The 112,852-nt window shown below is 71.7% G+C and carries 109 protein-coding genes and 1 riboswitch (2 of these 110 only partly in view); of the genes, 79 read left to right on the forward strand and 30 right to left on the reverse strand.

The window, feature by feature from the left end:
- The 14 genes from pyrR to OG386_RS34150 all read left to right on the forward strand — a co-directional run.
- On the forward strand, positions 1 to 265 hold the final stretch of the coding sequence (gene pyrR, locus OG386_RS34085) for a bifunctional pyr operon transcriptional regulator/uracil phosphoribosyltransferase PyrR (protein WP_030732111.1). 311 nt of this gene lie to the left of the window's left edge; the window shows 265 of its 576 coding nt (coding positions 312-576); its start codon lies off the left edge, out of view; its stop codon occupies positions 263 to 265.
- Between the two features lie 117 nt (positions 266 to 382).
- On the forward strand, positions 383 to 1,375 hold the full coding sequence (locus OG386_RS34090; RefSeq protein WP_328791239.1) for an aspartate carbamoyltransferase catalytic subunit: 993 nt from the start codon (positions 383 to 385) through the stop codon (positions 1,373 to 1,375).
- A 2-nt stretch (positions 1,376 to 1,377) separates the two neighbouring features.
- Positions 1,378 to 2,664: a dihydroorotase gene (locus OG386_RS34095; RefSeq protein ID WP_328791240.1), complete on the forward strand. Its 1,287-nt coding sequence runs from the start codon at positions 1,378 to 1,380 to the stop codon at positions 2,662 to 2,664.
- On the forward strand, positions 2,661 to 3,242 hold the full coding sequence (locus OG386_RS34100; RefSeq protein WP_266598672.1) for a PH-like domain-containing protein: 582 nt from the start codon (positions 2,661 to 2,663) through the stop codon (positions 3,240 to 3,242). The genes OG386_RS34095 and OG386_RS34100 overlap by 4 nt, the downstream gene beginning before the upstream one ends.
- Entirely contained in the window at positions 3,239 to 4,387 is a 1,149-nt protein-coding gene (gene carA, locus OG386_RS34105) for a glutamine-hydrolyzing carbamoyl-phosphate synthase small subunit (RefSeq protein WP_328791241.1), read from the forward strand. The genes OG386_RS34100 and carA overlap by 4 nt, the downstream gene beginning before the upstream one ends.
- Positions 4,380 to 7,688 (forward strand): carbamoyl-phosphate synthase large subunit, encoded by a 3,309-nt coding sequence (gene carB, locus OG386_RS34110; RefSeq protein WP_328791242.1) that lies wholly within the window; start codon positions 4,380 to 4,382, stop codon positions 7,686 to 7,688. Before carA ends, carB begins: the two co-directional genes overlap by 8 nt.
- A 91-nt stretch (positions 7,689 to 7,779) precedes the next feature.
- On the forward strand, positions 7,780 to 8,889 hold the full coding sequence (locus OG386_RS34115) for a quinone-dependent dihydroorotate dehydrogenase (protein WP_328791243.1): 1,110 nt from the start codon (positions 7,780 to 7,782) through the stop codon (positions 8,887 to 8,889).
- Positions 8,886 to 9,725 carry an orotidine-5'-phosphate decarboxylase gene (gene pyrF / locus OG386_RS34120; protein ID WP_328791244.1) on the forward strand — a complete coding sequence of 280 codons (840 nt, stop codon included), beginning with the start codon at positions 8,886 to 8,888 and terminating at the stop codon, positions 9,723 to 9,725. The genes OG386_RS34115 and pyrF overlap by 4 nt, the downstream gene beginning before the upstream one ends.
- 302 nt (positions 9,726 to 10,027) lie before the next feature.
- On the forward strand, positions 10,028 to 10,351 hold the full coding sequence (locus OG386_RS34125; protein ID WP_030008746.1) for an integration host factor: 324 nt from the start codon (positions 10,028 to 10,030) through the stop codon (positions 10,349 to 10,351).
- 61 nt (positions 10,352 to 10,412) lie between these two features.
- A complete protein-coding gene (gmk, locus tag OG386_RS34130; RefSeq protein ID WP_030008745.1) occupies positions 10,413 to 10,976 on the forward strand; it encodes a guanylate kinase in 564 nt (187 codons plus the stop codon).
- A gap of 73 nt (positions 10,977 to 11,049) precedes the next feature.
- Entirely contained in the window at positions 11,050 to 11,322 is a 273-nt protein-coding gene (gene rpoZ / locus OG386_RS34135; protein WP_004948662.1) for a DNA-directed RNA polymerase subunit omega, read from the forward strand.
- A 121-nt stretch (positions 11,323 to 11,443) separates the two neighbouring features.
- Positions 11,444 to 12,658, forward strand: coding sequence for a bifunctional phosphopantothenoylcysteine decarboxylase/phosphopantothenate--cysteine ligase CoaBC (coaBC, locus tag OG386_RS34140; protein WP_328793468.1), 1,215 nt, complete (start codon positions 11,444 to 11,446; stop codon positions 12,656 to 12,658).
- Positions 12,659 to 12,870: 212 nt separating this feature from the next.
- On the forward strand, positions 12,871 to 14,079 hold the full coding sequence (gene metK / locus OG386_RS34145; protein ID WP_189740308.1) for a methionine adenosyltransferase: 1,209 nt from the start codon (positions 12,871 to 12,873) through the stop codon (positions 14,077 to 14,079).
- 61 nt (positions 14,080 to 14,140) lie between these two features.
- Complete coding sequence (locus tag OG386_RS34150) at positions 14,141 to 16,279, forward strand: primosomal protein N' (RefSeq protein ID WP_327386419.1); 2,139 nt, start codon at positions 14,141 to 14,143, stop codon at positions 16,277 to 16,279.
- A gap of 195 nt (positions 16,280 to 16,474) precedes the next feature.
- Here the strand turns inward: OG386_RS34150 and OG386_RS34155 are convergent, their stop codons facing one another.
- On the reverse strand, positions 16,475 to 17,026 hold the full coding sequence (locus tag OG386_RS34155) for a hypothetical protein (protein WP_328791245.1): 552 nt from the start codon (positions 17,024 to 17,026) through the stop codon (positions 16,475 to 16,477).
- A 249-nt stretch (positions 17,027 to 17,275) separates the two neighbouring features.
- Here OG386_RS34155 and fmt point away from each other — a divergent pair, with 249 nt between their 5' ends.
- The 7 genes from fmt (at position 17,276) to OG386_RS34190 (ending at position 23,169) form a co-directional block, all read left to right on the forward strand.
- A complete protein-coding gene (gene fmt / locus OG386_RS34160; protein WP_328791246.1) occupies positions 17,276 to 18,220 on the forward strand; it encodes a methionyl-tRNA formyltransferase in 945 nt (314 codons plus the stop codon).
- Between the two features lie 109 nt (positions 18,221 to 18,329).
- On the forward strand, positions 18,330 to 19,805 hold the full coding sequence (locus OG386_RS34165) for an RsmB/NOP family class I SAM-dependent RNA methyltransferase (RefSeq protein ID WP_328791247.1): 1,476 nt from the start codon (positions 18,330 to 18,332) through the stop codon (positions 19,803 to 19,805).
- A 270-nt stretch (positions 19,806 to 20,075) separates the two neighbouring features.
- Positions 20,076 to 20,762: a ribulose-phosphate 3-epimerase gene (rpe, locus tag OG386_RS34170; protein WP_327386423.1), complete on the forward strand. Its 687-nt coding sequence runs from the start codon at positions 20,076 to 20,078 to the stop codon at positions 20,760 to 20,762.
- Positions 20,763 to 20,886: 124 nt separating this feature from the next.
- Positions 20,887 to 21,900 carry a sugar-binding transcriptional regulator gene (locus tag OG386_RS34175; RefSeq protein ID WP_189740535.1) on the forward strand — a complete coding sequence of 338 codons (1,014 nt, stop codon included), beginning with the start codon at positions 20,887 to 20,889 and terminating at the stop codon, positions 21,898 to 21,900.
- A gap of 123 nt (positions 21,901 to 22,023) precedes the next feature.
- Positions 22,024 to 22,245, forward strand: a complete 222-nt coding sequence (locus OG386_RS34180; protein ID WP_314253348.1) for a CarD family transcriptional regulator — start codon at positions 22,024 to 22,026, stop codon at positions 22,243 to 22,245.
- Between the two features lie 49 nt (positions 22,246 to 22,294).
- The gene (locus OG386_RS34185; protein ID WP_328791248.1) at positions 22,295 to 22,729 is read left to right on the forward strand and encodes a ribonuclease domain-containing protein; all 435 of its coding nucleotides are present in this window, start codon (positions 22,295 to 22,297) and stop codon (positions 22,727 to 22,729) included.
- Positions 22,726 to 23,169, forward strand: coding sequence for a barstar family protein (locus OG386_RS34190; protein WP_328791249.1), 444 nt, complete (start codon positions 22,726 to 22,728; stop codon positions 23,167 to 23,169). Before OG386_RS34185 ends, OG386_RS34190 begins: the two co-directional genes overlap by 4 nt.
- A 153-nt stretch (positions 23,170 to 23,322) precedes the next feature.
- Here the strand turns inward: OG386_RS34190 and OG386_RS34195 are convergent, their stop codons facing one another.
- The 5 genes from OG386_RS34195 to OG386_RS34215 form a co-directional block, all read right to left on the reverse strand.
- Positions 23,323 to 23,799, reverse strand: coding sequence for a group II truncated hemoglobin (locus tag OG386_RS34195; RefSeq protein WP_328791250.1), 477 nt, complete (start codon positions 23,797 to 23,799; stop codon positions 23,323 to 23,325).
- Positions 23,800 to 23,801: 2 nt separating this feature from the next.
- Entirely contained in the window at positions 23,802 to 24,125 is a 324-nt protein-coding gene (locus OG386_RS34200) for a putative quinol monooxygenase (RefSeq protein ID WP_328791251.1), read from the reverse strand.
- A 73-nt stretch (positions 24,126 to 24,198) separates the two neighbouring features.
- Positions 24,199 to 24,708: a hypothetical protein gene (locus OG386_RS34205; protein WP_328791252.1), complete on the reverse strand. Its 510-nt coding sequence runs from the start codon at positions 24,706 to 24,708 to the stop codon at positions 24,199 to 24,201.
- Positions 24,709 to 24,763: 55 nt separating this feature from the next.
- Positions 24,764 to 26,491: an FAD-dependent oxidoreductase gene (locus tag OG386_RS34210; RefSeq protein WP_328791253.1), complete on the reverse strand. Its 1,728-nt coding sequence runs from the start codon at positions 26,489 to 26,491 to the stop codon at positions 24,764 to 24,766.
- Positions 26,488 to 26,754 (reverse strand): UBP-type zinc finger domain-containing protein, encoded by a 267-nt coding sequence (locus tag OG386_RS34215; protein ID WP_033226151.1) that lies wholly within the window; start codon positions 26,752 to 26,754, stop codon positions 26,488 to 26,490. The genes OG386_RS34210 and OG386_RS34215 overlap by 4 nt, the downstream gene beginning before the upstream one ends.
- Positions 26,755 to 27,060: 306 nt before the next feature.
- On the opposite strand from OG386_RS34215, the gene OG386_RS34220 reads away from it, so the two are divergent.
- The 28 genes from OG386_RS34220 (at position 27,061) to OG386_RS34355 (ending at position 55,604) form a co-directional block, all read left to right on the forward strand.
- The gene (locus tag OG386_RS34220; protein WP_327386429.1) at positions 27,061 to 27,885 is read left to right on the forward strand and encodes a type 1 glutamine amidotransferase domain-containing protein; all 825 of its coding nucleotides are present in this window, start codon (positions 27,061 to 27,063) and stop codon (positions 27,883 to 27,885) included.
- A gap of 42 nt (positions 27,886 to 27,927) precedes the next feature.
- Positions 27,928 to 29,574, forward strand: coding sequence for a thiamine pyrophosphate-binding protein (locus OG386_RS34225; RefSeq protein WP_328791254.1), 1,647 nt, complete (start codon positions 27,928 to 27,930; stop codon positions 29,572 to 29,574).
- 37 nt (positions 29,575 to 29,611) lie between these two features.
- Entirely contained in the window at positions 29,612 to 30,046 is a 435-nt protein-coding gene (locus OG386_RS34230; protein ID WP_328791255.1) for a nuclear transport factor 2 family protein, read from the forward strand.
- A 23-nt stretch (positions 30,047 to 30,069) separates the two neighbouring features.
- The gene (locus OG386_RS34235) at positions 30,070 to 30,525 is read left to right on the forward strand and encodes a nuclear transport factor 2 family protein (protein ID WP_328791256.1); all 456 of its coding nucleotides are present in this window, start codon (positions 30,070 to 30,072) and stop codon (positions 30,523 to 30,525) included.
- A gap of 13 nt (positions 30,526 to 30,538) precedes the next feature.
- Complete coding sequence (locus tag OG386_RS34240; protein WP_328791258.1) at positions 30,539 to 30,922, forward strand: nuclear transport factor 2 family protein; 384 nt, start codon at positions 30,539 to 30,541, stop codon at positions 30,920 to 30,922.
- A gap of 9 nt (positions 30,923 to 30,931) precedes the next feature.
- Positions 30,932 to 32,536 (forward strand): GMC family oxidoreductase, encoded by a 1,605-nt coding sequence (locus OG386_RS34245; RefSeq protein WP_328791259.1) that lies wholly within the window; start codon positions 30,932 to 30,934, stop codon positions 32,534 to 32,536.
- The gene (locus OG386_RS34250) at positions 32,529 to 33,140 is read left to right on the forward strand and encodes a DJ-1/PfpI family protein (protein WP_030008820.1); all 612 of its coding nucleotides are present in this window, start codon (positions 32,529 to 32,531) and stop codon (positions 33,138 to 33,140) included. The genes OG386_RS34245 and OG386_RS34250 overlap by 8 nt, the downstream gene beginning before the upstream one ends.
- Positions 33,140 to 33,577, forward strand: coding sequence for a VOC family protein (locus tag OG386_RS34255; RefSeq protein WP_328791260.1), 438 nt, complete (start codon positions 33,140 to 33,142; stop codon positions 33,575 to 33,577). Before OG386_RS34250 ends, OG386_RS34255 begins: the two co-directional genes overlap by 1 nt.
- A 3-nt stretch (positions 33,578 to 33,580) precedes the next feature.
- Positions 33,581 to 35,404, forward strand: coding sequence for an AGE family epimerase/isomerase (locus OG386_RS34260; RefSeq protein ID WP_328791261.1), 1,824 nt, complete (start codon positions 33,581 to 33,583; stop codon positions 35,402 to 35,404).
- 37 nt (positions 35,405 to 35,441) lie between these two features.
- Positions 35,442 to 35,792, forward strand: a complete 351-nt coding sequence (locus OG386_RS34265; RefSeq protein ID WP_030008823.1) for an STAS domain-containing protein — start codon at positions 35,442 to 35,444, stop codon at positions 35,790 to 35,792.
- Positions 35,789 to 37,936, forward strand: coding sequence for a glycogen debranching protein GlgX (gene glgX, locus OG386_RS34270; RefSeq protein WP_328791262.1), 2,148 nt, complete (start codon positions 35,789 to 35,791; stop codon positions 37,934 to 37,936). The genes OG386_RS34265 and glgX overlap by 4 nt, the downstream gene beginning before the upstream one ends.
- 16 nt (positions 37,937 to 37,952) lie before the next feature.
- Positions 37,953 to 38,264: an STAS domain-containing protein gene (locus OG386_RS34275; protein ID WP_327386436.1), complete on the forward strand. Its 312-nt coding sequence runs from the start codon at positions 37,953 to 37,955 to the stop codon at positions 38,262 to 38,264.
- Between the two features lie 14 nt (positions 38,265 to 38,278).
- The gene (locus OG386_RS34280) at positions 38,279 to 38,734 is read left to right on the forward strand and encodes an ATP-binding protein (protein WP_328793469.1); all 456 of its coding nucleotides are present in this window, start codon (positions 38,279 to 38,281) and stop codon (positions 38,732 to 38,734) included.
- Positions 38,716 to 39,972 (forward strand): PP2C family protein-serine/threonine phosphatase, encoded by a 1,257-nt coding sequence (locus OG386_RS34285; RefSeq protein ID WP_189740364.1) that lies wholly within the window; start codon positions 38,716 to 38,718, stop codon positions 39,970 to 39,972. Before OG386_RS34280 ends, OG386_RS34285 begins: the two co-directional genes overlap by 19 nt.
- A complete protein-coding gene (locus OG386_RS34290) occupies positions 39,973 to 40,716 on the forward strand; it encodes a MinD/ParA family protein (protein WP_327386437.1) in 744 nt (247 codons plus the stop codon). It begins immediately after the preceding gene.
- Between the two features lie 70 nt (positions 40,717 to 40,786).
- The gene (locus OG386_RS34295) at positions 40,787 to 41,527 is read left to right on the forward strand and encodes a type 1 glutamine amidotransferase domain-containing protein (protein WP_328791263.1); all 741 of its coding nucleotides are present in this window, start codon (positions 40,787 to 40,789) and stop codon (positions 41,525 to 41,527) included.
- A 29-nt stretch (positions 41,528 to 41,556) separates the two neighbouring features.
- Positions 41,557 to 43,050 (forward strand): aldehyde dehydrogenase family protein, encoded by a 1,494-nt coding sequence (locus OG386_RS34300; RefSeq protein WP_328791264.1) that lies wholly within the window; start codon positions 41,557 to 41,559, stop codon positions 43,048 to 43,050.
- A gap of 87 nt (positions 43,051 to 43,137) precedes the next feature.
- Complete coding sequence (locus OG386_RS34305) at positions 43,138 to 43,752, forward strand: NADPH-dependent F420 reductase (protein WP_328791265.1); 615 nt, start codon at positions 43,138 to 43,140, stop codon at positions 43,750 to 43,752.
- 2 nt (positions 43,753 to 43,754) lie between these two features.
- Positions 43,755 to 44,279, forward strand: a complete 525-nt coding sequence (locus tag OG386_RS34310; protein WP_328791266.1) for a (2Fe-2S)-binding protein — start codon at positions 43,755 to 43,757, stop codon at positions 44,277 to 44,279.
- A gap of 5 nt (positions 44,280 to 44,284) precedes the next feature.
- Complete coding sequence (locus OG386_RS34315) at positions 44,285 to 46,690, forward strand: xanthine dehydrogenase family protein molybdopterin-binding subunit (protein WP_328791267.1); 2,406 nt, start codon at positions 44,285 to 44,287, stop codon at positions 46,688 to 46,690.
- Entirely contained in the window at positions 46,687 to 47,520 is an 834-nt protein-coding gene (locus tag OG386_RS34320) for an FAD binding domain-containing protein (RefSeq protein WP_328791268.1), read from the forward strand. Before OG386_RS34315 ends, OG386_RS34320 begins: the two co-directional genes overlap by 4 nt.
- Before the next feature lie 60 nt (positions 47,521 to 47,580).
- The gene (locus OG386_RS34325; protein WP_327386444.1) at positions 47,581 to 48,837 is read left to right on the forward strand and encodes an MFS transporter; all 1,257 of its coding nucleotides are present in this window, start codon (positions 47,581 to 47,583) and stop codon (positions 48,835 to 48,837) included.
- Positions 48,834 to 50,360 carry an ATP-binding protein gene (locus tag OG386_RS34330; RefSeq protein ID WP_328791269.1) on the forward strand — a complete coding sequence of 509 codons (1,527 nt, stop codon included), beginning with the start codon at positions 48,834 to 48,836 and terminating at the stop codon, positions 50,358 to 50,360. Before OG386_RS34325 ends, OG386_RS34330 begins: the two co-directional genes overlap by 4 nt.
- A gap of 12 nt (positions 50,361 to 50,372) precedes the next feature.
- Positions 50,373 to 50,714, forward strand: coding sequence for a nuclear transport factor 2 family protein (locus OG386_RS34335; RefSeq protein WP_030830361.1), 342 nt, complete (start codon positions 50,373 to 50,375; stop codon positions 50,712 to 50,714).
- A 114-nt stretch (positions 50,715 to 50,828) separates the two neighbouring features.
- The gene (locus OG386_RS34340) at positions 50,829 to 51,476 is read left to right on the forward strand and encodes a TMEM175 family protein (RefSeq protein WP_030010896.1); all 648 of its coding nucleotides are present in this window, start codon (positions 50,829 to 50,831) and stop codon (positions 51,474 to 51,476) included.
- Positions 51,477 to 51,548: 72 nt separating this feature from the next.
- On the forward strand, positions 51,549 to 52,865 hold the full coding sequence (locus OG386_RS34345) for an IS701 family transposase (protein ID WP_328791270.1): 1,317 nt from the start codon (positions 51,549 to 51,551) through the stop codon (positions 52,863 to 52,865).
- The gene (locus OG386_RS34350; protein WP_328791271.1) at positions 52,865 to 54,016 is read left to right on the forward strand and encodes an XdhC family protein; all 1,152 of its coding nucleotides are present in this window, start codon (positions 52,865 to 52,867) and stop codon (positions 54,014 to 54,016) included. Before OG386_RS34345 ends, OG386_RS34350 begins: the two co-directional genes overlap by 1 nt.
- A 145-nt stretch (positions 54,017 to 54,161) precedes the next feature.
- Positions 54,162 to 55,604: a GuaB1 family IMP dehydrogenase-related protein gene (locus OG386_RS34355; protein WP_328791272.1), complete on the forward strand. Its 1,443-nt coding sequence runs from the start codon at positions 54,162 to 54,164 to the stop codon at positions 55,602 to 55,604.
- A gap of 127 nt (positions 55,605 to 55,731) precedes the next feature.
- Here OG386_RS34355 and OG386_RS34360 read toward each other — a convergent pair whose 3' ends face one another.
- From OG386_RS34360 to OG386_RS34390, 7 genes are all read right to left on the reverse strand, one after another.
- Complete coding sequence (locus OG386_RS34360; protein WP_328791273.1) at positions 55,732 to 56,112, reverse strand: hypothetical protein; 381 nt, start codon at positions 56,110 to 56,112, stop codon at positions 55,732 to 55,734.
- Between the two features lie 58 nt (positions 56,113 to 56,170).
- Positions 56,171 to 57,403, reverse strand: coding sequence for a sensor histidine kinase (locus OG386_RS34365; protein ID WP_328793471.1), 1,233 nt, complete (start codon positions 57,401 to 57,403; stop codon positions 56,171 to 56,173).
- A gap of 14 nt (positions 57,404 to 57,417) precedes the next feature.
- The gene (locus tag OG386_RS34370; protein WP_328791274.1) at positions 57,418 to 59,148 is read right to left on the reverse strand and encodes a sodium/solute symporter; all 1,731 of its coding nucleotides are present in this window, start codon (positions 59,146 to 59,148) and stop codon (positions 57,418 to 57,420) included.
- Positions 59,149 to 59,264: 116 nt separating this feature from the next.
- Positions 59,265 to 59,540 (reverse strand): hypothetical protein, encoded by a 276-nt coding sequence (locus OG386_RS34375; RefSeq protein WP_327386451.1) that lies wholly within the window; start codon positions 59,538 to 59,540, stop codon positions 59,265 to 59,267.
- A gap of 222 nt (positions 59,541 to 59,762) precedes the next feature.
- A complete protein-coding gene (locus OG386_RS34380; protein WP_328791275.1) occupies positions 59,763 to 60,602 on the reverse strand; it encodes a LytR/AlgR family response regulator transcription factor in 840 nt (279 codons plus the stop codon).
- Between the two features lie 141 nt (positions 60,603 to 60,743).
- On the reverse strand, positions 60,744 to 61,787 hold the full coding sequence (locus tag OG386_RS34385; RefSeq protein WP_405790661.1) for an SCO0930 family lipoprotein: 1,044 nt from the start codon (positions 61,785 to 61,787) through the stop codon (positions 60,744 to 60,746).
- A gap of 118 nt (positions 61,788 to 61,905) precedes the next feature.
- Positions 61,906 to 62,880: a GDSL-type esterase/lipase family protein gene (locus OG386_RS34390; RefSeq protein WP_328793472.1), complete on the reverse strand. Its 975-nt coding sequence runs from the start codon at positions 62,878 to 62,880 to the stop codon at positions 61,906 to 61,908.
- Positions 62,881 to 63,690: 810 nt separating this feature from the next.
- Between OG386_RS34390 and OG386_RS34395 the strand changes: the two genes are divergently transcribed.
- Both OG386_RS34395 and OG386_RS34400 read left to right on the forward strand, forming a co-directional pair.
- Positions 63,691 to 65,181, forward strand: a complete 1,491-nt coding sequence (locus OG386_RS34395; protein WP_328791277.1) for an amino acid permease — start codon at positions 63,691 to 63,693, stop codon at positions 65,179 to 65,181.
- A 10-nt stretch (positions 65,182 to 65,191) separates the two neighbouring features.
- Positions 65,192 to 65,647 (forward strand): Lrp/AsnC family transcriptional regulator, encoded by a 456-nt coding sequence (locus tag OG386_RS34400; protein ID WP_007262967.1) that lies wholly within the window; start codon positions 65,192 to 65,194, stop codon positions 65,645 to 65,647.
- Positions 65,648 to 65,684: 37 nt separating this feature from the next.
- Here the strand turns inward: OG386_RS34400 and OG386_RS34405 are convergent, their stop codons facing one another.
- Positions 65,685 to 66,407: a GNAT family N-acetyltransferase gene (locus OG386_RS34405; RefSeq protein WP_328791278.1), complete on the reverse strand. Its 723-nt coding sequence runs from the start codon at positions 66,405 to 66,407 to the stop codon at positions 65,685 to 65,687.
- A 173-nt stretch (positions 66,408 to 66,580) separates the two neighbouring features.
- Between OG386_RS34405 and OG386_RS34410 the strand changes: the two genes are divergently transcribed.
- The 4 genes from OG386_RS34410 to OG386_RS34425 all read left to right on the forward strand — a co-directional run bounded on the left by OG386_RS34410 (position 66,581) and on the right by OG386_RS34425 (position 69,943).
- Positions 66,581 to 66,703, forward strand: coding sequence for a cell envelope biogenesis protein OmpA (locus OG386_RS34410; RefSeq protein ID WP_328791279.1), 123 nt, complete (start codon positions 66,581 to 66,583; stop codon positions 66,701 to 66,703).
- Between the two features lie 85 nt (positions 66,704 to 66,788).
- Positions 66,789 to 67,187: a hypothetical protein gene (locus tag OG386_RS34415; protein ID WP_328791280.1), complete on the forward strand. Its 399-nt coding sequence runs from the start codon at positions 66,789 to 66,791 to the stop codon at positions 67,185 to 67,187.
- A 214-nt stretch (positions 67,188 to 67,401) separates the two neighbouring features.
- A complete protein-coding gene (locus tag OG386_RS34420; RefSeq protein WP_328791281.1) occupies positions 67,402 to 68,202 on the forward strand; it encodes a carbon-nitrogen hydrolase family protein in 801 nt (266 codons plus the stop codon).
- Positions 68,203 to 68,245: 43 nt separating this feature from the next.
- Positions 68,246 to 69,943, forward strand: coding sequence for a flavin monoamine oxidase family protein (locus tag OG386_RS34425; protein ID WP_328791282.1), 1,698 nt, complete (start codon positions 68,246 to 68,248; stop codon positions 69,941 to 69,943).
- Positions 69,944 to 70,004: 61 nt separating this feature from the next.
- Here OG386_RS34425 and OG386_RS34430 read toward each other — a convergent pair whose 3' ends face one another.
- The 4 genes from OG386_RS34430 to OG386_RS34445 all read right to left on the reverse strand — a co-directional run bounded on the left by OG386_RS34430 (position 70,005) and on the right by OG386_RS34445 (position 74,118).
- On the reverse strand, positions 70,005 to 70,613 hold the full coding sequence (locus tag OG386_RS34430) for a hypothetical protein (protein WP_328791283.1): 609 nt from the start codon (positions 70,611 to 70,613) through the stop codon (positions 70,005 to 70,007).
- 43 nt (positions 70,614 to 70,656) lie between these two features.
- Positions 70,657 to 71,298 (reverse strand): DUF5995 family protein, encoded by a 642-nt coding sequence (locus tag OG386_RS34435; RefSeq protein WP_328791284.1) that lies wholly within the window; start codon positions 71,296 to 71,298, stop codon positions 70,657 to 70,659.
- A 75-nt stretch (positions 71,299 to 71,373) separates the two neighbouring features.
- A complete protein-coding gene (locus OG386_RS34440) occupies positions 71,374 to 72,771 on the reverse strand; it encodes a uracil-xanthine permease family protein (protein WP_328793473.1) in 1,398 nt (465 codons plus the stop codon).
- A 99-nt stretch (positions 72,772 to 72,870) separates the two neighbouring features.
- Positions 72,871 to 74,118 (reverse strand): MFS transporter, encoded by a 1,248-nt coding sequence (locus OG386_RS34445; protein WP_328791285.1) that lies wholly within the window; start codon positions 74,116 to 74,118, stop codon positions 72,871 to 72,873.
- Positions 74,119 to 74,172: 54 nt separating this feature from the next.
- Here OG386_RS34445 and OG386_RS34450 point away from each other — a divergent pair, with 54 nt between their 5' ends.
- The gene (locus OG386_RS34450) at positions 74,173 to 75,330 is read left to right on the forward strand and encodes an ROK family transcriptional regulator (protein ID WP_328791286.1); all 1,158 of its coding nucleotides are present in this window, start codon (positions 74,173 to 74,175) and stop codon (positions 75,328 to 75,330) included.
- Between the two features lie 116 nt (positions 75,331 to 75,446).
- Here the strand turns inward: OG386_RS34450 and OG386_RS34455 are convergent, their stop codons facing one another.
- The 3 genes from OG386_RS34455 to OG386_RS34465 all read right to left on the reverse strand — a co-directional run bounded on the left by OG386_RS34455 (position 75,447) and on the right by OG386_RS34465 (position 79,641).
- Positions 75,447 to 76,211, reverse strand: a complete 765-nt coding sequence (locus OG386_RS34455; RefSeq protein ID WP_328791287.1) for an SDR family oxidoreductase — start codon at positions 76,209 to 76,211, stop codon at positions 75,447 to 75,449.
- A 53-nt stretch (positions 76,212 to 76,264) separates the two neighbouring features.
- A complete protein-coding gene (locus tag OG386_RS34460; RefSeq protein WP_328791288.1) occupies positions 76,265 to 77,164 on the reverse strand; it encodes an RNA polymerase sigma-70 factor in 900 nt (299 codons plus the stop codon).
- Between the two features lie 101 nt (positions 77,165 to 77,265).
- Positions 77,266 to 79,641, reverse strand: a complete 2,376-nt coding sequence (locus OG386_RS34465) for a chitinase C-terminal domain-containing protein (protein ID WP_328791289.1) — start codon at positions 79,639 to 79,641, stop codon at positions 77,266 to 77,268.
- 286 nt (positions 79,642 to 79,927) lie between these two features.
- Positions 79,928 to 80,058: riboswitch (FMN riboswitch) on the forward strand.
- Positions 80,059 to 80,206: 148 nt separating this feature from the next.
- On the opposite strand from OG386_RS34465, the gene ribD reads away from it, so the two are divergent.
- The 11 genes from ribD (at position 80,207) to OG386_RS34520 (ending at position 91,196) form a co-directional block, all read left to right on the forward strand.
- Complete coding sequence (gene ribD, locus OG386_RS34470) at positions 80,207 to 81,352, forward strand: bifunctional diaminohydroxyphosphoribosylaminopyrimidine deaminase/5-amino-6-(5-phosphoribosylamino)uracil reductase RibD (RefSeq protein ID WP_405786585.1); 1,146 nt, start codon at positions 80,207 to 80,209, stop codon at positions 81,350 to 81,352.
- Entirely contained in the window at positions 81,353 to 81,976 is a 624-nt protein-coding gene (locus OG386_RS34475) for a riboflavin synthase (RefSeq protein ID WP_328791290.1), read from the forward strand.
- Positions 81,973 to 82,626: a nicotinamide mononucleotide transporter family protein gene (locus OG386_RS34480; RefSeq protein WP_266598793.1), complete on the forward strand. Its 654-nt coding sequence runs from the start codon at positions 81,973 to 81,975 to the stop codon at positions 82,624 to 82,626. Before OG386_RS34475 ends, OG386_RS34480 begins: the two co-directional genes overlap by 4 nt.
- Positions 82,623 to 83,912: a bifunctional 3,4-dihydroxy-2-butanone-4-phosphate synthase/GTP cyclohydrolase II gene (locus OG386_RS34485; RefSeq protein ID WP_328791291.1), complete on the forward strand. Its 1,290-nt coding sequence runs from the start codon at positions 82,623 to 82,625 to the stop codon at positions 83,910 to 83,912. Before OG386_RS34480 ends, OG386_RS34485 begins: the two co-directional genes overlap by 4 nt.
- A gap of 72 nt (positions 83,913 to 83,984) precedes the next feature.
- Positions 83,985 to 84,470, forward strand: a complete 486-nt coding sequence (ribH, locus tag OG386_RS34490) for a 6,7-dimethyl-8-ribityllumazine synthase (protein ID WP_007262951.1) — start codon at positions 83,985 to 83,987, stop codon at positions 84,468 to 84,470.
- Positions 84,471 to 84,505: 35 nt separating this feature from the next.
- Complete coding sequence (locus OG386_RS34495; RefSeq protein WP_030774590.1) at positions 84,506 to 84,787, forward strand: phosphoribosyl-ATP diphosphatase; 282 nt, start codon at positions 84,506 to 84,508, stop codon at positions 84,785 to 84,787.
- A 56-nt stretch (positions 84,788 to 84,843) separates the two neighbouring features.
- Positions 84,844 to 85,692: an ATP phosphoribosyltransferase gene (gene hisG, locus OG386_RS34500; RefSeq protein WP_328791292.1), complete on the forward strand. Its 849-nt coding sequence runs from the start codon at positions 84,844 to 84,846 to the stop codon at positions 85,690 to 85,692.
- A 74-nt stretch (positions 85,693 to 85,766) separates the two neighbouring features.
- Positions 85,767 to 86,231, forward strand: a complete 465-nt coding sequence (locus OG386_RS34505) for a PH domain-containing protein (RefSeq protein ID WP_328791293.1) — start codon at positions 85,767 to 85,769, stop codon at positions 86,229 to 86,231.
- A 200-nt stretch (positions 86,232 to 86,431) separates the two neighbouring features.
- Positions 86,432 to 87,832 (forward strand): hemolysin family protein, encoded by a 1,401-nt coding sequence (locus OG386_RS34510; RefSeq protein WP_328791294.1) that lies wholly within the window; start codon positions 86,432 to 86,434, stop codon positions 87,830 to 87,832.
- Positions 87,829 to 88,872, forward strand: coding sequence for a hemolysin family protein (locus tag OG386_RS34515; RefSeq protein WP_328791295.1), 1,044 nt, complete (start codon positions 87,829 to 87,831; stop codon positions 88,870 to 88,872). Before OG386_RS34510 ends, OG386_RS34515 begins: the two co-directional genes overlap by 4 nt.
- 509 nt (positions 88,873 to 89,381) lie before the next feature.
- A complete protein-coding gene (locus tag OG386_RS34520) occupies positions 89,382 to 91,196 on the forward strand; it encodes a hypothetical protein (protein WP_328791296.1) in 1,815 nt (604 codons plus the stop codon).
- A gap of 66 nt (positions 91,197 to 91,262) precedes the next feature.
- On the opposite strand, the gene OG386_RS34525 is transcribed toward OG386_RS34520, so the two are convergent.
- Together OG386_RS34525 and OG386_RS34530 are read right to left on the reverse strand one after the other, a co-directional pair.
- On the reverse strand, positions 91,263 to 93,182 hold the full coding sequence (locus OG386_RS34525; protein ID WP_328791297.1) for an AAA family ATPase: 1,920 nt from the start codon (positions 93,180 to 93,182) through the stop codon (positions 91,263 to 91,265).
- Positions 93,183 to 93,561: 379 nt separating this feature from the next.
- Positions 93,562 to 94,194, reverse strand: coding sequence for a uridine kinase family protein (locus OG386_RS34530; protein ID WP_328791298.1), 633 nt, complete (start codon positions 94,192 to 94,194; stop codon positions 93,562 to 93,564).
- 126 nt (positions 94,195 to 94,320) lie between these two features.
- Between OG386_RS34530 and OG386_RS34535 the strand changes: the two genes are divergently transcribed.
- The 5 genes from OG386_RS34535 to OG386_RS34555 all read left to right on the forward strand — a co-directional run bounded on the left by OG386_RS34535 (position 94,321) and on the right by OG386_RS34555 (position 99,272).
- Positions 94,321 to 95,694 (forward strand): peptidase C39 family protein, encoded by a 1,374-nt coding sequence (locus OG386_RS34535; protein WP_328791299.1) that lies wholly within the window; start codon positions 94,321 to 94,323, stop codon positions 95,692 to 95,694.
- Positions 95,695 to 95,792: 98 nt separating this feature from the next.
- Positions 95,793 to 96,224, forward strand: coding sequence for an SPW repeat protein (locus OG386_RS34540; protein WP_328791300.1), 432 nt, complete (start codon positions 95,793 to 95,795; stop codon positions 96,222 to 96,224).
- Between the two features lie 218 nt (positions 96,225 to 96,442).
- Positions 96,443 to 96,595: an SCO1431 family membrane protein gene (locus OG386_RS34545; protein ID WP_328791301.1), complete on the forward strand. Its 153-nt coding sequence runs from the start codon at positions 96,443 to 96,445 to the stop codon at positions 96,593 to 96,595.
- A gap of 667 nt (positions 96,596 to 97,262) precedes the next feature.
- Positions 97,263 to 97,952 carry a TetR/AcrR family transcriptional regulator gene (locus OG386_RS34550; protein ID WP_328791302.1) on the forward strand — a complete coding sequence of 230 codons (690 nt, stop codon included), beginning with the start codon at positions 97,263 to 97,265 and terminating at the stop codon, positions 97,950 to 97,952.
- A gap of 147 nt (positions 97,953 to 98,099) precedes the next feature.
- Positions 98,100 to 99,272 (forward strand): acyl-CoA dehydrogenase, encoded by a 1,173-nt coding sequence (locus OG386_RS34555; RefSeq protein ID WP_328791303.1) that lies wholly within the window; start codon positions 98,100 to 98,102, stop codon positions 99,270 to 99,272.
- A 6-nt stretch (positions 99,273 to 99,278) separates the two neighbouring features.
- Here the strand turns inward: OG386_RS34555 and OG386_RS34560 are convergent, their stop codons facing one another.
- Complete coding sequence (locus tag OG386_RS34560; RefSeq protein WP_328791304.1) at positions 99,279 to 99,473, reverse strand: hypothetical protein; 195 nt, start codon at positions 99,471 to 99,473, stop codon at positions 99,279 to 99,281.
- A 212-nt stretch (positions 99,474 to 99,685) separates the two neighbouring features.
- Positions 99,686 to 100,165, reverse strand: a complete 480-nt coding sequence (locus tag OG386_RS34565; RefSeq protein WP_328791305.1) for an HIT family protein — start codon at positions 100,163 to 100,165, stop codon at positions 99,686 to 99,688.
- 449 nt (positions 100,166 to 100,614) lie between these two features.
- Here OG386_RS34565 and OG386_RS34570 point away from each other — a divergent pair, with 449 nt between their 5' ends.
- Positions 100,615 to 101,748 (forward strand): hypothetical protein, encoded by a 1,134-nt coding sequence (locus OG386_RS34570; RefSeq protein ID WP_328791306.1) that lies wholly within the window; start codon positions 100,615 to 100,617, stop codon positions 101,746 to 101,748.
- A gap of 15 nt (positions 101,749 to 101,763) precedes the next feature.
- A complete protein-coding gene (locus tag OG386_RS34575; protein ID WP_328791307.1) occupies positions 101,764 to 102,855 on the forward strand; it encodes a phosphotransferase family protein in 1,092 nt (363 codons plus the stop codon).
- Between the two features lie 16 nt (positions 102,856 to 102,871).
- Here the strand turns inward: OG386_RS34575 and OG386_RS34580 are convergent, their stop codons facing one another.
- Positions 102,872 to 103,351 carry a hypothetical protein gene (locus OG386_RS34580; RefSeq protein ID WP_327386485.1) on the reverse strand — a complete coding sequence of 160 codons (480 nt, stop codon included), beginning with the start codon at positions 103,349 to 103,351 and terminating at the stop codon, positions 102,872 to 102,874.
- Between the two features lie 217 nt (positions 103,352 to 103,568).
- Between OG386_RS34580 and OG386_RS34585 the strand changes: the two genes are divergently transcribed.
- The 4 genes from OG386_RS34585 (at position 103,569) to fxsA (ending at position 107,487) form a co-directional block, all read left to right on the forward strand.
- The gene (locus tag OG386_RS34585; RefSeq protein WP_030011705.1) at positions 103,569 to 104,009 is read left to right on the forward strand and encodes an Lrp/AsnC family transcriptional regulator; all 441 of its coding nucleotides are present in this window, start codon (positions 103,569 to 103,571) and stop codon (positions 104,007 to 104,009) included.
- Between the two features lie 62 nt (positions 104,010 to 104,071).
- Complete coding sequence (locus OG386_RS34590; RefSeq protein WP_328791308.1) at positions 104,072 to 105,700, forward strand: amidohydrolase; 1,629 nt, start codon at positions 104,072 to 104,074, stop codon at positions 105,698 to 105,700.
- 304 nt (positions 105,701 to 106,004) lie between these two features.
- Positions 106,005 to 106,826: a polyprenol monophosphomannose synthase gene (locus tag OG386_RS34595; protein ID WP_328791309.1), complete on the forward strand. Its 822-nt coding sequence runs from the start codon at positions 106,005 to 106,007 to the stop codon at positions 106,824 to 106,826.
- A gap of 88 nt (positions 106,827 to 106,914) precedes the next feature.
- Positions 106,915 to 107,487 carry an FxsA family membrane protein gene (fxsA, locus tag OG386_RS34600; protein WP_328791310.1) on the forward strand — a complete coding sequence of 191 codons (573 nt, stop codon included), beginning with the start codon at positions 106,915 to 106,917 and terminating at the stop codon, positions 107,485 to 107,487.
- Between the two features lie 96 nt (positions 107,488 to 107,583).
- On the opposite strand, the gene OG386_RS34605 is transcribed toward fxsA, so the two are convergent.
- The 3 genes from OG386_RS34605 to OG386_RS34615 all read right to left on the reverse strand — a co-directional run bounded on the left by OG386_RS34605 (position 107,584) and on the right by OG386_RS34615 (position 110,536).
- Positions 107,584 to 107,958: an RNA polymerase-binding protein RbpA gene (locus OG386_RS34605; RefSeq protein WP_007262928.1), complete on the reverse strand. Its 375-nt coding sequence runs from the start codon at positions 107,956 to 107,958 to the stop codon at positions 107,584 to 107,586.
- A 313-nt stretch (positions 107,959 to 108,271) separates the two neighbouring features.
- Entirely contained in the window at positions 108,272 to 109,699 is a 1,428-nt protein-coding gene (locus tag OG386_RS34610) for an MFS transporter (protein ID WP_328791311.1), read from the reverse strand.
- A 66-nt stretch (positions 109,700 to 109,765) separates the two neighbouring features.
- Positions 109,766 to 110,536 (reverse strand): glycerophosphodiester phosphodiesterase, encoded by a 771-nt coding sequence (locus OG386_RS34615; protein ID WP_328791312.1) that lies wholly within the window; start codon positions 110,534 to 110,536, stop codon positions 109,766 to 109,768.
- A gap of 227 nt (positions 110,537 to 110,763) precedes the next feature.
- Here OG386_RS34615 and OG386_RS34620 point away from each other — a divergent pair, with 227 nt between their 5' ends.
- Complete coding sequence (locus OG386_RS34620) at positions 110,764 to 112,266, forward strand: SCO1417 family MocR-like transcription factor (RefSeq protein ID WP_328791313.1); 1,503 nt, start codon at positions 110,764 to 110,766, stop codon at positions 112,264 to 112,266.
- 15 nt (positions 112,267 to 112,281) lie between these two features.
- Here the strand turns inward: OG386_RS34620 and OG386_RS34625 are convergent, their stop codons facing one another.
- On the reverse strand, positions 112,282 to 112,852 hold the end of the coding sequence (locus OG386_RS34625; protein ID WP_328791314.1) for a hypothetical protein. The gene runs 1,058 nt beyond the window's last position; the window shows 571 of its 1,629 coding nt (coding positions 1,059-1,629); its start codon lies beyond the right edge, outside the window; the stop codon is at positions 112,282 to 112,284.

A 112,852-nucleotide genomic window follows, 5' to 3' on the forward strand; every position in this document is an offset into this window, starting at 1 on the left:
CGTCGTCCTCGTCGACGACGTGCTCTTCTCCGGACGCACCATCCGCGCGGCCCTCGACGCCCTCGGCGACCTCGGCCGCCCCCGCGCCGTGCAGCTCGCGGTCCTCGTCGACAGAGGCCACCGCGAACTGCCGATCCGCGCCGACTACGTCGGCAAGAACCTCCCCACGTCGCTGCGGGAGACCGTCAAGGTCCAGCTCCAGGAGGAGGACGGCCGTGACGCCGTGCTGCTCGGCCAGCGGACCGCCCAGGCAGCAGGCCAGTAGACCGTCCGAGTGACGGGCCCCGACCGGGCCCGCGCCGAGGCCTGCCCTGCCCCGCCCTGACCGCTCGCACCTCCGCCCGTCAGTCCGCCTGCCCTCCCGACCTACGGAGCCATCCAGATGAAGCGCCACCTCATCTCGGCCGCCGACCTCACGCGCGACGACGCCGTCCTGATCCTCGACACCGCCGAGGAGATGGCCCGTGTCGCGGACCGGCCGATCAAGAAGCTGCCCACCCTGCGCGGCCTCACCGTCGTCAACCTCTTCTTCGAGGACTCGACCCGCACCCGGATCTCCTTCGAGGCGGCCGCCAAGCGGCTCTCGGCCGACGTCATCAACTTCTCCGCGAAGGGTTCGTCCGTTTCCAAGGGCGAATCCCTGAAGGACACCGCGCTGACCCTGGAGGCCATGGGCGCCGACGCGGTCGTCATCCGCCACCACGCCTCCGGCGCCCCCTACCGGCTCGCGACCTCCGGCTGGATCGACTCCGCCGTCGTCAACGCCGGCGACGGCACCCACGAGCACCCCACCCAGGCCCTGCTGGACGCCTTCACCATGCGCCGCCGCCTGGTCGGCCGCGACGCCGGCCTCGGCAAGGACCTGAACGGCCGCCGGATCACCATCGTCGGCGACGTCCTGCACAGCCGCGTGGCCCGCTCCAACGTCCACCTGCTGCACACCCTCGGCGCCGAGGTCACCCTGGTGGCCCCGCCCACCCTCGTCCCGATCGGCGTCGAGACCTGGCCCTGCGAGGTCTCGTACAACCTCGACGACGTGCTGCCGAAGTCCGATGCGGTGATGATGCTGCGTGTGCAGCGCGAACGCATGAACGCCGCCTTCTTCCCGACCGAGCGCGAGTACTCCCGCCGGTACGGGCTCGACGGCGACCGCATGGCGAAGATGCCCGAGCACGCCATCGTGATGCACCCCGGCCCGATGAACCGCGGCATGGAGATCACCGCCCAGGTCGCGGACTCCGACCGCTGCACGGCCGTCGAGCAGGTCGCCAACGGCGTCTCCACCCGGATGGCCGTCCTGTACCTGCTGCTCGGAGGCTCCGAGCCCGCCGTCACCACCACTTCCGCCGCCACGCGTACCGAGGAGAGCAAGTAACCATGAGCAAGATCCTGATTCGTGGCGCGAAGGTACTCGGCGGCGAGGCGCAGGACGTCCTGATCGACGGCGAGACCATCGCCGAGGTCGGCCAGCACCTGTCCGCCGAGGGCGCGACCGTCATCGACGCCGAGGGCCAGGTCCTCCTCCCCGGCCTCGTCGACCTGCACACCCACCTGCGCGAGCCCGGCCGCGAGGACTCCGAGACCGTCCTCACCGGCACCCGCGCCGCCGCCTCCGGCGGCTACACCGCGGTGTTCGCCATGGCGAACACCTTCCCGGTCGCCGACACCGCCGGCGTCGTCGAGCAGGTCTGGCGCCTGGGCAAGGAGTCCGGCTACTGCGACGTGCAGCCCATCGGCGCCGTCACCGTCGGCCTGGAGGGCAAGCAGCTCTCCGAGCTGGGCGCCATGCACGAGTCCGCCGCCCGCGTCACCGTCTTCTCCGACGACGGCAAGTGCGTGGACGACGCCGTGATCATGCGCCGGGCCCTGGAGTACGTGAAGGCCTTCGGCGGCGTCGTCGCCCAGCACGCCCAGGAGCCCCGCCTCACCGAGGGCGCCCAGATGAACGAGGGCATCGTCTCCGCGGAACTCGGTCTCGGCGGCTGGCCGGCCGTCGCCGAGGAGTCGATCATCGCCCGCGACGTCCTGCTCGCCGAGCACGTCGGCTCCCGCGTCCACATCTGCCACCTCTCCACCGCCGGCTCCGTCGAGATCGTCCGCTGGGCCAAGTCCCGCGGCATCGACGTCACCGCCGAGGTCACCCCGCACCACCTCCTCCTCACCGAGGAGCTCGTGCGCTCGTACAACGCGGTCTACAAGGTCAACCCGCCGCTGCGCACCGAGCGCGACGTGCTGGCCCTGCGCGAGGCGCTCGCCGACGGCACGATCGACATCGTCGCCACCGACCACGCCCCGCACCCGCACGAGGACAAGGACTGCGAGTGGGCCGCCGCCGCCATGGGCATGGTCGGCCTGGAGACCGCGCTCTCCGTCGTCCAGCAGACGATGGTCGAGACCGGACTGCTCGACTGGGCGGGCGTCGCCGAGCGCATGAGCTTCGCCCCGGCCCGCATCGGCAGTCTCGAGAACCACGGCCGTCCCGTCTCGGCAGGTGAACCCGCGAACCTGACCTTGGTCGATACCTCGTACCGTGGTGTCGTGGACCCCGCACACTTCGCCTCCCGCAGCCGCAACACGCCTTACGAGGGCCGTGAGCTGCCGGGGCGCGTCACTCATACCTTCCTGCGGGGCCGGGCAACGGTCGTGGACGGGAAACTGGCGTGACACCTGCAGTAATCCAACTGGCCGCCGAGGCCGCCGAACGACAGTCGGCGGAGGTGACCCAGTTCGGCGCCCGCATCGCGTGGGTGATCGGCCTGGCCGTCTTCGTCGCGTTCGTCTACTGGCTGATGCGGCAGGGCTGGAAATGGCGCGGCGCCCTGCAGAACGATCTGCCGGAGCTGCCCGCCGCACCCGACGGTCTTCCCGAGCACCGGCTGGCCCTGACCGGCCGGTACCACGGGTCCACCACCGCCGGGCAGTGGCTCGACCGGATCGTCGCCCATGGTCTGGGCCTGCGCAGCCGGGTCGAGCTCACGCTCACCGACGCGGGCCTCGACGTGGTCCGACCGGGCGCAGGCGACTTCTTCGTACCGGCCGCGCAGCTGCGCGGCGCCCGCCTCGACAAGGGGATCGCGGGCAAGGTACTCACCGAGGGCGGTCTGCTCGTCGTCACCTGGGCGCACGGCGACAAGCTGATCGACTCCGGATTCCGCTCCGACCGCGCGGCCGAACACGCCGCCTGGGTCGAAGCCATCAACCTCATGAACTCATCCATCACGACGGAAGGCGCCGAACGATGACGACCTCCACCAGGGGAGCAGCCAAAGCTCCCGCCGTACTCGTCCTGGAGGACGGTCGGATCTTCCGCGGCCGCGCCTACGGCGCCGTGGGGGAGACCTTCGGCGAGGCCGTGTTCTCCACCGGCATGACCGGCTACCAGGAGACCCTCACCGACCCGTCGTACCACCGGCAGGTCGTCGTGATGACCGCCCCCCACGTGGGCAACACCGGTGTCAACGACGAGGACCCCGAGTCCTCCCGCATCTGGGTGGCCGGCTACGTCGTGCGCGACCCCGCCCGCGTCCCCTCCAACTGGCGCTCCCGGCGCTCGCTGGACGAGGAGCTCGAGAAGCAGGGCGTCGTCGGGATCTCCGGCATCGACACCCGCGCCCTGACCCGCCACCTGCGCGAGCGCGGCGCCATGCGCGTCGGCATCTTCTCGGGCGAGGCCTGGGTCGGCATCCGCGACGAGGCCCTGCTGGCCAAGGTCCAGGCGCAGCCGCAGATGAAGGGCGCGAACCTCTCCGCCGAGGTTGCCACCAAGGAGGCGTACGTCGTCCCCGCGATCGGCGAGAAGCGCTTCACCGTCGCCGCCGTCGACCTCGGCATCAAGGGCATGACCCCGCACCGGATGGCCGAGCGCGGCATCGAGGTGCACGTGCTGCCCGCCACCGCCACCGTCGAGGACGTGTACGCGGTCGACCCCGACGGCGTGTTCTTCTCCAACGGTCCGGGCGACCCGGCCACCGCCGACGGCCCCGTCGCCGTCATGCAGGGCGTGCTGGAGCGCAAGACCCCGCTCTTCGGCATCTGCTTCGGCAACCAGATCCTGGGCCGCGCGCTCGGCTTCGGCACCTACAAGCTGAAGTACGGTCACCGCGGCATCAACCAGCCGGTGCAGGACCGCACCACCGGCAAGGTCGAGATCACCGCGCACAACCACGGCTTCGCCGTCGACGCGCCCCTCGACGAGGTCACCGAGACCGCCTACGGCCGCGCCGAGGTCTCCCACGTCTGCCTGAACGACAACGTCGTCGAAGGCCTCCAGCTGCTCGACCAGCCGGCCTTCAGCGTCCAGTACCACCCCGAGGCGGCCGCCGGCCCGCACGACGCCGCGTACCTCTTCGACCGCTTCGTATCCCTGATGGAGGCCGAGCGTGCCTAAGCGCACCGATATCCAGTCCGTCCTGGTCATCGGCTCCGGCCCGATCGTCATCGGACAGGCCGCCGAGTTCGACTACTCCGGCACCCAGGCCTGCCGCATCCTCAAGGCCGAGGGCCTGCGGGTCATCCTGGTGAACTCCAACCCCGCGACGATCATGACCGACCCGGAGATCGCCGACGCCACGTACGTCGAGCCGATCACCCCCGAGTTCGTCGAGAAGATCATCGCCAAGGAGCGCCCCGACGCGCTCCTGCCGACCCTCGGCGGCCAGACCGCGCTCAACACCGCGATCTCCATGCACGAGCAGGGCGTGCTGGAGAAGTACGGCGTCGAGCTCATCGGCGCCAACGTCGAGGCCATCAACAAGGGCGAGGACCGCGACCTCTTCAAGGGCGTCGTCGAGGCCGTCAAGGCCAAGATCGGCTACGGCGAGTCCGCCCGCTCGGTCATCTGCCACACCATGGACGACGTCATCAAGGGCGTCGACACGCTCGGCGGCTACCCCGTCGTCGTCCGCCCCTCCTTCACCATGGGCGGCGCCGGCTCCGGCTTCGCCCACGACGAGGACGAGCTGCGCCGCATCGCCGGCCAGGGCCTCACGCTCTCCCCGACCACCGAGGTGCTCCTGGAGGAGTCCATCCTCGGCTGGAAGGAGTACGAGCTGGAGCTGATGCGCGACACCAAGGACAACGTGGTCGTCGTCTGCTCCATCGAGAACTTCGACCCGATGGGCGTCCACACCGGTGACTCGATCACCGTCGCCCCGGCGATGACCCTGACCGACCGCGAGTACCAGCGCCTGCGCGACATCGGCATCGCGATCATCCGCGAGGTCGGCGTCGACACCGGCGGCTGCAACATCCAGTTCGCGATCGACCCGACCGACGGCCGCGTCATCGTCATCGAGATGAACCCGCGCGTCTCGCGCTCCTCGGCGCTCGCGTCGAAGGCCACCGGCTTCCCGATCGCCAAGATCGCCGCCAAGCTGGCCATCGGCTACACGCTCGACGAGGTCCCCAACGACATCACCGAGCAGACCCCGGCCTCCTTCGAGCCGTCCCTCGACTACGTCGTCGTCAAGGCCCCGCGCTTCGCCTTCGAGAAGTTCCCGCTGGCCGACGCCACCCTCACCACCACCATGAAGTCGGTCGGCGAGGCCATGGCCATCGGCCGCAACTTCACCGAGGCCCTCCAGAAGGCCCTGCGCTCCCTGGAGAAGAAGGGCTCGCAGTTCACCTTCGTCGGCCCCACCGGCGACAAGGACGAGCTGCTCGCCACCGCGGTCCGCCCGACCGACGGCCGCATCAACACCGTCATGCAGGCCATCCGCGCCGGCGCCACCCAGGAAGAGGTCTTCGAGTTCACGAAGATCGACCCCTGGTTCGTCGACCAGCTCTTCCTCATCAAGGAGATCGCGGACGAGCTGACCGCCGCCGAGAAGCTCGGCCCCGAGCTGCTCGCCGAGGCCAAGCGCCACGGCTTCTCCGACGCCCAGATCGCCGAGATCCGCGGCCTGCGCGAGGACGTCGTCCGCGAGGTCCGGCACGCCCTCGGCGTCCGCCCGGTCTACAAGACGGTCGACACCTGCGCCGCCGAGTTCGCCGCGAAGACCCCGTACTTCTACTCCTCGTACGACGAGGAGTCCGAGGTCGCGCCCCGCACCAAGCCCGCGGTGATCATCCTTGGCTCCGGCCCGAACCGCATCGGCCAGGGCATCGAGTTCGACTACTCGTGCGTCCACGCCTCCTTCGCCCTCAGCGACGCCGGCTACGAGACCGTGATGGTCAACTGCAACCCGGAGACCGTCTCCACCGACTACGACACCTCCGACCGCCTGTACTTCGAGCCGCTGACGCTCGAGGACGTGCTGGAGATCGTCCACGCCGAGTCGCTGGCCGGCCCCATCGCCGGTGTCGTCGTCCAGCTCGGCGGCCAGACCCCCCTCGGTCTCGCCCAGGCCCTCAAGGACAACGGCGTCCCCGTCGTCGGCACCTCCCCGGAGGCCATCCACGCCGCCGAGGACCGCGGCGCCTTCGGCCAGGTCCTCGCCGACGCCGGCCTGCCGGCCCCCAAGCACGGCACCGCCACCACCTTCGCGGGTGCGAAGGCGATCGCCGACGAGATCGGCTACCCGGTCCTGGTCCGCCCGTCCTACGTGCTCGGCGGCCGCGGCATGGAGATCGTCTACGACGAGACCCGCCTGGAGTCGTACATCGCCGAGTCCACCGAGATCTCCCCGACCCGCCCCGTGCTGGTCGACCGGTTCCTCGACGACGCGATCGAGATCGACGTCGACGCCCTCTACGACGGCCACGAGCTCTACCTCGGCGGCGTCATGGAGCACATCGAGGAAGCCGGCATCCACTCCGGCGACTCGGCCTGCGCCCTGCCCCCGATCACCCTCGGCGGCTACGACATCAAGCGCCTGCGCGCCTCCACCGAGGCGATCGCCAAGGGCGTCGGCGTCCGCGGCCTGATCAACATCCAGTTCGCGATGGCCGGGGACATCCTCTACGTCCTGGAGGCCAACCCGCGCGCCTCCCGGACCGTCCCCTTCACCTCGAAGGCCACCGCGGTCCCGCTCGCGAAGGCCGCCGCCCGCATCTCGCTCGGCACCACCATCGCGGAGCTGCGCGCCGAGGGCCTGCTGCCGAAGACCGGCGACGGCGGCACCCTGCCGATCGACGCGCCGATCTCCGTCAAGGAGGCAGTCATGCCGTGGTCGCGCTTCCGCGACATCCACGGCCGCGGCGTGGACACCGTGCTCGGCCCCGAGATGCGCTCGACCGGCGAGGTCATGGGCATCGACGCCGTCTTCGGCACCGCCTACGCCAAGTCGCAGGCCGGCGCCTACGGCCCGCTGCCCACCAAGGGCCGCGCCTTCATCTCCGTGGCCAACCGCGACAAGCGCTCGATGATCTTCCCGGCGCGCGAGCTCGTCGCCCACGGCTTCGAGCTGATGGCCACCTCCGGCACCGCCGAGGTGCTGCGCCGCAACGGCATCAACGCCACCGTGGTGCGCAAGCTCAGCGAGGGCGAGGGCCCGAACGGCGAGAAGACCATCGTCCAGCTGATCCACGACGGCCAGGTCGACCTGATCGTCAACACCCCGTACGGCACCGGCGGCCGCCTCGACGGCTACGAGATCCGTACGGCGGCCGTGGCCCGCAGCGTCCCCTGCCTGACCACGGTCCAGGCGCTCGCCGCCGCCGTCCAGGGCATCGACGCGCTCAACCGCGGCGACGTGGGCGTGCGCTCCCTCCAGGAGCACGCGGAGCACCTGACCGCGGCCCGCGACTGACGCAGGCCCGTACAGCCCGGACACGGGGAGGGGGACACCGGTTTCACGACGGGTGTCCCCCTCTTCACGAGCGCAGAGGGATTTTCCGACGATGTACAAAACGTTCTTCAACCTGGTCTTCAAGCGGATGGACCCGGAGCAGGCCCACTACCTGGCCTTCCGCTGGATCCGCCTGGCGGCCCGCACGCCCGTGCTGCGCACCTTCGTCGCGGCCGCCCTGGCCCCGCGCTACGAGGAGCTGCGCACCGAAGCCCTCGGCCTGCGCATGCACGGCCCCTTCGGCCTCGCCGCCGGCTTCGACAAGAACGCCGTAGCCATCGACGGCATGTCGATGCTCGGCTTCGACCACATCGAGATCGGCACGGTCACGGCCGAGCCGCAGCCCGGCAACCCGAAGAAGCGGCTCTTCCGCCTCGTGGCGGACCGCGCGCTGATCAACCGCATGGGCTTCAACAACGAGGGCTCGGCGGCCGTGGCGGCCCGCCTGGCGGCCCGTGAGGCGGTCTTCAAGACCGTGGTCGGCGTCAACATCGGCAAGACGAAGGTCGTGCCCGAGGAGGAGGCCGTGGGGGACTACGTCGCCTCCACCGAGCGCCTCGCCCGGCACGCCGACTACCTCGTGGTGAACGTCTCCTCCCCGAACACCCCGGGCCTGCGCAACCTCCAGGCCACCGAGTCGCTGCGCCCGCTGCTGACGGCCGTGCGCGAGGCCGCGGACCGCACGGTGACCGACCGCCGGGTGCCGCTGCTGGTCAAGATCGCCCCCGACCTGGCGGACGAGGACGTCGACGCGGTCGCCGACCTGGCCCTGGAGCTGGGTCTCGACGGCATCATCGCGACGAACACCACCATCGCCCGGGAGGGGCTGGGCCTGAAGTCCTCCCCGTCCCTGGTGAAGGAGACCGGCGGGCTCTCCGGCGCCCCGGTCAAGGAGCGCTCGCTGGAGGTCCTGCGCCGCCTGTACGCCCGCGTGGGGGACCGCCTGGTCCTGGTCGGGGTCGGCGGCATCGAGAACGCCGAGGACGCCTGGCAGCGGATCCTGGCCGGCGCCACGCTGATCCAGGGCTACAGCGCCTTCATCTACGAGGGCCCGTTCTACGCCCGCGCCGTCCACAAGGGCCTTGCCGCCCGCCTGGCCAACAGCCCGTACGCGACGCTCGCCGAAGCGGTGGGCGCCGAGACCCGAAAGGCCACCAAGTGACTGTGACCCCGTTCGGCACCCGCCTGCGCGCGGCGATGGACTCCCGGGGCCCGCTGTGCGTCGGCATCGACCCGCACGCCGCCCTGCTGGCGCAGTGGGGCCTGGACGACGACATCGCGGGCCTGGAGCGGTTCTCCCGCACGGTCGTCGAGGCGCTCGCGGAGTCGGTGGCGGTCTTCAAGCCCCAGGCGGCCTTCTTCGAGCGGTTCGGCTCGAAGGGCGTGGCCGTCCTGGAGCGGGCCGTGGCGGACGCCCGGGCGGCCGGGACCCTGGTCGTCATGGACGCCAAGCGCGGCGACATCGGCTCGACCATGGCCGCGTACGCCTCGGCCTTCCTGGACCCGGCCTCGCCGCTGTTCTCGGACGCGCTGACGGTCTCCCCGTACCTGGGCTACGGCTCGCTGAAGCCGGCCGTCGACCTGGCCCGAGAGTCGGGCGCGGGCCTGTTCGTCCTGGCGCTGACCTCGAACCCGGAGGGCGCCGAGGTCCAGCGCGCGGTCCGCGAGGACGGCCGGACGATCGGCGCGACGATGCTGGCGCACCTGGCGGCGGAGAACGCGGACGCCGCTCCCATGGGTTCCTTCGGCGCGGTGGTCGGCGCCACGTTGGGCGACCTGTCCTCCTTCGACCTGGACATCAACGGGCCGCTGCTGGCCCCCGGCATCGGCGCGCAGGGCGCGACGGCGGCGGACCTGCCGGGCGTCTTCGGCAAGGCCGTGCGCAACGTCGTCCCGAACGTCTCGCGGGGCGTCCTGAAGCACGGTCCGGACGTGAACGCCCTGCGCGACTCGGCGCGGCGCTTCGCCGACGAGATCCACGAGGCCGTCACCGCGTAATCGCTCACCCGGGGAGGCCGGCCGCACCTCCGCGGCACGGCCTCTCGCACTTCTTGGCGAAACTCGAACGCTCTTCATCGGACAAAACCGGGGTATTTTGTCCGTGATGTACGGTTCGGTGGAGGCTGACCAGGACTTTTCGTCCGTTCTCGCTGACTGGAGCGGTGTTGGCCGCTAGTCTCCGACCAGAGTGAACGTGCAGCGAACGAGTTCCATCGCTGTTCGGGAGCTCGCCAGGTGTGGTGCCTTCGGGCTGCCCGCCGGTCCGTATCCGACAGTTCGACATCCGAGGTGACGTAGGCGTGGCTCTTCCGCCCCTTACCCCTGAACAGCGCGCAGCCGCGCTCGAAAAGGCCGCCGCGGCTCGCCGGGAGCGGGCCGAGGTCAAGAATCGACTCAAGCACTCCGGCGCCTCGCTCCAAGAGGTCATCAAGACGGGCCAGGAGAACGACGTCATCGGCAAGATGAAGGTCTCCGCCCTGCTGGAGTCTCTGCCTGGCGTGGGCAAGGTGCGCGCCAAGCAGATCATGGAGCGTCTCGGCATCTCCGAGTCCCGGCGTGTCCGAGGTCTCGGTTCCAACCAGATCGCCTCTCTGGAGCGCGAGTTCGGCAGCACCGGCGCCTGAGGCGTCGACTGAAGTTCTCCCGGCGTTCTCAGGCAGTCCCGAGAACCTGGATAATCGCTCTATGGCAGCAGAGGTTCGTCCGCGGCTGACCGTGCTCTCCGGCCCTTCAGGGGTCGGCAAGAGCACGGTCGTCGCGCATATGCGCAAGGTTCACCCCGAGGTATGGCTCTCGGTGTCGGCCACCACCCGCAAGCCGCGGCCCGGTGAGCGACACGGAGTCCACTACTTCTTCGTCAATGACGACGAGTTCGACAAGCTGATCGCCAACGGCGAGCTGCTGGAGTGGGCCGAGTTCGCGGGCAACCGCTACGGCACTCCCCGCGGCGCGGTGCTGGAACGCCTGGACAACGGCGAGCCGGTACTGCTGGAGATCGACCTCCAGGGCGCACGACTCGTCCGCGAGTCCAAGCCCGACGCCCAGCTGGTCTTCCTGGCACCGCCGAGCTGGGACGAGCTGGTCCGCCGACTGACCGGTCGGGGCACCGAATCGGCGGAGGTCATCGAGCGTCGGCTCGCCGCCGCCAAGATCGAGCTCGCTGCCGAGTCCGAGTTCGACACCACCCTGGTCAACACCTCCGTCGAGGACGTAGCCCGTGAGCTGCTAGCCTTGATGGCAGTTGTCTGATCGTTGATCGATGTTTTTGATTCGGTCGATTCCAGGACGGCCCAATCTTTCACCCATCTTCGGAAGGTAGAGCGTGTCCTCTTCCATCACTGCGCCCGAGGGCATCATCAACCCGCCGATCGACGAGCTGCTCGAGGCTACGGACTCGAAGTACAGCCTCGTGATCTACGCGGCCAAGCGCGCGCGTCAGATCAACGCGTACTACTCGCAGCTCGGTGAGGGCCTGCTCGAGTACGTCGGCCCGCTGGTGGACACCCACGTCCACGAGAAGCCGCTTTCGATCGCGCTGCGCGAGATCAACGCTGGTCTGCTGACCTCCGAGGCCATCGAGGCCCCGGCCCAGTAGGGCATCAGAAGTCCTTTCACCACAGGCCCGGCAGAACATCTGCCGGGCCTGTGGTGTGTCATGGGTGGGTACGACGACGATCAGAGCCGAACGCGTCGCAGCCGTCGAAGGGAAGTACGTGGTGGACAAGCCGAAGGTCGTACTGGGGGTCAGTGGCGGGATCGCCGCCTACAAGGCGTGCGAGCTGCTGCGCCGGCTCACCGAGTCCGGCCACGACGTGCGGGTGGTGCCCACCGCGGCCTCCCTGAACTTCGTGGGGGAGGCCACCTGGTCCGCCCTCTCCGGGAACCCTGCCTCCACCGAGGTCTGGGAATCCGTCCACGAGGTGCCGCACGTGCGCATCGGGCAGTCCGCCGACCTCGTCGTCGTCGCCCCCGCCACGGCCGACATGCTGGCCAAGGCCGCCCACGGGCTCGCCGACGACCTGCTCACGAACACCCTGCTCACCGCGCGCTGTCCGGTGGTCTTCGCCCCCGCCATGCACACCGAGATGTGGGAGCACCCCGCCACCCAGGAGAACGTGGCCACGCTGCGCCGGCGGGGCGCCCTCGTCATCGAGCCCGCCGTCGGCCGGCTCACCGGCAAGGACACCGGAAAGGGGCGGCTGCCCGACCCCGAGGAGATCTTCGAGGTCTGCCGCCACGTCTTGAGGAGGCAGGGCCCGGCTCGCGGGGCGGCCGGGCCGGACCTCGCCGGGCGGCACGTGGTGATCAGCGCGGGCGGCACGCGGGAGCCGCTGGACCCGGTCCGCTTCCTCGGCAACCGCTCCTCCGGCAAGCAGGGCTACGCCCTCGCCCGCACCGCCGTCGCCCGCGGGGCCCGGGTCACCCTGGTGTCGGCCAACACCGCGCTGGCCGACCCGGCCGGGGTGGACGTCGTACGCGTGGGGACGGCCGTGCAGCTCCGGGAGGCCGTGCTCAAGGCCGCCGCGGACGCCGACGCCGTGGTGATGGCCGCGGCCGTGGCCGATTTCCGGCCCGCCGTGTACGCGGGCGGAAAGATCAAGAAGAAGGACGGGCAGGACCCGGCGCCGGTGGCGCTGGTGCGCAATCCGGACGTTCTCGCGGAGATCTCGGCCGATCGGGCCAGGGCCGGACAGGTGGTCGTGGGATTCGCCGCCGAGACCGACGACGTCCTCGCGAACGGCCGCGCCAAGCTCGCCCGAAAGGGCTGTGACCTACTCGTCGTGAACGAGGTCGGAGAGGCGCGGACCTTTGGTTCTGAGGAGAACGAAGCGGTCATCCTGGCCTCCGATGGCTCCGAGACTCAAGTGCCCTATGGTCCGAAGGAGGCGCTGGCCGAGGTGATTTGGGACCAGGTGGCCGCCCGGCTGTAGCCGCGACGCGCCTGGGTCGATTCCCCTTCTCCAGGTCACCTCTGTGCGTAAGAATGGGAGTGCCGCAGGTCACACGGCTCCCATAAGGCGAGACGGGTGGTCCACGAAACAGTGGCGACCGATAAACTGCATCCGGAACGTGATCGGGCGCAGCCCCCGATGTGGTTCCGCCAAATGATCAGCCAGCAGCCGCTGCAACCCCAGGGAGCGTTGTGTCCCGTCGTCTGTTCACCTCGGAGTCCGTCACCGAGGGCCACCCCGACAAGATCGCTGACCAGATCAGCGACACGATCCTCGACGCGCTCCTCACCGAGGACCCGACCTCGCGCGTCGCCGTGGAAACCCTCATCACCACGGGTCTCGTGCACATCGCGGGAGAGGTGACGACGAAGGCCTACGCGCCCATCGCGCAGCTCGTCCGGGACAAGATCCTCGAGATCGGCTACGACTCCTCGAAGAAGGGCTTCGACGGCGCCTCCTGCGGCGTGTCGGTGTCCATCGGCGCCCAGTCCCCGGACATCGCGCAGGGCGTCGACACCGCCTACGAGAAGCGCGTCGAGGGCGACGAGGACGAGCTGGACAAGCAGGGCGCCGGCGACCAGGGCCTGATGTTCGGCTACGCGTGCGATGAGACCCCCGAGCTCATGCCGCTGCCGATCCACATCGCGCACCGGCTGTCCCGCCGCCTCTCCGAGGTCCGCAAGAACGGGACCATCCCGTACCTGCGCCCCGACGGCAAGACCCAGGTCACCATCGAGTACGACGGTGACAAGGCCGTGCGCCTGGACACCGTCGTGGTCTCCTCGCAGCACGCCTCGGACATCGACCTCGACTCGCTGCTCGCTCCCGACATCCGCGAGTTCGTCGTCGAGCACGTCCTGGCCCAGCTCGTCGAGGACGGCATCAAGCTCGACACCGAGGGCTACCGCCTCCTGGTGAACCCGACCGGCCGCTTCGAGATCGGCGGCCCGATGGGCGACGCCGGCCTCACCGGCCGCAAGATCATCATCGACACCTACGGCGGCATGGCCCGCCACGGTGGCGGCGCCTTCTCCGGCAAGGACCCGTCGAAGGTCGACCGCTCCGCCGCCTACGCCATGCGCTGGGTCGCCAAGAACGTGGTCGCCGCCGGTCTCGCCGCGCGCTGCGAGGTGCAGGTCGCGTACGCCATCGGCAAGGCCGAGCCCGTCGGTCTCTTCGTCGAGACCTTCGGCACCGCCAAGGTCGAGGTCCAGAAGATCGAGGACGCGATCGGCGAGGTCTTCGACCTGCGCCCGGCCGCGATCATCCGCGACCTGGACCTGCTGCGCCCGATCTACGCCCAGACCGCCGCCTACGGTCACTTCGGCCGTGAGCTGCCGGACTTCACCTGGGAGCGCACCGACCGCGTGGACGCCCTGCGCACCGCGGCCGGCCTGTAACACCCCTCGTCCTCGGACGATCGTCGAACGGCCCCGGACCAGCTGGTCCGGGGCCGTTCGCATGCCGTGCCTGTCAGTGGACTTTGGTAAGAATGCTGATGTGAGCAGCGCGAATGAGTCCCCGCCGGAGCAGCTCGCACTGATCCGGGAAATGGTCGCCGAGGCGAAGGCCAAGGCGCCCAAGGCAAAGCCGCGCACCTGGCGCGGGGCCGCCCTGGCCGCCGAGCTGCCCGTCGCCCGGATCCTCGTGAACAAGGGCGTGCTCCACCTCGACCAGCTCTGGGACTACGCGGTCCCCGAAGAGCTCTCCGAAGCCGCCCAGCCCGGTGTCCGCGTCCGCGTCCGGTTCGGCGCCGGCTCCCACCACGTGCACGGGGGCCGCCGCGAGGGCGGCGGCCTCATCGACGGCTTCATCGTGGAACGTCGCGCCGAGTCCGACTACGACGGCGCACTGGCCGCCCTCGCCCACGTCGTCTCGCCCGAGGTGGTCCTCAGCCCCCGCATGCTCGCCCTCGCCCGGGCCGTCGCCGACCGGTACGCGGGCAGCCTCGCCGACGTGCTCCAGCTCGCCCTGCCCGCGCGGAGCGCCCGCGCCGAGGCCAAGCCCTCGCCGGAACCCCTGCCGCCGCCCCCCGCCCCCGAGCCCGCCGGCTGGGAGCGGTACGGCGCCGGGCCCGGCTTCCTGCGCGCCCTCGCCACCGGCGGCAGCCCGCGCGCCGTCTGGACCGCCCTGCCCGGCCCCGGCTGGGCCGACGAACTCGCCCGCGCCATGGCCGCCACCCTGGCCTCCGGGCGCGGGGCCCTCGCCGTGCTCCCCGACGGGCGGACCGCCGCCCGCGTCGACGCGGCCCTGACCGCCCTGCTCGGCGAAGGCCGACACGCGCTGCTGACCGCCGAGTCGGGGCCCGAGAAGCGCTACCGCCAATGGCTGGCGGTGCACCGGGGCTCCGTGCGGGCCGTCATCGGCACCCGGGCCGCGATGTTCGCACCCGTACGGGACCTCGGGCTGGTCGCCGTCTGGGACGACGGGGACTCCAGCCACAGCGACGACAACGCCCCCTTCCCGCACGTCAGGGAAGTACTGGAACTGCGCGCCGTCAACGACGGCTGCGGCTTCCTCGCGGGCAGTACGAGCTGCACCGTGGAGGCCGCCCAGCTGGTCGAGTCCGGCTGGGCCAGGCCCCTGATCGCCGACCGCGAGACCGTACGGGCCTGCGCGCCCCGGATCCGGACCGTCGGGGACGAGCTGCTCGCCCGCGACGAGGCGGCCCGGGCCGCGCGCCTGCCGAGCCTGGCCTGGGAGACCGTACGGGAAGGCTTGAAGACCGGGCCCGTACTGGTACAGGTGCCGCGGCGGGGCTACGTGCCCCGGTTGGCCTGCGAGCGGTGCCGCACCCCCGCCCGCTGCACGGTCTGCGCCGGCCCCCTGGAGGCCCCCGACGAGCGCGACCTGAAGTGCGGGTGGTGCGGGCGGGGCGAGCCGTCCTGGCACTGCGAGGAATGCGGATCGTTCCGGCTGCGGGCCCAGGTGGTCGGCGCGCGGCGCACCGCCGAGGAACTGGGACGCGCCTTCCCGGCCGTGGCGGTACGGACCTCCGGGCGCGACCACGTCCTCGACGAGGTGCCGGACCGGCCCGCGCTGGTGGTGTGCACCCCCGGCGCCGAACCGGTGGCGGCGGGCGCCGGGTACGCGGCCGCGCTGCTGCTCGACGGCTGGGCCATGCTGGGCCGGCCCGACCTGCGGGCCGGCGAGGACGCGCTGCGGCGGTGGATCGCCGCCGCCTCCCTGGTCCGGGGCGACGGCCAGGTCGTGGTGGTCGCCGAACCGACGCTGCGGCCGGTGCAGGCGCTGGTGCGGTGGGACCCGGTGGGCCATGCCGTACGGGAACTCGCGGAGCGGTCCCAGCTCGGCTTCCCGCCGGTGTCCCGGATGGCGGCGGTGGCCGGCCGGGGCGAGGCCGTGGAGGCCTTCCTGGCCGGGGCCGGACTGCCGCCCGACGCGGAGGTCCTGGGGCCGGTACCGCTCCCGGGGCGGCGCGGGGAGCCGTCCCCGGGGGAGCGGGCGCTGGTCCGGGTCCCACCGGGCAGCGGAGCCGCCCTCGCGGCCGCCCTGAAGTCGGCGCAGGCGGCCCGGCTGGCGAAGGGGGTTCCGGCGGCGGAGGCCGTCCGGGTCCGGATCGACCCACCCGACATCGGCTGACGGGCCGCGCCGGCGAGCGGCACCGACGGGCCGCCCTGACGGGCCGCGCCGGCGAGGTGCGAGCGAGGCCGTCGCCGAACGCCGAAACCCCCGGTGGGGCGACCCGTACGGTCGTCCCGCCGGGGGCGGAATCGGGCGCGGCGATCCGGCGCGGCCGGCCGTCGGGTGTCGGCGTCCCGGCGGCAGGAGGACCCCTCAGCCGTTGCGCGGACCGGGGAAGGCGGGGGAGCGGGGGACCTCTCCGAGCCCCCGCGCGGGAACGCCCGCGGCAGCGGCTGCCTGGGCCTCCTCGCGCACCGGCTGCGGCGGCATCGAGCGGGCCGCCGGGACGGTCGGCAGCGGCCCCATGGTCCGGGTGGTCGTCCCCTCGGCCACCGGGTCCGCGGACTCGGCGGACTGCGCCCGCCGGGCCCCGTACCGGCGGTGCACGGCCTGCTTGGTGACACCGAGCGCAGAACCGACCGCGTCCCACGAGAAACCGAGCGAGCGGTCGAAGTCCACCGCCGCGGTGACCAGTGTCTCGACGCTGTCCCGCAGCTCCTGCGCGAGGCGGACGGTCGGCGCGGGCGCCCGGCCGTAGACGACGAAGCCGGTGGAGGGACCCGATCGGCGCGGGCGGTACACGTTGCCGAGCTGGGCGGTGAGCGTACGCAGGGCATCCACCTGCCGGCGAACCCGCTCGATGTCCCGTACCAGGAGGTGCAGGCTGGCCCGGGCTTGAGCGTCGTGGGTGGCGTGGTCGGCCATGAAGAAGCCTCTCGAACCGGTGCTGAAGGGCGGATCGGGCCGCAGACACCGTTCGCACGCGGCCCGTTTTGGTCAATCTCTCTTGACAACGCGCCACCCGTCGCCCAGGTCACGCTGTGGGGGCGTGTCGGCATATGCGAGGGGCGCGCGCATGTGTGTACGCCCCCTCAACACCACAGGTGGGCGGTCCGACCCGCGCCCCATAGACTGGTGCGCTGCTGACAGCCGAGATAGCGAGGTAGTCCCCCAGTGAAGCTCGTCTTCGCAGGCACCCCCGAGGTCGCCGTACCCGCCCTGGACGCCCTGATCGCCTCCGGGCGGCACGAGGTCGCCGCCGTCATCACCCGGCCCGACGCACCGGCCGGCCGGGGCCGCCACCTCGTCGCCAGCCCGGTCGCCGAACGCGCCGAGGAAGCGGGCATCGAGGTGCTCAAGCCCGTCCGCCCCCGCGACCCGGACTTCCAGGCCCGGCTGCGCGAGATCGACCCGGACTGTTGCCCGGTCGTCGCCTACGGCGCCCTGCTCCCCAAGAGCGCCCTCGACATCCCCCGGCACGGCTGGGTCAACCTGCACTTCTCGCTGCTGCCCGCATGGCGCGGAGCCGCGCCCGTCCAGCAGTCGATCATCGCGGGGGACCAGGTCACCGGCGCCTCCACCTTCCGCATCGAGGAAGGCCTGGACACCGGCCCGGTCTACGGCGTCCTCACCGAGGAGATCCGGCCCACCGACACCAGCGGCGACCTGCTCACCCGGCTCGCCTTCGCCGGGTCCGGACTGCTCGCCGCCACCATGGACGGCATCGAGGACGGCACCCTGCGCGCCGTCGAGCAGCCCCACGACGGGATCTCCCACGCGCCCAAGATCACCGTGGAGGACGCCCGGATCGACTGGACCGCTCCCGCGATGCGCGCCGACCGCGTCGTCCGCGGCTGCACGCCGGCCCCGGGCGCGTGGACCGTCTTCCGCGGGGAACGCCTCAAGCTGATCTCGCTCGGCCTGGTGCCCGACCGCACGGACCTGGAACCGGGCGAGCTGGCCCCCGCCAAGAACAACGTGTACGCCGGCACCGGCTCGCACGCCGTGGAGCTGCTGTGGGTGCAGCCGCAGGGCAAGAAGCCGATGCGGGCCGCCGACTGGGCGCGCGGGGTGCGGATCGCTCCCGGCGAGCGGCTCGGCGGAGCCGACGTAGGCTGATCGGTGGCGACGTCCGAGCGCGGACGTCCCCCCCGTCCCACCCCCGCAGCCCCCACCCCGCAAGACCCGTAGCACTCGTAGCACTCGTAAACCCCGGAGCACCTTTCACGTGAGCGAACAGCCCCGTCAGCCCCGTCGCAAGCCCGCCCCCGCAGGGGCGGGCGGCAAGCAGGCCAAGCCCTACCGCCGGCCCCAGAAGGACCCCGTCCGGATGCTGGCCTTCGAGGTGCTGCGGGCGGTGGACGAGCGCGACGCCTACGCCAACCTCGTACTGCCGCCCCTGCTGAAGAAGGCCCGCCAGGACGAGAACTTCCAGGCGCGCGACGCGGCGCTGGCCACCGAGCTGGTCTACGGGACGCTGCGCCGCCAGGGCACCTACGACGCCGTCATCAAGGCGTGCATCGACCGCCCGCTGCGGGAGGTGGACCCGCCGGTGCTGGACGTGCTCTCGCTCGGCGCCCACCAGCTGCTCGGCACCCGCATCCCCACGCACGCGGCGGTCTCGGCGAGCGTGGAACTGGCCCGGGTGGTGCTCGGGGACGGGCGCGCCAAGTTCGTGAACGCCGTCCTGCGGAAGATCGCCGCGCACGACCTGGACGCCTGGCTGGAGCGCGTCGCCCCGCCCTACGAGGACGACGCCGAGGAACACCTCGCGGTGTACCACTCGCACCCCAGGTGGGTCGTCAGCGCCCTGTGGGACGCGCTAGGCGGCGGGCGCGCGGGCATCGAGGACCTGCTGGAGGCCGACAACGAACGCCCCGAGGTGACCCTGGTGGCCCGCCCGGGCCGGTCCACTCCGGAGGAGCTGCTGGAGGCGGTCGGCGAGGACTCGGCGCTGCCGGGCCGCTGGTCGCCGTACGCCGTCCGGATGGCCGAGGGCGGCGAACCGGGCGCGCTGGAAGCGGTCCGCGAGGGCCGCGCGGGCGTGCAGGACGAGGGAAGCCAGCTGGTGGCCATGGCGCTGGCGGCCGCACCGGTCGAGGGCCGCGACGAGCGGTGGCTCGACGGCTGCGCCGGCCCGGGCGGCAAGGCGGCGCTGCTCGCGGCGCTCGCGGCGCAGCGCGGAGCGTTCCTGCTGGCCTCGGAGAAGCAGCCGCACCGGGCCCGGCTCGTGGAGCGCGCGCTCGCGGGCAACCCGGGCCCGTACCAGGTCATCGCGGCCGACGGCACTCGCCCGGCATGGCTGCCGGGCTCCTTCGACCGGGTCCTGATGGACGTCCCGTGCTCGGGCCTGGGCGCGCTGCGCCGCCGCCCGGAGGCCCGCTGGCGCCGCCGCCCGGAGGACCTGGAGGGCTTCGCGCCGCTCCAGCGCGGGCTGCTGCGCGAGGCGCTGTCGGCGGTTCGGGTGGGCGGCGTCGTCGGCTACGCCACGTGCTCGCCGCACCTGGCGGAGACCCGGGTCGTCGTGGACGACGTCCTGAAGGGCCGCGGTGCGGGCCACTCCCCGGTGTCCGCGGAACTGATCGACGCGAGGCCCTTCATGGCGGGAGTCCCGGCCCTGGGCGACGGCCCGGACGTCCAGCTGTGGCCCCACCTGCACGGCACGGACGCGATGTACCTGGCGCTGCTGAGGCGGACGGCGTAGCGAGTCGCCGGTTCCCCGTCGTCCGTGCTGGCCCACGGGATGCCCCGGGCCACCACGGACGACGGCTCCGGGGGCTTCTCCTCGAGGCTCCCGCCTTCCGAAGCCCCCGCCGCACCCCCCCGGACACGCCCGGCCGGATACCGCCCCCCGGGGTCGCTCGTGCACCACCCGGTCCCGGCTGTACCGCGCCCGGTCGTCCCGTTCCGCCCTGTGCGGGGCGACTTGCGGGGTCGTGGCCGGAACCCGGTGGGGGCATGGCAGGCTTGGGGCATGGCCGCTCAGATTTATCCCAGCATCCTGTCCGCCGACTTCGCCCGACTCGCCGAGGAGGCGAAGGCCGTCGAGGGGGCCGACTGGCTGCACGTCGACGTCATGGACAACCACTTCGTCCCGAACCTGACCCTCGGCATGCCGATCGTGGAATCGCTGAGCAGGGCCACGGACACTCCGCTGGACCTCCACCTGATGATCGAGGACCCGGACCGCTGGGCCCCCCAGTACGTGGAGGCCGGAGCGGGATCGGTCACCTTCCACGCCGAGGCGGCCGCCGCGCCCGTGCGGCTCGCGCGGGAGATCCGGGCCAAGGGGGCGCGGGCCTCGATGGCGCTCAAGCCCGCGACGCCGATCGAACAGTACGAGGACATCCTCCCCGAGCTCGACATGCTGCTGATCATGACGGTCGAGCCCGGCTTCGGCGGCCAGCCCTTTCTGGACATCATGCTCCCGAAGATCCGCCGTACCCGGGAGCTGATCGCCAAGCACGGTCTGGAGCTGTGGCTCCAGGTCGACGGCGGGGTCTCCGCCTCGACCATCGAACGGTGTGCCGAGGCCGGCGCGGACGTGTTCGTGGCCGGCAGTGCGGTCTACGGGGCGGTCGATCCGGCCACCGCCGTGCGCACGCTGCGTGAGCAGGCGGGTGCGGCGATCGCAGCCGCGCCGTGGGCTTGCGACCACTGAACCAAGGGTTGATGAACAGCTCGGTGAACGGGAGCTGTCCAGGCTGATCAACGGCCGTCGGATCTGACAGGATGAACGGCGAGTCGAGAGTGTGAACAGCAGTGAGGAGAGCGCGGTGTCTGCAATGTCGGCGGGACGGTCAGCCCTGCGGATGGGACCCGCGGAGCTGGTGCAGGCGGCGGCCATGGCCCGCCGCTTCTACCTGGAGGGCAAGTCCAAGATCCAGATCGCCGAGGAGTTCGGCGTGAGCCGCTTCAAGGTGGCCCGGGTCCTGGAGACCGCCCTCGAACGCGACCTCGTACGGATCGAGATCCGGGTACCGGCCGAACTCGATGCCGAGCGGTCGGACGCGCTCCGGGCCCGGTACGGGCTCCGGCACGCCGTCGTCGTGGAGTCGCCCGCCGACACCACCGAGGACGCGCCCGACCCGGAGAACCTCGGGGCGGTCGCGGCCGACCTGCTGGGCGAGCTGGTCAACGAAGGCGACGTGCTCGGCCTGGCGTGGGGGCGGTCGACCATCCACATGGCCGCTTCCCTGCACCGGCTGCCGCAGTGCACCGTGGTGCAGCTGACCGGCGTGTACGACGCGGGGACCGCCGAGCGCGGTTCGGTCGAGGCCGTGCGCCGGGCCGCCCAGGTCTCGGGCGGTGACGCGCACCCGATCTACGCGCCGATGCTGCTGCCCGATCCGGCGACCGCGGCCGCGCTGCGCAGCCAGACGGGGATCGCGCGCGCCTTCGAGTACTTCGACAAGGTGACGGTCGCGGCGGTGTCGATCGGCTCGTGGGAGCCGGGCATCTCGACCGTGCACGACATGCTGACCGACGAAGAGCGGGAGCACTACGCCTCGCTGGGTGTGGCGGCGGAGATGTCCGCGCACCTGTTCGACGCCGAGGGGCGTCGTGTCGGCCGGGACCTCGGCGAGCGGTGCATCACCGTCGAGGCGGACCGACTGCGGCGGATCCCCGAGGTCGTGGCGATCGCGGGCGGGCTGCGCAAGGCCTCCGCGATCGGGGCCGTGCTGAGGTCGGGGCTGGTGACCAGTCTCGTCACGGACACGGCGGTCGCCGACTACCTCCTCACCGAGTCGGCCCCCGGGCTGCGGCCGGCGTTGGACCGGGCCGACCCGGACGACTGATGCGGTTTGACCGGGCATGACGGGCCGCGGCGGCCGCTGTTGCCGCCGTCGGTGCGGATGGTGCTGGAATTGAGATCCGAACGGCGGGCCGCGCGGCGGCCCGCGGGGCGCATACTGGTTCCAATGACAAAGTCAGCAGTACCTCGCCGCCATTTGCCGTCCAGCCCGTTCAAGGCCCCCGTGGAGCAGCCCATCCGGCACTTCAACGTCGGCGACCGGGTTACCCACGACGAGCACGGCCTCGGCCGTGTCGTCGGAATCGAGGAGGGGATCGCTGTTCTCGTCGACTTCGGTTCGGTCCAGAAGCGAATCCTGAGTCCCTACACCAAGATGGCCGCACTCTGAGGCCACCGGGCGATTCGCTAGCGAATCGGATATTTGGCACGATCGGTGCATGATCTTTCGGAACGTGCCCCGATCGTTGCTGCGTTTGCTGGGGGCCCTGTTCCTGTGCGCCGCACTGGTCGGTGCGGCGGGTTGTGGCGGGCAGGAACCCGCACCTGCCGCCGCCTCCCGCACGAGTGCCTCCGCCGTCCCGGAGTGGGCGAAGGGCATGGCCACCGTACGGGCCGACGGGCTGCCGCAGCAGGCCCGTGACGTTCTCGCGCTCATCGACGAGGGCGGGCCGTACCCCTACCGGCAGGACGGCACGGTCTTCGGGAACTTCGAGAAGGCCCTGCCCGAGCAGAAGCGTGGCTACTACCACGAGTACACCGTGCGGACGCCGGGAGAGCGTGATCGCGGAGCCCGGCGGATCGTGACGGGTGGGGGTGGGGAGTTCTTCTACACGGACGACCACTACGACACCTTCAAGGCGGTTCTCCGATGAGCCTGGACCCGCAGCCGCTCGCCCCGGCCCTCGAAGCCGCCGAAGCCGCGGGCCGGACGACCGTACGGCTGGACCTGAGCGGGGTACGGGACAAGTCCGAGCTGATGCGGCGGTGCGGGGACGCCTTGCGGCTGCCGGAGTGGGTCGGCGGGAACTGGGACGCGTTGGCCGATGCGCTGCGGGACCTGTCGTGGTTGCCGGTGCCGCGGGGTGGGGGGTGGCTGGTGGCGGTGACGTCGTGGCGGGGTTACGCCGATGCCCGGCCGGGCGAGTGGGAGACGCTGGTCGAGGTGCTGGAGGAAGCCGTGGGTTTCTGGCGGGAGCCGGGGCCTGGCGGCGGGCCGGGGCTGGTGGTGGTGCTGGCCGAGGCCGAGGCCGGGCCCGGGCCGGTTGCCGGGGCTCCGCCCCGGACCCCGCACCTCAAGCGCCGGCGGGGCTGAAAGAGCGCCTCAAACGCCGGCGGGGCTGAAGGAGCGCCTCAAACGCCGGCGGGGCTGGGGTGGGCCGGGCGGGGTTGGAAGGGCGCCTCGAACGTTGGCCCAGTGGGGCCGGAGAAGCTGGGGTGGGGGCAGGCTACGGGCCTGCCCCCTGGGTCAGTTCTGGGTCGTGTTCGGGATCCAGGGTGGGGTTTGGCCCCAGGACCAGACCGGGATCTTGGCCGCGTCGACCGGGGGTGGGTTGGGGCCCGAGTAGATCAGGGCCATGCGGGTGCCCCACTCGATGTAGTAGGCGAACACTCCCCGGAACTCCGGGTCCGTCGGGAGGCCGACCTCGTCGGCCGTGTCCATCAGCAGGTCCACCCAGCGGCGGCGCTGCCGTTCGGTGATCGCCCGGCCCAGGTGCTTGGTGGCCATGTGCTGGTGGCCGCCGTGGTGGGCGGTGTAGTCCGAAGGGCCGCCGAAGACCTCTGACAGCCAGACCGCGACGTGCTGCGGGTGTTCCGAGTCCATGCCGGCGAAGACCGGGGCCAGGATCTCGTCCTGCAGGGCGTGGGCGTAGAAGGCGTCCGTGAGGCGGTTCATCGCCTCCGCTCCGCCCATCCACTCGTAGATGGTGGGTGTGGTGCTCATCGTTATCCGGCGGCCTTTCCCGTGCCCACGACGCCCGTCACGAGATAGTGCTGCATCTCCTCGATGGCCGTCACGTACGGACGGATCGCGTTGAAGAAGGCCGGGAAGTGCTCGCCCTTGCGGAACCCGCCCAGGTGCTCCTCGATCGAGGTCCAGCGGATCCGCAGGATGTAGCGCTCCTTCTCCTCCTCGCAGCGGGCCAGCTCGTAGTCGATGCACTCGGGGGATGCGGCCAGGGACTCGGCGGCCCGGGCGTACGCCTCCTCGAAGGCCGACTGGTCGTCCAATGCGATCCGGTAGCGGATGTATTCGACGGTGGTGGTCATGGGTGCGTGCCTCTCCCTGGGTATAGGTCGTCGCCAGCCTTACGCGATCACGCGCCGCCGTGGGGCGGATTCGTCATTCGGACCCGGACTTCATGGAGTCGGTCGGTTCGGAGACGTCGGGGCCCTGGGCGCGGACCCGCTGGACCTCGTCCAGTGAGCCGCGCAGCTCGGTCAGCCACTCGTCCGTGTTGCGGCCGACGAGCCGGACGCACCAGGCGAGGGCGTCGGCCCGACTGCGGGCCACGCCGCCGGCGACCAGGGTGTCGAGCACCTGGCGCTCGGACTGGCGCAGGCGGGTCATCACCGGGACGGCGAGGTGGGTGAACAGGGTCGTCTCCTCACCCACCCGCACGCCCCAGGCGACCTTCCGGCGGTAGAGCTCTTCGGCCTCGCGGGCCACTTCGATGCGCTGTTCGCGGGTGCGTTCGCGGAACTCCTTGACCGATTCGGCCGCCGGTATGACGCCGACGACCGTGATCTCCTCGCGGTCGAGGGTGACCGAGTCCAGGGACTCGTAGACGTCGACCGGCAGGCGCTCGGCGAACCACGCGCGGAGCTGTTCGCTCTGTTCTGCTGTAATCATGTAATCAACGTTGCATCCGTTGCGACCTTGATCGCAAGGCTCGCGGCGTTCGCTCTCAGCCCATCGAGCGGTAGCGGTGGATCAGCGACACGGCCATCGCTCCCTCACCCACCCCCGAGGCGACCCGTTTCACCGAGTGGGCGCGGACGTCGCCCGCCGCGAAGACTCCGGGGACGCTCGTCTCCAGGGGGTACGGGGCGCGCTCCAGGCTCCACTCGGCCGGCAGTTCGCCGCCGTTGGAGATCAGGTCCGAACCGGTGAGGACGAAGCCGTACTCGTCGCGCTCGACGACGCCCGCGAGCCAGTCGGTGTGCGGGCGGGCGCCGATGAAGGTGAACATGAAGCGGGCCGGGATCTCGGTGTCCTCGCCCGTGTCCGCGTCGTGGAGGGTGAGGCGCTCCAGGTGCTCCTCGCCGTCCAGCCGGACCACCGTCGTGCGCACCTTCACTTCGATGTTCGGGGTGCGGTCGATCTCGTCGATCAGGTAGCGCGACATGCTCGCGTCCAGGGAGGCCGCGCGGACCAGGATCGTCACGCGGGCGGCGTACTTGGCGAAGTGCACTGCCGCCTGGCCCGCGGAATTGGCCCCGCCGACGATGAACACGTGCTGCGAGATGCAGGCCGAGCTTTCCGTGGTGGCCGCGCCGTAGTAGAGGCCGGCACCCTCGAAGCGGTCCGCGCCGGGGGCGTCGAGGCGGTTGTACGAGACCCCGGTGGCCAGCAGGACCGTCTCGGCGGAGATCTCGGTGCCGTCCGCCAGGGTCAGGATCTTGGCCGGGTCGTCCCGGGTCAGCGAGACCACCTCGACCGGGTGCAGGATCTCGGCGCCGAACCGGGAGGCCTGGATGGTGGCCCGGCGGGTCAGGTCGCCGCCCGAGAGGCCCGAGGGGAAGCCGAGGTAGTTCTCGATCAGGCTGGACGTGCCCGCCTGGCCGCCGGGGGCGCGGGAGTCCAGCATGAGGGTCGACAGGCCCTCCGAGGCCGAGTAGACCCCCGCCGCCAGCCCCGCCGGGCCCGCGCCGACGATGACGCACTCGTAGTGCGGGCGGGAGGCGGTGGTGGCCAGGCCCAGGCGCTGGGCGAGCTGGGTGTCGGTCGGGGCCGAGAGCACCGATCCGTCCGGGAAGCGGACGAGGGGGAGCGCCCCGTCGGGCTGGGCTGCGATCAGGGTCAGCGCCTCGGGGTCCCGCTCGACGTTGAGGAAGCGGAACGGCTGGCCGTTGCGGGTGAAGAAGTCCCGCACGGCGTGGGTGCCGGGGGAGACGAGGTGGCCGGCGACGATGATCCCGTCGTACGCCGGCCGGTAGGTGGCCAGCCAGTCCGACAGCAGGTCGTCCAGGACCGGGAAGAGCCGCTCGTGGGGCGGGTCCCAGGGCTTGAGCAGGTAGTAGTCCAGCCGGACCCGGTTGATGGCGGTGATCGCGGCGTCGGTCTCCGCGTAGGCCGTCAGCAGGACGCGCCGGGCGTCCGGGAAGCGGCTGACCGCCTCCAGCAGGAACTCGACGCCGGTCACGTCCGGCATGCGCTGGTCCACGAGGAACAGCGCCGGGTCGTGGCCGCGTTCGTCGAGGGAGTCCAGGATCTTCAGGGCGTCGGCCGCCGAGGAGGCCCCGAGCACCCGGTAGCGGTCACCGTAGGCGCTGCGCAGGTCGCGGCGGACGGCGCGCAGCACCTGCGGGTCGTCGTCCACGGCGAGGATGACCGGCTTCTTGTGCTCCGCGCGTTCGGCGGCCGCGGCCGCCGAGGTGGTGGCGGCGGCGGAACCCTCCGGGGCCGCGCTCATGCCGGGTCCAGCATCAGCTGGTCGGCGTAGCACCAGGCCCAGTCCTCGCCGGGCTCGTGGGAAGCCGCGATGGCGTGCTCGGTGGTCCGGTAGTGCCGGGTGGCGTGACGGTTCCTCGACGAGTCGCAGCATCCGACGTGCCCGCAGCTGAGGCACATCCGCAGGTGCACCCAGGTGTCGCCGGCGATGAGGCACTCCTCGCAGCCCACGGCCGTGGGTTTCACCGGACGTATCTGATCGATGTGTGTGCACAACAGGTCCATCGTCATCGTCCCCGTCCCTCTCCTCGTGCTCTTGCCCGTGCTGTTGCTCGTTCATCAAGTCGGCTCGTGCGCCCGTGATTCACGGCGCGTCCAGACCATAGGTCGGAGCCCCGGGAACGGTTCATCGATTCGGCCGAAGTCAGGTAGTCCTGAAGGTACTTCCTGACGTCTGCGGACGACTTCCTGAGGTGCTGCCACGAGCTGGCCCGCTACCTCACGAAGTCGCATACCAGCGCTTTGACGAAGCCCCTGGGCGCGGCCAGTGTGGTGGACGCCAACGACAACAGGCGGCGCCTGGAGGAATACGTGAGCAGAAAGATTCTGGTCATTGTCTCCGAACACGGTTACTGGGCCGAGGAACTGATAGGTCCCGTATCGAAGTTCGACGAGCGGGGCTACGAGGTCATATTCGCCACGCCGACCGGAAAGCGTGCACACGCTCTTCCGCCGAGCCTCGACGCGAACTACATCGATCCCCCGCTGGGACGCTCGGTCACCACCGAGGAGAACGCCCGGCTGGGGCGGGAGTTCGAGCAGTCGAGCCGGCTGGACTCGCCGCTCGACATCGAGGCGTGGGTCCCCGAGCGTCCGTACACGAGCGACGAGGGCTATCTGCCCAAGCTGGAGCAGTACCACCGCGATCTCGACAAGCTCGACGCCGACGTCGCCGGGTACGACGCGATCCTCATCGTCGGCGGCAGCGGCCCGATCGCGGACCTCGCCAACAACGAGCGCGTGCACGCCCTGATCCTGGCCTTCCAGAAGGCCGGCAAGGTCGTCGCCGCCGAGTGCTACGGGGTCGCCTGCCTGGCGTTCGCCCGGGACTGGGGCGACCGCCGGAGCATCATCTGGGGCAAGCACGTGACCGGCCACTGCAAGGAGTACGACTACAAGGACGGCACCGGATTCCTCGGTACCGACTTCAACATGGGGCCGCCGCCGTATCCGCTGGAGTACATCCTGCGCGACGCGACGGGCCCGCGCGGCGCGTACCACGGGAATTTCGGCAAGCCGGTATCGGTCATCGTCGACTTCCCCTTCGTCACCGGACGTTCCACCCCCGACTCGTACCTCACGGGGCAGAAGATCGTGGAAGTCCTGGAGGACGGTCTCACCCGATACGGCTGGTGATCCCGGAAGCCGCAGGGAAATCGCAGAGTTGAGGGGGAATTCATGGAAGCCACTCCCGGACGGGAAAGGCTGATCGAGCAGTTCAAGGCCGACGGCCTGAATGTGATGTTCGGAAATCCGGGGACGGTGGAACAGGGATTCCTCGACGCGGTGGACGCGGCGGAGGACTTCCACTACGTCCTCGCCCTCCAGGAGACCGTGGCCGCCGGCATCGCCGACGGGTACGCCCGGGCGACCGGCGGCGCGGCCCTGCTCCAACTGCACTCCGGCGTCGGCCTGGGCAACGGCATCGGCATGCTCTACCAGTCGCTGCGCGGCCACACCCCGCTCGTCGTGGTCGCCGGTGACGCCGGGGTCCGCTACGACGCCATGGACGCGCAGATGGCGTCCGATCTGGTGGCGATGGCCAAACCGGTGACCAAGTACGCGACCCGGGTCACCGACCGGCACTCGGTCCTGCGCACCGTCCGGCGGGCCGTGAAGATCGCGCTCACCCCGCCCCGCGGGCCCGTGTTCGTGGCGCTGCCCATGGACGTGCTGGACGAGCTCAACTCCGAGCCCGTCCTGCCCTCCACGCAGGTGCTCACCGACGTGTCGCCCTCGCCGGCCTCGGTGGGCCGGGCGGCCGAGCTGCTCGCCTCCGCCGAGCGGCCGATCGTCCTGGTCGGGGACGGGGTCGCGCTCTCCGGGGCGCAGAACGAGCTCGTCGCCGTCGCCGAGCTGCTGGGCGCCGACGTGTACGAGGTCGACTCGTCCGAGGTGAACATCGCGGCCTCGCACCCGCTGCGGCGGGGCCAGACCGGGCACATGTTCGGCCCGCACAGCAAGGAGCTCGTCGGGGACGCCGACGGGGTGCTGATCGTCGGCACCTATGTCTTCCCGGAGGTCTTCCCCGAGCTGGAGAGCCCCTTCAAAGCGGGCGCCAGGGTCGTCCACATCGACCTCAACGCCTACGAGATCGCCAAGAACCACCCGGTGGACCTGGGCCTGGCCGCCGATCCCAAGCAGGCGCTGCGCGCGCTGGCCGGCGTACTGGAGCGGCGGCTCGGCCCGCAGCAGCGGGCCGCCGCTGCCGCGCGCCTCGACGTACGGACCCGGGAGCGGGTCCGCGAGGTGCGGGAGGCCCGCTCGGCCCCGGACGACGGCACGCCGATGGCCGTCTTCCTGAAGACCCTGGCCGAGCGCACCGGCGGGGACCTGATCGTCTTCGACGAGGCGCTGACCACCTCGCCGCTGGTCACCCGGTACCTGCCGGCGGAACGTCCCGGCGACTACCACCTCACCCGGGGCGGCTCGCTCGGCGTGGGCTTCCCGGGCGCGGTCGGGGCCAAGCTGGCCCGGCCGGAGCGGCTGGTGGTCGGCTTCGCGGGCGACGGCGGGTCCATGTACACGTACCAGGCGCTGTGGACGGCGGCCCGGCACGGCATCGACGCCAAGTTCGTCGTGTGCAACAACCGCAAGTACCGGCTGCTGGACGACAACATCGCCCAGTACTGGCGGGAGCGGGACATCCCGGAGCACGGCTTCCCGCACTCCTTCGACCTCTCCCACCCCGAGATCGACTTCGCCGGGCTGGCCCGGTCGCTCGGCGCCGGCGGGACGCGCGTGGAGAAGCCGGACGAGGCGGTCGCCGCCGTGGGCCGGATGCTGTCCCACCCCGGACCCTTCCTCGTGGACATCCAGATCTGACCAGAGCACTCACGCAGCACGGACAGGAGGAGACCGCATGCCCGCCGAGCGGCAGCTGACCGAGGACGCGATCCGCAGTTTCGCCGAGAACTGGTACGTGGCGCTGGACCAGCACGTGGGTCCGGACGACGTGCTCGCCCTGATCACCGAGGACCTGGAGTTCAAGGTCCCCGAGGACACCTTCCTCGGACACGAGGGGTTCGGCCGCTGGTACGCGGCCGTCACCCACCGCTTCTTCGACGAGGTCCACACCGTCACGAAGGTGGAGCCCGTCATCGAGGGCGACCGGGCGGTCGTCCGGGTCCTCGTCAACTGGCAGGCCAAGATCTGGGACCCGCCGGCCGCCCGCAGCCAGTGGCTCGGCTTCGACGCCGACCAGACCTGGACGGTCGTGGCCGGCCCGGACGGACCGCTGATCAAGCAGTACACCGTCAACGACCTGGCGCCGATGCCCGGTTCCGGCTCGCTCTGAGCGCCGGCGAAGGAGGAGCGACGATGACCGAAGTGACACGGGAACGGGTCGAGGCGGCCTATGCCGCCCTCGGCTCCGGCGACCGGGCGCGCATCCTGGAGTACTACTCCGAGGACCTGCGCTGGCTGGTGCCGGGCAGCCACCCGCTGGCCGGCTGGTACGAGAGCCTGGACGCCTTCCTGGAGCTGATGGGGCAGACCCACAAGCTCACGGGCGGCACCTTCCGGATGGACATCCAGGCCGTCCTCGTCGGCGAGGACTGCAGCGCCGACGTGTGCCGCAACGTGGCCCTGCGGGACGGCGCGGACGAGACGAGCACGTCTGCGTACGAGCGGATGGACTACCCGGTCTTCCACTTCATGCGGTGGCGCGGCGGCCGGATCGTCGAGGGCCGGGACGGGCTCTTCGGGGACTCGGCGACCGCCTTCAGCCAATTCTGGGCGCCGTTCGCGCCCGACGGAACCCGCAGGGACCGATAGGGGGTCGAGCGCGATGGACCGACACGAGAGCCACACCGAAATCCTCCGAAAGTACTACGAGTACGCCAACGCCGGGGACTGGGACCGCTGGTGCGACCTGTTCGCCGACGACCAGGTCATGGACGAGCAGCTCGCCGGCCACATCGAGGGCCTGGACGTGCTGCGCTCGATGATGAAGGGCATGGGGACGATGTACCGGGTCTTCCGGAACGAGCCCGTGCACTTCCTCGTCGACGGCGAGAAGGCCGCGGCCGTCTCCCACCTGACCGCGGTCAGCGCCTCCGGCGAGCCCATCGAGGCCGAGGTCATGAACTTCTTCCGGATCGTGGACGGAAAGATCGCCTACATGGCGAACTACCACGACACGGTTCCCTTCCAGGTGCTGAGCCAGGACTGAGGGGGATCCGTGAGCGTCGAAGAGTACGACTACATCGTCGTGGGATCCGGCACCGCCGGCAGCGTGCTGGCCGACCGGCTCTCCGAGGACCCTGACGTCTCCGTGCTGGTCCTGGAAGCGGGCGGCTCCCGCATCCCGCCCGAGGTGGACGACCCGTCCTCCTGGTACAAGCTCCTCGGCGGGCCGGTGGACTGGGGCTATACCAGCACCCCGCAGCCCGGACTCGGCGGCCGCCGTACGTACGAACCGCGCGGCAAGGCCCCCGGCGGCAGCAGCAACCTCTACATCATGATGCACATCCGCGGCCACGCCTCGGACTTCGACAACTGGGCCTACCAGGGCGCCGCCGGCTGGTCCCACGAGGACGTGCTGCCCTACTTCGCCCTGCTGGAGGGCCAGGAGGACGTCACCGCCGCCACCACGGGCACCCGGGGCCCGCAGCGGATCACCAACGCCGGGCGGCACGGCCCCAACCCGGTCTCCCGCGCCTTCATCGACGCCGCCGTCGAGCTGGGCCACCAGGAGATCGCCGACTTCAACACCGACGGCCCCCGGCGCGGCCTCTTCGGCACCGGCTGGCACCACATCGACGTGGCCGACGGCCGCCGCCAGGGCGCCCTCGCCGCCTACCTGGAGCCGGCGCTGCGGCGCGCCAACCTGACCCTGCGCACCAACGCGCAGAGCACCCGGCTGCTGTTCGACGGGGACACCTGCACGGGCGTCGAGTACGTCCAGCTGAAGGCTCCCGCCGACTTCCCGGGCCGGACCGTCCGGGACGGCCACAGCAGCGCCGCGGCGCCCGGGCTGCACACCGTACGGGCCCGCCGCGAGGTGGTCGTGGCGGCCGGGGCGATCGAGTCCCCGAAGCTGCTGCTGCTCTCCGGCATCGGCCACCCGGAGCAGCTGCGCGAGCACGGCATCGAGGTCACCGCGGCCCTGCCCGGGGTCGGCGAGAACTTCCACAACCACGTCCTGACCGGGCTGATGGCCGAGGTCACCCAGGAGCTCCCGCCGCCGGCGCAGAACCTGTCGGAGAGCGCTCTATTCCTGTCCTCGCAGCCCGGGCTGCCCGCCCCCGACCTGCAGATCGCCTTCGTCCACGTGCCGTTCGACGTGATCGTCGGCCAGGACCACCCCCACACGGTGTCCATCCTGCCCGGTGTCGTACGGCCCGTCTCGCGCGGTTGGATCAAGCTGGCGAGCGCCGACCCGCTGGCCCACCCGCTGATCAACCCGAACTACCTGGGCGACCGGTGGGACCTGGAACGGATGGTGCAGGGCATCAAGATCGCCCGGGACATCTTCGCGACCTCCGCCTTCTCGCCCTGGTACAAGCAGGAGCTGCAACCCGGCCCCGGCTACGCGAGCGACGACGACCTGCGGACCTTCGCGAAGCAGAAGTCGGAGAGCTACCACCACCAGGCCGGCTCCTGCCGCATGGGCATCGACGACCTCTCCGTCGTCGACCCCGAGCTGCGGGTGCACGGCGTACGGAACCTGCGCGTGGTCGACGCGAGCGTGATGCCCGCGGTCCCGTCCGGCAACTGCCACACCGCCATCGCGATGATCGCCGAGCGCGCGGCGGACTTCCTGAAGGGAACCTCCCGTGTCTGACGCGGTGCTGCGCGAGGGCGCGCTGTCCGGGACCCGGATCGCGGTCCTGGTCGAGAGCGACTACTACGAGCCGGAGATCTTCTATTACCAGCACCGGTTCGCCGAGGAGGGCGCCGAGGTCGACTTCCTGACCCGGCTGTGGGGCAACGACTCCATCACCTTCACCGGGCACGAGTACCGGGCGCCCTTCACCGCCACGCAGTCCCTGGAGGGGCTGAGCGACGCGGAGCTGCGCCGGTACGCGGCGATCATCGTGCCCTCCGGCATGGTCGCCGACCGGCTGCGCTACACCGAGGACGTGGACGTCCTCGCTCCGGCGACCGAGCTGCTGCGCCGGGCCTTCGAGGAGCCGACGGTCCTCAAGGGGATCATCTGCCACGGCATGTGGCTGGCCTCCTCGATCCCGGACAAGATCCGCGGCCGCAAGGTGGTCTGCCACAACAACCTCATCGGTGACGTCCGGAACATGGGCGGGGAGTACGTCGACGAGGACGTGGTGGTCGACGGGGACCTGGTCACCGGCCGCACCGGAGCCCACCACCACCTGTTCGCCCGCCGGATCATCGAACTGATCGCGGCCGGCCGGGGCCGGGGAGCCGGCTGATGGCCGCCGGGCTGCGGTGGTCCCACGTGGGCCTGAACTGCACCGACCAGAAGACCACCGAGGAGTTCTACACCCGGTACTTCGGCTTCGCCCGGGCCCGGGTCGTCGACCTCGGGGAGGCGCAGATCGTGTTCCTGCGCAAGGGGGACGCGTACCTGGAGCTCTTCGCGGCCGGCGCCGCCGAACCGGCCCGCCCGGCACACGACGACGGGCCGCAGGCCCCCGGCCGGATGCGCCACCTGGCGTTCCAGACCGACAGCGTGGACGCGTTCCTGGCAGAGCTGGGCGACGCGGCGGAAGTGACCCTGGGACCACTGGACTTCGACGACTTCATCTGCGGCTGGCGGACCGTGTGGGTCCGCGATCCCGACGGGGTCATCGTCGAGGTCAGCCAGGGGTACGAGGACGACGGCTCTCACGACAAGGACGGTGCGTGACCCATGGCTGACGCCGTGACCTTCTCCTTCTCCGACACGATCGCGGGATACGTCACCCGCTTCGACTCCGGGGCCCGGCTGCTGAGGCTGAAGACCTCCGACGGGCGCGAGTTCGACGTCTCCCTCGCCGGTGACCCCAGTGCCGAGCTGGTCCGCAACCTGGACGAGCCCTACATCGACGCCTCCGGGCACATCGACGAGATGCTCTCGCCCGGCCGGTTCCTCTTCGTCTACGGGGTCCACTACCCGGAGCGCGGCGGGAGCTTCGACGCCAAGCGCCTGGTCTTCCTGGGCCGCGGGTCCGAGGACTACCGCTTCGAGGAGCCCAGCTGGTGGATCAAGCAGATCGAATCCCTGGCCGACTTCTACAAGCGGGCGCAGTTCGGCGACGGGCCGGTGGACTTCACCGAGTACCGCACCGAGATCCGGCTCGGCGGTGACAAGACCGCCAGCCACGTCCAGGAGACCGACACGATCTCCCGCCTCGTCTACGGCATGGCCTCGGCCTACCTGCTGACCGGCAAGGACGAGTACCTGGAGATCGCCGAGCGCGGCACCGAGTACCTGCGCAAACACATGCGGGTCGTGGACAGCGAGGAGGACGTGGTCTTCTGGTACCACGGCATCAGCGTCGACGGGGACAGCGAGCGCAAGCTCTTCACCTCGGAGTTCTCCGACGACTACGACGCGATCCCGATGTACGAGCAGATCTACGCGCTGGCCGGCCCCATCCAGACGTACCGGGTCACCGGTGACGTCCGGATCAAGAACGACGCGGACGCCACCATCAGGCTGTTCGACAAGTTCTTCTTCGACCCGGAGCAGGGCGGCTACTACTCGCACATCGACCCGATCCTCTTCAGCGCCGACCACGAGTCCCTCGGCGAGAACGCCGAGCGCAAGAACTGGAACTCGGTCGGCGACCACGCGCCCGCCTACCTGATCAACCTGTACCTGGCGACCGGCGACCAGAAGTACGCCGACTTCCTCGAGTACACCTTCGACACCATCGCGGACAAGTTCCCGGACTACGAGAACAGCCCCTTCGTCCAGGAGCGCTTCTTCCGCGACTGGTCGCACGACGCCGCCCACAGCTGGCAGCAGAACCGCGCGGTGGTCGGCCACAACCTGAAGATCGCCTGGAACCTGATGCGGATGAACTCGCTGAAGGCCAAGCCGGAGTACGAGCGGCTCGCCAAGAAGATCGGCGAGATCATGCCGGCGGTCGGCAGCGACGTGCAGCGCGGCGGCTGGTACGACGTCGTCGAGCGGATCAAGGAGGGCGACCAGGAGGCGTACCGGTTCGCCTGGCACGACCGCAAGGCCTGGTGGCAGCAGGAGCAGGCGATCCTCGCCTACCTCATCCTGAACGGCACGGTCGGCGGCGACGCGAACCTGCGCGAGGCCCGGCAGGCCCAGGCCTTCTACAACACCTTCTTCCTCGACCACGACGAGGGAGCCGTCTACTTCAACGTGCTCGCCAGCGGTACGCCGTACCTGCTCGGCACCGAGCGGCTCAAGGGCAGCCACTCGATGTCCATGTACCACTCGGCGGAGCTCTGCTACCTCTCCGCCGTCTACAACAACCTGCTCATCAACGGCCGGGAGATGGACTTCCACTTCCAGCCCGACCCGACGAACCTGCCCGACCGCATCCTGCGCGTCTCGCCCGACCTGCTTCCCGCCGGTTCGGTGAAGATCGCGTCCGTGGAGATCGACGAGAAGCCGTACACCGACTTCGACGCCGATGCCCTCACGGTCCGGCTGCCCGACGTGCAGAGCCGCGTGAAGGTCAAGGTCCGGCTGCGTCCGGTCGCCAAGAAGTAGCGCTCAACGGGGGGCGCCCCAACCAGAGGGGAATGCAATGACTCTCAACGTCAAGGAACGCCGGAACAAGACGGGCACCGTGCTCGTCGCCACCGGCGAGATCAACAGCGAGACATCCGGCTCGCTGCTCCAGGCGCTGCTGCCGCTGGTCCGCGAGGGCAAGCCGCTGAAGATCGACCTCACTGCGGTCACCTACGTCTCCAGCGCGGGCCTGCGCACCCTGCTCGTGGTCTACCGCGAGGCGCAGCACGCCGGCGTCGCCGTCACCCTCTACGGGGTGAGCGAGGAAGTCCGGTTCGTCATGTCGGCCACCGGGTTCCTCGACTTCTTCGAGACCGGCGAGGCCGTCGCCGCGGCCGCCAAGGCCAAGGCCAAGGCCGCGCGATGACCGAGACCCGGTCCGAGCAGGTGCTGCGCGTCGACGCGTACCCGACCCACGAGGTGGGCGGGTACCGCGTCCGCGCCGGCAAACCGTTCCCCTTCGGGGCCAACGTGGTCCCCGGCGGGGTCAGCTTCTCCGTCTTCTCCGACCAGGCCACCTCCATGACCCTGGTCATCTTCAAGCGCGGAGAACCCGAGCCGATGGCCGAACTGGAGTTCCCCGAGGAATTCCGTACCGGCAGCGTCTTCGCCATGACCGTCTTCGGCCTCGACCACGAGAACATCGAATACGGGTACCGGGCCGACGGCCCCTACGACCCGGTCACCGGCCACCGCTTCGACGCCCGACAGGTGCTCTCCGACCCCTACGCCCGGCTGATCGCCGGCCGCGACGTGTGGGGCGTGGAGCCGGACCGCAGCCGCGGCTACCAGTACCGCTCCCGCGTCTGCCTCCAAGACTTCGACTGGGGCGACGACACCCCGCTGGGCATCCCCGCCGAGGACCTCGTCGTGTACGAGACCCACGTGCGCGGCTTCACCCGGCACCCCTCCTCGCAGGTCACCGCACCCGGCACCTTCGCGGGACTGCGCGAGAAGATTCCGTACCTGAAGGAACTCGGGATCAACTGCATCGAGCTGCTCCCGGTGTTCGAGTTCGACGAGAGCGACAACCCGCGCACCAACCCGGAGACCGGCGAGCAGCTCTTCGACTACTGGGGCTACAACACCGTCTCGTTCTTCGCGCCCAAGGCCGGCTACGCGGCCACCGGACGCTACGGCATGCAGGGCGACGAGTTCCGCACCCTGATCAAGGACCTGCACGCGGCCGGCATCGAGGTCATCCTCGACGTCGTCTTCAACCACACCGCCGAGGGCAACGAGCAGGGCCCGACGATTTCCTTCAAGGGGCTCGACAACGCCACGTACTACATGCTCACGCCCGAGGGGTACTACTTCAACTTCAGCGGGACCGGCAACACCGTCAACTGCAACCACCCCGTCGTGCGCAACTACGTGCTCGACTGCCTGCGCCACTGGGTCGCCGACTACCACATCGACGGCTTCCGCTTCGACCTGGCGGCCATCCTCGGCCGGGCCCTGGACGGCACCCCGCTGCCCAACCCGCCGCTGCTGGAACTGCTCGCCTACGACCCGGTCCTGCGGCACACCAAGCTCATCGCCGAAGCCTGGGACGCCGGCGGCCTCTACGAGGTCGGCAACTTCCCGGCCTACGGCCGCTGGGCCGAGTGGAACGGCAAGTACCGCGACACCGTGCGCAGCTTCCTCAAGGGCGACCCCGGCGTCACCGGCGAACTGGCCACCAGGATCGCCGGCTCGCCCGACCTGTACGCCACCCGCGGCACCGCGGCCTCGGTCAACTTCCTGACCGCGCACGACGGTTTCACCCTCGCCGACCTGGTCTCCTACAACGACAAGCACAACGAGGCCAACGGCGAGAACAACGGCGACGGCGCCAACGACAACAACAGCTGGAACTGCGGCGCCGAGGGACCCACCGACGACCCGGAGATCAACGCGCTGCGCACCCGGCAGATGAAGAACGCCCTCGCGATCCTCTTCACCAGCCAGGGCATCCCGATGCTGCTGGCCGGGGACGAGGTCGCCCGCACCCAGCAGGGCAACAACAACACCTACTGCCAGGACAACGAGCTCTCCTGGTTCGACTGGGACCAGGTCGACGACAACGCCGAACTGCTCCGGTTCACCCGGGAGATGATCGAGTTCCGCAAGCACCACCGCGAACTGCGCTCCACCGCCCACCCCACCGGCCAGGTCCGCGAGCACCTGGGCCTGCCGGACATCAGCTGGCACGGGGAGCGGGCCTGGCAGCCGGACTGGTCGGCCGAGAGCCGGCTGCTGGCGGTGGCCCGCTGCGGCACCGGCGACGACGACGTGGTGTACGTGGCCATGAACGCGCACTGGGAGTCGCACGACCTGGAACTGCCCGCCCTGCCGGGAGGCCGGAGCTGGCACCTGTTCGCCGACACCGGGGCCGAAGCACCGTACGACATCCGCACCCCCGGAGCCGAGCAGGAGCTGGACAACGCCGGGAAGTACCTGATCGGCCCGCGCTCGGTCGTGATCCTGGTGGGCCGCACTCACGTTTCCGACGACCTCGACACGCCCTGACCGAAGGAGACCTGACATGCCGCTTTCCGTGTCCCTGAGCATCGAGGGCGACACCACCGTGATCGAACTGACGGGCGAGCTGGACGCCAAGACCGCGCCGGACTTCCACCGGACCATAGAGAAGGCCGCCGGCCACGGCACCCAGACCGTCGAGATCAGGATGGCCGGCGTCGGCTACATGGCCAGCGCCGGACTGCGCTCCTTGGTCTTCGCCCAGCAGAAGGTCGCGAACGACGTCACCATCAAGGTGGTCGGTGCCATCGAGCCCGTGTCCCGGACCATCCGGACGGCCGGGCTCGACCGGAGCATCGTTCTCGCCGATGAGTGACCACCGTGACTGACATGGTCGAACTGGCGAGGAAGTCCTGCGTCTTGGAAGTGCCCGCAACGGTGGGGGCACTGGGCGAAATCGCCTCGTTCGTACTGCGGCTGGCCGGAGCGGCGGGCCTCGACAAGGGCGCCGCCTACCGGCTCCGGCTGGCCGTGGACGAACTGGCCACGAACGTCGTGATGCACGGGTACCGGGGCGGTGGCGGACGGATCACCGTCCGCGGCCGCTCCGGCCCGGACGGGGTGCAGATCGTCATCGAGGACACCGCACCCCCCTTCGACCCCGTCGAAGGCCGCTTGCCGCCCGCCCCCGGGGTCCCCCCGGAGGATCGGCGGATCGGCGGCCTCGGCATCCACCTGGCGCTGACCAGCGTGGACGAGTTCGGCTACGCGCACAGGGACGGCCGCAACATCAGCACCCTGACTGTGAAGGCTGAGGGGACGGACCGATGCCCTCCACGACCGTGATCATCCTCGACGCGTACCCGCCACCGCCGCCCGAGCTGCTCGACGCCCTGCGGACGATGGACGCGGCACTCGTCACCCGCTCCCTGACGGAGCTGCGCGAAGGCGCGCTGGAACTGCTGCCCGTCGCGGACGTGCTGCTCGCCCCCGCGGAGTCCGACGGGGAGGCGGTACGGATGGCCGTACGCCGGCTGCGCCGCTGGGCCGGGGCCCCCATCGTGGTCGTCTGGACCGTGACGGAGTTCGCCGCCCTGGAGGAGCACGTCCGGATCGGGCACGACTACCTCGTACCGCCCTTCCTGCCCGCCCTCGTCGGGGCCCGGCTGCACAGCTGCTCGGAGCGCGCCGGACTCGGCCGCACCCTGCGGGAGGCCGACGCCCGCGCCGAACTCATGGGCTACGAGAAGGAACTGGAGATCGGCCGGGAGATCCAGGCGGGCTTCCTGCCCGAATCGATGCCCGTCCCCGACGGCTGGGAGATCGACGTGCGGTTCCGTCCCGCCCGACAGGTCGCCGGAGACTTCTACGACGTCTTCGAGATCTCCCGCGGCCGCCGGCTCGCCTTCGTCGTCGCCGACGTCTGCGACAAGGGGGTCGGAGCCGCGCTGTTCATGGCGCTCATCCGCTCCCTGCTGCGGCACACCGCGCAGAACAGCGGCCTACAGCACCTGGTCGCCGGACGCGCCGGCGGCAGCCGGCGGATCCCGGTCGTCGGCGCCACCCCACTGCTCAACGCGGTCACCGCCACCAACGGCTACCTCACCCGCAACCACCTGCGGCAGGGCTACTTCGCCACCCTCTTCTTCGGGGTGCTCGACCCGCTCACCGGCAGCCTCGTCTACATCAACGGCGGCCACAACCCGCCCCTGCTGCTGCCCGCCGACGGCAGCCCGCCGGTCGCCCTCCACATCACCGGGCCGGCCGTCGGGATCCAGCCAGACTGCGTCTACACCCTCGGCTACGCCCAGCTCGACCCGGGCGACACCCTGTTCGCCTTCACCGACGGGGTCCCCGAGGCCCGCTGCCCGAACGGCAGCTTCCTCGGCGACGACCGGATGCTGGAACTGCTCGCCGGGCCGCCGGTCAGCGGCAAGGACGTGGTCGACCGGATGGACCTGGCGGTGCGCGAGCACACCGGCACCGCCGAACAGCACGACGACGTCACCATGCTGGCCCTGCACCGGCCACGCGCGGCGCGGGGGCCGCGCGCGGACGGCGCCGGCACCCGGGTGGTGGCCTAGATGACCCGCACCATCGTCGTGCACTCGCACCGCGGTGGGACGGGCAAGTCCTCGGTACTGGCGAACCTCGCGCTGCTCCTGGCCGCCGAGGGGCGCCGGGTGGGGGTGGTCGACACCGATATCCAGTCACCCACCCTGGACCTGCTGTTCCGTCTGGGGCCCGGTGCCTCCCTGACCGACTACCTGCTCGGCCGCTGCGAGATCGAGACCACCGCCCAGCAGGCGGGCGCGCCCGGGCTGTACGTCGTACCGGCCCGGACCGGGACGGCCGCCCTGCGCGAGATCATGGCCGGGGGCTACGACGTGGGGTTGCTGCCGGAGGGCTTCGACCGGCTGGCCGCGCACTACGCCCTCGACGTGCTGCTGCTCGACACCCACGCCGGGCTCAACAACGAGTCGGTGACCGCCATGGCGAGCGCCGACGTACTGATGATCATGGCGCGGGCCGACCGGATCGACCTCTCCGGCGTCGAGGAGACCATCGCCCTCGCCGGGCGACTGACCTGTCGGCGGAACCTGGTCCTGAGCATGGCCCCCGAGGGCATCGACCGGGACGCGGCCCGCCGCCGCTCCGAGGCCGTCTACGGGGCGCCACTGGCCGGAATCCTTCCCTACTCGCCGGAAATGGCGGCTCTGTACGGGGAACGCATATTTGCCGAAGCCCACCCCGACCACCCCCTGGTCGGTGAATTCCGCACCATCATCTCGGCGTTGGACGCACGTGACGAAGTATCGCGGGCCTGACGTCGTCCCCCTTACGCCCCCTGCGGGTGGCGTGTTGAATCGGCAGCGAATCCAGAACAAGGAGAGAATCATGAAGATTCTCGTCGTCATGACGGCCAAAGCCACACTGCATCTGCTCGACGGTGAACAGCACCCCTCGGGATTCTGGGCCGAGGAATTCGTCGTGCCCTTCTCCCTCTTCAAAGCGGCCGGCCACGACGTGGACGTGGCGACGATCGGAGGCAGGGCGCCGACGGTCGACCAGACGAGCATCGACCCCCAGTTCCTCCAGTGGGTCCGCCCCCAGGGCTCGCCGGACGAGGACGCGGCCAACGCCGCCGAATACGTCCGGGCCATCGAGAACACTCCCCAGCTGAGAGCCCCCATCGCACTGGAGACCCTCACCGAGAAGGACATCACGGACTACGACGGCGTGTACGTCAGCGGCGGCCACGGCGCCATCGGTGACCTCCCCAAGTCCGACGAGCTCGCCCAGATCCTGCGCTGGGTCATCGCGCAGGACAAGCCGCTCGCCACCGTGTGCCACGGCCACACCGCACTGCTCGCCCTGCGCGACGGCGAAGGCCGCTGGCCCTTCGAGGGCTACCGGATGACCGCCTTCTCGCACAGCGAGGAACTGGTCACCAACATGGCCGGCCGGCTCCCGCTGATCCTGGAGGTCGAACTCACCCGGCTCGGCGCCCGCTACGAGAAGGCCGAAGCCATCTGGGACTCGCACGTGGTCGTCGACCGCAAGCTGACGACCGGCCAGAACCCCTACTCCTCCAAGGCCCTCGCCGAGACCTTCTTGACGCAGCTCGCCGAGGGCTAGTCCCCCGCACCCGAAACCGGAAGGCAGCCATGACCAAGCGTGAGCTGAGCGGCCAGCCCCTCGCCAACCCCGGGAAACTGTTCATCGGCGGCGCCTGGGTCCCGGCCCAGGACGGCCGTACCGAACCGGACATCAGCCCCGTGGACGGGCAGGAGATCGTACCGGTGGCCCAGGCCGCCGCCGCCGACGCGGACGCGGCCGTCGCCGCCGCCCGCAGGGCGTACGAGGAAGGCCCCTGGAGCAGACTGTCCGCCCAGGAGCGCGCGCTGCGGCTGAACCGGGTCGGTGAGCTCATCGAGCGCGACCTGGAGGAGATCGCCCTGCTGGAGACCGTGGACATGGGCAAGCCGTTCGCGTTCTCCAGCACGGTCGACGCCCCCATGGCCGCCCAGCTCATGCACTACTACGCCGGGGCCGTGACCCGCGTCGACGGCTCCTCGCGCGCCCCGGCCGGCGGCCAGCTCGCCTACACCCTGCGCGAACCGCTGGGCGTGGTCTGCGCCATCACCCCGTTCAACTTCCCGCTGCTGCTGTCGATGACGAAGATCGCACCGGCGCTCGCGGCGGGCAACACGGTGGTCCACAAGCCATCCCCGGCCACCCCGCTGACCGCCCTGAAGATCGCCGAGCTCTTCCAGGAGGCGGAGATCCCCGACGGGGTGCTGAACGTCATCACCGGTCCGGGCGTGGAACTGGGGGAGACCCTCACCGGCCACCCCGACATCGACAAGATCGCCTTCACCGGTTCCACCTCGGTCGGCCAGACCATCATCCGCAAAGCGGCCGGCACCCTGAAGAAGGTGACGATGGAGCTCGGCGGCAAATCCGCCAACATCGTCTTCGCCGACGCCGACCTCGACGCCGCCGAGGAACTCGCCTTCTTCGGCATCTACTACAACAAGGGCGAGATCTGCACCGCCGGCTCCCGGCTCCTGCTCCAGCGCCCCATCCACGACGAGATGGTCGAACGCCTGGTCCGCCGGGCCGCCGACCTGAAGCCCGGCGACCCGCGCGACCCGGCCACCCTCTTCGGACCGCTGGCCCACCGCGGACAGTTCGACAAGGTCAGCTCGTACATCGAGGTCGGCGAGAAGGAAGGCGCGGTCCTGCGCACCGGCGGCAGCGGCTGGACCCCCGAGGGCGCCTCCAACGACCTCTCGGCTGGCTTGTACTTCCTGCCGACCGTCTTCACCGGCGTCGACAACGGCATGCGGATCGCCCAGGAGGAGATCTTCGGCCCGGTCCTGTCGATCATCCCCTTCGACACCGAGGAGGACGCCGTGCGCATCGCCAACGACAGCGCGTACGGCCTCGCCGCCGGCGTCCACACCAAGGACCTGCGGCGTGCCCACCGGGTCGCCTCGCAGATCAAGGCCGGCACGGTCTGGGTCAATTGCTACAACCAGTACGACCCCGCCGTGCCCTACGGCGGCTACAAGGCCTCCGGTTACGGCCGCGAGTGCGGCCCCGAGTCGCTGGAGAGCTACACCCAGACCAAGTCGGTCTGGATCGGCATGGACTGAGAGCGCGACCGGAACGACGAACGAGCCGGAACGGCGAGCGAGCGCGACCGGAACGGCGAACGAGACCCCCTTCCCGAGGAGCGGCACATGCGGACAGGCATCATCGGCACCGGGCGGATCGGCTCGGTCCTGGCCAGGATCCTCGTGGCGGCAGGCCACCAGGTCGTCCTCGCGGGCGCCCGGGGCCCGCAGACCCTCGGCCCGCTCGTGGCCGAGCTGGGCCCGGCTGCCTCGGCGGCGCACCCCGCCGAGGCAGCCGACCGGGCCGAACTCCTGGTGCTGATGGTGCCCTTCGAAAGCGTCCGCGGGCTGCTCCCGCCGTACGCCGTGCAGGACAAGGTGCTCGTGGACGCCACGAACGCGTTCGGCGGCCCCGGCACCCCCGCAGACCTCGGCGGGCGCGGCTCCAGCGACCTGGTCGCCGAGTGGTACCCCGACGCCCAGGTCGTCAAATCCCTGAACACCATGCATTTCGAAACCCTCGCCGTCGCCGGCACCGCCCCCGGAGAGCGCCTGGCCCATTTCACCGCGGGCGACGACGCGAAATCGAAGGAAATCGTCGCGGGAATCATCACGGATCTGGGATTCGCGCCCGTGGACACCGGCCCGTTGCACTCCGGAGGAATTCTCCAACAGCCCGGCGGGCCCCTTTTCAACCGGCCGCTCACGGAAGCGCAGGCGCTGGCATGGATATCACACTGAATGTGAACGGAAGACCCGAGCAGTTCTCGGCGCGGCCGAACGAACTGCTCGTGGAACGGCTCCGCGACGGCCTCGGGCTCACCGGCACCAAGGTCGGCTGCGACACCGGCCAGTGCGGCACCTGCGTCGTCCGCCTCGACGGCCGGTCCGTCAAGAGCTGCCTGGTCCTGACCGCCTCCGCCGCCGGCAGCGAGGTGGCCACCATCGAGGGCGAGACCACCCGCGGCGGTGAACTGTCCGGCCTCCAGGAGGCACTGCGCCAGGAACACGGCACCCAGTGCGGCTTCTGCACCCCCGGCATGGTCATGGCACTCGGCGAACTCGTCGACTCCACCGCCGGCGGCGAAGCCCCCACCGAACCCGAGATCCGCGAGTGGCTCACCGGCAACCTGTGCCGCTGCACCGGCTACCACAGCGTCGTACGGGGCGTGCAGCGCGCCTGCGCGGCCGCCCGCGCCGAGGCGCCCTCCGGAGCCAGCGAGCCCGCCGCCGTCGCCGCGTCCACCGCTGCCGGACAGGAGGTGTGAGGGACATGACCGCAGTGACGGGGGAGGCCCCGGCCACGGGGAGCGGAGTCCTCGGACAGCCGCTGGACAGCCGCGAGGATCCGCAATTGCTGCGCGGCGAGGCCACGTACGTGGCGGACATCGACCTGCCGGGCACCGCCCACATGGCCATCCTGGGCAGCCCGGTGGCGCACGCGAAGATCCTCTCCATCGAGACCAAGGCCGCCGAGCAGCTGCCCGGCGTGCTCAAGGTGGCCACCGCCGCCGACTTCACCGACGTCATGCCGCTGCCCTGCATCTGGATCCCCGGCGGCGTCGAGAGCCACTTCCCGCCCCACCCCTACGGACTTCCCGGCGCCCGCCCGGTCCTCACCGGCGACACCGTCCGGCACGTGGGCGACCCCATCGCCGTGGTCGTCGCCGAGACCCCGCGCCAGGCCACCGCGGCGCTCGCCGCCATCGCCGTCGAGTACGAGCCGCTGCCCGTGGTCACCCGCGCCGACGAGGCGCTCGCCGACGGCGCGCCCCAGCTGCACGAGGCCGTCCCCGGCAACCTGAACGCGTACTGGACCTGCGGCGACAAGGACCGCACCGACGCGGCCATCGCCGAGGCCGAGGTCACCGTCGAGCTCGACCTCGTCAACCAGCGCACCATCAACAGCCCCATCGAGCCGCGCGGCGCCGTCGGCGACTACGACGCGGCCACCGGCGAGTACACGCTCTACGCCTCCACCCAGGGTCCGCACAACCACCGCTTCCTGCTCTCCGCGCTGGTCCTCGGCATCCCCTTCAACAAGCTCCGGGTCATCGCCCCGACCGTCGGCGGCAGCTTCGGCACCAAGGGGTACCTGTACCCCGACATGGCGCTCGTGCTGCTGCTGTCCAAGGCGCTCGGCCGGCCCGTGAAGTGGGTGGACACCCGTACCGGGCTGATGAACTCCACCGTCCAGGGCCGCGACCACCGCCAGCACGTGACGCTCGCCGGCACCCGCGACGGCCGGATCACCGCCGTGCGCTGCACCAGCTACGCCAACCTCGGCGCGTACCCCTCCACCATCGGCCCCGGTGTCGCCACCGCCCTGATGGGCCGCTCCATCAGCGGCATGTACGACATCGACGCCGCCTTCTGCGAGGTCTACGCCGCCTTCACCAACACCGTCTCGCTCGGAGCCCAGCGAGGCAGCGGACGCGCCGAGGCCGCCTTCCTCATGGAGCGGCTCGTCGACCGGTACGCCGGCGAGATCGGCATGGACCCGGCGGCCGTCCGCCGCAAGAACCTGGTGCCGAAGGAGAAGTTCCCGTACGACAACGGACTCGGCTGGACCTACGACTCCGGGAACTACCAGCTGAACTTCGACAAGGCCATCGAGCTGTCGGGCTACGCCGACATGCCCGCCCGCAAGGCCGAGGCCCGCACCCGCGGCAAGCGGCTCGGCGTCGGCCTCGCCACCTACGTGGCGATCTGCGGGGTCGGCCCCTCCACCCGGATGTCCCAGGAGGGCATGCTCGGCGGCACCTGGGAGAGCGCGAACATCCGCGTCCACCCGACCGGCGAGGTCACCGTCATCGTGGGATCCGCCTCCACCGGCCAGAGCCACGGCACGGTCTTCGCGCAGGTCGCCGCCGACGAGCTCGGCATCGACCCGGACACCGTCCAGGTCCTGGAGGGCGACACGCAAAAGGCCCCGTACGGGCAGGGCACCTACGGTTCCCGCTCCTACAGCATGGCCGCGCCCGCCGTCGCCCTCACCGCCCGCAAGATCAAGAGCAAGCTGATCCGGGCCGGCGCCGTCTTCCTGGGGGTCCCCGAGGACAAGGTGGTCTACGAGGGCGGCCGCGTCTTCGAAGAGGGCAACGAGCAGAACACCAAGACCTTCGCCGAGCTGGCGATGTCCATGTGGTACGGCTGGGGGCTGCCCGCCGAGATCGAACCCGCCCTCGACGAGACCACGCACTTCGACCCGCCGGACTTCAACTACCCCTTCGGCACGCACGTGGCGGTCGTCGAGATCGACGAACTGACCGGCGAGACCGAGGTGGTGTCCTACACCGCCGTCGACGACGCCGGCCACATCGGCAACCCCAAGATCGTCCTCGGTCAGATCGAGGGCAGCATCACGCACGGCCTCGGCCAGGCCCTGATGGAGGCCGCCGTCTACGACGAACAGGGCCTGCTCATCAGCTCCGACCTGACCACGTACGCCCTGCCGCGCGCCGCCGACGTGCCGTTCTTCACGCTCGACAAGACCGTCACGCCCAGCCCGCACAACCCGCTCGGCGCCAAGGGCGCCGGCGAGATCGCCACCGTCCCGCCCGCCGCGGCCGTCGTCAACGCCGTCGTCGACGCCCTGTCCGACCTGGGCGTCCAGCACATCGACATGCCCCTCACCCCCGAGAAGGTCTGGCGCCGCCTGAGAGGAGAAGCCCAGTGATCCTCACCGAGTTCGACTACGTCCGGCCCGCCGGCCTCGACGAGGCGCTCGCCCTGCTGTCCGGGACCCGCGGCGCCCGGGTCCTGGCCGGAGGCCAGAGCCTGCTGCCCGACCTGCGCGCGGGAGCCGACCGGGCCGCGCTGCTGGTCGACATCCGGCGGTTGGAGGAGCTGCGCGGCGTCACGCGCACCCCCGACGGCACCCGGCTGCGGATCGGGTCCCTCACCACGCTCGCCGAGCTCGCCGTCGACCCGCTGGTGCTCGCCGAGGCCCCGGAACTGGCCGCCGCGGCCCGCGCCAACGGCGACCCCCAGGTCCGCAACCTCGGCACGGTCGGCGGCAACCTCGCCGCCGCCGGGCGGGCCACCGACCTGCCGGTCGCCGCCCTGGCCGCCGACGCCGTGGTCGAACTGGCCGGCCCCGGCGGGCGGTCCACCCTGGCGGCCGAGGAGCTCGCGGCCGGCAGCCCGCCCGCCGCCGTGGTCCTCACCGCGCTGCTCGTGCCGGCCGCCGGCCCGGCCGCGGCCTTCGAGAAGACCGCCGACCGCGCCACCCGCTACCCGGTGTGCGCCACCGCCGTACGGATCACCCCCGGCGGGCTGCGCATCGCCGTCACCGGGGCCACCTCCCGGCCCTTGCGGCTGCGCGGGGTCGAGGACCGGCTGCGCGGGGGCCCGTACGGCACGGACGCCGTGCTCGCGGCCTTCCGCGCCGAGCCCAGGGAGCTCTTCGTCCCCGGGCGCGGCACCTCGGCCGAGTACCTCGGCCATCTCGTGGGGGTCCTCACGGCCCGAGCCTTGCAGAGGGCCGAGCAGGCCCTCGACCGATAGCCCGACAGGGCACGCCACGGGGCCCGCACGGGCCCCATCACGGGGGAGTTGAGTGACGCAGTGGCCGACACATCCGAGACGACCACGGGGGTAACCGTGCACCCAGCCGCCCGCGCGGCCAGTGCGCCCAGAGGCTCCGGCTTCTGGGTGGTGGGAGCGGTCCTCGTCCTGCTGATGCTCTCCTCCTCCGTGCCTTCCGCCCTCTACGTGCTCTACCAGCAGGAGTGGGGGCTCTCCTCCGGCACGATCACGGTGGTCTTCGCCCTGTACGCGGTCACCGTGCTGGCCGGGCTGCTGCTGTTCGGCTCCCTCTCCGACACCCTGGGCCGGCGCCCGGTCCTGGGCGGCGCACTGGTCCTGGCCATGGTCTCGATGGTCCTGTTCGCCGGGGCCCAGGGCCTCGGACTGCTGCTGGCGGCCCGCGCCGTCCAGGGGCTCGCCGTGGGCCTGGCCACCGGGGCGATGGGCGCGGCCCTGCTGGAACTCAGCCCCGCGTCCAGACCCGCACTCGGCGCCCAGGTCAACAGCGCCGGCCCCACCGTGGGCATCGGGCTGGGCGGGATCGGGGCCGGACTCCTGGTCCAGTTCGCGCCCGCGCCGACGGTGCTGAGCTACCTGCTGCTGGTCGGGGCCTTCGCCGCGACCTTGGTGGGGGTGGTCCGGATGCGGGAGAGCGCGCCGGGAGCCGGCGGCCGCTTCCGGGTGGTCCCGCACCGGATCCGCGTGCCGGCGGACGCCCGGGGCCGCTTCACCGTCCTCGTCCTGACCATCGTCGCGGTCTGGTCGGTGGGCGGCTTCTACCTCTCCCTCGGCCCGCACCTGGCGCTGTCGCTGCTGGAGTCCACCAACTACCTCGTCGGCGGGGCCACGGTCGCCCTGCTCGCCGGCGCCGCCACCGCCGCCCAGCTGGCGCTCGGCCGCACCGAGGCACTGCGCACCGCCGTGCTCGGTCTGCTCGGCCTCCTCGCCGGACTCGGCCTGGTGCTGCTGGCGCTGGGCATCCGCTCGGCCGCCGTGTTCCTCGTGGCCACGGCCGTCCTCGGCAGCGGCTGGGGCGCGGCCTTCCTCGGCTCCTTCCGCGCGCTGAGCACGCTCGCGCAGCCGGCGCACCGCGGTGAACTGACCGCCGCCGTATACGTCTTCGCGTACCTCGCGATGAGCGTTCCGGCGGTCCTCGCCGGGATGCTCACCAACATCCACGGGCTGCACCGCACTTCGGTCGGCTTCATGGCCGCCGTCGCCGGCGTGTGCGCGCTGGCCCTGCTGGCCACCCTGCGACTGGCCGCCCGTACCAGGGCCGAGGGGAGTGCGGCGTGAACGCGGCGGACACCAAGGGCCCGCAACTGCGGTCGGCCCTGCGCGAGCTGGAGATCTTCGCCGGGATCACCGAGGAGCAGCTGGACTGGCTGGTCTCGGTGTCCGAGCCCCGGGTCCTGGCCGACGGCGACGTCCTCTTCCGGGACGGCGAGGAGGCCACCGGCTTCCACGTCCTGCTCTCCGGCGGGCTGGTCGTCACCAAGGTCGTCGACGGCCGGGAGGAGGTGCTCACCCGGCACTCCACCGAGGAGGAGAGCGTCGCCGCCGAGGAGCATGACGGCAAGCCGTCCGCCGCCCACCGGTTCACCGGCGAACTGCCCCTGCTGACCGACGGGTCCTACGTGGCCACCGCGGCCGCCAGCGGCCCGTCGACCACGGTGGTGGCCTACCCGAAGCCGGTCTTCTTCGAGATGCTGACCCGCTGCCACGGGGTGGCCGCCGTACTGATCCCCGTACTGGCCTGGCGCATCAAGTCCTCCGAGGTGCAGGCCCGCAAGCGGGCCACCGTGGAGGCGCTCGGCACCCTGGCCGCCGGGCTCGCCCACGAGCTGAACAACCCGGCGGCGGCCGTGGCCCGGGCCGCGCAGGAACTGGCCCCCGCCCTGGACCGGCTCACCCGTACCGCCCAGGCCTGGGGCGCGGCCGCCTCGGGCGCGGAGCGCTCGCTCCTGGACCGGATCGCCGACGAACTGGACAAGCTGCCGCCACCGGCGACCACCGACCCGTTCGCCCAGGCCGACGCGGAGGAGGCGATCGCCGACTGGGCCGAGGAGGCGGGCATCGAACGGCCCGGCCTGCTCGGCTCCGGGGTCGCGGACCTCGGACTGGAGCTGGGCTGGCTGCTGGAGCGGCTGGAGGGCGTGGGGGAGCCGGCGCTCGCCCCGGCCCTGGACCACCTGGCGGCGCTGCTGGAGATCCGCTCGCTCGCGGCGGAGCTCCGTGCCGCGGGGCCCAGGATCTCCCAGCTCGTCTCCGCCACCCGGGATTACGCCAACCTCGACCGGGCGCCCGAACAGCGCTTCCCGGTGACCGACGGACTGGAGAACACGCTGGTCGTCCTGCGCGCCAAGCTCGCCGGGATCACCATCGTGCGTGAGTACGAGCCCGACCTGCCCGAACTGACGGGCTATCCCAGCGAGTTGAACCAGGTGTGGACCAACCTGGTCGACAACGCGGCCGAGGCCATGGAGGGCTCCGGGGTGCTGACCCTGCGGGCCCGCGCCGAGGGCGTCTGCATGGTCGTCGAGATCGCCGACACCGGCCGCGGCATCCCGGCCGAGTCCCTGCCGCGGATCTTCGAACCCTTCTACACCACCAAGGACGTGGGCAAGGGTACGGGCCTGGGGCTGCACCTCAGCTACCGCATCGTGACCCAGCGCCACCACGGGTCGATCACCGCCCGCTCGCGTTCCGGCGAGACCCGGATGGTCGTCCGGCTGCCCTTCGCCGGCAGCGCCCAGTCCTGCGCCTCACCTGCGACAACACCCGAAACGGCACCCATCGTGGGCACCCGTCCCAGTTGAAACGGAGTCGACATGGCCACGTACGACATCTCCAAGCTGCACCCGGTTTTCGTCCGCCAGATGGAGGCGCTGGCCGCCCTGGACATCGAGGCGGTGATGAAGAACTACACCGACGACGCCGTGCTGCTGCGCTTCGAGGGGGTCTCGGTGGGGATCGAAGCGGTTCGCGAGACGTTCACCGGCTATCTCACCGTGAAGCCCACGCTCGTGGAACTCCAGGAGTACATCGAGACCGAAGACACCATCTTCTACCGGGCGATCATGAACCTGAACGGCGAACCGGAGCACGCGTTCGGGACACTCGTCGTCCGCGATGGCCGAATCTGGCGCCAGACAGCCGGATTCGGCGGCTGACGGCCGAAATCTGGGTAGCGTGTGCGGGGAGGGCGCCGCAGCGCCCTCCCCGTATGTGTGGCATAGCGCGCGAGTGTGGGCCGCCTATATGCAAGAAGTGGCAAAGGGGAGGCAATGGAAAGTGAAACCGGGCGGATCGAGGCATTCAGTGACGGCGTATTCGCCGTCATCATCACGATCCTCGTTCTGGAATTAAAGGTTCCGGAAGAAACCGGCTCGGACTTCTGGCACGGAGTCCGGGAACAGTGGCCCCATTACGCCGCCTACGTCGTGAGTTTCCTCATCATCGGTGTGATGTGGGTGAACCACCACACCATCTTCAGTCACCTCAGGCGGGTGGACCGCCCCCTGTTGTTCCTGAATCTCCTCGTGCTGATGGTGGTGTCGGTGGTCCCGTACACCACCAACGTCCTCGCCGAGCACCTCATGGAGGAAGGCGGCTCCGCCAACGCGGCCGCGGTCCTCTACAGCGCCGTCACGGTGGCCTACGCCCTGGCGTTCCTGGCCTTCTGGTGGTATGTCACCCGCGTCGGCCACCTCTTCCACGAGCAGGTGGACAAGGAGGGCGCACGCGCCACACGAGTGCGCTTCGGCCTCGGAGCCATCGCGTACCCCCTCACCGTCCTGCTGGCCTTCTACTCCGCACCACTCACACTTGTCGCCCACTTCCTGATCGCGATCTACTATGCGGCGAACCAGATCCCCATCCCCCTCGTGGTAGAGGAAGAGCGGCTCGAAACTGCCAGCGACCTCAGGAAGTAGCCGCCGGGGCCTACGGCCGTTCTATGCGGTCAAGTAGGGTATTGGATCTAGCTGGTCGCGGGGGAGGCCCAGATGGCTCGCGTAGTCCTGCCGGAGGATTCCACGACGGAAATCTCCGAATTGATCGACGTCCTGATCTCTCTGCTCTTCGAATCATTACCCCGGCGGGACCAGCGAAACTGGGCCCGCGTTTATCTGAACGGCCTGGTGCGGACCACCGGGAAGAAAACAATTCGTAACATCGCCGGAACAGGGGCCAGTTCCGTCGAGCAGAGCCTCCAGCAGTTCATCAGCAAGTCCCCCTGGGACTGGACCCCGGTCCGCCGCTCCCTCGCCCAGCACCTCGAACGCACCGCACAGCGCCCCCTGGCCTGGGTGCTCCAGCCCATGGTCATAGAGAAGGCGGGGGACCGCTCCGTCGGCGTCGGCCGGCAGTTCGTCCCCCAGCTCGGCCGCACCGCCAACTGTCAGCAGGCGAGCGGGATCTGGCTCGCCTCCAGCGAGGCCAGCTTCCCGGTCGAATGGACCCTCACCCTCCCCGGGCCCTGGACCAACGAACTCCTGCGCCGCCGCCGGGCCGGCATCCCCGACACGGCCCGCTCCCTCACTCCCGCCCAGGACGCCGTACACGCCGTCCAGCGGATGGCCGCCAGCTGGCAACTCCAGCGCCGGCCCGTGGTGATGGAGGTCGCGGGCGCCGATCTCCCGCAGAGCATCGAGTCCTTCACCCTCCAGGACATCCCCTTCGTCTTCAAGGTCGACGGCTCGCTGCCGGTCTCCTTCGGCGGCGCCGGCCGGTTCAAACCCGGGCCGCACACCGCCCCGGCCCGCGAACTCATCGACTCCCTGCGCTCCCAGCGCCGCGTCGTCGAATGGACCCGGCACGGCCGCGCCGAGGGCGCGGTCACCCTGCTGACCTCGGCTTCGATCTTCGCCACCCCCTGCGAGGACCGCCCCGTACCCGCGCCGCCCACCCCGCTGCTGCTGGTCGGAGCATGGACCGAAGCCGCCCTGCTGCCCTCCGAGTTCTGGATCACCAACATCGGTGACCGGCCGCTCGCCCAGCTCTTCCTGCTGGCCAAACTCACCGACCGCGTCTCCCTCGACTTCGCCGAGACCTGCGAACCCGTGGGCATCCGGGACTTCGAGGGCCGCTCCTTCCGGGGCTGGCACCACCACGCCACCCTCGCCAGCGTGGCCCACGCCGCGAAACTGCTCGGCGCGCGCCCGCCGATGCCCGACGGATACCCCGGACCCACCCGGTCGGCCGCCGCGACGGCCCGACCACCTGCCGCCCGACCACCTGCGGCCCGGCCGGCGACCCCGGCCGTCCTGCCGCCGCGCCCGCACCTGCCCGGACAGGCCCCGCGCCGCGAGTACATCCGCTGATGCTCGACATAGCCGACGAGCTACGCGCGTGGTGCGCCGCGCAGCGGGAGTTCGCACTCGCCACCGTCGTCGCCGTCAGTGGGAGCGCTCCCCGCGGCCCCGGCGCGTCCCTCGCCGTCGACGACAAGGGCACCGCGCTCGGCTCCATCTCCGGAGGCTGCGTGGAATCCGCCGTGCACGAACTGTGCCTCGACGCCCTCGCCTCCGGCGAAGGCGGCCTGCACCGCTTCGGCTACAGCGACGACGACGCCTTCGCCGTCGGCCTGACCTGCGGCGGAGTCCTCGACGTCCTGGTCACCCCGGTGCGCGGGCTCGACCCGGTCCGGCCCGTGCTCGGCTCGGTGCTCGACGCCGCCGCCGGGGGCGCCCGGGCCGCGCTCGCCCGGGTGGTCTCCGGACCGCCGACCCAGCTGGGCCGGGCGCTCGCCGTCCACGCCGACGGCACCTACGAGGGCGGACTCGGCGGCGGCCCCGACCTGGACCGGACCGCCGCCCGGCAGGTACGGGCGCTGCTGCTGGCCGGGCGCACCGGCACCGCCGAGCTCGGCACGGCCGGCGGGCTCTGCGGGCAGCCCCTGACCCTCCTCGTGGAATCGGCGGCCGAGGCGCCCCGGCTGCTCGTCTACGGGGCCATCGACTTCGCCGCGGCCCTCGCCCGGATCGGCGCCTTCCTCGGCCACCGGGTCACCGTGTGCGACGCCAGGCCCGTCTTCGCGACCCCGGCCCGCTTCCCCGGCGCCGACGAGGTGGTCGTCGACTGGCCGCACCGGCACCTGGCCGCCGAATGGGACGCGGGCCGCCTGGACTCCCGTACCGCGGTCTGCGTCCTCACCCACGACGCCAAATTCGACGTACCGCTGCTGGAACTGGCCCTGCGGCTGCCCCTGGGCTACGTGGGAGCCATGGGATCGCGGCGCACCCACACCGAACGCGAGAGACGCTTGCGGGCCCAGGGCGTCACCGACGCCGCCCTGGCCCGCCTGCGCTCACCCATCGGACTCGACCTCGGCGGCGCCACCCCGGAGGAGACCGCGCTGGCCATCGCCGCCGAGTTCACCGCCGTCCGGCACGGCGGATCGGTGCTCCCCCTGGCCGGGCGGCGCGGCCCCGTCCACCGCCGGACCCGGCCCGCCGGGACCAAGGTCCCGTAGGAAAAGACCACCCGGCCCGGTATGTCCTGGACGATCAGCCCGGGCGGTGTGAACGCCAGGTCGTGGGAGAATGAAGTACGTGCGTTTCCTCGGCTGTCCTGCCGGGGCGTAGACGGATCCTTCGATCGACTGGGATGTTCAGCACGTGCGTTTCCTCAATGACCTGAAGCCGCCGTACGACCTGACGTACGACGATGTGTTCATGGTGCCGAGCCGCTCCGCGGTCGGTTCCCGTCAAGGTGTCGACCTGTCCTCGCCCGACGGAACCGGCACCACCATTCCCCTCGTCGTGGCCAACATGACCGCCATCGCGGGCCGCCGGATGGCCGAGACGGTCGCCCGCCGCGGCGGAATCGTCGTCATCCCGCAGGACATCCCGATCGAGATCGTCACCGACGTCATCTCCTGGGTGAAGACCCGCCACCACGTGCTCGACACCCCGATCACGCTGGCGCCCACCCAGACGGTCGCCGACGCGCTGTCCCTGCTGCCCAAGCGCGCCCACGGTGCCGGCGTCGTCGTCGACGACGAGGGCCGGCCGGTCGGCGTCGTCACCGAGCACGACCTGACCGGTGTCGACCGCTTCACCCAGCTCTCCGAGGTCATGTCGAAGGAGCTGCTGCTCATCGACGCCGACATCGACCCCCGCGAAGCCTTCAACCAGCTCGACGCGGGCCACCGCAAGCTGGCCCCGGCCGTCGACGAGGACGGCAAGCTCGTCGGCATCCTCACCCGCAAGGGCGCCCTGCGCGCGACGCTCTACACCCCGGCCACCGACGCGAACGGCAAGCTGCGCATCGCGGCCGCCGTCGGCATCAACGGCGACTTCGTGGCGAAGGCCAAGCAGCTGCTCGACGCGGGCGTGGACACGCTCGTCATCGACACGGCGCACGGCCACCAGGAGTCGATGATCAACGCGATCAAGGCCATCCGCGCCCTGGACCCGCAGGTCCCGATCGTGGCGGGCAACATCGTCGCTGCCGAGGGCGTCAAGGACCTCATCGACGCCGGCGCGGACATCATCAAGGTCGGTGTGGGCCCCGGCGCCATGTGCACCACCCGCATGATGACGGGCGTGGGCCGCCCGCAGTTCTCCGCGGTGCTGGAGTGCGCGGCCGAGGCGAAGAAGTACGGCAAGCACGTGTGGGCCGACGGCGGCGTCCGTCACCCGCGCGACGTGGCGATGGCGCTGGCCGCCGGCGCGTCCAACGTGATGATCGGCTCCTGGTTCGCCGGTACGTACGAGTCCCCGGGCGACCTCCAGCAGTCCGCCGACGGCCGGCTCTACAAGGAGTCCTTCGGCATGGCCTCCGCGCGCGCGGTGCAGAACCGCACGAGCGAGGAGTCGGCCTACGACCGTGCCCGCAAGGGCCTGTTCGAGGAGGGCATCTCCACCTCGCGCATGTTCCTCGACCCGGCCCGGCCGGGCGTCGAGGACCTGATCGACTCGATCATCGCGGGCGTCCGCTCCTCGTGCACCTACGCCGGTGCCGGCTCCCTCGCGGAGTTCGAGGAGAAGGCCGTGGTCGGCATCCAGTCCGCCGCCGGTTACGCCGAGGGCAAGCCGCTGCACGCCAGCTGGAGCTAGACCGTCTCTTCCCGTGGCCCCGGCCGTCCCTTCGCAGACGGCCGGGGCCACGTGCGTTCCCGGGTGCGGCACCGCTCCTGGGGCTCCGCCCCAGACCCCGCGCCCCAAACGCCGGCGAGGCTGTCCTTCAGCCGCGGGTTGCCGCCCGCCTGCCGCGCCGCCTCCCGCAGCCGAGGTCCAGGCTCCGCCCCCACCAGGTCCCGGACCACCACGTCCGTCTCCGCCGTGGACAGCGGCTCCAGCCGGAGCGCGCGCCCGCCCGGTCCGGGCCCCCGGGGTGCGGGCAGTCCAGTGCGGCGCGCAGCGGCAGCTCAGCCCCGAGGGCGCCGGCCGCGGCGTACCGCACCCGGCAGCCGAGCGCGGCCGCCCCGCCCGGGGCGCCGCGCACGAAGTCGGTGCGGCCCGCGCCGGGCTCGCCCTCCACGATCAGCAGGGCTCCGCGACCCTCCGCGCCCCCGCGCACCCACTGCCGCAACTCCTCACGCCGCTGCTCCCGCCCGACCCGCACGTCGGCGATCCCCTCCGGTCACGTCGCGCCGGCCACAGGATGCCGCGCCGGCGGACCCTCAGAGCCGCGGAGACTGGTGTCCGGGCGGTGAACTGTGCACTCCCACCCGGTACTTGGGAATGCGCAGGGTTACCTTCATGCCGGCGCCGACCCCCGTCTCCATCACCGGGCCGTACGCGTCCCCGTACACCTGACGGATCCGCTCGTCGACATTGGGCAGCCCGATCCCGGAGGAACCGCCGTGCTCCCCGGCCAGGATCCGGCGCAGCAGCGCCGGATCCATCCCGACCCCGTTGTCCTCCACCGTGATCACCGCCTCCGCGCCCGCGTCCCGCGCCGTGATCGTGATCCGGCACTCCTCGGTGGAGTCCTCCAGCCCGTGCTTCACGGCGTTCTCCACCAGCGGCTGCAGGCACAGGAAGGGCAGCGCCACCGGCAGCACCTCCGGCGCCACCTGCAGGGTCACCTTCAGCCGGTCGCCGAACCGGGCACCGGCCAACGCCAGATACTGCTGCACGGAGCGCAACTCGTCCGCCAGCGTGGTGAAATCACCGTGCCGCCGGAAGGAGTACCGGGTGAAGTCCGCGAACTCCAGCAACAGCTCCCGCGCCCGCTCCGGATCGGTCCGCACGAACGAGGCGATCGCAGCAAGGGAGTTGAAGATGAAATGCGGGGAGATCTGCGCCCGCAGCGCCTTGATCTCCGCCTCCATCAGCCGGGTCCGCGACCGGTCCAGCTCCGACAGCTCCAGCTGCACGGACACCCACCGCGCGACCTCCGTAGCCGCCCGCACCAGCACCGCCGACTCGCGCGAACCGTACGCCACCAGCGCACCCAGCACCCCGTCCTCGCCGGTGAGCGGGGCCACCACCGCCCACTTCAGCGGACAGTCGGGCCGCTGGCACTCGGTCCGCACGCTCTGGCTGCGCCCCGACGCCAGCATCACCGCCACCCGGGCCATCGCCCGCCGCTGGTGGTGGTCGGCGCCCGGACCGTCCCAGGCCAGCACCGACTCCCGGTCGGTGAGGCACAGCGCCTCCGTCCCCAACAGCGACCGCAGCCGCCGGGCCGCCTTGCGGGCGGCGTCCTCGGTCAGTCCGGCGCGCAGCGGGGGAGCGGCCAGCGAAGCCGTGTGCAGGGTGTGGAAGGTGGCCCGCTCCACCGGGGTCCCCAGGTCCATCCCGGCCGCCCGCTCCCCGCGGCGGGCGTGCCACCGGCCCGCCGCCCAGCCCGCACCCAGCAGCAGTACCGCACCCGCCACCGCCAGCAAGGCCAGGACCGCCGGCGTCACCCCGGTCACCCCGGTCACCGCGGACCCCCCGACCGCTCCCCGGCCACGACCTCCGGCAGGTGCAGCCGGGCCAGGGTGGCCGCCGTCCCCGCCGGAATCCGCGATCGGGTGGCCAGCGACACCGCCACCATCGTCAGGAAACCGAGCGGCACCGACCACGCCGCCGGCCACGCGAGCAGCGTGTGCGTCCAGCCCGGCGGCGCCAGATCGGCCCGGGTCGCCAGCACCGCGCCCAGCGCCGCCCCGCCGCCCGTGACCAGCCCGGCCACCGCACCCGGCGGGGTCAGCCCGCGCCACCAGATGCCCAGCACCAACAGCGGACAGAACGAGGACGCCGACACGGCGAAGGCCAGACCCACCGCGTCCGCCACCGGCACCTGCGTCGCCGCCACGCTCCCGGCCAACGGCACCAGGATCGCCACGACCGCCGCCGAGCGGAAGCTGCGCACCCCGCGCGCCGGCAGCACGTCCTGGTGCAGCACCCCCGCCACCGCCATGGTCAGCCCCGAGGCCGTCGACAGGAACGCCGCGAACGCACCCCCGGCCAGCAGCGCCCCCAGCAGATCGCCGAGCACCCCGCCGAGCATCCGCCCGGGCAGCACCAGCACCGCCGCGTCCGCGTCGCCGGTCAGGGCGAGCTCCGGGGTGTAGATCCGGCCCAGCGCCCCGTACACCGGCGGCAGCAGGTAGAAGACGCCGACCAGCGCGAGCACGACCAGCGTGGTGCGCCGCGCGGTCCGCCCGTCGGGGCTCGTGTAGAACCGCACCGCGACGTGCGGCAGGCCCATCGTGCCGAGGAACGTCGCCAGGATCAGCCCGTACGTGGCGTACAGCCGGTACTCGCGCAGCCCGCCGGACGTCGGCACCGACCAGGTGGACACACCGGGCCGCGCCTCGGCCCGGGTGTCGGGAACGGGCGCGCCGGGGGCGAACTCCAGCCGCGCGCGGGCCCGTACGGCATGCTCACCGGCGGCCAGGGTCACCGGCACCGACACGTAGCCGCGCCCGTCCACCTGCCCGGTCACCGTCACCGTCAGCGGATGGGCCACCGACAGCCGCACGTCCTGCGCGACCGTCACCGAGGTGTGCTCCCGAAACACGGCCGGTGCGTCGAAGGTGGCCCGCGGCGCGCCGTCCCCGGCCCACGCCGCGATCAGGAAGAAGGCCGGCACCAGCAGGGCCGTGAGCTTCAGCCAGTACTGGAAGGCCTGGACGAAGGTCACCGAACGCATCCCGCCGCACGCCACCGCCACCGTCACCACGAAGGCGACGACCAGCCCACCGACCCAGTGCGGGGCCCCGGTCAGGATCCCCAGCGTCAGCCCGGCCCCCTGCAACTGCGGCAGCAGGTACAGCCAGCCGACCCCGACCACGAACAGCACCGCGATCCGGCGCACCACCAGCGACTCCAGCCGCGCCTCGGCGAAGTCGGGCAGCGTGTACGCGCCCGAGCGGCGCAGCGGGGCCGCGACCAGCACGAGCAGCACCACGTACCCGGCGGTGTAACCCACCGGGTACCAGAGCATCTCGGGCCCCTGGAGCAGCACCAGCCCCGCCACCCCGAGGAACGACGCGGCGGACAGGTACTCGCCGCTGATGGCCGCCGCGTTCAGGCGGGGCCCCACCGTGCGCGAGGCGACGTAGAAGTCGGACGTGGTCCGGGACATCCGCAGGCCCAGCGCGCCGACCAGAACCGTGACCAGGACGACGACGGCGACCGCGGTCAGCGCGTACGTCTGGTTCACCGGGCGGTCCTTCGGCTGGGGAGGGGTGTCCGGAGTCTACGCACGCCCCCTGACCGGGCGACAGGCTCGATTCGGACCCACCGGAGTCGTCGGATCCGCCCGCCCGGACGACCCCGTCAGAGCGCCGGGTCGCGGTGCTCCGCGCAGTCCCGCAGGGCGATCTCCAGCTCCACGTACGACTCCTCCGCACGCCGGAACGCCAGCGTCAGGGCCGCCTCCGCACGCGGCGGAACCTGCTCTCGGACCCCTTCGCGGGCCTCGTACAGGATGTCGGCCCAGCGGGCGGCCGCACTGCGCAACCGGGCCAGCAGCGCCTCGGCCTCGGCGGGCCCGGCCGGCCGGGCCCGGGGCAGCGCGCTCAGGGTGTCGACCAGCGCCTGGATCTCGGACATCGTGCTCCTCCCGCGCCGGAAGATCCACGATACGAGAGGGGCGACGGCACCGAGGGCCGATCGGGCGGCGGTGCGGCCGACGGCTCCGGCGGATCGCCGTACGCCCCTCCCGGCGCGACGAACGGCGCGAGCGAGCGCCGGACGGTCGGGCCCGAACCGCCCGACGGCGACCAGACGACGACCGGGGAGCCACCGGGGGGGGCGCGGCGGGAACGGCCGGATTCAGCCGGTCGCCTGCCGCATCAGCAGATCCCGCAGCTCCCGCGCGTGCCTGCGGCTCACCTGCAGCTCCGCCGCCCCCACCCGGACACTGGTGGTCCCGGCCTCCAGCCGAAGCTCGTCGATCCGCGCCAGCGCCACCAGATGGCGGCGGTGGATCCGTACGAACCCGCGCGCCGCCCAGCGCTCCTCCAGCGTGGACACGGGGATCCGGACCAGGTGGCTGCCCTCGTCGGTGTGCAGGCGGGCGTAGTCGCCCTGCGCCTCGACGTAGGAGATGTCCGCGATCGCCACGAACCGGGTGACCCCGCCCAGTTCGACGGCGATCTGGTCCGGCGTGCGGTCGGTGACCGTGACCTCGGCCACCGGCCGGCGCGGCGCCGGCACGGCCGGGGCGCCCGCCACCGGCGCGTCGGCGCCCGCCAGCGCGGCCACCGGGACCTCTTCGGACCGGCCCAGCTGCTCGCAGGCCCGCCGGACGGCCTCGGCCAGCCGCTCCGGGCGCACGGGCTTGAGCACGTAGTCCACGGCCTTCAGGTCGAAGGCCTGTACGGCGAAACCCTCGTGGGCGGTGACGAACACGATCAGCGGCGGCCGCGCGAACCCGGCCAGCAGCCGCGCGACGTCCAGTCCGGTCAGCCCGGCCATGTGGATGTCCAGGAACACCACGTCGATGCCGTCGGCCCCGTCCGGGCCGGACTCCAGGGCCCGGGTCACCCGGCGCAGGGCCTCGGTGGCGTCCGAGGCACCCTCCGCACTGCGCACCCGGGGGTCCGAGCGCAGCAGGTAGAGGAGTTCCTCCAGGAGCGGCTTCTCGTCGTCGACGGCCAATACGCGCAGCATGCGGCCGAGTCTAGAGAGGACCGGGCCCGGGCGGAACGGGAAAAGGGGCGCGGCCCCCGCCCAGGGGGGAGGTGGGCGAGGGCCGCGCGAACGGGGTGGGGGGAGGGAGGGGATCGACGGGAGGTGGGGAAGGGACAGGGGCTACTGGACGGTGATGAGCTTGCCGTCGGGGGACACGGCGTACCAGGTGCCGCCCACGCCCTGGCCGTTGACGTCGCCGGGCTTCTTGTCACCGCTGAAGGTGTAGACGGGCCAGCAGTCGACGCTCTGCTGCTTCTGGCCGTCCGGGCGGTTGAGCACCGTGTAGTTCTTCTCGACGATCCCCTTGTCCTTGGCCTTCTCCACCGGCGCGACGACCGGCCACTTGGTCAGGCAGTCGCCCACGCACTTGGAGGTCATCGGCCACTGGGTGTCCGGCTTGAACCGGTAGACGGTCATGCCCTTGCCGTCGACGATGTGGTCGCCCAGCTTGGGGTCCTTGGCCACCGACAGCTTCCCGTCGGCCTCGGCTGCGCCGCCCGCGGCCGGAGGCGCCGCTTCGGCGGGCGGTGCGGACTTGGCGGGCGGTGCGGACTCGGCGGGCGCCCCCTCGGCCGGTGTGGCCTTCGCGGCCTTCTTGCCGTCCGCCGCGAGGCCGAACCAGACGCCGCCCACGCCCTGCCCGTTGACGTCGCCCGCCTTGGTGTCCTTGCTGTAGCGGTAGGCGGGCCAGCCGCCCACCGTCAGTTGCTTGCTGCCGTCGGTGCGCACGACCTCGCCCAGCAGCGCCGGGTCCATGCCCGCGGCGGCGGTGGCATCGCCCGCGGCGACCACCGGCCAGGTCTTCTCGCAGTCCCCGTCGCAGTTCGACTTCGGCGGCTTGGCCGTGTCCTTGTCGAAGCGGTAGAGGGTCATTCCGGCGCTGTCGGTGAGGACCGGCCCGACCTTGTCGTTGGAGGTGATCGCCAGCTGCCCGGCCGGCTTGGCGCCAGAGGCGCCCGCGGCGCCCGCAGCGCCGTCGGAGCCCGCAGCGCCGTCGGCGCCGTAGGCGGCGTCCGCGGCCTTCCCGGTGTCCTGGGCGGCAGCGGCGGCCCCGACCGGCTTGGTCGTGTCCGCGGCCTTGTCGTCGGTGGGGCCGCAGGCCGTCGCCGCCAGAACGACTACGATCGCGGCCGCGGCCAGGGTGGTTCCGCGCTTGATGCCCATCTTGATCTCTCCCACTCGTGGTGTCCTTCGCGTCCGCCACCGTGATGGCGTCAACTCTGCCCAGGACACGCCGCGGTGGGAGGGATCTGTTCAACTCGTCCGGTGTGGGCTGTTTCACTCACCCCACGCCGAACCCGGAGCGCCGCAGGGCCGTGGCCACAGCGAGGCCGAGCACCTGGTGTCCGCCGTCATTGGGGTGCAACCCGTCCGCCAGGTGTTCGGGACCGAGCAGGTCCCGGCCCGGTAGCACGGCGAGCCGGTCGTCCCCCGCGGCCATCCGGTCCCGGGCGGCACGCTCCATCGCGTCCCGCAGGGCACCGAGGGTGGCACCGAGCTTGTTCGGGGTGCGTTCGGCGTCGGGCCGCAGGACGGGGGAGACCAGCAGGATCGGGGTCCGCGGGTGCCCCTGGCGGACCAGTTCGAGGAACGCGCGCGTGGTCTCGTACAGCAGGGGAGCCGAAAAGGGCACCCGGGACCAGCAGTTGGTGCCGAAGGCGAGCGTGAGGACGTCGGCGGGCAGGCCCGCGAGCTGCTCGGCGGTGGTCAGCTCACCGCGCGCGGCGCCCGCGTAGCCGAGGTTGATGGTGTCCCAGCCGAGCGCCCGGCCGGTGACGGCGGGCCAGCCGTGCGCGGGGCGGGTGGACCACCAGCCCTCGGTGATGGAGTCGCCGTGGACCACCCAGCGCGGGGCGGGCGGTGCCGGGGCGAGCGGGCCGCCGATCCCGCGCAGCCCGAGGATCAGCGGGGACTGGGTCTCGGGCGGGTGGATGGTGAAGGGACCGGTGCCGCCGCCCAGGTCGATCCGTACGACGGCCTCCGCGGCCGGTTCGGTGAACACCTCGGTGACCACCCCGTGCCGGTCCCACAGCGCGAAGCCGTGCGCGAGGTCGCGCAGCGCGTCGGTGGGGCCGGGCACGGTCGCCCGGTAGCGGACCTCCACCGAGCGCGCGGTCTCGGTGGTGAACTCCAGCCGGACGCCGATGGGCAGCGTGGAGCGCTCGCCGGTGTCCCACGGCAGCCGCATGGTGTCGGCCGGATCGGCGCGGACCGGCCGCCCCCGGTCCAGCCAGGCGACCCCGCGCAGGAAGGGCAGCGCGTCCTGCCAGGGCGCCGGCTCGTCGGGGTGGCGCTGCGGCCCTGCCGACCACGTCGGTCCCCTCGACCCGGTCGACAGTCCCGGTCCGTCCAGCCCTGCTGGCCCTGCTGGTCCCTCTGGTATCACCGGTCGCCTCCGATCGTCGGGTACGGGAACCTCACGCCGACCCCGCCGTCCACCACGACCGCCCGCCCCCGCGACGCACGAGGACGGAGGCGGGGCCGGGACGTACGGTGCGGCCGCGCTGTCCGCGGTCTCGGCGACCCGGCCCGGCGGGGCGTTCTCCGCGTTGCGCCGCCGCCCCCGGTGCCCGGCGGGGCGGCGACCGCGGGGTCCGCACCACCCCCGCTGCCACCGCGTTCACCCGTACCCCGCTCGGGCCCGGTTCCACCGCCACGGAGGGGACCAATGCCATCGGGACGGCCCCGGCGGCCCGGCCGGGGCCCCGGCCGGGCCGATCTCCGTGGAGCACGTCCCGATCCACGGCGGCACGCTGCGGCAGATCTGACGAAGTGTCAAGGAACGGGGTTCGCGGCGACCTGCGCAGCGATCGATCATCCATACGCAACAAACGACTGTCAGTGACCGATCCGCGCAATGATCGTGCGCCAATGTGCAAGGATGGTCCATTACGGGCGGTATCACTCAGCTCGTAGGCTCACTCGCTGTACGTGGAGTGGCGCGGATCGCCTGCTCGGCGGTCCCCCATGAGCAGACCCTTCTTTCGACGGGCCCTGCCCTGCTCCGGATCGTCGCGGTCGACGCCTCCCCTGACCTCCCCGATCCGCAGTGACAAGGAGTCCCCTCGTGCTCGACCACGGCCAGGCGCCACCGCTCGCTTCTGAGGCCCCCAAGCCCGTCAACCCGCTGCTCCGCCGCAAGCCGGTGGAGCAGTTGGTCTCCGAGGGCGGCCAGGGCGAGGGCGGCGCGCTCAAGCGTTCGCTCACGATGTGGCAGCTGACCATGATCAGCATCGGCGCGACCCTGGGCACCGGCATCTTCGTCGTCCTCGGCGAGGCCACCCCGATCGCCGGCCCGGCCGTCTTCATCGCCTTCATCGTCGCGGGCCTGACCGCGCTCTTCTCGGCGCTCTCCTACGCCGAGCTCGCGGGCTCGATCCCCGTCTCGGGCTCCTCCTACTCCTACGCCTACGCCACCATGGGCGAGCTCATAGCCTGGGTCTGCGGCTGGTGCCTGGTCCTGGAGTACGGCGTCTCCGTCGCGGCCGTCGCCGTCGGCTGGGGCCAGTACCTCAACGAGCTGCTCGACGGCACCCTCGGCTTCACCATCCCGGAGGGCTTCTCCGCCCCGCTGGGCGAGGGCGGCTACATCAACATGCCCGCCCTGGTCGTCGTCCTGCTCTGCATGGTCTTCCTGCTCCGCGGGGCCAAGGAGAGCGCCCGGATCAACTCGATCATGGTCGGCGTCAAGATCGTGACGCTGGCGGTCTTCATCGTCATCGGCTTCATGGGCATCAAGGCCGGGAACTACACCCCGCTGGCCCCGCTCGGCGTCACCGCCATCAGCACCGCCGCATCGATGCTCTTCTTCTCGTACATCGGCTTCGACGCCGCCTCCACCGCCGGTGAGGAAGCCAAGAACCCGAAGAAGGACCTGCCCCGCGCGATCATGCTCTCGCTGCTGATCGTCACCGTGATCTACTGCCTCGTCGCCCTGGTCGCCGTCGGCGCCATGCCGTGGCAGGAGTTCGAGGGCAGCGAGGCCGCCCTGGCCCAGATCATGGAGAACGTCACCGGACACTCCTTCTGGAGCGTCATCCTCGCCGCGGGCGCCGTCGTCGCCATCGCCAGCGTCGTCTTCGCCGTCCTCTACGGCCAGACCCGCATCCTCTTCGCCATGTCCCGCGACGGCCTGATGCCCAAGGCGTTCGCCAAGGTCGACGCGAAGACCGGCACGCCCCGCGTCAACACGATCATCGTCTGCCTCTTCTGCGGACTGCTCGCCGCGTTCATCCCGCTGGGTGAACTGGCGAACGCCACCAGCATCGGCACGCTCTTCGCCTTCGGCCTGGTCAACGTGGCCGTCGTCATCCTGCGCTACACCCGCCCGGAGATGAACCGCACCTTCAAGGTCGCGCTCTTCCCGGTCACCCCGATCCTGGGCTTCATCTTCTGCGCCTACCTCATGCTGGAGCTGCCCGGAATCACCTGGCTGTACTTCGGTGGCTGGATGGCCGTCGGGCTCGTGATCTACTTCTTCTACGGCATGCGCCGCTCCAGCCTGGCCACTGTGGCCGCCCCGGCCGCCCCGGCCGAGGAGGTCGCTGAACAGAAGTGATTCACCCCCCGTGCGACTGAACGATCTCGACGAACGCATCGTGCACGCCCTCGCCGAAGACGCCCGCCGCTCCTACGCGGACATCGGCTCCGAGGTCGGGCTCTCCGCGCCCGCCGTCAAGCGGCGCGTGGACCGGCTACGCGCCGAAGGCGCCATCACCGGCTTCACCGTCCGCGTGGACCCGGCCGCCATGGGCTGGGAGACCGAGGGCTTCATCGAGATCTACTGTCGGCACAACACCTCGCCGGACGACATCCGGCGAGGACTGGAGAGGTACCCCGAGGTGGTGTCCGCGTCGACCGTCACCGGCGACGCGGACGCCCTCGTCCAGGTCTTCGCCTCCGACATGCGCCACTTCGAGCGGGTCCTGGAACGCATCGCGGGCGAGCCGTTCGTGGAACGCACCAAGTCGGTGCTCGTCCTCTCCCCGCTCCTGCGCCGCTTCACCTCCGGCGCGCCCGCCTAACGCCTCCCGGCGAGGGCCGGGGGCGGGGCCGGGACGGTCAGGCGCCCGGAGTGCGCAGGCCCAGGAAGAGCGGGCTGCGGCGCAGGGCGAAGCCCATCGACTCGTAGAGCTGCACGGCCCCGGTGTTGGCCGCCGCCGCGTGCAGGAACGGGAGCTCCCCGCGCTCACGGACCGCAGCCGCCACCGCGCGTATCAGCCGGCCCGCCAGGCCCCGGCCCCGGTGGTCCGGGTGGGTGCACACCGCGCTGATCTCCGACCAGCCCGCCGGCCGCATCCGCTCCCCGGCCATCGCGACCAGCCGGCCCTCGTGCCGGATCCCGAGGTACGTGCCCAGCTCGACCGTCCGGTCCAGGAGCGGGCCCGGCTTGGTCAGCGCCACCAGCTCCAGCATCTCCGGTACGTCACCGAGCCCCAGCACCACCGCCTCCGGCGCCTCCTCGGCCCGTACCGCCCGCCCGTCCAGCTGCACCCCCGGAACCGTCACCAGCGTTTGCCACCCCGGCGGCGGGGTCAGCAGCCCGGTCACCCAGACCTCCTGCCCGGGGCCGGCCAGCGCGGCAAGATCCGCCCACGCCCGCGGGTCCTGCGGATCGGCGAGCGCCGAGAACGGGGACGTGTCCAGCGTGTAGCGGGCCGCCAGACCGGCGGGCCCGAACTCGGCGAAACCGCCGTGCGGCCCGGTCAGCGCGGCCCAGACCGGATTGTCGAGTACCTCGTCGAGCACTTCACTGCCGCACAGCGTGCCGCTCTCGGGGGACATGGGTGCAGGACTCCTCAAGTGGGGCGACGACGTCCGGCTGGTGACCGCCTTCTTGACGGCCCCGGGCGCCGCCACGAGACTTCGGTGGACGGCCATGACGGACAGCGCCCGCCACCGGAAGCCTAACCAGCACCGGTCGGGGGCGGCCGAGGACAGGACGGGGGTGGGCGGCGGTGGACACGGCCCGGACGGCGGACACGGACACGCGGGACCGGACCCTCCGGCGCTGGTGGCTCACCCGGCGCCTGCACATCGACCTCCTGCGGGTGTGCAGCGCTTTCGGCCCGCACGGCTGACCCCCCTCAGAGACGAGTGACCCGGACCGGGCGCGCACCGCGCCGCCCGGGGCCCAGCCGTGTTGTCCTCCACGCCAGGAGAGTCATGTCGCACACCGTCCTGCCCCGCACCCCGCTGCCCCGCACCAGCCCGGCGCCCGCCCCGCGGGGCCGCATCGGGGCCGGTTTCTCCCCCGTACCGCACCGCTACCACCTCTACCTCCGCGCCGACTGTCTCCCCTCGCAGCAGGTCACCGCCGCCCTCGCCGCGCTGGGCCTGGACCGCTCCATCACCGCCACCGTCCTCGGCACGGAGCCCCGGGCGGCCGAGTACACCGCCCTGCGGCTGGCCTACGAGGCCACCGGCCACCACTTCGACGGAGCCCTGACCGTTCCGGCCCTCGTCGACACCTGGAGCGGCCGCGTCGTCTCCGACCACACCCCCGACATCCTCGACGACCTGCGCTTCCTGGCCGCCCACCCGGCCTTCCGCGCAGGCTCGTAGCAAGGAGTCGTAGCCAGGGGCCACAGTGGGGGCCACAGCAGTGGTCGTACGGGGTCCACGAGGGGGCCCGGGGCGCCCGCGCAACGAATCGCCGCGTCGACCAGGGAACACGCAACGAATCGATGCGCGGAGCGCAACGCTCACGGCTTGTCCGGATCGAACGCGCGAACGTACCGTTTTATGACCCCCTCCCCGCCTGTCACAGAGGTAGCCCATGCCCCCGCTGCGCACCGCCCTCCTCCAGAGCTCCGGCGTTCTCGGCGACACCGCCCAGAACCTCAAGGCGCTCGACGAGGCAGCGGCGCGCGCCGCACAGAGCGGGGCCGGGCTCCTCGTGACCTCGGAGATGTTCCTGACCGGCTACGCGCTGGACCTCCAGGACGTCCCCGGCCTCGCCGAGGCCGCCGACGGCGCCTCCGCCCTGGCCATCGGCGAGATCGCCCGCCGCCACGGGATCGCCGTCCTGTACGGCTACCCGGAGAGCGCGGACGGCGTCGTCTACAACGCCGCCCAGCTCATCGGCCCCGACGGCGCGGCGCTGGCGAACTACCGCAAGACCCACCTCTTCGGCTGCTTCGAACAGGACGCCTTCACCCCCGGCGACACCCCCGTCGTCCAGGCGGACCTGAACGGCCTCCGCATCGGCATCATGATCTGCTACGACGTGGAGTTCCCCGAGAACGTCCGGGCGCACGCGCTCGCCGGCACCGACCTCCTCCTGGTGCCGACCGCGCAGATGCACCCGTTCCAGTTCGTCGCCGAACAGCTCGTCCCCGTAAGGGCCTTCGAGAACCAGATGTACATCGCGTACGTCAACCGCACCGGCCCGGAAGGCGAGTTCGAGTTCGTCGGACTCAGCTGCCTGGCGAGCCCCGACGGGGTCACCCGGACCCGGGCCGGCCGCGGCGAGGAGCTGGTGTTCGGCGAGGCCGACCCCGAGCTGCTGTCGGCCTCGCGCGTGAACAACCCGTACCTGCGCGACCGCCGCCCCGGGCTCTACGCCTCCCTCGTCTAAGCCCCCTTCTTCCCCCAGCCCTGCCGCAAGGAGACGTACCCCCATGACGTCCACGGTGCCCACCACCGCCGTCCCGCACAGCGACGGACAGCCGCCGATCACCATGTTCGGTCCGGACTTCCCGTACGCGTACGACGACTTCCTCGCCCACCCGGCGGGCCTCGGCCAGATACCGGCGACCGAGCTCGGTACCGAGGTCGCCGTCATCGGCGGCGGGCTGTCCGGCATCATCTCGGCCTACGAGCTGATGAAGATGGGCCTCAAGCCCGTCGTCTACGAGGCGGACCAGATCGGTGGCCGCCTGCGCACCGTCGGCTTCGAGGGCGCCGAGACCGAGGGCCTCACCGCGGAGATGGGCGCCATGCGCTTCCCGCCCTCCTCCACGGCCCTGCAGCACTACATCGACCTCGTCGGCCTGGTCACGGAGCCCTTCCCGAACCCGCTCGCCGAGTCCACCCCCTCGACGGTCGTCGACCTCAAGGGCGAGAGCCACTACGCGGAGACGATCGCGGACCTCCCGCAGATCTACCGCGACGTGTCCGCCGCGTGGAACGCCTGTCTCGACGAGGGCGCCGACTTCTCCGACATGAACACCGCGATGCGCGAGCGGGACGTCCCGCGCATCCGCGAGATCTGGGCCAAGCTCGTCGAGAAGCTCGACGACGAGACCTTCTACGGCTTCCTCTGCAAGTCGGAGGCCTTCAAGTCCTTCCGCAAGCGTGAGATCTTCGGCCAGGTCGGCTTCGGCACGGGCGGCTGGGACACCGACTTCCCGAACTCCATCCTGGAGATCCTGCGCGTCGTCTACACCGAGGCGGACGACCACCACCGCGGCATCGTGGGCGGCTCGCAGCAGCTGCCGCTGCGCCTGTGGGAGCGCGAGCCGGAGAAGATCGTCCACTGGGCCCAGGGCACCTCCCTGTCCACCCTGCACGACGGCACCCCGCGCCCGGCGGTCACCCGCCTGCACCGCACGGCCGGCAACCGCATCACGGTCACCGACTCCTCCGGCGACATCCGCACGTACCGCGCCGCGATCTTCACGGCCCAGTCCTGGATGCTCCTGTCGAAGATCGAGTGCGACGACACGCTGTTCCCGATCGACCACTGGACGGCGATCGAGCGCACCCACTACATGGAGTCGTCCAAGCTGTTTGTCCCCGTCGACCGGCCGTTCTGGCTGGACAAGGACGAGGAGACCGGCCGCGACGTCATGTCGATGACGCTGACCGACCGCATGACCCGCGGCACGTACCTGCTGGACAACGGCCCGGACAAGCCCGCCGTCATCTGCCTCTCGTACACCTGGTGCGACGACAGCCTCAAGTGGCTGCCGCTGTCCGCGAACGAGCGGATGGAGGTCATGCTGAAGTCCCTCGGCGAGATCTACCCCAAGGTCGACATCCGCCGTCACATCATCGGCAACCCGGTCACCGTCTCCTGGGAGGACGAGCCCTACTTCATGGGCGCGTTCAAGGCCAACCTCCCGGGCCACTACCGCTACCAGCGCCGCCTGTTCACCCACTTCATGCAGGACCGCCTCCCCGAGGACAAGCGCGGCATCTTCCTCGCGGGCGACGACATCTCCTGGACGGCCGGCTGGGCCGAGGGCGCGGTCCAGACCGCCCTCAACGCCGTCTGGGGCGTCATGCACCACCTCGGCGGGTCCACGGACTCCACCAACCCGGGCCCGGGCGACGTCTACGACGACATCGCCCCGGTCGAACTCCCCGAGGACTGATCCTCCGGGTACCCAAGGCCACGGGCCGTCCCCGCGTGAGCAGCGCGGGGACGGCCCGTTCTCAATGTCCGCGCCACGGCGGGGCCGTACGCCTCCAGACCAGCCTCCAGCGCGCGGCCACCGCAGCGCGCGCGGCCGGCGCGTCGTCCTCCGGGCCGGTGGGACGGTACCCCAGGCTCACCCCGCACCCGGCGCACAGCCGGTGGACGCCGCAACCGTCGTGGTGCTCCGTCGTGCCGCGGTCCACGTCGCAGACGGGGCAGCTCGCCCACTGGCCGGACGGAGCGCGCAGGATGCGCGGCATCGTGACGGTGAGCGGCTCCACCGGGTGGAACTCGGGGTCGGGGCACCAGAGGCGGCGCGTGGGCTCGGGCGGATCCGGGATCCGGACCCCGGCCGCCTTCTGCGCGCGTCGCGCGACCACCCAGGTCGCGTGCGCCGCACGCCAGATCTCCCGGGCGGCGTGCAGTTCCTCCACGGCCCTCACCAGCGCGTCGGGATCTTCCTCCAGGTCCGCCGGGATCCGGGCACTGTGGACCAAGTGGTGGTAGGTCGCACGGACGCCGTACGGCGCGAACTCGGCCACGCAGGTCCGGAACCCGCAGAACCTCTGCACCGGCGCCAGCGAGACGTCGTGCACCCGGAGCCGGTGCGTGGCGAAGCTGGTCATTCCGGGAGCGTAGGGCGGCCCCCGTCCGGCCCGCACCGGGGTTTCAGCCCCGCGGGGTCAGCAGGCAGCGACCGACCAGGCCCACGCCCGCGTCGAGGGAGTCCGTGAACTCCTCGGCCAGTTCCGGCGCCCGGCGCAGCGTCCACAGCAGGCGGGCCGCCGACCAGGCCCCGGCGCGGGCGCGCTCCAGGCTCCACGAGCCGACCAGGTGGGTCAGCGGGTCGGCGATCTCCAACAGGTCCGGGCCCGGCATCAGGTCCTCCCGGATGTGCTCCTCCAGTGAGACCAGCGTGTCGCCGACCCGGTCGAAGTCCGCCTCCAGGGCCCGCGGTTCACAGCCCAGCTCACCGCAGGTGGTCACCACCGCGAGCGCCAGGTCATGGCCGATGTGCGCGTTGATCCCGGCCAGCGCGTGCTGGAGCGGGCGGATCCCGGGGTGGCGGCGGTACTGCAACAAGGGGCGCCAGCAGGCCGGGGCCCGCTCCGCCTCGACCGCCGTCAGGTAGCGCTCCGCGAACCGCACGCTGAGCGTCTCCGCCCGCCGGGGCGCCGGGAAGGCGCCGTGCTCGATCCGCCGGTGCAGGGTCTCCGTCACCGTCAGGTAGACCCGGTTGAAGACGGCGACACCGTCCTGCGGCGGGAGCCGCTCCTCCAGGGCGCGCATCCGCGCCAGCACCGCTTCCATGGGGGCAGGGTCGCAGGCGCCGACGCGGATCCGGGGAACTTGGCCGTACGCTTCCCCGGTTCGGGCGAAACACCGTCAACGGGGCTTGTCCTGGCCGCCCCCGGAGCCCTCGTCGTAAGCGGAGGTGCCCGCGTCGAGCAGGGGCTCCTGCTTGAGGTGCGCGGGCGCGAGGTACCGCAGTGCGTGGTAGCCGGTGATCACCACGATCGTGCCCAGCGCGATGCCGCCCAGCTCGAAGGTTTCGGTGATCTGCAGCTTCACGCCGCCGATGCCGATGATGATGCCCGCCGCGGCCGGCACCAGGTTCAGCGGATTGCGCAGGTCCACGCCGCCGTTGAGCCAGATCTGCGCGCCGAGCAGGCCGATCATCCCGTAGAGGATGACCGTGATGCCGCCGAGCACCCCGCCCGGGATCGCGGCGACGATGGCACCGAACTTGGGGCACAGCCCGAAGAGCAGCGCGAAGCCCGCCGCCGCCCAGTAGGCCGCCGTCGAGTAGACCCGGGTGGCCGCCATGACACCGATGTTCTCGGAGTAGGTGGTGTTCGGCGGGCCGCCGACCGCCGTGGACAGCATGGACGCGGCGCCGTCCGCCGCGATCGCCGTGCCCAGCTTGTCGTCGAGCGGATCGCCGGTCATCTCGCCCACGGCCTTGATGTGGCCCGCGTTCTCGGCGATCAACGCGATCACCACCGGCAGGGCGATCAGGATCGCCGACCACTCGAAGGCCGGCGCGTGGAAGGACGGCAGCCCGATCCAGTCCGCCTTGGCGACCGCCGAGAGGTCCAGCCGCCAGTGGTCGACGGCGGCCTCCCCGCCCAGCGTCGAGTGGATCTTCCCGAAGAGCACGTCGGAGAGCCACGAGATCCCGTACCCGAAGAGCAGACCGAGGAAGATCGCGATGCGCGACCAGAAGCCGCGCAGACAGACCACGGCCGCCCCCGTGAACAGCATCGTCAGCAACGCCGTCCACTGGTCCTGCGGCCAGTACGTGCTCGCCGTCACCGGCGCCAGGTTGAAGCCGATCAGCATCACCACCGCGCCCGTCACGATGGGCGGCATCGCCGTGTGGATGACGCGGGCGCCGAACCGCTGGACCACCAGGCCCGCCAAGAACAACGCCACGCCGACGACGAAGACGGCGCCCGTGACCACCGCACTGTCCCCGCCCGCGGCCCGGATGGCCGCCGCGACACCGACGAACGACAGCGAACAGCCCAGGTACGACGGCACCCGGCCGCGCGTCGCGAGGAGGAAGATCACCGTTGCGACGCCCGACATCATGATGGCCAGGTTCGGGTCCAGGCCCATCAGGACCGGAGCGACGAAACTCGCGCCGAACATCGCCACGACGTGCTGCGCGCCCAGCCCGGCGGTCCGCGGCCACGACAGCCGCTCCTCCGGCCGGACCACCGCGCCGGGGGCGGGAGTCCGCCCGTCTCCGTGCAGGGTCCAGCCCACGCCGAGGCCCATGTTCCACTCCTTCTTCTCCGGACGGTCGCCGCCGCTCCGGCTGCTCACACATCGAGGCCGCAGCGCACGGGGTACGTGCCGCTGCGGCCAGTCGACATGTTACGGCCGGGTTTGGGCAGGTTCGTCGAGGTGGGTGGGGTCGGACGTGGTCGTCGCCCCACCGAGATCGCCCCCAGCCTGCCCCACCGACGACCCCGGGCGCAGCACCGCGGCACCGGCGATCAGCGCGCACGCCAGGAGGGTGACCAGCCCGAAGGACACGACGAGCGACGTCGCGTTCGCCACCGCACCGATCGCCGACGGGGCGATCAGCCCCGAGGTGTACGTGATCGTCGCGACACCCGCGATGGCCTGCGCCGGTGCCGGGCCGCTGCGCCCCGCCGCCGCGAAGGCCAGCGGGACCACCACCGCGATCCCGAGCCCGATCAGCCCGAACCCGGCCAGCGCGCCGGCCGGATGCCGGACCCCGACCACGAGCAGCCCGCCCGCAGTGGCCACCACCCCGCCCGCCCGGACCGTGCGCACCGCCCCGAACCGGTTCACCACCCGGTCCCCGACCAGCCGGGCCACGGCCATGGTGAGCGCGAAGGCCGTGGTGGAGGCCGCCGCCAGACCCGCGTCCGTGTGCAGGACGTCCCGCAGGTAGACCGCCGACCAGTCCAGGCTCGCGCCCTCGGCGAAGACCGCGCAGAACCCCACGGCCCCGATCAGCAGCGCCGACTTCGGCGGCAGCGCGAAGTGCGGCGGCGCCTGCGCCTCCGGGTCGGCCCTCAGGTCCAGCACGCCCTGTACGGCGAACAGCCCGAACGCCGTCAGGACCAGCGCGGCGACCAGGTGGTGCAGCCGGGCGTCGCCCCCGGTGTGCGCGGCGACGGTACCCGCGGCCGACCCGAGCAGCGCGCCCACGCTCCACATGCCGTGCAGCGAGGACATGATCGAGCGGCCCAGCCGGTTCTCCGTCTCCACGCCCAGCGCGTTCATCGCCACGTCCGACATGCCGGCGGTGGCTCCGTAGACGAAGAGCACGAAGCAGAGGGCGGGCAGGTTCGGGGCGAGGCTCGGCAGGATCAGCGAGAGGGTCCAGAGCGAGAGCAGGGCCCGCAGCGCGGCGCGTGCGCCGAGCCAGTGGTTGATCCGGCCCGCCAGCGGCATCGCGAGCGCCGCGCCCACGGCGGGGGCGGCGAGGGCCAGGCCCAGCGTGCCCGGGCTGAGCTGGGCGTGCTCCTGGATCCAGGGGATACGGGTGGCGAAGGAGCCGGTGACGGCACCGTGGGTGCAGAAGACGGCGGCGATGGTGTAGCGGGCATGGCGCAGGCGCGCCGGGCTGAGGTCGGTGTCCCCGGTCATGACGATTAAACTATCAGGGACCCTGCCTGATAGATAATGGGCCCGACTCCTAGGATGGGCTCCGTGACTCCTGCCCCCACCACCGCTCCGGCACCGTCGCCCGCCTCGCCCAGTACGGCCCGGGCCATCAACGACCGCCTCGCCCTGCAACTCCTCCAGGAATCCGGGCCGCTGACGGCCACCCAGCTCAAGACCATGACCGGCCTCTCCCGCCCGTCGGTCGCCGACCTCGTCGAACGGCTCACCGAAGCCGGACTCATCGAAGTAGCCGGCGAATCCGGCGAACAGCGCCGCGGCCCCAACGCCAAGCTCTACGGGATCGTCGCCGACCGCGCCCACCTGGCCGCCCTCGACGTGCGCACCGACCGGGTCACCGCCGTCGTCACCGACCTCCTCGGCCGCCCCCTCGCCGAAGCCGCCCTGCCCGTCGGCGCCCCCGAGGACGCCGTGGCCGCCCTGCTGCGCACCGCACGCGAAGCCGGCGCCGCCGAGCTGCACACCGTCGTCATAGGCGCCCCGGGCCTGGTCGCCCCGGCCACCGGCGAACTCCGCGACACCAGCGGCCTCCCGGCCTGGCACCGGGACCTGGTCACCGCACTGCAGCGGAGCCTGCCCGCCGTGGTCGTCGTCGAGAACGAAACCAATCTGGCCGCTCTCGCCGAGCAGCGCCTGGGCGTGGCCCGCGACCTGGACTCCTTCGTGCTGCTGTGGCTCGGCGCGGGCGTGGGCGCGGCCGTGGTCCTGGACGGCCGGCTGCGCCGGGGCGCCTCCGGCGGGGCGGGCGAGATCGGCTTCCTCCCGGTACCGGGCACCGCCGGCCTGCCGTCGGCCGAGGACTGCGCGGGCGGATTCCACGCCCTGGTGGGCCGCGAAGCCGTGACCGCGCTGGCGCGCGCACACGGCTTCGCGGGCCCCGCGGAGGAGGCCGTGGCCGGAGCCGCGGGGGAGGCCTTCCTCGAAGCACTGGCCGAACGGCTCGCGCTCGGCGCGGCAGCGGCCGCGGCGATCCTGGACCCGGGCTGCGTGGTCCTGGCGGGCGAACTGGGCCGCGCGGGCGGCCCCGCACTGGCCGCCCGGGTCGCCCACCGAGTGGCGAAGCTGACCCCGGTCCCGACGGAGATCCGCGCCACGACCCTGGGCGACCCGGCGGTCCTGGCGGGAGCCGAACTGGCGGCGCGGGAGGCCGCGCAGGCGGTGCTGTTCGGGGGGTAGGCGGGTGGTGGCGGGGGCCGGGGGGCGGGAGACGATCGGACTGACGGGAAACCCCCATGCGCGACTCTGATGCCGATCAAGAGGACCCCGCCCCCCCGAAGCCCCCGCCCCGCCTCCTACCCCCGCCCCCCACCCCGCCCCGCCGCGAACTGGGCGAACGTGAGGCGGCCCACCGCGTGGGACGGGGTCAGGTTGCCGCCGCGCTTGAAGCCCGCGTAGGCCTTGCCCGCCAGGGGGAGGGGGAGCACCCGGCGGTGGCGGCCCGTCGAGGCCAGGTAGGTGCGGGCCAGGTCCGGCAGGGTGTGGATCTCCGGGCCGCCGATGTCCGGGACCCGGCCCGACGGAGTCGGGACGGCCAGTTCCACCAGGCGGTCCGCGACCTCACCGACGGCGATCGGCTGGACCCGTACCCCGCCCGGCACGGGCACCGGCACCAGCGGAAGCTTCGCCGCCGTGTCCACCAGCTGCGCCACCAGATCGTGGAACTGGGTCGTGCGCAGGATGGTCAGGCCCAGCCCCGAGGCCTCCAGCAGCCGCTCGACCTTCAGCTTCGTGCGGTAGTAGCCGAGCGGCACCACGTCGACCCCGACGATCGAGATGTAGACGATGTTGGTGACGGTCCCCGCCCGCCGGGCCGCGTCGACGAGGTGCCGGGCGGCGGCCTCGTCGTCCTTGCCCCCGCCGCGCGTGTTGCTCGCGCAGTGCACGATCACCTCGGCGCCCGCCGTCGCCGCGTCCAGCCCGCTGCCGTCCGCCAGGTCGACCGGGTGGTCCGGGGCGTGCCGGCTCAGCGCACGGACCTCGTGGCCCGCGCTCCGGAGCCGGTCCACGACCAGTACGCCGAGGGTGCCGGTGCCGCCGGTGACGAGGATGGTGCTCACGGGTTCCGCCTTTCGCCGATGTCGTTCCTTCAGCAGCGGAGACCGGACGGCCCTCAGGAATGTGACAGCTGCCGCCGGAGGAATTCCAGCTTCTCCGGGTTGACCACCGTGCTGAGCCCGCTGACCAGCCCGTTCTCGAATTCCACCAGAAGAACGCCCGTCTCGCCGAAGAGCAGCGCCGGTACCCCGTTGATCTCCGCGACGCTGACCGGCAGGTCCCCGGCGAACTTCTTGAGCACCCCGATCGCGAACCGGGCCACCTTCTCCCGTCCCAGGATCGGCCGCAGCGCCGCGTTGACCACGCCGCCGCCGTCCGAGACGAACCGGACGTCGGCCGTCAGCAGCCCTTCCAGCCGGGTCAGGTCCCCGCTGCGCGCCGCCCTCATGAAGGTCTCCACGAGGCTCTGCCACCGTTCGGGGTCCGGTGCGAAGCGCGGCTCCGGCGCGGTCGGCCGGTCCGTGGCCACCCGGCCGGCCGCCCGCCGGTAGAGCTGGCGGCAGTTGGCCTCGGTGAGGTCCAGGAGTCCGGCGATCTCCCGGTGGCTGTAGGCGAAGGCCTCGCGCAGGACGTAGACGGCCCGTTCCACCGGCGTGAGCTGCTCCAGTAGCACCAGTAGGGCCATGGACACACTGTCCCGCTGCTCCGCGGACTCCAGCGGACCGAGCGTGCCGTCCCCGGTGAGGACGGGCTCCGGGAGCCAGGGGCCGACGTACGCCTCGCGCCGGACCCGCGCCGAGGTGAGGGTGTTGAGGCACAGGTTCGTGACGACCTTGGCGAGCCAGGCGCCGGGGTGCTCGATCTCCTCGCGGTCCGCGGACGCCCAGCGCAGGTACGCCTCCTGCACGGCGTCCTCGGCCTCTGCGGCGGAGCCGAGCATGCGGTAGGCGATGCCGAACATCCGGGGACGGTTTTCCTCGAAGTCCGCGTCGGACGCGGGGATGTGTGTGATCACCGGTGCAGCGTACGAGGCCGGGTACGTGCGGAACGAGCGAGGACCCGGTGGCCGCCGGGCCACCGGGTCCTCACCTTCACTCGTGGATCAGGGCGCAGGGGTCAGCAGGCGCCCTGGTCCTTCCAGACACCCCATTCACCGGTGGTGCCGGGCTCTTCGTTCTGCGTCCACCACTGGGCCTTCCAGGTGCGGCCCTTGTGGGAGACGAGGTTGCCGCTGTTGTAGACCGTGCCCGCCACGTACGCCGGATTGGTGCACGTCCCGCCCGGAGGCGTGGTCGGCGGGGTCGTGGGGGGAGTGGTCGGCGGGGTGGTGGGAGGGGTGGTCGGGGGAGTGGTGGGGGGCTGGGTGCCGCCGCCGGGCTGGACCGTCGTCGTACCGCGGGCCAGGTCGCCGGCGAGGGCGTAGGTGGTGCCGGAGATCTTCACCGTCCAGTTGGAGGGCGTCGACACCGGCAGGTAGTAGTTGAACGCCAGGTCGACGGAGGCGCCGGGGGCCAGGGTCTGCCAGGCCGGGAGCTTCAGGGAGACCCGCTGGAAGTCGCCCTTGAGGCCGCCGACGTTGGTGCCGGTGTGGCCGCTGCTGATCACGGTCGTGCCGAAGCCGGACTGGTCGGAGGCGTTGTTCGGGGCCGAGGTGCCGTAGTCGAACTGGAACTCGGTGCCGCCGGGCAGCGTGGCGTTCGTGTTGTTGGTGATCTTCAGCTTCGGGGTGAGCGGGTAGTTGGAGTCGCCCAGCTTGAACTCGGTGAACTCCGTCTTGATGTCCACGGCCTGGGTGGGCAGGGCGGTGGCGCCCGCCTTCTTCGCGCCGTAGGGGGAGGCCGACTTGAACTTCTGGTACATCGTGTCGGTGAGCGTGTCGCCCATCTCGTACTGGCCCTTGGCCGCGTTGTACGCGTAGTCGCCCGCGAGCTCCCAGACCATCGTGCCGCCGATGCCCTTGTTGATCACGTAGTCGGCCTTGGCGGCCACCGACTGCTCGTCCTCCGTCGAGAGGAAGACCTTCTTCTGGGCGTTCCACAGCCACGGCGCCACCAGGGTGGAGTCGTACTTGCGGACGTAGGTGCCGGTCAGCGTGGTGTTCGCCGGGAAGCCGTACCTGGTGACGTAGTCGCCCACGACGCCCTTCTCCAGGTTCTTGGCGTGCCACATCGGGTTGGAGCCGGCCGGGGACTCGACCCCGTTGGTGTCCTTGTCGTGCCACAGGTTGTCGATGCCGACCGCGCCGTCGCCGCACTTGGTCAGGCCCGCACCGGCCGGGCAGGTGGTCGCGGGAGCCTTGCCCCACAGGCCGTCGGTGCCGCCCTGCACGTTCTTGAAGCCGCGGGTGTAGTAGGGCAGGCCGATGTTGATCCGGCCGCCCGGCATCGAGCCGCGGAAGTAGTGGTACGCCCAGTCGGTGTTGAGGTAGCCGATGCCGCCGTACTGGGAGGTGGAGTAGACGCCGGCGGCGGCGAGTTCGCCGTCCTTGCCGTCGTCGAAGAGCGAGGCGTTGGGGCCGACGTACTCGTTCCAGGCGCCGTGCAGGTCGTAGGACATGATGTTGACGTAGTCCAGGTACTTCTGGACCTGGAACGTCTCCATGCCGCGCAGCAGGTAGCCGGAGGAGGGGGCGGCGACGGAGAGCAGGTAGTGCTTGCCGTCGGCGGCGCCCGCGCGGTCGAGCTTCTCGCGCAGGGACTTCATCAGGGCCGCGTAGCCCTGGACGAGGCCGGCGCGGCGGGCGTTGGCCAGTTGCCAGTCCAGCGGGTTGCCGGCGTCCTTCATGGTGGTCGGGTACTCGTAGTCGATGTCGACGCCGTTGAAGCCGTACTTCCGGATGAACTCGACCGAGGAGTCGGCGAAGGTGTCGATGCCGGCCTGGTTGACCGAGCCGTCGGCGTTCGTGGCCATCGAGTAGAAGCCGCCGGAGGCGACCCGGTTGCCGTCGTCGCCGAAGTAGCCGCCGGTCTCCGCCCAGCCGCCGACCGAGATCAGCGTCTTGACGTTCGGGTACTGCTTCTTGAACTTCGTCAGCTGGTTGAAGTGGCCCTTGTAGGGGAGGGCCGGGTCCATCTCGGCGCCGGCGACACCGGGCCAGGTCATCCCGGTGGCGGCGTTGTTCGCGCCGTCCGCGCCGACGGAGATCTTGTTGTCGGAGCCCACGTGGGCGAAGGCGTAGTTCAGGTGGGTGACCTTGGACCACGGGATGTTGTTGGCGAGGTAGGCGGGGGCGCCGTCCTTGCCGGTGCGCCAGCCGGTGAAGTATCCGATGACGCGGCGCTGGTGGTCGGCGCCCATCTTCTCGCGGCCTTCGGTGTCGTAGACCGAGCAGTACGGGACGTCGACGCCGGCGGTCTTGTACAGCCCGTCGGGGCGACAGCCCTCGTTGTCGGCCGCGTGCGAGACGCCCGCCGAGAGCCCGCCCACCAGGAGTCCGGCGATCGCTGCGCCGGATGCCAGGAGCATCGCTCTCGTACGTGTGGGGGACAGCATTGTGCCTCCTGGGGAGGGGAGGATGCAGGACACAACTGGACACGAAATGAAGCAACAGGAGTGGTGCAGAGGCGTGTTGGCCCGAGATGTGCGCACATCTGACGGGCCGTTCCCGGGAAGTTGAAGGGAACGTTAAGAGGACTAGACCACCCCGTCAATAGGTCTGGACCAATCCCGTCCGACTTGACAAAGTCCGCATCGGCCCCGACCTCCTGTGAGCCAGGCCACACCACATGACCCGCATCGCGCCCGATCGGACATGGCAGACTGGCTGGAGTACCAGTAGCAGCGCACTCCGGGGTCGGTGTAATTCCGAACCGGCGGTTATAGTCCGCGACCCGTCCGCAGCCAGCGGTCGGTTGACCAGGTGAGATTCCTGGACCGACGGTTAAAGTCCGGATGGGAGGCAGTGCGCGGCGGGCCAGTCACCGGTACGCCGCCGTCGGCGGTTCATCGGCACATCCCTGCGGATGTGCCCGGTCGAACCGTTTTCCGGCCTCGGCGTCCCCTGTGTGCTGTACCGCTTCATCTGTCGTATCCCGACAGGCCCCGGAGTCCGTGCCCGATGAGGCAGGAGGACCCGGTGGCGACACACGCCGCGCACGCAGCACCCGACGCGGACACCCGTGCCATGCGCCGAGCCATCGAGCTCGCGGCCCGCGGACTCGGCTCCACCAGCCCCAACCCGGTCGTCGGCTGCGTCATCACCGACGCGTCGGGCGCGATCGTCGGCGAGGGCTGGCACGAGCGGGCCGGCGGCCCGCACGCCGAGGTCCACGCCCTGCGCGCGGCAGGCGAGGCCGCCCGCGGCGGCACCGCCTACGTCACCCTCGAGCCCTGCAACCACACCGGCCGTACGGGGCCCTGCGCCCAGGCCCTCGCAGGCGCCGGCATCACCCGCGTGGTCTACGCCGTATCCGACCCGAACCCGCAGGCCAGCGGTGGCGGCGCCACCCTGCGCGCGGCCGGGATCGACACCACGGCAGGGCTCCTCGCGGACGAGGCCGAGGTGGGCAACGCCGCCTGGCTGACCTCCGTACGCCTGGGCCGGCCGCACGTCACCTGGAAGTACGCCGCCACCCTCGACGGCCGCAGCGCCGCCGCGGACGGCAGCAGCCGCTGGATCAGCTCCGCCGAGTCCCGGGCCGACGTCCACCGGCTGCGCGCCGAGGCCGACGCCGTCCTCGTCGGCGGCGGCACCCTGCGCGCCGACGACCCGCACCTCGCCGTGCGCGGCGTGGAGGGCGCCGTGCAGCCGCTGCGGATCGCCCTCGACGCCCGCGCCGCGCTCCGGCCGACCGCCCGCATCCTCGACGACGCCGCGCCCACCCTGCTCGTCGTCGGAGAGGACGCCGACACCCGGCACCTGCCCGGCGTCGAACTGCTCCGGCTGCCCCTGCAGGACGGCCGCATCGGCGTCCACGACCTCCTCACCCGCCTCTTCCTGCGCGGCGTGCGCTCCGTCCTGCTGGAAGGCGGGCCCACCCTGGCGGGCGCCTTCCTCGAAGGCGGCGCCGTCGACCGCGTCGTCGGCTACATCGCCCCGGCCCTGCTCGGCGCCGGCCCCGCGGCCCTCGCCGACGCCGGGATCAAGAACATCTCCGGTGCGCAGCGCCTCGACATCACCGAGGTCGTCCGCATCGGCCCCGATCTCCGCATCACCGCGGTCCCCGTCACCGCACCCACCGCCACCGCCACCAAGGAGCACTGAGTGTTCACCGGAATCGTCGAAGAACTGGGCGAGGTCACCGCTGTCGAGCAGCTCGAGGAAGCCTCCCGCTTCCGGCTGCGCGGCCCCCTCGTCACCGAAGGCGCCAAGCACGGTGACTCCATCGCGGTGAACGGCGTCTGCCTCACCGTCGTGGAGACCGCGGACGGCGAGTTCACCGCCGACGTCATGCAGGAGACCCTGAACCGCTCCAGCCTCGGCGCCCTGACCCAGGGCTCCCGGGTCAACCTGGAACGCCCGATGGCCCTCGGCGGACGGCTCGGCGGCCACCTGGTCCAGGGGCACGTGGACGGCACCGGCGAGATCATCTCCCGGACCCCCTCCGAGCACTGGGAGATCGTCAAGGTCGCCCTGCCGAAGAACCTCTCCCGCTACGTCGTCGAGAAGGGCTCCATCACGGTCGACGGCGTCAGCCTCACCGTGGTCGAGGCCGCCGCCGACTGGTTCACCATCAGCCTCATTCCCACCACCCTCGCGCTGACCACCCTCGGCATCAAGCAGAGCGGCGACCCGGTCAACCTCGAGGTCGACGTCCTCGCGAAGTACGTCGAGCGCCTGCTGGCCGCCGGCGTGAACCCGCTGCACGCGACGGGAGACGACCGGTGAGCGCCCTGACCTGGCTCAACGCGGAGGCCTTCACCGTCTTCGGCCAGAAGGTCATCTGGTCCGACATGATCGGCAACCTGATGGGACTGGCCGCGCTCGCGCTCGGCTGGCGCCGCTCGATCTGGACCTGGCCCGCCCAGCTCCTCTCCGGCCTGATCCTCATCGCCGCCTACGCCTCCGCCCACCTCGCGGGCGGCGTCGGCAAGCAGCTCCTCGTCATCGGCGTGGCCGTCTTCGGCTGGCGCGCCTGGCAGCGCGGCCGCCAGCGGGCCCAGGACGGCTCCATCGCCGTGCGCACCGCCACCTGGAAGGAGCGCGGGCTCCTCCTGGCCGGCGCGGCGCTCGGCACCCTCGCCGTCGGCGGCCTCTTCACGCTCTTCCCGAACCTCTCGTGGAGCCCGTGGGCCGACGCGTACATCTTCGTCGGCACCATCGTCGCGATGGTCGCCCAGGCCCGCGGCCTCGTCGAGTTCTGGTTCGCCTGGCTCCTCGTCGACCTGGTCGGCGTCCCCCTCGCCTTCAGCAACGGGCTGGCGTTCTCCGGCCTCGTCTACGTCGTGTACTTCGCCCTCGTGCTGTGGGGCGCCTACGACTGGTACCAGCGTTCCCGCACCAACCCCGCCCCGGCCCTGGAAGGAGCAACGGCATGACCATCCTCAAGCCCGTGCCCGACATCCCCGAAGAGACCTTCCGCCTCGACCCCGTCGAGCAGGCCATCCGCGACATCGCGGCGGGCCGCCCCGTCGTCGTCGTCGACGACGAGGACCGCGAGAACGAGGGCGACCTCGTCATCGCCGCCGAGAAGGCCACTCCCGAGATCATCGCGTTCATGATGAGCGAGTGCCGCGGCCTGATCTGCGCCCCCATGGAGGGCGCCGAGCTGGACCGGCTCGAGCTCCCCCAGATGGTCGGGAACAACACCGAGTCGATGAAGACCGCCTTCACCGTCTCCGTCGACGCGAGCGCCGCCCACGGCGTCTCCACCGGCATCTCGGCCGCCGACCGCGCCACCACCCTGCGCCTGCTGGCCGACGGGGTCTCCGAGCCCGGTGACTTCGTCCGCCCCGGCCACGTCTTCCCGCTGCGCGCCAAGCCCGGCGGCGTCCTGGTCCGCAACGGCCACACCGAGGCCGCCGTCGACCTCGCCCGCCTCGCGGGCCTGCGCCCGGCCGGCGCCATCGTGGAGATCGCCGGCGAGGACGGCGTCATGCTGCGCCTGCCCGAGCTGATCCCCTTCGCCCGCAAGCACGGCCTGACGATCATCTCCATCGAGGACCTGATCGCCTACCGCCGCTCCGCCGAGCCCACCGTGCGCCGCGAGGCCGAGGTCAGCCTGCCGACCGCCTTCGGCGAGTTCACGGCGTACGGCTACCGCTCCACCGTCGACGGCGTCGAGCACGTCGCCCTCGTCCACGGCGAGATCGGCGACGGCTCCGACATCCTCGTCCGGATGCACTCCGAGTGCCTGACCGGCGACATCTTCGCCTCCCAGCGCTGCGACTGCGGCCCCCAGCTGCACGCCTCCATGGAACGCATCAAGACAGAGGGCCGCGGCATCGTCGTGTACCTGCGCGGCCACGAGGGCCGCGGCATCGGACTCCTGTCCAAGCTGCGCGCGTACGAGCTCCAGGAGCGCGGCCGCGACACCCTCGACGCCAACCTGGAACTCGGCCTGCCCGCCGACGCCCGCGACTACGGCGCCGGCGCCCAGATCCTCGCCGACCTCGGCGTGCACGGCGTCCGGCTGATGACCAACAACCCCGAGAAGTCCGACGCCCTCGTCCGGCACGGCATCGCGGTCACCAGCCGGGAGTCGATGCCGATGGAGGCCGGCGAGCACAATCTGCGGTACCTGCGCACCAAGCGGGACCGGATGGGTCACGACCTGCCCTGGCTGGACGGGCCCGTGACCACCTCCGCCTGCGGCAACCAGTAGGCACGCACCACCACGCGTACGCACATCCACCCAACCCACCCCACCCAACACGAACCACCGAGGAGCAGAGCTGTGAGCGGCAAGGGCGCACCCGAACTGAGCGTGAAGAACTGCGGAGACCTCCGAGTCGCGGTGATCGCGGCCCAGTGGCACGAGAAGGTCATGGACGGACTGGTCGACGGAGCCCTGCGGGCCCTGCACGAGCTGGGCATCGACGAGCCCACCCTGCTCCGGGTCCCCGGCAGCTTCGAGCTCCCGGTCGTGGCGAAGGTACTCGCCGGTCGCGGTTACGATGCCATCGTCGCCCTCGGAGTGGTCATCCGCGGCGGCACCCCGCACTTCGACTACGTCTGCCAGGGCGTCACCCAGGGCCTGGTACAGGTGTCGATCGACACCGGAGTCCCCGTCGGCTTCGGAGTACTGACCTGCGACAACGACGAGCAGGCGCTGGACCGCGCCGGCCTCGAGGGGTCGAACGAGGACAAGGGGCACGAAGCGGTCACCGCCGCCGTCTCCACCGCCATGACCCTGCGCACCGTCAGCGAACCCTGGCGCTGAGTGGCGACGGGGAACCCCGTATTCTGAGGACCATCATGGCTGACAAGACCCCCAAGACCTTCGAGGAGCTCTTCACCGAGCTCCAGCGCAAGGCCGCCGAAGGCGACCCCAGTACCTCACGCACCGCCGAGCTCGTCCACAAGGGCGTGCATGCCATCGGCAAGAAGGTCGTCGAGGAGGCCGCCGAGGTCTGGATGGCCGCCGAGTACGAGGGCAAGGAAGCCGCCGCCGAGGAGATCTCCCAGCTGCTCTACCACGTCCAGGTGATGATGGTGGCGCGCGGGATCTCCCTCGACGACGTCTACGCGCACCTCTGAACCACGGCACGCACACCCGCCCGCAATCCCGTAATCCACGCACCAAAGGAAGCCCCATGCTGCGCATCGCCGTCCCCAACAAGGGTTCACTCTCCGGACCGGCGTCGGCGATGCTCCATGAGGCCGGTTACCGGATGCGCAAGGAGTCCAAGGAGCTCGTGGTCGTCGACCCCGAGAACGAGGTGGAGTTCTTCTACCTCCGACCCAAGGACATCGCGATCTACGTCTCCTCGGGCAAGCTCGACATCGGCATCACCGGCCGCGACCTGCTGCTCGACTCCGGCGCCAGCGCCGAGGAGATCCTGCCGCTGAACTTCGGCCGCTCCACCTTCCGCTACGCCACCACCCCCGGCACGGCGAAGGGTCCCGAGGACTTCAGCGGGATGACGATCGCGACCTCGTACGAGGGAATCGTCGCCAAGCACCTCGCCGAGAAGGGCATCGACGCCTCCGTCGTGCACCTCGACGGTGCGGTCGAGACCGCCATCCAGCTCGGCGTCGCCCAGATCATCGCGGACGTCGTCGAGACCGGCACCAGCCTGCGCAACGCCGGCCTGGAGGTCATCGGCGAGCCGATCCTCACCTCCGAGGCCGTCGTCATCCGCGGCAACGGCGCCAACGCCGACGACCCGCAGGTCCAGCAGTTCCTGCGCCGCCTGCAGGGCGTCCTGGTGGCCCGCAGCTACGTGATGATGGACTACGACTGCCGCGCCGAGCACCTGGAGCGCGCGGTGGCCCTCACCCCCGGCCTGGAGTCGCCGACCGTCTCCCCGCTGCACAACGAGGGCTGGGTCGCCGTCCGCGCGATGGTCCCCGCCAAGGAAGCGCAGCGGATCATGGACGACCTGTACGAGCTCGGCGCGCGTGCGATCCTCACCACCTCGATCCACGCCTGCCGCCTCTAGTCCCTTGGACGCGGCGTGCCGCACCGGCACGCCGCGTCACCGACCCGCACGCCACATCCAGAAGGCATCGCACCATGGCCGAGTCCGTCGCCCAGCCCGCCCCACCCACCCTGCCGGTCACCTTCCGGCCGACCCGCACCCGGGTCGTCCTGCTGGGCGTCGGCCTCGCCATGTTCGTCACCATCACGGCGATCGCCCTGCTGCTGGAGAACCTCAGCCCCGGCGAGCGGATCAGCTTCGTCTTCACCGCCGTCCTGCTGAGCTCCGTACTCGTCCTGCTCAGCCGCCCCAAGGTGGTCGCGGACGAGAGCGGCGTCACGGTCGTCAACCTGACCAACACCCGCCGCCTGGAGTGGGCCCAGATCCTGCGGGTCAACCTCCGCCCGGGCGACCCGTGGGTGTTCCTCGACCTCAGCGACGGCACCAGCCTGCCCGCCCTCGGCATCCAGCCGGGCATCGCCAAGCAGCAGGCGATCGGCGACGCCCGAGCCCTGCGCACCCTGGCGGAAACCCACGGAACGGGCACCGGCGACCACTGAGTCGGCCGATCCCCACGGCTGCGTACCGTTGCGGCCGGGATCTCAATGACTACCCTGGTGGCGGGGCGCAGCCGTGCGCCCTCCCACCGGCCCCGGGACCTCGTGGCCCGTGGGCACCTGCGACTTGAGGAGTGACTCCCTCCAGCAATGGACGGATCGTCCGGTAGTACCCGCGCCGCCCTCCCCTCGGAGGCGGCGGCATGACCATCCCGCTACTTCTGCTCGCGGCGGCCTTCGCACTCATCCTCGCCAACGGTTTCTTCGTGGCCGCCGAGTTCGGCCTCGTCACCGTGGAGCGACCCGACGCCGAACGCGCCGCAGCCGACGGTGACCGCCGTGCCCGCACGGTGGTCAAGGCCCTACGGGAGCTGTCCTTCCAGCTCTCCGGCACCCAACTCGGCATCACCATCACCTCCCTCGTGGTCGGCATGCTCGCCGAGCCCGCCCTCGCCGCACTGCTGGCCGGGCCGCTCGCCGCGACCGGCCTGCCGAAGGGAGCCGTCTCCGGCGTCGCCGTCGTCATCGGCATGCTGCTCGCCTCCGCCGTCCAGATGGTCGTCGGCGAGCTCGTCCCGAAGAACTGGGCGGTCTCCCGGCCGCTTCAGGTGGCCCGCTTCGTCGCCGGCCCCCAGCAGGTCTTCTCCCGCGCCTTCCGCCCGGTCATCGCCGGACTCAACGCCGTGGCCAACCGCCTCGTGCGGGCGCTCGGCGTGGAACCGACCGAGGAGATGGCGTCCGCCCGGACCCCCGGCGAGCTGCTCTCCCTGGTCCGCCATTCGGCCCAGGCCGGTGCCCTCGAACAGGACACCGCCGACCTCTTCGTCCGGACCCTCTCGCTGGGCGAGCTCACGGCCCAACACGTCATGACCCCCCGGGTGAAGGTCAGCGCCCTGATGCACACGGCCACCGCGGCCGACGTGCTCAACCTGACCCGTGCCACGGGCCTGTCCCGCTTCCCGGTCTACCGCGACCGCATCGACGAGATCACCGGCGTCGTCCACCTCAAGGACGCCCTCGCCGTGCGCGAGTCCGAACGCGACCGCACGAGCGTGAGCCGGATCTGCGTCGCCCCGCTGCTGGTGCCCGGCTCCCTGCCGGTGCAGCCGCTGCTGGAGCGGCTGCGCAGCGAGCAGCCGATGGCCGTGGTCGTCGACGAGTACGGCGGTACCGCCGGCGTCGTCACGCTGGAGGACATCGTGGAGGAACTCGTCGGCGAGGTCCGCGACGAGCACGACCTCGCCGAGGACCAGACCCCCGAACTGGCCGCGGTGGCGTCCGAGGACGGCCGCCCCTCCTGGGAGGCCGACGGCAGCTGCCGGGTACAGACCCTGCGCCGCATAGGCCTGGACGTACCCGAAGGCCCGTACGAGACCGTCGCCGGCCTCGTCGCCGATCTGCTCGGCCGGATCCCCGCCCCCGGGGACCGCGCGGAACTCCCCGGCTGGAAGTTGTCCGTCCGCCGCGTCGGCCGCAACCGTGCCGAGCGGGTCCGGCTGGTCCGGCTGGCGGCGGTGCCCGCGGCCGGCGCGTACCGGCCCGCGGCCGACGGCGCGGCCGTGCCCGAACCGCAGCGGGCCGAGCTGGAAGGCGCCGCCCGATGAACGCGCTCCAACTCCTCTTCGCCCTGCTGCTGGTCCTCGCCAACGGCTTCTTCGTCGGCGCCGAGTTCGCGCTCGTCTCCGTACGGCGCAGCCAGATCGAGCCCCTCGCGGCCGATTCCAAGCGGGCCCGCCAGGTGCTCCACGGCCTGGAGAACCTGCCGCGCATGATGGCCGCGGCGCAGTTCGGCATCACCGTGTGTTCGCTCACCCTCGGCGCGGTCGCCGAGCCCACCGTGGCCCGGCTGCTGGAGCCCGTCTTCCACGCCGTCCACGTACCGCAGGGCCTGATCCACCCCCTCGGCTACGCGTTCGCGCTCAGCGCCGTGGTCTTCCTGCACCTGGTGATCGGCGAAATGGTGCCGAAGAACCTGGCCATGGCCGCCCCGGAGAAGACCGCCCTGTGGTTCAGTCCCGGCCTGGTCGCCTTCGCCCGCCTGTGCGGGCCGGTCACCAGCGCGCTCGGCGCCTGTGCCGCGCTCGTCCTGAAGCTCTTCAAGGTGGAGCCCAAGGACGAGGTCGAGGCCGTCTACACCTCCGCCCAGCTGGGTCGGCTCCTCAAGGACTCCCGGCAGGCCGGGCTCCTGGAGCCGGTCGAGCAGGAGCGGCTGGAGGACGCGCTGGAACTGGGCAGCCGTCCCGTCACCGACGTCCTCCTCGGCCCGGACCGGCTGGTCACGGTCGGCCCGGCGGTGACCCCGCGGCAGATCGAGCAGCTGACCGTGCGCACCGGCTACTCCCGTTTCCCCGTGCGTGCCGACAGCGGCGCCTTCATGGGCTACCTGCACGTCAAGGACGTACTGGACCTGGAGGACCGGGAGCGGGCCGTCCCGCAGCGGGTCTGGCGCCGGATGACCACGCTGTGCTCCACCGTTCCGCTGGACGACGCCCTCGGCGTCATGCGCCGGGACGCCACGCACCTCGCGCAGGTGGCGGACCCGGGGGGCCGGGTCCTCGGCCTGGTCGCCCTGGAGGACGTCCTCGAGATGCTGGTCGGCGAGGTCCGCGACCCGGCCCACCGGGTGGCGCCCGCCCGTCGCTAGGCCGGCGACCGGTCGTTCCGCCCGCGGGCCCGCGAGGGTCCGGGGGCGGAACGTGCGGGACCGGACGTCCAGGGGCGAAGGGGACGGAGTCGGGTGTGAGGTCGGTCACCCCGAGCCGGTTCGTGCGCGTCTCGGTGAACCTCTATTGAGTCCCGGCCGTCTTGATGGCCGGATCGTCGGTTCGGGGACTTGAGTTGGACTTCACGGGTCGCCACACGGAACACTACGGACCCGGGGATCGTCTGGTTTCCCGGTCCGGCTCCGTCTGTGGTACCCCCGGGTGGCCCGGTCACCGTACGTCGGACGCCTCGCGATCGATCGAGCTCCCGTTCGCCCCATGGGTCGGCGGGGGCGTGATGCCGATGCGCTAGCGTGTCCGGCGTGGAGTCCCGTCGGCATGCCGGGGACGCGTGTCGGCCGGGTGCCCCGGCCGCCGCCCGCTGACCTCGCTCGCCCCGTCGAGCCGGCCCGACCTGCGGCAGAGTGCCGCTTCACGGAAGCGATTTGACATGACGGATTTGGCACCGAACATCATCGGCGCCCCCTCCAGCACGTCGGACGGCGCCACAGGCGCTCCGTCCGACGGGAAGTCGACGGCCCGGTCGGGCGGCCGCTTCGACCGCTGGACGCAGAAGCGCTGGTTCCTCCCGCTGGGGGAGGTCGTGGTCAGTGTCGTCGTCGCCCTCGGGTTCATGCTGCTGTGTACGCACATCAGCGTCAACCCCGTCACCCGGATCGGTCAGGTCAGCGGCCTCGCCAAGGTCCAGCAGTACGCGGCCCTGATCGGCATACCCGTCCTCGCGGTGCTGCTGTTCCTCGCCTACCGGGGCACCCTGCGCTACTACCAGGTCGCGCAGCGGCTGGTGTGCGCGGCCCTCGCGGGCCTGGCCACCGGCATCGTCGCGGGCGGCATCGCGGTCGCCCTGCACGGCACGCCGTGGGGCCTGGGCGGCCAGGAGGGCGACCCCGGCAACCTCATGGGCATGGCCAACGACATGATGCGCCACAAGGGCCTGCCGGGGGTCTACCCGCCCCTGTTCCCCGCCCTCCTCGCGCTCTGGGCCAAGGCCTTCCACAACGGCATCGCCGATGTGGGCCACGCCCTCAAGGACCTGCAGCTGATCCTCAGCGCACTGGTCGGCCCGATGGCCTACGTCGCGTGGCGACTGATGCTGCGTCCGTTCTGGGCGATGGCCATCGCCGTACCGGCCTCGATCGTGTTCCTCGACCCGATCCGCCCCTACAGCCACGGCTCCATGCTCGTCCTGCTGCCGCTGCTGGCCGCCGCCTTCCGCGAGATCCGCCGGGCCGACCAGCTCACGATGCGCTCCGCAGTGCTGCGCGGCCTCGGCTTCGGCATCGTGTTCGGCGTCATGTTCCTCTGGTACTCCGGCTGGTACCTGTGGGCCGCTCCGGGCGGTTTCGTCCTCGGCCTGCTGCTGTTCCCGTGGCGCCGCGGCCGGGTCGCCGTCAAGCGCGCGCTGGCCTTCCTCGGCGCCATGCTGATCACCGCCGCCGTCATCGGCGCGCCGCTGCTGTACCAGTTGGCCCGCCTGGGCGCCTCGACGGTGGACCGCTACGCCTACATCAACACCTACCTTGACCCGGCCTACGTGATGGGCTGGGCGTCCGACCGGGCCGGCGAGCAGACCTACCACAACTTCCCGGTGTCCGGCGAGCTCGCCGGCCAGACCGGCTTCGGCATCCTGCTGCTCCTCGGCGTGGGCCTCGGCGTGGGCCTCGGCCTGCGCAACATCGTGGTCCGCACCGCGGGCTTCGTCCTCGCCGGCGCCTGGCTGCTGCGCTTCTGGTTCGCCTCCCACATGGCGCACAACCAGGCCGTCCAGCTGTACCCGCGCACCACCTGGATCATCTTCTACTGCCTGATCATCCTGGCCGTCCTCGGCCTGATGCTCACCTACGAGCGCGGCTTCGGCTGGATCCGCGGCACGCTCCAGGAGGTCGCCCCGGCCCGGGCCGCCCGGATCTCCCCGCGCCTGCTGTCCCAGCTGGCCGCCGGCCTGATCTGCGTGACCGCCCTGTTCGCCACCATGGGCGGCTCCTGGTCGGCCAACCGCTTCATGCCGTCCACCAACCCGGGCGTCGAGGACCTCGGCCTGGACGCGCTCCGCGCCCACCTGCAGCAGCTGCCGAACGGGAAGTGCCCCAAGTACTCGCCGTACAAGGGCAGGCAGGACTGCGCTCCGGTCAACATGAAGCTGACCGAGTACGTCTTCGTGCCGCCGGCGCGACCCAGTCTCTGGTGCGCCAACACGACCCCCCAGAACCTCGAGTTCGTCTGCGGCCGCCAGCCGAAGAACTGACCGCTCAGGTCCGCACGCCGCCGGGGCCCGTCACGACGGGCCCCGGCGGCGCGTCTGCTTCCGCCCTCAGAGGGTCGGGGGCTCCGGCCGCTCCTGGGGGCCGCGGCCCGACAGGACCTCCCCGTACGCCTGCATCAGGTCGGGCAGCCGCAGCGTCGCCAGGTCGTCCCGCGACGGCTCACCCGCGAAGCCCGCCAGCCGCAGGTCCCGGTACGCGCAGCTCTTCTCGTACAGGGTCCGCAGGAAGCGGCCGTTGCCGAGCTCGTCGATCCAGCCCTGCTCCACCACGTGCGCGCTGATGCTGCGCAGCTCCTCCAGCGCCTCCTCGTCCCAGTGGTCCCCGTTCGCGTCCGCCAGCACCCCGCCGATCGCGGTCAGTTCCAGCGGCCGGTAGCTGGGGAAGTCCACCCGGGTGGTGAAGCGCGACGACAGCCCCGGATTGGCGGCCAGCAGCCGGTCCATCCCCGCAGGGTAGCCCGCCAGGATCACCACCAGGTGGTCCCGGTTGTCCTCGGCCCGCTTCAGCAGCACCTGCAGGGCCTCGTCGCCGTACGCGTCGCCCTTGCTGTAGCCCGAGTTGGACAGCGAGTAGGCCTCGTCGACGAACAGCACCCCGCCGATCGCCGAATCGATCAGCTCGTTCGCCTTCACCGCCGTCTGCCCGAGGAACTCGCCCACGAGGTCGGCCCGTTGGGCCTCCACCAGATGGTCGCCGCCGAGCAGCCCCAGCGCGTAGAACACCCGGCCCAGGATCCGGGCCACGGTCGTCTTGCCCGTACCGGAGGGCCCGGAGAACACGAAGTGCCGCTTCGGCGGCTGCACCGGCAGCCCCTGACCCGCCCGCAGCCGCGCCATGTGCAGCTGCGCCGAGAGCGCCTTCACCTGCCGCTTGACCGGTTCCAGGCCCACCATCCGCTCCAGCTCCGCCAGCGCCTCGGCGAGCGCCGCCGGGTCCGCCGGCCCGGCCGGCAACCCCTCGGGCGTGCCCTGTGGCGGGACCGGCGCCTTGCGCCGCGCCCCCTCCACGCGTCCCGCCGGGGGAGCGGGCGGAACCAGCGGATCGGGCTCCACCTGGCCGTCCGCCGCGACGTCCTGGACGGGCCCGCCGCCCAGCGCGACCGCCGCGAGGTCCCCGCCGGCCGGGGACGGGCCGTGCCCGCTGTAGCCCCCGTACGCGGCGTACCCCGCCAGGCCCGCCAGATCGGCCACGCCGTCGGTGTCGTCACCGTCCTCGATGGCCGTCAGCCGGGCCGCCGTGTCCATGAACGAGGGATCCACCCGGTGCACCGCCCGGTACAGCGGCAGCGCCGCCGCGCTGCGCCCGGTGCCCTCCCGCGCCCGCGCCAGCCAGTACCGCAGCTCCTTGCGCTGGGGCTGCTCGCTGCGACACCGCATCAGCGCCGCCGCCAGCATCGGCTCCGCCTGCCCGTACATCTCCAGCCGGACCCGCGCCATCCCGCCGAACAGCCCGGCCTCGATGCCCAGCAGCGGATCGTTGACCAGCGGCTCGGTGTGTCGGACCAGCTGCTCCCAGTCCTTGACCAGATAGGCCCGGCAGGCGTGCAGGAACCGTACCTGCGCATCGGTGTCCACCGGCGGCAGCGCGGCCAGGGCCTGGTCCAGTTCGGGCACGTGGCGGCCGTCCAGCCAGTGCGAGGCATGCGCGAGGAGCAGATCGCGCCGGCTCTCCAGCACCGGCTGCACCCACCAGCCCAGCCAGTACCAGGAGTTCAGCGTCCGACGGTGCCGGGCGCGCTGCTCGCCGAACCGGTCCCGGTGGGCGTACATGCGAAGTAACGCGTTACCGGTGTCGACCCGGAGCGCGTGCAGGCCCAGCCATGCGTCCGCCATGGAGGGGTCGAGCCGTACGGCCGCCCGGAACTCTTCCTCGGCCTGCGGATAGGCGCCCATGGTGCAGGCGTCGACCCCGCGCAGCCAGGCCAGTTCGGCCGGGGCGTGCATGCTGCCCGGCGTGCCGAAATCCATCACGTCCCCCACAAGCCGCCCCCGTGGTGCGCGGCAACCTCCGTGACGAGCACATGAGTTGCCCACTGCGCCGATGAAATCAGGGCTGCATCGTACCTGCGGTCACGCACCTTACGTAGGGCGCGACAGGTCCGTTTCCGGCGTGCGCCCCTGGGGCGAACGGTGACTCAGGGTGAAGGATCGGGGTGGATCGGCCGCGCGTGACACCGCCCGGGAGGGGGTTCGCGGGCAGAACGAAGCCCCCGATCACGGGGGAACAACCGGGGGCTTCGTGTCCGCGGCAGCCCGTAGGGGCCGCGCATTCAGAACGTAGGGCCGTCGCGGGCCCCGGGTCAAGCGGGTCGGCCGGGGCCCGGCGGGGGCGGATTTCCGGGGGCGTTCAGGCCCGGGGGAGTTCGTTACTCCCGGTGACGGAAGCGGAGGATCCTACGGTCGCACGGGCCCCGGAAGACCACTCGTATCCCGTACCACTCTGGCGTACCAGGGTGTCGGCGAAGGGGCGCGAAGGATCGTTGGAGAAGTGCGCGCGCTCCGCGCGCTCCCATCCGTCCCAGAAGTCGGAAAGTTCACGCCCGTCCCGGTTCCGCCCCCGTTGCCAGGACTGCTCGCGCGGCGTCTCCATCCACAGCAGCCGCGCCAGCCGCGGCCGCAGCGCCGCCCGCCCCGCGCCGACCCCCTCGACCAGGAGCACCGGCGCCGGCTCCAGCACCCGCTCGGGACCGAACCGGCGCTCCACCCAGTCGTACGGGGCCCAGTGCGCGGGTCGTCCGGCGGCGAGTGGCTCCAGCACCTGCGCGCGCAGCCGCTCCTCCCAGCCGAACAGCTCCTCGTGGGTGGCCACGTCGTCCAGGTGCAGCACGGGCGCCCCCAGCGCCTCGGCGAGCCGCCCCGCAAAGGTGCTCTTCCCGGACCCGGCGTGCCCGTCGATCCCGATCAGGCGCACCGGGCCGAGGGACGGCGGCAGCGCGGCGAGCTCCCGGGCGAGTGACTCAAGTGACTGGTGCGACTCCACCCGACCAGCGTAGACAGGCCCGACACGACCCGCGGCTTCGGGCCGCCGCCGCCGGGAACTGCAAGGGTGATGCCGGAAGCCACCGGAGAGCCACCGAAGGACCGACCCACCCTGGGGGAACACGCGATGACCGAACCCACGCCGCGCAGGGCCGTACTCGTCGCCGCACTCGCGGTCGCCACCGCGGCCACCGCCGCCACCGTCTCCGGCGCCAGCGCCTCGGCGGCCCCTCCCACTCCTCCCGCCCCGCGGGCCCCGGGCCGCACCGTCGACAACCGCTTCTGGTACTCCTACGGCCACTGGCTCGCGGGCACCCACCAGGGCACCACCGCCGTCGGCGGCGCCCGCCCGGGCCTGGAGATCGCCACGGCCGTCGGCCGCACCGAGTACGCCGACCCGCACACCGGTCGCAAGAGCACCTGGGAGTACGCCACCTGGACCTCCCCCGTGCACCGTTCCACCGTGCCCGCCACCGAGGCCATCGCCTCCTGGAACGCCCGCACCCCGGCCGGGACCTGGATCCAGATCGAACTGCGCGGCACCTACACCGACGGCACCGCCACCCCCTGGTACGTGATGGGCCGCTGGGCCTCCGGCGACGGGGACATCCGCCGCACCTCGGTGGACGGCCAGAGCGACGGCAGGTCCACCGTCTGGACCGACACCCTGGCCCTCGACCCGCCGGCCGCCACCGCCGGCCTGCGGATCGCGGCCTGGCAGTTGCGCCTCACCCTCCACCGCAGGCCCGGCGCCGAGCACGGTCCCACCGTACGGCTCGCGGGCGCCATGGTCTCCGACGTCCCGGACCGCTTCACCGTCCCGGCCTCCACCCCCTCCCGTACGGCCCACGAGCTGAAGGTCCCGCGCTACTCGCAGGAGGTCCACGCCGGCCGGTACCCCGAGTACGACAACGGCGGCGAAGCCTGGTGCAGCCCCACCTCCTCGCAGATGATCATCGAGTACTGGGGCGGCCGGGCCGCCCCCTCCGACCTGACCTGGGTCGACCCGAAGTACTCCGACCCGCAGATCTGCCACGCGGCCCGCTCCACCTACGACGCCGCCTACAAGGGCTGCGGCAACTGGCCCTTCAACGCCGCGTACGCCGCCACCTACCGCGGGCTGGCCGGAGTCGTCACCCGCCTCACCTCCCTGACCGACCTGGAGACCCTGGTCCGGTCCGGCATCCCGGCCATCACCTCCCAGTCCTTCCGCCCCGACGAACTCACGGGCGCGGGCTACGGCACCGCCGGCCACCTGATGACCGTGATCGGCTTCACCGCCGCCGGGGACGTGATCGCGAACGACCCCAACTCGCGGGACAACACCGCCGTGCGCCGCGTCTACAAGCGCGCCGAGTGGGAGAACATCTGGCTGCGTACCAAGCGCACGGGGGCCTCCGGCAAGGTCACCTCGGGCTCCGGCGGCATCTGCTACCTCTACGCGCCGGCCCGCCTGAGCCGGGCGCAGTTCCGGGCGCTGCGGGCGGTGGGGGTGTTGTGAGAATGTCGCCCACTTTTCCGTTGACCAAGCGGCACGGATAAGCGGAACATAGTGGGGTAAATGGCGGATAAAGGCTTCTCAGTAGGAGGCGGCCGGCCATGACCACCCATCCCAACATCGAGCACCACCCCGATCTCGCCGAGATGCGCACTCGGTTCGAGCGGGTGACCACCACTCCCCGGGCGCAGGCCGTCGAAGCGCTCGCCCTGATCACGGGCCTGTACCTGGCCGCCTCGCCGTGGATCGTGGGGTTCAGCGCCCTCACCCCGCTGGCCATCAACAACCTGATCGCCGGCCTGGCCTTCTGCCTGTGCATGAGCGGTCTGGGTTCCGCCTACGAGCGCACTCACGCGATGGCGTGGACGGCGGTCGCCCTCGGAGCGTGGACGATCATCGCCCCGTGGGCCATCGCCGGTGAGATGGACACGACGCGAACGGTGGTCAGCAACGTGATCGCCGGAGGCATCGCCCTGTGCCTCGGCCTCGCGATGGCCGGCATGGCGAGCCGCGACCGGGGGTCCCGCACCTGAGGGGGCGCCGGAGGGAGCGCCCCATGAACGAGCGCGCCGGGTCCCGACCGACGAGGCCGGGGCCCGGCCGTCTGCCGCCGGGACCCGGGCCCGGGTCGCCCCCGCTCATCTCCCTGCCCCTGCCCCTGCCCCTGTCCGTGTATGTCGGTGTTTGCGTGATGCACGCCACCCATGACGTCCCTACCGCGAAAGCCGCGAACGCTGGCACATTGGACGCCATGACTGCCGACAGCGCCGCCCCCATCGCCGCTCCCCGGAGCCTCGCCCGGACCGGAGGCCCCAAGGACGACTCCACCTGGCTGGAGCACGTGCTCGGCTGGACCCTCGTGGTCGTCGTCGCCATGTTCGTCACCCAGGTCGGCTGGCTCTGAGCCCCTCCCGGTCCGGGATCGCGAGGCCTCCAGCAGCGGCCCGTCCGGGCTGAAGGCGACGCACAACAGCCCTTCGACGCACCCGCCCGCCGTACCTCGTGAGGTGCGAGGTCTCATGGCCGCGCAGATCGAGGGGCCTGGCCGCGAGAGCGTACCCCTCCCCGCCGTCCCGGGTGCGTAGCCGGTAGTCGCGGAGCGACGCCGCGCGCACCTCCAGCGCCAGCACCTCCAACGGCCCGCCCGCGGTGGGCGCCTGGGCAGACCCGGCGGTCCCGGCGGCCCGGGCGGCCGGTACCCGTGGAACCCCGTCGACCGGGCCCTGCGCGGACCAGGAGCGGGAAGAGCGGGACCAGCAGACCGCCCGAGAACGGCCGGGTCCGCAGCCGCAGCCGGTCGCGGACCAGGCGTGCGACTTCACCCCCACCACCTCGATGTTCCCGGTCGATCTACGGCGTCCCGAAAGCGGCGTCGCCGTCGAGTCGCCGTCGAGTCGCCGTCGACGGAGCGGTCCGTCCGCAGGTACGAGGTGGGGCCCTTGCTGCTCAGCTTCGAGGAGAAGACCCCCGATGCTCTTGCCGCCAGATGCGCAGGGAAGTGCGAAATGAGCTCGGCGCGCAGGTCTGCCCTAAGGTGGGCGTCCTGTGGCAGTTCGAGGCTAGGGCTGGATTTGAATAATAGTCAACAGCGCGGAACGACCGGTCGATCGCAAGCGCGCAGGGCCGAACTCATAGCCACCGGGCGCAAGTTGTTCGCCGACACCCCGTACGACGCGCTCTCCATGGACGACATCGCCAAACACGCGGGCGTCGCCAAGGGGTTGATCTACTACTACTTCGACAGCAAGCGCGGCTACTACCTCGCCATCGTCGAGGACTCCGTGGCCGAGCTCGTCGCCCGGGCCGGCGGCGACACCGACCTTCCCGGCGCGGAGCGCGTCCGCCGCACCATCGAGGGCTACCTGCACTACGCCGAGCACCACCGCGCCGCCTACCGCACCATCGTCAGCGGCGGCGTCGGCTCCGACGCCGAGGTACTCGCCATCCGCGACGTCGTCCGCGAGGAGCTCGTCGCCACGATCGCCGAAGGCGCGTACGGACGCCGTGCCCTCCCGCCGATCGCCCGGCTCGCCCTCGTGGGCTGGCTCTCCGGGGTCGAAGGAGCCACCCTGGACTGGATCGGGGTGCTCGGCGCCCCGGGACAGCCCGATCGCTCCGAGCTCGGAGCCCTGCTCGTGCGCCAGCTGCGCGCGACACTGGAGGTGATCGAGGAGTTCGTCCCGGAGTGTCCGGCACCTCCCGGCTCCGAAGAGCCGTTCGATCCGCTCGGTGATCTTGCCCCGGTGACGGGAAGCCCCTGATCGGGCATACTCAAGCCGCCGCAGCCGCTGAACAGCCCCTTCCGTGACCCGGGAGGGCAGCATCGGCTGTGGGATTACCGAGACCCGGTGGCGCGTCCCACACCTCACGCGTCGCCGCCGTGCCCGACCAGGGAGGAGAGCGCCGCCATGACTGACCGCGCCCCGCAGCCGGTGGACCGACAGCTGCCCACCGAGGAGTCCCGGGACCTCCTCGCCCTCGTACGTGAGATCGCGCAGCGGGAGATCCGCCCCAAGGCAGCCGAGGAGGAAGACTCCGGCCGGTTCCCGCGGGAGGTCTTCACCCTGCTCTCCGAGGCGGGCCTGCTCGGCCTTCCCTACCCCGGGGAGTTCGGCGGCGGCGAGCAGCCGTACGAGGTCTACCTCCAGGTCCTGGAGGAGCTGGCCGCGGCCCGCCTGACCGTCGGCCTCGGCGTCAGCGTGCACTCCCTGGCCTGCCACGGCCTCGGTGGCTACGGCACCAAGGAGCAGCAGAGCGCCCACCTGCCCGCGATGCTCGGCGGCGGCCTGCTGGGCGCCTACTGCCTCTCCGAGCCGGCCGCCGGCTCCGACGCCGCCTCGCTCACCACCAAGGCGGTGCGGGACGGCGACGACTGGATCATCACCGGCACCAAGGCCTGGATCACCCACGGCGGGGTCGCCGACTTCTACACCGTCCTCGCGCGCACCGGCGCCGACGGGCCCAAGGGCATCACGGCCTTCCTGGTCCCCGGGGACGCGGAGGGCCTGACCGCGGCCGTGCCCGAGAAGAAGATGGGCATGAAGGGTTCGCCCACCGCCCAGCTGCACTTCGACGGCGTACGGGTCCCCGACGCCCGCCGCATCGGCGAGGAGGGGCAGGGCTTCAGCATCGCCCTGGCCGCACTGGACGCCGGGCGCCTGGGCATCGCCGCCTGCGCCATCGGCGTCGCCCAGGCCGCACTGGACGAGGCCCTGACGTACGCACTGGACCGCAAGCAGTTCGGGCACCCGATCGCGGACTTCCAGGGGCTGCGCTTCATGCTGGCCGACATGGCCACCAAGATCGAGGCGGGCCGGGCGCTCTACCTCGCGGCGGCGCGGCTGCGCGACGCGGGCAAGCCGTTCTCCCGCCAGGCGGCCATGGCCAAGCTGTTCTGCACGGACGCGGCGATGGCCGTCACCACGGACGCGGTGCAGGTCCTCGGCGGGTACGGCTACACGGCGGACTTCCCCGTCGAGCGGCTGATGCGGGAGGCGAAGGTGCTCCAGATCGTCGAGGGCACCAACCAGATCCAGCGCATGGTCATCGCCCGCCACCTGGCGGGCCCGGAGACGCGCTGACCGCGGTCAGTACAGCCCGCTGCTGGTGGTGGGCCATACCGGGGAGGACGTGAGCCGCGACCACTCCGGGTCGCGCCGGCCGGGCAGCGTCCGGCCGGCATCCGCCCACCGTGCCAGCAGATCGCGGTAGATCGGCGTATCCGGCACCTGCTGCGCCTGCTCACGCGGACGCTGAACCGATTCTTCGAGACCCGGCGCCACCAGTCGACGCCTTCGGCCCGTTGAAGACTGAAGCATGGTCATACCTCGCCAACGCGGAACCGAAGGGCCGGGTAATCGCCCCCGGGGTGCGCCCATCCGTTCGAGGTGTCGCCGGGGGCGGGGCGGGGCGGCCGAACGGCGCTTTCGACGTCCGGCCGCCGATCGGCACCGATCGACGGGCCCGCCGACCTCCGGTCGGCGGGCCCGCACCGTCAACGCACGCCCGCCAGCTGGTCCAGCTCCGCGCCGATCGCTCCCCGCAGCTCGTCATGCTGCGGACCGAGTGCGAACGTGCCGTCGCTCCAACTCTTGCGCGGATACAGCCAGACGGGCCTGCCCACGAGATCGGCCGGCTCCCACTCGAAACGCGGCCACACGTGCGCGTGCAGGAAGCCGTCGGTGTTGCCGAGGATCTCCAGGTTCACGCGGCGGAAAGCCGGGTCCAGACGCCGGCACGCCCGCTCGACTGCTTCCCCCAGCCGATCCATGTCGGACAAGAAGGCCAACCGCCGTGCCCTCGGCAGGTCCGACAGCCGTTGCACGGCTGGGTCATCCGTCAGGAGCACCGAGTATCCGGGCAGGAACTGGACGTCCCCGATCACCGCGAAACCCGCCTCGAGGCGCCTGAGCACGGAGGGGTTCTCTCCCCGCAGCGCACTTCCGATCCGGTCCGTCTGCCAGTCATCACTCATGACTGCGAGGCTACACACCAAGATCACCGTGAAAACCCGCCGCGGGGTCGGGTGGGCGGGATCGGGCCCCTGGGGCGGGGGTCGGGGCGGGGCGGGGTCGGATCGTTGAGCCGGGGCTTCGGGGCGGGCGCCGGGGTCGGGGCGGGGTCGGATCGTTGAGCGGTGGCGTCGGGTGTGCGGAAACCCCATGTGCATCCCTGATGCCGCCCACTCGGCTCCCGCCCCCCGAAGCCCCCGCCCCGCCCGCCCGGCTCCCGCCCCCCGGGAGGCCGCGGCATGGCGCGCCGGTCTGTCAGAGCGTGCCAGAAGGGTGGTCCCGAGACTGGTTTCTGACGTACCGTCATATCCGCTCGAGCAGTCCCGCCCCGTCCCCCTCGCCACCCCCCTGCTCCCCCCCTGCTCCCCCCTTGCCCCCGCCGATCCGAAGCCGTCCGTCCAGGAGGTTCGTCATGCCCGCCGACCGGCCCGTCGCGCTCGATGAATACCCCATCCACCAGGCGCCCTTGTCGATGAAGCACGTCGTCAGCGGTGACCGCAACGCCTACGACCGGTGCATCTTCCACGTCTTCGACCACGCCGGCCGCGCCGTCCTGATCCTCGGCCTCGGCGTGTATCCCAACGCCGGGGTCATCGACGCCTATGCCACCCTCCGCATCGGCGACGAGCTGCTCGCCGTCCGGGCCTCCGACGCCCTCACCGACGACCGGATGAACCTCTCGGTGGGGCCCCTGTCCATCACCGTCGACGTACCGCTCAAGCGGCTCACGCTGCGCTGCGCCGCCGATCCGGCAGACCCGCACGGGCTCTCGTACGACATCACCTGGACCGCCGAGTTCCCCGCCGTCTGGGAGCCGCACCACGTCCAGCGGCGCGGCGACCGCCTCATGCTCGAAGGCCGCCGCTTCGTGCAGGCCGGCCAGGTCGCCGGAACCATCCGGGCCAAGGGGGAGGAGTTCACCCTCAGGTCGGGGGAGTGGACCGGCACCCGTGACCGGAGTTGGGGCGTGCGGCCGATCCCCGGCGAGGAGGGGGGCCGCGCGGCCGACGAGTACCGCCCCGAGGGCTTCCACTGGCTGTGGATCCCGGTCCGTTTCGAGGACCGCTTCGTCATGGTCATCGCCCAGGAGGACGCCGACGGCCACCGCACCCTGAACGAGGCCGTGCAGGTCTTCCCCGAGGGCAGCGGACGCCACGACGTCCAACTCGGCTGGCCGCACACGGAGATCCGCTACCGGCCCGGCAGCCGGCACCCCGAGCGGGCCGTTGTGCACCTCACCGACCCCTCCCGCAAGCCCCTCGAACTGGGCGTGGAGATCCTCAACTCGTCCCCGCTCGCCGTCGGCGCCGGCTACCCTCCCGCCGCTGACTGGCAGCACGGCACCTGGCAGGGCCGCGGCTGGAGCGACCGCCGCGTCTACGACCTCTCCGACCCCGCGGCCCACCCGATGGCCGCCTTCGGAGTGACCGACCACTCGGCCCGCTTCACCCTCGACGGGCAGATCGGCCACGGCATCTTCGAACACGGCAGCTTCGGTCGCCATGACCCGAGCGGTTTCGCCGACTACTCCTCCGTCGCCCAGTAGGAAAGGGGATCGACCATGGCCACCGCACCACGACCGCGCACCTCCACCCGGGAGCCCGAGGAGCTCGGCCGCCGCCTCGCCGCCTGGTTGGACGCCAGGCTCCCCGGCGCGCGGGTCACGGGCGTCTCGGTCCCCGGATCCAACGGGATGTCCAGCGAGACCCTGCTCTTCGACATAGAGCACCCCGACACCCCGCTGCGCGCCTGCGCGCTGCGGCTCGCCGCCGACCCGGCCGCCTACACCGTCTTCCCGACGTACGACATGTCGCGCCAGCACCGCGTGATGAGCCTGGTCGCCCAGCACACGGACCTGCCCGTACCGCACGTGCAGTGGCTGGAGGAGGACCCGGGGCCGCTGGGGGCGCCGTTCTTCGTGATGGCCCGTGCGGAGGGCCGGGTCCCGCCCGACGTCATGCCCTACACGTACGAGGGCAACTGGCTGCACGCCGCCACCGACGCCGAGCGCGCCGCCCTCCAGGAGGCGAGCATCTCGCTGCTGGCCCGGCTGCACGACCAGTTCCCCTCCAAGGAGGCGGAGTTCCTCCTCCCCGACGGTGAGGGCACGCCGCTGCGCCGGCACGTGGACGCCCAACGCGCCTACTACTCATGGGTGGTGGGCGGGCTCGCGCCGTCCCCGCTCATCGAGCGGGCGTTCGCCCGGCTGGAAGAGCTGTGGCCGCAGGACGAGGGCCCCGCCGTCCTCAACTGGGGCGACGCCCGCATCGGCAACGTCATCTACGACGGCTTCACGCCGGTGGCCGTACTGGACTGGGAGATGGCGGCGTACGCCCCGCGCGAGGTGGACCTCGGCTGGACCGTCTACCTGCACCGGTTCTTCCAGGACCTCACGGTCGGCTTCGGTCAGCCCGGCCTGCCGGACTTCCTGCGCCGCGAGGACCTGGAGCGCCGGTACGCCGAGCTCACCGGCCACACCCCGCGGGACATGGAGTTCCACACCCTCTACGCGGCCCTGCGGCACGGGATCGTGATGCTCCGCATCGCCTACCGGCAGGCCCACTTCGGGGAGGTCGAGGTCCCGGCGGACCCGGACGGCCTGATCCTGCACCACGCCAGCCTGGCCGCCATGGTGCAGGGAACGTACTGGTAGGGGAGCGGAGCGGCCGTCAGGCCGCCTGCGCGTGCTGCTGCCGCGTCTGCGCCTGCGGCCGCGGCAGCACGGGGCTCACCACGCGGATCGGGCGCGAGCCCGGACCGCCGACGTGCGAGAAGGGCTGGGTCCGCCAGTCCAGACCCTGGGGCAGGGTCGACAGGACGACGGGTTCGAGCTCCTGCGCCTCCACCGGCTGGATCATGCCGACGGTGGGCAGGGCGTCGCTCGCGGGCCGGCCGGTGCCCGCGCACACGGTGAGGCCGAAGGGGTTCCAGGGGGTCAGGCAGAGGGCGTGCTGCGGCAGGTACTCCTCGTCCGCGACGAGGGCGATCGACTGGCCGCAGTCGGGGCAGATCGCGTGGTGGATCTCGAACCCCTCGATCTCGTCGAGGTAATCGCCGTCCCCGCCGTCGTCCGGGTAGGTACCGTCCCCGGAATCGAGCGGTTCCAGGGGCTCCGGTTCGGTGCGACCGGCGCGCTTGGTGTTCAGCATGGATGTACTCCCCCTTGGGTGGGCCGGGCGGGCAGGTTCTTCGGCCTCGGCCACAGCAACCAATTCCCGTCGAGCGTCACGAGTAACCACAACAGACAGGCCTCCACCTGCATACCCCTGTGGCCTTGGTCACATGCCTGCCGCAGATGCCTCCAGTGGGCGGACAGCACTGGGCCTGGAGCGCCCTTGGGCCGTAAGTTGAGCGGCTATGAGCGCAATGGAGGAGCTGGACCGCCAGATCGTTGATCTGCTCGTGCGGGACGGGCGGATGAGCTACACGGATCTGGGCAAGGCCACGGGACTGTCCACGTCGGCAGTCCATCAGCGAGTACGACGTCTGGAGCAGCGCGGGGTCATCCGAGGCTATGCGGCCGTGGTCGATCCGGAGGCCGTCGGCCTGCCGCTGACCGCGTTCATCTCGGTCAAGCCCTTCGATCCGAGCGCCCCGGACGACATCGCCGACCGGCTGGCCGGCGTCCCCGAGATCGAGGCCTGTCACAGCGTCGCGGGCGACGAGAACTACATCCTCAAGGTGCGCGTCGCGACGCCGCTGGAACTGGAAGACCTCCTGGGCCGCCTGCGCGCCCTCGCCCACGTCTCGACGCGCACGACGGTCGTGCTGTCCACCCCGTACGAGGCGCGCCCGCCCCGCGTCTGACCCGCGCCCGAGCGGGGACCCGGTGGTCGGGCCGGGGTGGGCGACGCGGGACACTGGTCGGCATGACTGACCGCACCGCCCACTCCGCCGACGCCGCCGGAGCACCGACCCGGACCGTTCTCCTCCGCGGGGGCGAGGTGCACAGCCCCGCCGACCCCTTCGCCACCGCGATGGTCGTCGAGCGCGGCCGCATCGCCTGGGTCGGCTCCGAGGGTGCCGCCGACGCCTTCGCGCAGGGCGTGGACGAGGTCGTCGACCTCGGCGGCGCGCTCGTGACGCCGGCGTTCACCGACGCCCACGTCCACACCACCTCCGCGGGCCTGGCCCTCACCGGTCTGGACCTGACCGGGGCGCGCACGCTGTCCGCCGCGCTGGACCTCGTACGCGCGTACGCCGCGAGCCGTCCGGCCGACCGGGTGCTCCTCGGGCACGGCTGGGACGCCGCGCGCTGGCCCGAGCGCCGGGCCCCGCACCGTGCCGAGCTCGACGAGGCCACCGGCGGCCGCCCGCTCTACCTCAGCCGCGTCGACGTGCACTCGGCCGTGGTCACCACCGCTCTGCTCGCCCTCGTCCCGGGGGTACGGCCCGACGGTGACCGGCCGCTGACCGCTGATGACCACCACGCCGTGCGGCGGGCCGCGCTGGCCGCCGTCACCCCCGCCCAGCGCGCCGAGGCACAGCGGGCCGCCCTCGACCGGGCCGCCTCCCTCGGGATCGGCTCCGTCCACGAGTGCGGCGGGCCCGAGATCTCCTCCGCCGAGGACTTCACGGGTCTGCTGGCCCTCGCTGCCGAGCGGCCGGGGCCGCGCGTGTTCGGGTACTGGGCCGACCGGGACCTCGCACTGGCCAAGGAGCTCGGGGCGGTCGGAGCCGCCGGCGACCTGTTCGTCGACGGCGCCCTCGGCTCGCACACGGCCTGCCTGCACGCCCCGTACGCGGACGCCGCGCACACCGGCACCGAGTACCTCGACGTGCACGCCGTCACCGAGCACGTGGCCGCCTGTACCGAGGAGGGTCTCCAGGCCGGGTTCCATGCCATCGGGGACGCTGCGATCACCGCGGTCGTCGAGGGCGTCCGGGCGGCCGCCGAGAAGGTCGGCCTGGCCCGGGTCCGCGCCGCCCGCCACCGGGTGGAGCACGCGGAGATGATGACCCCCGCCACCATCGCCGCCTTCGCGGAGCTGGGGCTGACCGCCTCCGTGCAGCCCGCGTTCGACGCGGCCTGGGGCGGCGAGGACGGGATGTACGCGGACCGGCTCGGCGTCGGGCGGGCCCGCACGCTCAACCCGTACGCGGCCATGCTCAAGGCCGGCGTCCCGCTGGCCTTCGGCTCGGACGCGCCCGTCACCCCGCTCGACCCGTGGGGCACCGTCCGCGCGGCCGCCTTCCACCGGACTTCCGAGCACCGGATCTCCGTACGGGCCGCCTTCACCGCTCACACGCGGGGCGGCTGGCGGGCGCTGGGCCGCGACGACGCGGGCGTCCTGGTCCCCGGCGCACCCGCCGACTACGCGGTCTGGCAGACGGGTGACCTGGTCGTCCAGGCCCCCGACGACCGGGTCGCCCGCTGGTCCACCGACCCCCGCTCGGGCACCCCCGGACTGCCCGACCTGACCCCCGGATCCGCGCTGCCGGTGTGCCTCGCCACCGTCGTCGGCGGGCGGGAGGTATTCGTACGCCCACAGGGGTGATCCGGTCGGCCTCGGTTCGGTACGGGCGGTCGGACCCGGATAGGTTCGGCCGGGTCCACCACTAGGAAGTCCGTGCCGGACGACTCCGTCTGCGCAGCGCGCCCGCGCCTCGGGGGCGAGGGAAGGTTTCGCCGGGCGGCGGGTGGCCCCGGTCGGGGTCCGCGGTCCAGTAGACAACGGTCACGGCGGCCCGCAGCCAGCGGGTGTCTGACCGGCCCGAAGGACCGCGGGTCCCGGCCACTGTTCTAAAGTCATCCTCTGCGACCAGACGTACAGGACGTGCACGAGCACAAAAGGGGACTCAGTGAGCGACGGCGGACAGCGGACCTACGGACCGCTCGGTACGGCCTTGGTGATCATTCCGACCTACAACGAGGCGGAGAACATCGGGCTGATCGTCGGGCGTGTGCGCGCGGCCGTGCCCGAGGCCCACATCCTCGTCGCGGACGACAACAGTCCGGACGGCACCGGCAAGCTCGCCGACGAGCTGGCGGCCGGCGACGACCACGTCCACGTGCTGCACCGCAAGGGCAAGGAGGGGCTGGGCGCCGCCTACCTGGCGGGCTTCGTCTGGGCCCTGGAGCAGGGCTACGGGGTGATCGTCGAAATGGATGCCGACGGCTCCCACCAGCCCGAGGAGCTGCCCCGCCTGCTGACCGCGCTGGCCGGCGCGGACCTGGTCCTGGGCTCCCGCTGGGTGCCGGGCGGGCGGGTGGTGAACTGGCCGAAGAGCCGGGAGTTCATCTCGCGCGGCGGTTCGACGTACTCCCGGCTGATGCTGAACCTCCCGATGCGGGACGTGACCGGCGGCTACCGGGCCTTCCGCCGGGAGACCCTGGAGGGGCTGGGGCTGGACGAGGTGGCCTCGGCGGGCTACTGCTTCCAGGTCGACCTGGCACGCAGGGCCGTGCAGAAGGGCTTCCGCGTGGTGGAGGTCCCGATCACGTTCGTCGAGCGTGAGTTCGGCGACAGCAAGATGAGCAAGGACATCCTGGTCGAGGCGCTGTGGCGGGTCACCCAGTGGGGCATCAAGGCCCAGGCTTCCAAGCTGCTGGGCAAGGACAGCGGTGCGGACGGCGGCAAGGACGGTGGCGCGCAGACCGGCAAGCCGGGAAGCGGAGCCTGACGGTCCGGCCGGGCCCGGGCACCCCTAGGGGATGTCCGGTACCTCCGGCTGAGGCCGCTTTTATGCGGCTCCAGGCACACTGGATGGTATGACGACCGGCATGTCCACGGCCCCTCGGCGGCGCTCGCCCGCCCGTACGTTCCTTCCCCTGGCGATCGCCGCCTGGCTGATCCTGGAGATCTGGCTGCTCACCGTGGTCGCGGACGTGGCCGGCGGACTCGCCGTGGCCGCGCTGCTCGCGGGCGGCATGGTCCTGGGCGCGGTGGTCATCAAGCGGGCGGGGCGGCGTGCCTTCAAGAACCTGGCGAGCACCTTCCAGCAGGCCCAGCAGGGGCAGCAGCCCGCTCCGCAGCAGCCCGGCCAGGGCAACGGCCTCACGATGCTGGCGGGCTTGCTCCTGATGCTGCCGGGCCTGATCTCCGACGTGGCGGGTCTGGTCCTGCTGCTGCCGCCCGTCCGGGCCTGGATCGGCCGCAGGGTGGCCCGTTCGCTGGAGCGGAAGATGGCCTCGGCCCCCGCCGACAGCTTCGGCGGCGCCTTCCAGCAGGCCCGTATCCACTACCCCGACGGCAAGGTCGTCCAGGGCGAGGTCATCCGCGAGGAGCGTCCCGGCCGGCAGGACGGCCCGGACGTCGCGTACCGCCCGCCGCTGACTCCATAAGAAGAGCCGGGAGCGGGCCGAGTAAACGGACAAGCCGAGGGGCCCCGCCACACGGTGTGTGGCGGGGCCCCTCGGCTTTGTGTATCCGTCCGGCTGTCAGGCGGACTTGCGGCTGTCCCGCGGATGCACGGCAATGTTCATGGCGCCGGAACGCAGGACTGCAAGCCTCTCGGCCAGCACTTCCTCCAGCTCCTCGCGGGTGCGTCGCTCCATGAGCATGTCCCAGTGCGTTCGCGCGGGCTTGCCCTTCTTCTCTTCGGGCCCATCCCCGTCCACCAGGAGTGCCATGGCGCCGCACGCCTTGCACTCCCACTCCGGCGGAATTTCTGCCTCAACCGAGAACGGCATCTCAAATCGATGTCCGTTCTGGCATGCGTACTCCACCGCCTGGCGCGGGGCCAGATCGATGCCGCGGTCCGTCTCGTAGCTGGTAACCACGAGGCGCGTACCGCGGAGAGCTCGCTCACTCATGAATCGTGCCTCCCGGGCTTGTCGCCCACAGGACAGGTGTCGCTGTCGTCGTCATCCGGTCAACGTCCGGTCGGCGGTATAGATTCCCGCTCCGGGTCATGCGTCGCCCGTCGTGCCGCCCCTTGTTGTACCCACCAGTGCCCGTTTTGTCACATCTGGCAGCAGATGTCACCCAACGTCCACGCTTATTGAGCGCGCAGTAACGGTCCGCCTGGCAGGCCAAAGGCGTACACTACCGCCCCTTTGCTTCAACGTCTAAATTCGTTCGGAATTCGTTCGTAGATCCGGGCGGAGCGCGCTCGCGGACCCACCCTCAGATCCGCTCCGGTACAGGATTGCCTGCCGCCTCCACCGCGCGCCGCACCGGCACTCGCGCCAGGAGCACGAATCCCAGTGCGAAGAAGACCACCAGCGAGATGATCGCGTCCCGGTAGCTGCCCGTGAGCTGGTACGTCAGGCCGAACACCAGCGGCCCCACCCAGCTCAGGCCCCGGTCGCTCATCTCGTACGCCGAGAAGTACTCGGCCTCCTTGCCCGCCGGTACCAGGTGCGAGAACAGCGAGCGCGAGAGCGCCTGGCTGCCTCCCAGCACCAGCCCGATCATCGCGGCGAGGGCGAAGAACCACACCGGGGTCCGGGCCGGCAGGAAGTATCCGGCCGCCAGCGTCACCGCCCACGCGGCCAGCGAGCCCAGGATCGTCCGCTTCGCTCCGTAGCTCCGGGCGAGGCGGCCCATGCCCAGGGCGCCCGCCACCGCCAGGACCTGCACCAGCAGCACCGCCCCGATCAGGGTGGACTGCTCCAGCTTCAGCTCCTCCGAGCCGTAGATGGAGGCCTGGGAGATCACGGTCTGCACGCCGTCGTTGTAGATCAGGTACGCCAGCAGGAACGACAGGGTCAGCGGGTAGCGCCGCATGTCCTTCAACGTGGCGACGAGCTGCTTCCAGCCGCTGACGGCCGGAGCCGCCCCCGGCTCCCGGACCACGGCCCGGTCCCGCAGCCGGCGCAGCGGGATCAGCGCGAAGGCCCCCCACCACAGGCCCGCGGAGGCCAGGCAGATCCGGATCGCCATGCCCTCGGAGAGGCCGAAGGAGTCGTGCCCCATGTAGAGCACCAGGTTCACCACCAGCATCACGGACCCGGCGGTGTAGCCGAACGCCCAGCCCCGCGAGGAGACGGTGTCCCGTTCGTCGGGGGTGGAGATCTGCGGCAGGTAGGCGTTGTAGAGCACCATCGAGACGGACAGGGAGGCGTTCGCCACGACGAGCAGCAGGCCGCCCAGCAGGTAGCGCTCACCGCCCAGGAAGAACATTCCGGCGGTCGCTGCGGCGCCCGTGTACGCGGCCGCGGCCAGCAGCGGCTTCTTGCGTCCGGTCCGGTCGGCTACGGCCCCCACCAGCGGCATCAGCAGGACGGCCAGGATCACCGAGGCCGAGACGGAGTAGGCGAAGAAGGATCCGGCGCGCACCGGTATGCCCAGCGGGTGCACGAAGCCCTCGGCGTCCGCGGCGGCCTTGGCCACGGCCGTCAGGTAGGGGCCGAGGAACACGGTCAGCACGCTCGCCGAGTAGACCGAGACGGCGAAGTCGTAGAAGTACCAGCCCCGCTGCTCGCGCTTGCGCTCGGCGGCCCCGGCAGTCGGGTCCGTCGCGGCGGTCGGCTCCGTCGGGGCGGCTGCGGCTCTACCGCCGTCCGTCCCGGGTTCCGCTTCTTCGGTCCTGCTGCGCTCTTCCGCACTCATGCGGTGTCCCCCTCGCTGGTCCCGTTCCGCAGCGGCACTCCGGCCGGGCGGGGGGTGAAGGGCGCGTCAGGCCCAGGCCCCACGCCGGTCCAGCACCGTGCGCAAGATGTCGATCCGGTCGGTCATGATGCCATCGACACCCAGGTCGAGGAGAGCCTCCATACGTTCCGGTTCGTTCACGGTCCAGACGTGCACCTGGAGTCCCCGCTCGTGCGCGGTCCGTACGAACCGGCGGTCGACCACGCGGATGCCGGCCTGGGTTTCCGGAACCTGCGCCGCCACCGCGCCCACGCGCAGGGCCGCGGGAATGGCGTACGAGCGCAGCCGCAGGCCGAGCACCCCGCGCACGCCGTAGGAGGTCGCCAGCCGGGGCCCGGCGATCTTCTGGGCGCGGGCCACCCGGCTCTCCGAGAAGGAGCTCACGCAGACCCGGTCCCAGATCCCGGCCCGGGCGATCAGGTTGACCAGCGGGTGCAGCGCCGATTCGGCCTTGATGTCGATGTTCCAGCGGGCGTCCGGGAACTCCTCCAGCAGGTCTTCGAGGAGCGGCAGCGGCTCGGTGCCCCCCACCCGGGCTTCGCGGATCTTCTTCCAGGGCAGTTCGGCGATCCGGCCCTGCCCGTCGGTGACCCGGTCCAGCGTGGAGTCGTGGAAGGCGACGAGTTTGCCGTCCACGGTGGCGTGCACATCGGTCTCGAAGTACCGGTAGCCCGCTTCGGCGGCCCGGCGGAAGGCGGCGGCGGTGTTCTCCAGCCCGTCCGCGGCACCGCCCCGGTGCGCGAAGGGGATCGGAGCCGGGTGGTCCAGATAAGGATGGCGAAGGCGTACGTGCGTCACGGCGGCAGTATGCCTCTTGTTGCCCGTGAGGACGGTGCGGCCCGGTGGCTGCGCGGTGAACGGCGCGCCGCCGCAGTCGTGCGGCCCCCACTGCCGAGCGTTCGGGTACCCCCCCGCCCCTGGTCCCGGTGGACCCCGGCGTGACAGGGTGTGGGAGCGGAAGCAATCCAATACCGGCCGCGCCCGGGGTCGGGCGAGGCCAATTCGACGAAGGTGGACCGGACAGCATGGCCGAATGGACCTCAGCGGTCGGTGCCGCACAGCTAGCCCGCCTCATCGCCTCACAGCAGGAGCGGACCAGCGTCCCCGGGGCGCGCAAGCTGCCCGCCTACCGGACCCTCGCCGACGGCATCCGCCTGCTCGTCCTCGAAGGCCGCGTCCCCGTCGCCGCCCGGCTGCCCGCCGAGCGGGAACTGGCCGTCGCCCTCTCCCTCAGTCGCACCACCGTCGCCGCCGCCTACGAGGCCCTGCGGGGCGAGGGGTTCCTGGAGTCCCGCCGCGGCTCCGGCAGCTGGACCTCCGTACCGGCCGGGAACCCGCTGCCCGCCCGGGGCCTCGAGCCGCTGCCGCCCGAGTCCCTCGGCTCGATGATCGACCTCGGCTGCGCCGCGCTCCCCGCCCCCGAGCCGTGGCTCACCAAGGCCGTCCAGGGCGCCCTGGAGGAGCTGCCGCCGTACGCGCACACCCACGGGGACTACCCGGCGGGCCTGCCCGCGCTGCGCCGGATGCTCGCCGACCGCTACACCGAGCAGGGCATCCCCACCATGCCCGAGCAGATCATGGTCACCACCGGCGCAATGGGCGCCATCGACGCCATCTGCAGCCTCTTCGCCGGGCGGGGGGAGCGGATCGCCGTCGAGTCCCCCTCTTACGCCAACATCCTCCAGCTGATGCGCGCCGCCGGGGTCCGCCTCGTGCCCGTCGCCATGGCCGACGGCCTGCGCGGCTGGGACATGGACGTCTGGCGCCAGGTGCTGCGCGATTCGGCCCCCCGCCTCGCCTACGTGGTCGCCGACTTCCACAACCCGACCGGAGCCCTGGCCTCCGAGGAGCAGCGCCGCGCGATGGTGGAGGCCGCCCGCTCGGCCGGCACCGTCCTGGTGGCCGACGAGACCATGCTGGAGCTCCGGCTGGACCCGGGCCTGGAGATGCCCCGCCCGGTGTGCTCCTTCGACCCGGCCGGCAGCACGGTCATCACGGTGGGCTCCGCCAGCAAGGCGTTCTGGGCGGGCATGCGGATCGGCTGGGTCCGCGCGGCCCCCGACGTGATCCGCAGCCTGGTCGCCGCCCGCGCCTACGCCGACCTGGGCACCCCGGTGCTGGAGCAGCTCGCGGTGAACTGGCTGATGCGGACGGGGGGCTGGCAGGAGGCCGTCGAGATCCGCCGCGAGCAGGCCCGGGAGAACCGCGACGCACTGGTCGCGGCGGTCCGCAGGGAGCTGCCGGACTGGGAGTTCGAGGTGCCGCAGGGCGGGCTGACCCTGTGGGCCCGCGCGGGCGGGCTCTCCGGCTCCCGGCTGGCCGAAGTGGGGGAGCGGGTCGGGGTACGGGTCCCCTCGGGGCCGCGGTTCGGCGTGGACGGGGCCTTCGAGGGCTACGTCCGGCTGCCGTTCACCGTGGGCGGGCCGGTGGCCGAAGAGGCCGCTTCCCGGCTGGCGGCGGCGGCCCGGCTGGTCGGCACGGGCGCGGGCGGCAGCGGGGCGGAGCCGCCGCGCACGTTCGTGGCGTAGCCCGTCGCAAACGCCTTACGAAGCCTCGGCGGGCACTTCCGGAATCTCCGGGGCGTCCGAAGCCGGGCCCTGCGCCGGCTGCCCCTGGAGCGCCTTGTCCAGCGTGCTCCGGTCCCGCCCGGCGCCCCCGCCGGGCGCGAGCCGACCCGGCAGCAGCTCCAGCACGGCCTGGCGGTACGCCGGGTGCGCGGCCTCGTCGTACGGGTCCGGGGTGGCGGGCACCTGGAGCCGGTGCACGGGCCCGGTGCCGAGCCGGGCGTACCCGCGCCCGGGCGGCACCTGTGCCGTCGGGGTGGTGTGCGGCGGCAGCCCCAGTACGTCGGCGACCTGCTGGACCGCGGCGGGCCCGAGCACGATGCGGGCGCGGGTGTGCTGCCAGACCGCGTCGTTCAACAGTTCCAGGTGCCCGAACTGCTCGACCACCACCACGGTGACGTGCGCGGGCCGTCCGTGCCGCAACGGCACCTGTAGCTGGGCCAGCGGGTCGGGGCCGCCCCCGGCGACGGCGAGGTGGGCCAGCACGCTCGGCTGGTCCAGCAGGATCCACAGGGGTCGTCGGGTGTCCTCGGGCGCGGGCCGTCCGACC

Source organism: Streptomyces sp. NBC_00273, assembly GCF_036178145.1.
In the GTDB taxonomy this organism is placed as follows: Bacteria; Actinomycetota; Actinomycetes; order Streptomycetales; family Streptomycetaceae; genus Streptomyces.

Excerpts from the sequence above, each read along its gene's own strand:
- OG386_RS34090 (WP_328791239.1), top strand. The coding sequence starts at position 383 with ATGAAGCGCCACCTCATCTCGGCCGCCGACCTCACGCGCGACGACGCC.
- OG386_RS34095 (WP_328791240.1), top strand. The coding sequence starts at position 1,378 with ATGAGCAAGATCCTGATTCGTGGCGCGAAGGTACTCGGCGGCGAGGCG.
- carA (WP_328791241.1), top strand. The coding sequence starts at position 3,239 with ATGACGACCTCCACCAGGGGAGCAGCCAAAGCTCCCGCCGTACTCGTC.
- OG386_RS34115 (WP_328791243.1), top strand. The coding sequence starts at position 7,780 with ATGTACAAAACGTTCTTCAACCTGGTCTTCAAGCGGATGGACCCGGAG.
- gmk (WP_030008745.1), top strand. The coding sequence starts at position 10,413 with ATGGCAGCAGAGGTTCGTCCGCGGCTGACCGTGCTCTCCGGCCCTTCA.
- OG386_RS34150 (WP_327386419.1), top strand. The coding sequence starts at position 14,141 with ATGCCGTGCCTGTCAGTGGACTTTGGTAAGAATGCTGATGTGAGCAGC.
- OG386_RS34155 (WP_328791245.1), bottom strand. The coding sequence starts at position 17,026 with ATGGCCGACCACGCCACCCACGACGCTCAAGCCCGGGCCAGCCTGCAC.
- rpe (WP_327386423.1), top strand. The coding sequence starts at position 20,076 with ATGGCCGCTCAGATTTATCCCAGCATCCTGTCCGCCGACTTCGCCCGA.
- OG386_RS34175 (WP_189740535.1), top strand. The coding sequence starts at position 20,887 with ATGTCGGCGGGACGGTCAGCCCTGCGGATGGGACCCGCGGAGCTGGTG.
- OG386_RS34180 (WP_314253348.1), top strand. The coding sequence starts at position 22,024 with ATGACAAAGTCAGCAGTACCTCGCCGCCATTTGCCGTCCAGCCCGTTC.
- OG386_RS34185 (WP_328791248.1), top strand. The coding sequence starts at position 22,295 with ATGATCTTTCGGAACGTGCCCCGATCGTTGCTGCGTTTGCTGGGGGCC.
- OG386_RS34190 (WP_328791249.1), top strand. The coding sequence starts at position 22,726 with ATGAGCCTGGACCCGCAGCCGCTCGCCCCGGCCCTCGAAGCCGCCGAA.
- OG386_RS34195 (WP_328791250.1), bottom strand. The coding sequence starts at position 23,799 with ATGAGCACCACACCCACCATCTACGAGTGGATGGGCGGAGCGGAGGCG.
- OG386_RS34200 (WP_328791251.1), bottom strand. The coding sequence starts at position 24,125 with ATGACCACCACCGTCGAATACATCCGCTACCGGATCGCATTGGACGAC.
- OG386_RS34205 (WP_328791252.1), bottom strand. The coding sequence starts at position 24,708 with ATGATTACAGCAGAACAGAGCGAACAGCTCCGCGCGTGGTTCGCCGAG.
- OG386_RS34210 (WP_328791253.1), bottom strand. The coding sequence starts at position 26,491 with ATGAGCGCGGCCCCGGAGGGTTCCGCCGCCGCCACCACCTCGGCGGCC.
- OG386_RS34215 (WP_033226151.1), bottom strand. The coding sequence starts at position 26,754 with ATGGACCTGTTGTGCACACACATCGATCAGATACGTCCGGTGAAACCC.
- OG386_RS34225 (WP_328791254.1), top strand. The coding sequence starts at position 27,928 with ATGGAAGCCACTCCCGGACGGGAAAGGCTGATCGAGCAGTTCAAGGCC.
- OG386_RS34230 (WP_328791255.1), top strand. The coding sequence starts at position 29,612 with ATGCCCGCCGAGCGGCAGCTGACCGAGGACGCGATCCGCAGTTTCGCC.
- OG386_RS34235 (WP_328791256.1), top strand. The coding sequence starts at position 30,070 with ATGACCGAAGTGACACGGGAACGGGTCGAGGCGGCCTATGCCGCCCTC.
- OG386_RS34240 (WP_328791258.1), top strand. The coding sequence starts at position 30,539 with ATGGACCGACACGAGAGCCACACCGAAATCCTCCGAAAGTACTACGAG.
- OG386_RS34255 (WP_328791260.1), top strand. The coding sequence starts at position 33,140 with ATGGCCGCCGGGCTGCGGTGGTCCCACGTGGGCCTGAACTGCACCGAC.
- OG386_RS34260 (WP_328791261.1), top strand. The coding sequence starts at position 33,581 with ATGGCTGACGCCGTGACCTTCTCCTTCTCCGACACGATCGCGGGATAC.
- OG386_RS34265 (WP_030008823.1), top strand. The coding sequence starts at position 35,442 with ATGACTCTCAACGTCAAGGAACGCCGGAACAAGACGGGCACCGTGCTC.
- glgX (WP_328791262.1), top strand. The coding sequence starts at position 35,789 with ATGACCGAGACCCGGTCCGAGCAGGTGCTGCGCGTCGACGCGTACCCG.
- OG386_RS34275 (WP_327386436.1), top strand. The coding sequence starts at position 37,953 with ATGCCGCTTTCCGTGTCCCTGAGCATCGAGGGCGACACCACCGTGATC.
- OG386_RS34280 (WP_328793469.1), top strand. The coding sequence starts at position 38,279 with ATGGTCGAACTGGCGAGGAAGTCCTGCGTCTTGGAAGTGCCCGCAACG.
- OG386_RS34285 (WP_189740364.1), top strand. The coding sequence starts at position 38,716 with ATGCCCTCCACGACCGTGATCATCCTCGACGCGTACCCGCCACCGCCG.
- OG386_RS34290 (WP_327386437.1), top strand. The coding sequence starts at position 39,973 with ATGACCCGCACCATCGTCGTGCACTCGCACCGCGGTGGGACGGGCAAG.
- OG386_RS34295 (WP_328791263.1), top strand. The coding sequence starts at position 40,787 with ATGAAGATTCTCGTCGTCATGACGGCCAAAGCCACACTGCATCTGCTC.
- OG386_RS34300 (WP_328791264.1), top strand. The coding sequence starts at position 41,557 with ATGACCAAGCGTGAGCTGAGCGGCCAGCCCCTCGCCAACCCCGGGAAA.
- OG386_RS34305 (WP_328791265.1), top strand. The coding sequence starts at position 43,138 with ATGCGGACAGGCATCATCGGCACCGGGCGGATCGGCTCGGTCCTGGCC.
- OG386_RS34315 (WP_328791267.1), top strand. The coding sequence starts at position 44,285 with ATGACCGCAGTGACGGGGGAGGCCCCGGCCACGGGGAGCGGAGTCCTC.
- OG386_RS34335 (WP_030830361.1), top strand. The coding sequence starts at position 50,373 with ATGGCCACGTACGACATCTCCAAGCTGCACCCGGTTTTCGTCCGCCAG.
- OG386_RS34340 (WP_030010896.1), top strand. The coding sequence starts at position 50,829 with ATGGAAAGTGAAACCGGGCGGATCGAGGCATTCAGTGACGGCGTATTC.
- OG386_RS34345 (WP_328791270.1), top strand. The coding sequence starts at position 51,549 with ATGGCTCGCGTAGTCCTGCCGGAGGATTCCACGACGGAAATCTCCGAA.
- OG386_RS34350 (WP_328791271.1), top strand. The coding sequence starts at position 52,865 with ATGCTCGACATAGCCGACGAGCTACGCGCGTGGTGCGCCGCGCAGCGG.
- OG386_RS34375 (WP_327386451.1), bottom strand. The coding sequence starts at position 59,540 with ATGTCCGAGATCCAGGCGCTGGTCGACACCCTGAGCGCGCTGCCCCGG.
- OG386_RS34380 (WP_328791275.1), bottom strand. The coding sequence starts at position 60,602 with ATGCTGCGCGTATTGGCCGTCGACGACGAGAAGCCGCTCCTGGAGGAA.
- OG386_RS34385 (WP_405790661.1), bottom strand. The coding sequence starts at position 61,787 with ATGGGCATCAAGCGCGGAACCACCCTGGCCGCGGCCGCGATCGTAGTC.
- OG386_RS34405 (WP_328791278.1), bottom strand. The coding sequence starts at position 66,407 with ATGTCCCCCGAGAGCGGCACGCTGTGCGGCAGTGAAGTGCTCGACGAG.
- OG386_RS34415 (WP_328791280.1), top strand. The coding sequence starts at position 66,789 with ATGTCGCACACCGTCCTGCCCCGCACCCCGCTGCCCCGCACCAGCCCG.
- OG386_RS34420 (WP_328791281.1), top strand. The coding sequence starts at position 67,402 with ATGCCCCCGCTGCGCACCGCCCTCCTCCAGAGCTCCGGCGTTCTCGGC.
- OG386_RS34425 (WP_328791282.1), top strand. The coding sequence starts at position 68,246 with ATGACGTCCACGGTGCCCACCACCGCCGTCCCGCACAGCGACGGACAG.
- OG386_RS34430 (WP_328791283.1), bottom strand. The coding sequence starts at position 70,613 with ATGACCAGCTTCGCCACGCACCGGCTCCGGGTGCACGACGTCTCGCTG.
- OG386_RS34435 (WP_328791284.1), bottom strand. The coding sequence starts at position 71,298 with ATGGAAGCGGTGCTGGCGCGGATGCGCGCCCTGGAGGAGCGGCTCCCG.
- OG386_RS34440 (WP_328793473.1), bottom strand. The coding sequence starts at position 72,771 with ATGGGCCTCGGCGTGGGCTGGACCCTGCACGGAGACGGGCGGACTCCC.
- OG386_RS34445 (WP_328791285.1), bottom strand. The coding sequence starts at position 74,118 with ATGACCGGGGACACCGACCTCAGCCCGGCGCGCCTGCGCCATGCCCGC.
- OG386_RS34450 (WP_328791286.1), top strand. The coding sequence starts at position 74,173 with ATGGGCTCCGTGACTCCTGCCCCCACCACCGCTCCGGCACCGTCGCCC.
- OG386_RS34465 (WP_328791289.1), bottom strand. The coding sequence starts at position 79,641 with ATGCTGTCCCCCACACGTACGAGAGCGATGCTCCTGGCATCCGGCGCA.
- ribD (WP_405786585.1), top strand. The coding sequence starts at position 80,207 with ATGAGGCAGGAGGACCCGGTGGCGACACACGCCGCGCACGCAGCACCC.
- OG386_RS34485 (WP_328791291.1), top strand. The coding sequence starts at position 82,623 with ATGACCATCCTCAAGCCCGTGCCCGACATCCCCGAAGAGACCTTCCGC.
- OG386_RS34495 (WP_030774590.1), top strand. The coding sequence starts at position 84,506 with ATGGCTGACAAGACCCCCAAGACCTTCGAGGAGCTCTTCACCGAGCTC.
- hisG (WP_328791292.1), top strand. The coding sequence starts at position 84,844 with ATGCTGCGCATCGCCGTCCCCAACAAGGGTTCACTCTCCGGACCGGCG.
- OG386_RS34505 (WP_328791293.1), top strand. The coding sequence starts at position 85,767 with ATGGCCGAGTCCGTCGCCCAGCCCGCCCCACCCACCCTGCCGGTCACC.
- OG386_RS34510 (WP_328791294.1), top strand. The coding sequence starts at position 86,432 with ATGACCATCCCGCTACTTCTGCTCGCGGCGGCCTTCGCACTCATCCTC.
- OG386_RS34515 (WP_328791295.1), top strand. The coding sequence starts at position 87,829 with ATGAACGCGCTCCAACTCCTCTTCGCCCTGCTGCTGGTCCTCGCCAAC.
- OG386_RS34520 (WP_328791296.1), top strand. The coding sequence starts at position 89,382 with ATGACGGATTTGGCACCGAACATCATCGGCGCCCCCTCCAGCACGTCG.
- OG386_RS34525 (WP_328791297.1), bottom strand. The coding sequence starts at position 93,182 with ATGGATTTCGGCACGCCGGGCAGCATGCACGCCCCGGCCGAACTGGCC.
- OG386_RS34535 (WP_328791299.1), top strand. The coding sequence starts at position 94,321 with ATGACCGAACCCACGCCGCGCAGGGCCGTACTCGTCGCCGCACTCGCG.
- OG386_RS34540 (WP_328791300.1), top strand. The coding sequence starts at position 95,793 with ATGACCACCCATCCCAACATCGAGCACCACCCCGATCTCGCCGAGATG.
- OG386_RS34545 (WP_328791301.1), top strand. The coding sequence starts at position 96,443 with ATGACTGCCGACAGCGCCGCCCCCATCGCCGCTCCCCGGAGCCTCGCC.
- OG386_RS34555 (WP_328791303.1), top strand. The coding sequence starts at position 98,100 with ATGACTGACCGCGCCCCGCAGCCGGTGGACCGACAGCTGCCCACCGAG.
- OG386_RS34565 (WP_328791305.1), bottom strand. The coding sequence starts at position 100,165 with ATGAGTGATGACTGGCAGACGGACCGGATCGGAAGTGCGCTGCGGGGA.
- OG386_RS34570 (WP_328791306.1), top strand. The coding sequence starts at position 100,615 with ATGCCCGCCGACCGGCCCGTCGCGCTCGATGAATACCCCATCCACCAG.
- OG386_RS34575 (WP_328791307.1), top strand. The coding sequence starts at position 101,764 with ATGGCCACCGCACCACGACCGCGCACCTCCACCCGGGAGCCCGAGGAG.
- OG386_RS34580 (WP_327386485.1), bottom strand. The coding sequence starts at position 103,351 with ATGCTGAACACCAAGCGCGCCGGTCGCACCGAACCGGAGCCCCTGGAA.
- OG386_RS34585 (WP_030011705.1), top strand. The coding sequence starts at position 103,569 with ATGGAGGAGCTGGACCGCCAGATCGTTGATCTGCTCGTGCGGGACGGG.
- OG386_RS34590 (WP_328791308.1), top strand. The coding sequence starts at position 104,072 with ATGACTGACCGCACCGCCCACTCCGCCGACGCCGCCGGAGCACCGACC.
- fxsA (WP_328791310.1), top strand. The coding sequence starts at position 106,915 with ATGACGACCGGCATGTCCACGGCCCCTCGGCGGCGCTCGCCCGCCCGT.
- OG386_RS34605 (WP_007262928.1), bottom strand. The coding sequence starts at position 107,958 with ATGAGTGAGCGAGCTCTCCGCGGTACGCGCCTCGTGGTTACCAGCTAC.
- OG386_RS34610 (WP_328791311.1), bottom strand. The coding sequence starts at position 109,699 with ATGAGTGCGGAAGAGCGCAGCAGGACCGAAGAAGCGGAACCCGGGACG.
- OG386_RS34620 (WP_328791313.1), top strand. The coding sequence starts at position 110,764 with ATGGCCGAATGGACCTCAGCGGTCGGTGCCGCACAGCTAGCCCGCCTC.